General features: G+C 71.4%; 98 protein-coding genes, 2 tRNA genes, 1 other RNA gene and 4 pseudogenes (1 of these 105 running past the window's edge). 69 read left to right on the top strand and 36 right to left on the bottom strand.

Annotated elements, in window-relative coordinates:
* Window positions 1-78: 78 nt before the first annotated feature.
* The gene (locus BLV72_RS12615; RefSeq protein WP_093462263.1) at window positions 79-534 is read left to right on the top strand and encodes an ATP-binding protein; all 456 of its coding nucleotides are present in this window, start codon (window positions 79-81) and stop codon (window positions 532-534) included.
* Between the two features lie 71 nt (window positions 535-605).
* Here the strand turns inward: BLV72_RS12615 and BLV72_RS12610 are convergent, their stop codons facing one another.
* The 5 genes from BLV72_RS12610 to BLV72_RS52000 all read right to left on the bottom strand — a co-directional run bounded on the left by BLV72_RS12610 (window position 606) and on the right by BLV72_RS52000 (window position 9450).
* Window positions 606-1487, bottom strand: a complete 882-nt coding sequence (locus BLV72_RS12610; protein WP_059144547.1) for a carbohydrate ABC transporter permease — start codon at window positions 1485-1487, stop codon at window positions 606-608.
* Window positions 1484-2857 (bottom strand): carbohydrate ABC transporter permease, encoded by a 1374-nt coding sequence (locus BLV72_RS12605; RefSeq protein WP_093462261.1) that lies wholly within the window; start codon window positions 2855-2857, stop codon window positions 1484-1486. Before BLV72_RS12605 ends, BLV72_RS12610 begins: the two co-directional genes overlap by 4 nt.
* A 24-nt stretch (window positions 2858-2881) precedes the next feature.
* On the bottom strand, window positions 2882-4240 hold the full coding sequence (locus tag BLV72_RS12600; RefSeq protein ID WP_093462259.1) for an ABC transporter substrate-binding protein: 1359 nt from the start codon (window positions 4238-4240) through the stop codon (window positions 2882-2884).
* A gap of 288 nt (window positions 4241-4528) precedes the next feature.
* Complete coding sequence (locus BLV72_RS12595; protein WP_425288371.1) at window positions 4529-6838, bottom strand: FtsK/SpoIIIE domain-containing protein; 2310 nt, start codon at window positions 6836-6838, stop codon at window positions 4529-4531.
* Window positions 6799-9450, bottom strand: coding sequence for an FHA domain-containing protein (locus BLV72_RS52000; protein ID WP_425288370.1), 2652 nt, complete (start codon window positions 9448-9450; stop codon window positions 6799-6801). The genes BLV72_RS12595 and BLV72_RS52000 overlap by 40 nt, the downstream gene beginning before the upstream one ends.
* 511 nt (window positions 9451-9961) lie before the next feature.
* Here BLV72_RS52000 and BLV72_RS12585 point away from each other — a divergent pair.
* The 4 genes from BLV72_RS12585 to BLV72_RS12570 all read left to right on the top strand — a co-directional run bounded on the left by BLV72_RS12585 (window position 9962) and on the right by BLV72_RS12570 (window position 15322).
* Window positions 9962-11671 carry a serine/threonine-protein kinase gene (locus BLV72_RS12585; protein WP_093462258.1) on the top strand — a complete coding sequence of 570 codons (1710 nt, stop codon included), beginning with the start codon at window positions 9962-9964 and terminating at the stop codon, window positions 11669-11671.
* A 194-nt stretch (window positions 11672-11865) separates the two neighbouring features.
* Window positions 11866-13212, top strand: a complete 1347-nt coding sequence (locus tag BLV72_RS12580; protein ID WP_093462256.1) for a serine/threonine-protein kinase — start codon at window positions 11866-11868, stop codon at window positions 13210-13212.
* A 40-nt stretch (window positions 13213-13252) separates the two neighbouring features.
* Entirely contained in the window at window positions 13253-14365 is a 1113-nt protein-coding gene (gene prfB / locus BLV72_RS12575; protein ID WP_093462255.1) for a peptide chain release factor 2, read from the top strand.
* 291 nt (window positions 14366-14656) lie between these two features.
* Window positions 14657-15322 carry a PT domain-containing protein gene (locus tag BLV72_RS12570; RefSeq protein WP_093462253.1) on the top strand — a complete coding sequence of 222 codons (666 nt, stop codon included), beginning with the start codon at window positions 14657-14659 and terminating at the stop codon, window positions 15320-15322.
* A 107-nt stretch (window positions 15323-15429) separates the two neighbouring features.
* On the opposite strand, the gene BLV72_RS12565 is transcribed toward BLV72_RS12570, so the two are convergent.
* The gene (locus BLV72_RS12565; protein ID WP_059144539.1) at window positions 15430-15624 is read right to left on the bottom strand and encodes a hypothetical protein; all 195 of its coding nucleotides are present in this window, start codon (window positions 15622-15624) and stop codon (window positions 15430-15432) included.
* A 329-nt stretch (window positions 15625-15953) separates the two neighbouring features.
* Between BLV72_RS12565 and ftsE the strand changes: the two genes are divergently transcribed.
* The 5 genes from ftsE to ssrA all read left to right on the top strand — a co-directional run bounded on the left by ftsE (window position 15954) and on the right by ssrA (window position 19880).
* Window positions 15954-16643 (top strand): cell division ATP-binding protein FtsE, encoded by a 690-nt coding sequence (gene ftsE / locus BLV72_RS12560; protein WP_078641768.1) that lies wholly within the window; start codon window positions 15954-15956, stop codon window positions 16641-16643.
* A gap of 9 nt (window positions 16644-16652) precedes the next feature.
* Complete coding sequence (ftsX, locus tag BLV72_RS12555; protein WP_020870885.1) at window positions 16653-17564, top strand: permease-like cell division protein FtsX; 912 nt, start codon at window positions 16653-16655, stop codon at window positions 17562-17564.
* A gap of 68 nt (window positions 17565-17632) precedes the next feature.
* Entirely contained in the window at window positions 17633-18844 is a 1212-nt protein-coding gene (locus BLV72_RS12550; RefSeq protein WP_093462252.1) for a S41 family peptidase, read from the top strand.
* 18 nt (window positions 18845-18862) lie between these two features.
* Window positions 18863-19342, top strand: coding sequence for an SsrA-binding protein SmpB (gene smpB, locus BLV72_RS12545; RefSeq protein WP_059144536.1), 480 nt, complete (start codon window positions 18863-18865; stop codon window positions 19340-19342).
* Window positions 19343-19510: 168 nt separating this feature from the next.
* Window positions 19511-19880: a transfer-messenger RNA gene (gene ssrA / locus BLV72_RS12540) on the top strand.
* Between the two features lie 57 nt (window positions 19881-19937).
* Here ssrA and BLV72_RS12535 read toward each other — a convergent pair.
* Entirely contained in the window at window positions 19938-21089 is a 1152-nt protein-coding gene (locus BLV72_RS12535) for an FAD-dependent oxidoreductase (RefSeq protein WP_093462250.1), read from the bottom strand.
* A 90-nt stretch (window positions 21090-21179) separates the two neighbouring features.
* Here BLV72_RS12535 and BLV72_RS12530 point away from each other — a divergent pair, with 90 nt between their 5' ends.
* Window positions 21180-21938: a TetR/AcrR family transcriptional regulator gene (locus BLV72_RS12530; protein ID WP_093462249.1), complete on the top strand. Its 759-nt coding sequence runs from the start codon at window positions 21180-21182 to the stop codon at window positions 21936-21938.
* Window positions 21939-22039: 101 nt separating this feature from the next.
* Here BLV72_RS12530 and BLV72_RS12525 read toward each other — a convergent pair.
* Together BLV72_RS12525 and BLV72_RS12520 are read right to left on the bottom strand one after the other, a co-directional pair.
* A pseudogene (locus BLV72_RS12525) lies at window positions 22040-22913 on the bottom strand (methyltransferase domain-containing protein).
* Window positions 22910-23749: pseudogene (locus tag BLV72_RS12520) on the bottom strand (MvdC/MvdD family ATP grasp protein); the annotation flags it as partial. The pseudogenes BLV72_RS12520 and BLV72_RS12525, both read right to left, overlap by 4 nt.
* 18 nt (window positions 23750-23767) lie before the next feature.
* Between BLV72_RS12520 and BLV72_RS47285 the strand changes: the two are divergent.
* Window positions 23768-24040 carry a hypothetical protein gene (locus BLV72_RS47285; protein WP_143059769.1) on the top strand — a complete coding sequence of 91 codons (273 nt, stop codon included), beginning with the start codon at window positions 23768-23770 and terminating at the stop codon, window positions 24038-24040.
* 6 nt (window positions 24041-24046) lie between these two features.
* Here BLV72_RS47285 and BLV72_RS12515 read toward each other — a convergent pair whose 3' ends face one another.
* On the bottom strand, window positions 24047-24973 hold the full coding sequence (locus tag BLV72_RS12515; RefSeq protein WP_093462247.1) for a zinc-binding dehydrogenase: 927 nt from the start codon (window positions 24971-24973) through the stop codon (window positions 24047-24049).
* 98 nt (window positions 24974-25071) lie between these two features.
* On the opposite strand from BLV72_RS12515, the gene BLV72_RS12510 reads away from it, so the two are divergent.
* A complete protein-coding gene (locus BLV72_RS12510) occupies window positions 25072-25734 on the top strand; it encodes a TetR/AcrR family transcriptional regulator (protein ID WP_244320740.1) in 663 nt (220 codons plus the stop codon).
* 35 nt (window positions 25735-25769) lie between these two features.
* Here the strand turns inward: BLV72_RS12510 and BLV72_RS12505 are convergent, their stop codons facing one another.
* Window positions 25770-26171, bottom strand: coding sequence for a DUF3592 domain-containing protein (locus BLV72_RS12505; protein ID WP_093462244.1), 402 nt, complete (start codon window positions 26169-26171; stop codon window positions 25770-25772).
* A 140-nt stretch (window positions 26172-26311) separates the two neighbouring features.
* Here BLV72_RS12505 and dacB point away from each other — a divergent pair, with 140 nt between their 5' ends.
* Entirely contained in the window at window positions 26312-27877 is a 1566-nt protein-coding gene (gene dacB, locus BLV72_RS12500; RefSeq protein WP_093462243.1) for a D-alanyl-D-alanine carboxypeptidase/D-alanyl-D-alanine endopeptidase, read from the top strand.
* A gap of 159 nt (window positions 27878-28036) precedes the next feature.
* Here the strand turns inward: dacB and yicI are convergent.
* From yicI to BLV72_RS12475, 5 genes and pseudogenes are all read right to left on the bottom strand, one after another.
* Window positions 28037-30303: pseudogene (gene yicI / locus BLV72_RS12495) on the bottom strand (alpha-xylosidase).
* 13 nt (window positions 30304-30316) lie between these two features.
* Complete coding sequence (locus tag BLV72_RS12490; RefSeq protein WP_093470312.1) at window positions 30317-31081, bottom strand: carbohydrate ABC transporter permease; 765 nt, start codon at window positions 31079-31081, stop codon at window positions 30317-30319.
* Window positions 31082-31158: 77 nt separating this feature from the next.
* Window positions 31159-32091 carry a carbohydrate ABC transporter permease gene (locus BLV72_RS12485; RefSeq protein WP_093462241.1) on the bottom strand — a complete coding sequence of 311 codons (933 nt, stop codon included), beginning with the start codon at window positions 32089-32091 and terminating at the stop codon, window positions 31159-31161.
* A 7-nt stretch (window positions 32092-32098) separates the two neighbouring features.
* The gene (locus tag BLV72_RS12480) at window positions 32099-33403 is read right to left on the bottom strand and encodes an extracellular solute-binding protein (protein WP_093462240.1); all 1305 of its coding nucleotides are present in this window, start codon (window positions 33401-33403) and stop codon (window positions 32099-32101) included.
* 151 nt (window positions 33404-33554) lie between these two features.
* Window positions 33555-34448: a LysR family transcriptional regulator gene (locus tag BLV72_RS12475; protein WP_093462238.1), complete on the bottom strand. Its 894-nt coding sequence runs from the start codon at window positions 34446-34448 to the stop codon at window positions 33555-33557.
* Between the two features lie 92 nt (window positions 34449-34540).
* On the opposite strand from BLV72_RS12475, the gene BLV72_RS12470 reads away from it, so the two are divergent.
* Window positions 34541-35407, top strand: coding sequence for an alpha/beta fold hydrolase (locus BLV72_RS12470; RefSeq protein WP_093462237.1), 867 nt, complete (start codon window positions 34541-34543; stop codon window positions 35405-35407).
* A 99-nt stretch (window positions 35408-35506) separates the two neighbouring features.
* On the opposite strand, the gene BLV72_RS12465 is transcribed toward BLV72_RS12470, so the two are convergent.
* On the bottom strand, window positions 35507-36841 hold the full coding sequence (locus BLV72_RS12465; RefSeq protein ID WP_093462235.1) for an MFS transporter: 1335 nt from the start codon (window positions 36839-36841) through the stop codon (window positions 35507-35509).
* Window positions 36842-36970: 129 nt separating this feature from the next.
* On the opposite strand from BLV72_RS12465, the gene BLV72_RS12460 reads away from it, so the two are divergent.
* Entirely contained in the window at window positions 36971-37960 is a 990-nt protein-coding gene (locus BLV72_RS12460; RefSeq protein WP_208905617.1) for a LysR family transcriptional regulator, read from the top strand.
* Window positions 37961-38044: 84 nt separating this feature from the next.
* Here the strand turns inward: BLV72_RS12460 and BLV72_RS12455 are convergent, their stop codons facing one another.
* Complete coding sequence (locus BLV72_RS12455) at window positions 38045-38413, bottom strand: hypothetical protein (RefSeq protein WP_093462234.1); 369 nt, start codon at window positions 38411-38413, stop codon at window positions 38045-38047.
* Window positions 38414-38729: 316 nt separating this feature from the next.
* Here BLV72_RS12455 and BLV72_RS12450 point away from each other — a divergent pair, with 316 nt between their 5' ends.
* The 6 genes from BLV72_RS12450 (at window position 38730) to BLV72_RS12425 (ending at window position 46820) form a co-directional block, all read left to right on the top strand.
* On the top strand, window positions 38730-40130 hold the full coding sequence (locus BLV72_RS12450) for a nitrate/nitrite transporter (RefSeq protein ID WP_093462232.1): 1401 nt from the start codon (window positions 38730-38732) through the stop codon (window positions 40128-40130).
* Between the two features lie 210 nt (window positions 40131-40340).
* Window positions 40341-41510: a uroporphyrinogen-III synthase gene (locus tag BLV72_RS12445; protein WP_093462231.1), complete on the top strand. Its 1170-nt coding sequence runs from the start codon at window positions 40341-40343 to the stop codon at window positions 41508-41510.
* Window positions 41511-42103: 593 nt separating this feature from the next.
* A complete protein-coding gene (locus tag BLV72_RS12440) occupies window positions 42104-42700 on the top strand; it encodes a CGNR zinc finger domain-containing protein (protein WP_093462229.1) in 597 nt (198 codons plus the stop codon).
* 272 nt (window positions 42701-42972) lie between these two features.
* The gene (locus BLV72_RS12435; RefSeq protein ID WP_020870913.1) at window positions 42973-43494 is read left to right on the top strand and encodes a sigma-70 family RNA polymerase sigma factor; all 522 of its coding nucleotides are present in this window, start codon (window positions 42973-42975) and stop codon (window positions 43492-43494) included.
* Window positions 43491-44252 (top strand): anti-sigma factor family protein, encoded by a 762-nt coding sequence (locus tag BLV72_RS12430; protein WP_093462226.1) that lies wholly within the window; start codon window positions 43491-43493, stop codon window positions 44250-44252. Before BLV72_RS12435 ends, BLV72_RS12430 begins: the two co-directional genes overlap by 4 nt.
* Before the next feature lie 63 nt (window positions 44253-44315).
* Complete coding sequence (locus BLV72_RS12425) at window positions 44316-46820, top strand: HelD family protein (protein ID WP_425288369.1); 2505 nt, start codon at window positions 44316-44318, stop codon at window positions 46818-46820.
* Between the two features lie 296 nt (window positions 46821-47116).
* Here BLV72_RS12425 and BLV72_RS12420 read toward each other — a convergent pair whose 3' ends face one another.
* Window positions 47117-47326, bottom strand: coding sequence for a cold-shock protein (locus tag BLV72_RS12420; RefSeq protein ID WP_014061093.1), 210 nt, complete (start codon window positions 47324-47326; stop codon window positions 47117-47119).
* A gap of 269 nt (window positions 47327-47595) precedes the next feature.
* Between BLV72_RS12420 and BLV72_RS12415 the strand changes: the two genes are divergently transcribed.
* Together BLV72_RS12415 and BLV72_RS12410 are read left to right on the top strand one after the other, a co-directional pair.
* Window positions 47596-49017 carry an NAD-dependent malic enzyme gene (locus tag BLV72_RS12415; RefSeq protein WP_093462223.1) on the top strand — a complete coding sequence of 474 codons (1422 nt, stop codon included), beginning with the start codon at window positions 47596-47598 and terminating at the stop codon, window positions 49015-49017.
* Window positions 49018-49272: 255 nt separating this feature from the next.
* Window positions 49273-49554 carry an HU family DNA-binding protein gene (locus BLV72_RS12410; protein ID WP_009717479.1) on the top strand — a complete coding sequence of 94 codons (282 nt, stop codon included), beginning with the start codon at window positions 49273-49275 and terminating at the stop codon, window positions 49552-49554.
* A gap of 409 nt (window positions 49555-49963) precedes the next feature.
* Here the strand turns inward: BLV72_RS12410 and murA are convergent, their stop codons facing one another.
* Window positions 49964-51307: a UDP-N-acetylglucosamine 1-carboxyvinyltransferase gene (gene murA / locus BLV72_RS12405; protein WP_093462222.1), complete on the bottom strand. Its 1344-nt coding sequence runs from the start codon at window positions 51305-51307 to the stop codon at window positions 49964-49966.
* Window positions 51308-51561: 254 nt separating this feature from the next.
* Between murA and BLV72_RS12400 the strand changes: the two genes are divergently transcribed.
* The 10 genes from BLV72_RS12400 (at window position 51562) to BLV72_RS12355 (ending at window position 63769) form a co-directional block, all read left to right on the top strand.
* Window positions 51562-52149: a YqgE/AlgH family protein gene (locus tag BLV72_RS12400; protein ID WP_059144558.1), complete on the top strand. Its 588-nt coding sequence runs from the start codon at window positions 51562-51564 to the stop codon at window positions 52147-52149.
* A gap of 21 nt (window positions 52150-52170) precedes the next feature.
* Window positions 52171-52461 (top strand): DUF3039 domain-containing protein, encoded by a 291-nt coding sequence (locus tag BLV72_RS12395; protein ID WP_079059403.1) that lies wholly within the window; start codon window positions 52171-52173, stop codon window positions 52459-52461.
* Window positions 52462-52606: 145 nt separating this feature from the next.
* The gene (locus BLV72_RS12390; RefSeq protein WP_093462220.1) at window positions 52607-53017 is read left to right on the top strand and encodes a recombinase family protein; all 411 of its coding nucleotides are present in this window, start codon (window positions 52607-52609) and stop codon (window positions 53015-53017) included.
* Window positions 53018-53175: 158 nt separating this feature from the next.
* Complete coding sequence (locus BLV72_RS12385) at window positions 53176-54513, top strand: extracellular solute-binding protein (protein WP_093462219.1); 1338 nt, start codon at window positions 53176-53178, stop codon at window positions 54511-54513.
* On the top strand, window positions 54510-55508 hold the full coding sequence (locus BLV72_RS12380) for a carbohydrate ABC transporter permease (protein ID WP_059144507.1): 999 nt from the start codon (window positions 54510-54512) through the stop codon (window positions 55506-55508). The genes BLV72_RS12385 and BLV72_RS12380 overlap by 4 nt, the downstream gene beginning before the upstream one ends.
* Entirely contained in the window at window positions 55505-56374 is an 870-nt protein-coding gene (locus BLV72_RS12375) for a carbohydrate ABC transporter permease (protein WP_093462217.1), read from the top strand. The genes BLV72_RS12380 and BLV72_RS12375 overlap by 4 nt, the downstream gene beginning before the upstream one ends.
* Before the next feature lie 84 nt (window positions 56375-56458).
* Complete coding sequence (locus BLV72_RS12370; protein WP_093462216.1) at window positions 56459-58114, top strand: beta-N-acetylhexosaminidase; 1656 nt, start codon at window positions 56459-56461, stop codon at window positions 58112-58114.
* 326 nt (window positions 58115-58440) lie between these two features.
* Entirely contained in the window at window positions 58441-59340 is a 900-nt protein-coding gene (locus BLV72_RS12365) for an FAD binding domain-containing protein (RefSeq protein WP_043237255.1), read from the top strand.
* A 50-nt stretch (window positions 59341-59390) separates the two neighbouring features.
* Window positions 59391-61451, top strand: a complete 2061-nt coding sequence (locus BLV72_RS12360) for a (2Fe-2S)-binding protein (RefSeq protein ID WP_093462214.1) — start codon at window positions 59391-59393, stop codon at window positions 61449-61451.
* Window positions 61448-63769, top strand: coding sequence for a xanthine dehydrogenase family protein molybdopterin-binding subunit (locus tag BLV72_RS12355; RefSeq protein WP_093462213.1), 2322 nt, complete (start codon window positions 61448-61450; stop codon window positions 63767-63769). The genes BLV72_RS12360 and BLV72_RS12355 overlap by 4 nt, the downstream gene beginning before the upstream one ends.
* Window positions 63770-63902: 133 nt before the next feature.
* Here the strand turns inward: BLV72_RS12355 and BLV72_RS12350 are convergent, their stop codons facing one another.
* The 3 genes from BLV72_RS12350 to BLV72_RS12340 all read right to left on the bottom strand — a co-directional run bounded on the left by BLV72_RS12350 (window position 63903) and on the right by BLV72_RS12340 (window position 69446).
* Complete coding sequence (locus BLV72_RS12350; RefSeq protein ID WP_244320738.1) at window positions 63903-67988, bottom strand: amino acid adenylation domain-containing protein; 4086 nt, start codon at window positions 67986-67988, stop codon at window positions 63903-63905.
* A gap of 319 nt (window positions 67989-68307) precedes the next feature.
* Window positions 68308-68382, bottom strand: a tRNA-Cys gene (locus BLV72_RS12345).
* A gap of 188 nt (window positions 68383-68570) precedes the next feature.
* Complete coding sequence (locus tag BLV72_RS12340) at window positions 68571-69446, bottom strand: alpha/beta fold hydrolase (protein ID WP_093462211.1); 876 nt, start codon at window positions 69444-69446, stop codon at window positions 68571-68573.
* A 180-nt stretch (window positions 69447-69626) separates the two neighbouring features.
* Between BLV72_RS12340 and BLV72_RS12335 the strand changes: the two genes are divergently transcribed.
* The 9 genes from BLV72_RS12335 to BLV72_RS12295 all read left to right on the top strand — a co-directional run bounded on the left by BLV72_RS12335 (window position 69627) and on the right by BLV72_RS12295 (window position 78768).
* Window positions 69627-70532 carry a LysR family transcriptional regulator gene (locus tag BLV72_RS12335; RefSeq protein ID WP_093462210.1) on the top strand — a complete coding sequence of 302 codons (906 nt, stop codon included), beginning with the start codon at window positions 69627-69629 and terminating at the stop codon, window positions 70530-70532.
* A gap of 113 nt (window positions 70533-70645) precedes the next feature.
* The gene (locus tag BLV72_RS12330) at window positions 70646-71242 is read left to right on the top strand and encodes a cysteine dioxygenase family protein (RefSeq protein WP_093462208.1); all 597 of its coding nucleotides are present in this window, start codon (window positions 70646-70648) and stop codon (window positions 71240-71242) included.
* Window positions 71239-72306, top strand: coding sequence for a YeiH family protein (locus tag BLV72_RS12325; protein WP_093462207.1), 1068 nt, complete (start codon window positions 71239-71241; stop codon window positions 72304-72306). The genes BLV72_RS12330 and BLV72_RS12325 overlap by 4 nt, the downstream gene beginning before the upstream one ends.
* A gap of 309 nt (window positions 72307-72615) precedes the next feature.
* Window positions 72616-74130: an MFS transporter gene (locus BLV72_RS12320; RefSeq protein ID WP_093462205.1), complete on the top strand. Its 1515-nt coding sequence runs from the start codon at window positions 72616-72618 to the stop codon at window positions 74128-74130.
* Between the two features lie 41 nt (window positions 74131-74171).
* Window positions 74172-74369: a ribbon-helix-helix protein, CopG family gene (locus tag BLV72_RS12315; RefSeq protein ID WP_014061073.1), complete on the top strand. Its 198-nt coding sequence runs from the start codon at window positions 74172-74174 to the stop codon at window positions 74367-74369.
* On the top strand, window positions 74370-74753 hold the full coding sequence (locus BLV72_RS12310; RefSeq protein ID WP_093462204.1) for a type II toxin-antitoxin system death-on-curing family toxin: 384 nt from the start codon (window positions 74370-74372) through the stop codon (window positions 74751-74753). It begins immediately after the preceding gene.
* Between the two features lie 111 nt (window positions 74754-74864).
* Window positions 74865-76661, top strand: a complete 1797-nt coding sequence (locus tag BLV72_RS12305) for a DEAD/DEAH box helicase (RefSeq protein WP_093462202.1) — start codon at window positions 74865-74867, stop codon at window positions 76659-76661.
* Window positions 76662-77032: 371 nt separating this feature from the next.
* Entirely contained in the window at window positions 77033-77674 is a 642-nt protein-coding gene (locus tag BLV72_RS12300) for an IclR family transcriptional regulator (RefSeq protein WP_059144494.1), read from the top strand.
* 308 nt (window positions 77675-77982) lie between these two features.
* Window positions 77983-78768, top strand: a complete 786-nt coding sequence (locus BLV72_RS12295; protein WP_093462201.1) for a S16 family serine protease — start codon at window positions 77983-77985, stop codon at window positions 78766-78768.
* On the opposite strand, the gene BLV72_RS12290 is transcribed toward BLV72_RS12295, so the two are convergent.
* From BLV72_RS12290 to BLV72_RS12275, 4 genes are all read right to left on the bottom strand, one after another.
* Window positions 78707-80110, bottom strand: a complete 1404-nt coding sequence (locus BLV72_RS12290) for an MFS transporter (protein ID WP_093462199.1) — start codon at window positions 80108-80110, stop codon at window positions 78707-78709. The genes BLV72_RS12295 and BLV72_RS12290 overlap by 62 nt on opposite strands.
* A gap of 1 nt (window position 80111) precedes the next feature.
* The gene (locus BLV72_RS12285; protein ID WP_093462198.1) at window positions 80112-80336 is read right to left on the bottom strand and encodes a hypothetical protein; all 225 of its coding nucleotides are present in this window, start codon (window positions 80334-80336) and stop codon (window positions 80112-80114) included.
* A 21-nt stretch (window positions 80337-80357) separates the two neighbouring features.
* Window positions 80358-80954, bottom strand: coding sequence for an ArsR/SmtB family transcription factor (locus BLV72_RS12280; RefSeq protein WP_244320736.1), 597 nt, complete (start codon window positions 80952-80954; stop codon window positions 80358-80360).
* Between the two features lie 95 nt (window positions 80955-81049).
* Window positions 81050-81517: an Lrp/AsnC family transcriptional regulator gene (locus BLV72_RS12275; RefSeq protein WP_093462195.1), complete on the bottom strand. Its 468-nt coding sequence runs from the start codon at window positions 81515-81517 to the stop codon at window positions 81050-81052.
* Between the two features lie 158 nt (window positions 81518-81675).
* Here BLV72_RS12275 and hppD point away from each other — a divergent pair, with 158 nt between their 5' ends.
* From hppD to BLV72_RS12260, 3 genes are all read left to right on the top strand, one after another.
* On the top strand, window positions 81676-82824 hold the full coding sequence (gene hppD / locus BLV72_RS12270; RefSeq protein WP_093462193.1) for a 4-hydroxyphenylpyruvate dioxygenase: 1149 nt from the start codon (window positions 81676-81678) through the stop codon (window positions 82822-82824).
* Between the two features lie 245 nt (window positions 82825-83069).
* Window positions 83070-84065, top strand: coding sequence for a phage baseplate protein (locus BLV72_RS12265; protein WP_244320735.1), 996 nt, complete (start codon window positions 83070-83072; stop codon window positions 84063-84065).
* A gap of 73 nt (window positions 84066-84138) precedes the next feature.
* Window positions 84139-85506: an FAD-binding oxidoreductase gene (locus BLV72_RS12260; RefSeq protein WP_093462190.1), complete on the top strand. Its 1368-nt coding sequence runs from the start codon at window positions 84139-84141 to the stop codon at window positions 85504-85506.
* A gap of 114 nt (window positions 85507-85620) precedes the next feature.
* On the opposite strand, the gene BLV72_RS12255 is transcribed toward BLV72_RS12260, so the two are convergent.
* Together BLV72_RS12255 and BLV72_RS12250 are read right to left on the bottom strand one after the other, a co-directional pair.
* Entirely contained in the window at window positions 85621-86670 is a 1050-nt protein-coding gene (locus tag BLV72_RS12255; protein WP_093462189.1) for an NAD(P)-dependent alcohol dehydrogenase, read from the bottom strand.
* A gap of 118 nt (window positions 86671-86788) precedes the next feature.
* Window positions 86789-87709: a helix-turn-helix transcriptional regulator gene (locus BLV72_RS12250; protein WP_167746343.1), complete on the bottom strand. Its 921-nt coding sequence runs from the start codon at window positions 87707-87709 to the stop codon at window positions 86789-86791.
* Between the two features lie 302 nt (window positions 87710-88011).
* Here BLV72_RS12250 and BLV72_RS12245 point away from each other — a divergent pair, with 302 nt between their 5' ends.
* The 3 genes from BLV72_RS12245 to BLV72_RS12235 all read left to right on the top strand — a co-directional run bounded on the left by BLV72_RS12245 (window position 88012) and on the right by BLV72_RS12235 (window position 91004).
* Window positions 88012-89688 carry an RDD family protein gene (locus BLV72_RS12245; RefSeq protein WP_093462186.1) on the top strand — a complete coding sequence of 559 codons (1677 nt, stop codon included), beginning with the start codon at window positions 88012-88014 and terminating at the stop codon, window positions 89686-89688.
* 149 nt (window positions 89689-89837) lie between these two features.
* Window positions 89838-90413: an RDD family protein gene (locus BLV72_RS12240; protein WP_093462184.1), complete on the top strand. Its 576-nt coding sequence runs from the start codon at window positions 89838-89840 to the stop codon at window positions 90411-90413.
* A gap of 84 nt (window positions 90414-90497) precedes the next feature.
* Complete coding sequence (locus tag BLV72_RS12235) at window positions 90498-91004, top strand: RDD family protein (RefSeq protein ID WP_093462183.1); 507 nt, start codon at window positions 90498-90500, stop codon at window positions 91002-91004.
* Here the strand turns inward: BLV72_RS12235 and BLV72_RS12230 are convergent.
* A complete protein-coding gene (locus tag BLV72_RS12230; protein WP_093462181.1) occupies window positions 90990-91271 on the bottom strand; it encodes a hypothetical protein in 282 nt (93 codons plus the stop codon). The genes BLV72_RS12235 and BLV72_RS12230 overlap by 15 nt on opposite strands.
* Before the next feature lie 317 nt (window positions 91272-91588).
* Between BLV72_RS12230 and BLV72_RS12225 the strand changes: the two genes are divergently transcribed.
* Both BLV72_RS12225 and BLV72_RS12220 read left to right on the top strand, forming a co-directional pair.
* A complete protein-coding gene (locus BLV72_RS12225) occupies window positions 91589-93976 on the top strand; it encodes an immune inhibitor A domain-containing protein (protein WP_093462180.1) in 2388 nt (795 codons plus the stop codon).
* A gap of 133 nt (window positions 93977-94109) precedes the next feature.
* Window positions 94110-94424: a hypothetical protein gene (locus BLV72_RS12220; RefSeq protein ID WP_059144473.1), complete on the top strand. Its 315-nt coding sequence runs from the start codon at window positions 94110-94112 to the stop codon at window positions 94422-94424.
* A gap of 108 nt (window positions 94425-94532) precedes the next feature.
* Here the strand turns inward: BLV72_RS12220 and BLV72_RS12215 are convergent, their stop codons facing one another.
* Window positions 94533-95117, bottom strand: a complete 585-nt coding sequence (locus BLV72_RS12215) for a nicotinamidase (protein WP_093462178.1) — start codon at window positions 95115-95117, stop codon at window positions 94533-94535.
* 71 nt (window positions 95118-95188) lie between these two features.
* Window positions 95189-96523: a nicotinate phosphoribosyltransferase gene (locus BLV72_RS12210; RefSeq protein ID WP_093462177.1), complete on the bottom strand. Its 1335-nt coding sequence runs from the start codon at window positions 96521-96523 to the stop codon at window positions 95189-95191.
* A gap of 83 nt (window positions 96524-96606) precedes the next feature.
* Here BLV72_RS12210 and clpS point away from each other — a divergent pair, with 83 nt between their 5' ends.
* The 8 genes from clpS (at window position 96607) to BLV72_RS12175 (ending at window position 102138) form a co-directional block, all read left to right on the top strand.
* Window positions 96607-96918 (top strand): ATP-dependent Clp protease adapter ClpS, encoded by a 312-nt coding sequence (clpS, locus tag BLV72_RS12205; protein ID WP_174887365.1) that lies wholly within the window; start codon window positions 96607-96609, stop codon window positions 96916-96918.
* A complete protein-coding gene (locus BLV72_RS12200; RefSeq protein WP_093462174.1) occupies window positions 96918-97529 on the top strand; it encodes a DUF2017 domain-containing protein in 612 nt (203 codons plus the stop codon). The genes clpS and BLV72_RS12200 overlap by 1 nt, the downstream gene beginning before the upstream one ends.
* Before the next feature lie 211 nt (window positions 97530-97740).
* Complete coding sequence (locus tag BLV72_RS12195) at window positions 97741-99156, top strand: amino acid permease (protein WP_093462172.1); 1416 nt, start codon at window positions 97741-97743, stop codon at window positions 99154-99156.
* A gap of 80 nt (window positions 99157-99236) precedes the next feature.
* On the top strand, window positions 99237-99662 hold the full coding sequence (locus tag BLV72_RS12190; RefSeq protein WP_059144467.1) for a M67 family metallopeptidase: 426 nt from the start codon (window positions 99237-99239) through the stop codon (window positions 99660-99662).
* Window positions 99663-99753: 91 nt separating this feature from the next.
* The gene (locus tag BLV72_RS51500) at window positions 99754-99870 is read left to right on the top strand and encodes a putative leader peptide (RefSeq protein WP_014061047.1); all 117 of its coding nucleotides are present in this window, start codon (window positions 99754-99756) and stop codon (window positions 99868-99870) included.
* Between the two features lie 94 nt (window positions 99871-99964).
* A complete protein-coding gene (locus tag BLV72_RS12185) occupies window positions 99965-100243 on the top strand; it encodes a MoaD/ThiS family protein (protein ID WP_093462171.1) in 279 nt (92 codons plus the stop codon).
* A complete protein-coding gene (locus BLV72_RS12180) occupies window positions 100243-101193 on the top strand; it encodes a PLP-dependent cysteine synthase family protein (protein WP_093462169.1) in 951 nt (316 codons plus the stop codon). Before BLV72_RS12185 ends, BLV72_RS12180 begins: the two co-directional genes overlap by 1 nt.
* Before the next feature lie 192 nt (window positions 101194-101385).
* On the top strand, window positions 101386-102138 hold the full coding sequence (locus BLV72_RS12175; RefSeq protein WP_014061044.1) for an MBL fold metallo-hydrolase: 753 nt from the start codon (window positions 101386-101388) through the stop codon (window positions 102136-102138).
* A 70-nt stretch (window positions 102139-102208) separates the two neighbouring features.
* Here the strand turns inward: BLV72_RS12175 and BLV72_RS12170 are convergent, their stop codons facing one another.
* On the bottom strand, window positions 102209-103441 hold the full coding sequence (locus BLV72_RS12170) for a PTS transporter subunit EIIC (protein WP_093462168.1): 1233 nt from the start codon (window positions 103439-103441) through the stop codon (window positions 102209-102211).
* 162 nt (window positions 103442-103603) lie between these two features.
* Between BLV72_RS12170 and BLV72_RS12165 the strand changes: the two genes are divergently transcribed.
* The 4 genes from BLV72_RS12165 to rdgB all read left to right on the top strand — a co-directional run bounded on the left by BLV72_RS12165 (window position 103604) and on the right by rdgB (window position 105859).
* Window positions 103604-103885, top strand: a complete 282-nt coding sequence (locus tag BLV72_RS12165) for a PTS sugar transporter subunit IIB (RefSeq protein ID WP_257789973.1) — start codon at window positions 103604-103606, stop codon at window positions 103883-103885.
* Window positions 103886-103993: 108 nt separating this feature from the next.
* Window positions 103994-104725, top strand: a complete 732-nt coding sequence (gene rph, locus BLV72_RS12160; RefSeq protein ID WP_093462166.1) for a ribonuclease PH — start codon at window positions 103994-103996, stop codon at window positions 104723-104725.
* A gap of 79 nt (window positions 104726-104804) precedes the next feature.
* A complete protein-coding gene (locus BLV72_RS12155; RefSeq protein WP_093462165.1) occupies window positions 104805-105200 on the top strand; it encodes a hypothetical protein in 396 nt (131 codons plus the stop codon).
* 23 nt (window positions 105201-105223) lie between these two features.
* The gene (rdgB, locus tag BLV72_RS12150) at window positions 105224-105859 is read left to right on the top strand and encodes an RdgB/HAM1 family non-canonical purine NTP pyrophosphatase (protein ID WP_093462163.1); all 636 of its coding nucleotides are present in this window, start codon (window positions 105224-105226) and stop codon (window positions 105857-105859) included.
* Window positions 105860-105921: 62 nt separating this feature from the next.
* On the opposite strand, the gene BLV72_RS12145 is transcribed toward rdgB, so the two are convergent.
* Window positions 105922-106005, bottom strand: a tRNA-Leu gene (locus BLV72_RS12145).
* Between the two features lie 58 nt (window positions 106006-106063).
* Window positions 106064-106531, bottom strand: a complete 468-nt coding sequence (bcp, locus tag BLV72_RS12140; RefSeq protein WP_093462162.1) for a thioredoxin-dependent thiol peroxidase — start codon at window positions 106529-106531, stop codon at window positions 106064-106066.
* Window positions 106532-106669: 138 nt separating this feature from the next.
* Here bcp and BLV72_RS12135 point away from each other — a divergent pair, with 138 nt between their 5' ends.
* Complete coding sequence (locus BLV72_RS12135) at window positions 106670-107032, top strand: DUF3618 domain-containing protein (protein WP_093462160.1); 363 nt, start codon at window positions 106670-106672, stop codon at window positions 107030-107032.
* A gap of 102 nt (window positions 107033-107134) precedes the next feature.
* Window positions 107135-107437 (top strand): GroES family chaperonin, encoded by a 303-nt coding sequence (locus tag BLV72_RS12130; RefSeq protein WP_052393151.1) that lies wholly within the window; start codon window positions 107135-107137, stop codon window positions 107435-107437.
* A gap of 78 nt (window positions 107438-107515) precedes the next feature.
* Here the strand turns inward: BLV72_RS12130 and BLV72_RS12125 are convergent.
* Window positions 107516-109866 (bottom strand): annotated as a pseudogene (locus tag BLV72_RS12125) (transglycosylase domain-containing protein).
* A 277-nt stretch (window positions 109867-110143) separates the two neighbouring features.
* Between BLV72_RS12125 and BLV72_RS12120 the strand changes: the two are divergent.
* The 4 genes from BLV72_RS12120 to BLV72_RS12105 form a co-directional block, all read left to right on the top strand.
* Complete coding sequence (locus BLV72_RS12120) at window positions 110144-110944, top strand: ABC transporter permease (RefSeq protein ID WP_093462159.1); 801 nt, start codon at window positions 110144-110146, stop codon at window positions 110942-110944.
* Between the two features lie 46 nt (window positions 110945-110990).
* Window positions 110991-111755 (top strand): ABC transporter permease, encoded by a 765-nt coding sequence (locus BLV72_RS12115; RefSeq protein ID WP_244321397.1) that lies wholly within the window; start codon window positions 110991-110993, stop codon window positions 111753-111755.
* Between the two features lie 20 nt (window positions 111756-111775).
* Entirely contained in the window at window positions 111776-112762 is a 987-nt protein-coding gene (locus BLV72_RS12110) for an ABC transporter ATP-binding protein (protein ID WP_425288368.1), read from the top strand.
* Between the two features lie 98 nt (window positions 112763-112860).
* Window positions 112861-113499, top strand: the 5' portion of a protein-coding gene (locus tag BLV72_RS12105) for a DUF1707 SHOCT-like domain-containing protein (RefSeq protein ID WP_244320734.1). Its footprint extends 165 nt past the window's final position; 639 of the gene's 804 nt are visible here — the first part of the coding sequence; it begins with the start codon at window positions 112861-112863; the stop codon falls past the right edge of the window.

Below are 113499 nucleotides of genomic sequence, written 5' to 3'. Positions count from 1 at the left end.
CCGCACCACGATCCTTAAGCACGGAACGTCACGATGCGCACACGGTGCGAAATCGTACGGACAATCGATCGGACGGAAATGGACAACACCGTGCTGAAGACGACCACCGCGCCGGATTCCGATCCCGAACTCCGTGAGCTCACCCAGCAGTTCCCCGCCACACCGCGCGGAGCGCGCCTCGCACGGCGGCTGGCCGTGCGGCGGATGGAGGAGTGGGGCTATCCGCCTGCGTCGGACGCGTCCTGCACGGTGGCCCTGCTGGTGGCGGAGCTGGCCTCCAACGCGGTTCGGCACGGCCGGGTGCCCGGGCGGGACTTCCGTCTCCGCCTTGCCTGCGTGCCCTCGACACGCACCATCCGTATCGAGGTCTCGGATGCCCGCGAGGACCGCCTCCCGGCCGTTCCGCCGACGCTGACGGCCGATGACGAGTCGGGTCGTGGCCTGCTCCTGGTGGACTTGCTGGCCACCCGCTGGGGCACGACGCCTCGTACCCCCGTCGGTAAGACGGTGTGGGCGGAATGCGCTGCGCCGTGATCCGGAAAGGGGGCGGCCCGGCGTCCCCTTGGGAGGGGGCGCCGGGCCGCGGTGAGTCGGGTGGTGGGTGGTTACTTCACCGCGCCCGCCATCACGCCCGCCACGAACTGCCGCTGGAAGGCGAAGAAGACCGCCAGCGGGATGAGCATCGAGACGAAGGCGCCCGGGCCGAGGATGTCGATGTTGTTGCCGAACTGCCGGACCTGCTGCTGCAGGGCGACCGTGATCGGCGGGTTGCCGCTGTCCGCGAAGATCAGGGCGACCAGCATGTCGTTCCAGACCCACAGGAACTGGAAGATGCCCAGCGAGGCGATGGCCGGACCGCCCAGCGGCATCACGACGCGCAGGAACAGGCGCAGTTCGCCCGCGCCGTCCAGGCGGGCCGCCTCCAGCAGTTCGCGGGGGATTTCCGCGAAGAAGTTCCGCAGGAGGAAGATCGCGAAGGGGAGGCCGAAGGCGGTGTGGAAGAGGACCACGCCCGTGGTGGTCTGGAAGATGCCGATCTCGCCGAAGAGCTTGGCCACCGGGATCAGCGCGACCTGGACCGGGACGACCAGCAGGCCGACCACGATGAGGAACCACCAGTCGCGGCCGGGGAAGTCCATCCAGGCGAAGGCGTAACCGGCCAGGGCGCCGATCACCACGACCAGCAGGGTCGCCGGGACGGTGATCGCGAGGGTGGTCCACAGCGAGTCGGTGATCTGCTGATTGCCGAGGATCTCGTCATAGCCGCTGAAGGTGAGCTGCCCGGGGTCGGTGAAGACCTTCCACCAGCCCGAGAGGTCCACCTCGGCCGGGTCCCGCAGGGAGGACAGCAGCAGTCCGGCGGTCGGCATCAGCCACAGCAGGCCGATCAGGAGGAGGACGACCCGCATCACCCCGCCGCCGGCGCGGGCGGCGATCCGCGCGACCAGGGACTGCTTCGCCTGTACGACCGTGTCCGCGCTGGTCATCGGCGGCTCTCCCTTCGGATCCGGCGGATGTTGATGAACATGATGGGCAGCACGAGCAACAGCAGCAGCACGGCGATCGCGCTGCCGAGGCCCTGGTTGACATCGGTGCCGAAGGACGACTGGAAGAGCTGGAGCGCCAGCACATTGGCGTCGTCCTGCGAGGGGCCCGGCGCGATGATGTACACCAGGTCGAAGATCTTCATCACGTTGATCATCAGTGTGACGACGACGACCGAGAGCACCGGCGCCAGCATCGGCACCGTGATCCGCCGGAAGACCTGCCACTCGGTGGCGCCGTCCATCCGCGCGGCCTCCATCAGTTCACGCGGCACCCCCGCGAGCCCCGCCGCGATCAGCACCATCGCGAAACCGGCCCAGATCCAGACGTACGCCCCGATGATGGCCGGGGTGACGATGGACGGGCCGAGCCAGTCCACGCCGTTGTACGGCTGGGCGAAGTTCCAGGCGGGCAGCCGCAGTTGGGCGCCCTCGGCCTTGGCCGGGAGGGTGTACGTACCGTCCCCCGCCGAGGTCGTCCGGGCGACGACCTTGCCGTCCTTGACCGCCTCGATCCTGAGGTCGGCCATCGCCTTCTCGCCCTTGTCGATAGTGCCCTGCTCGCCCCCGCCGCCCCGGGTGAAGTCGAACCAGACGGTGCCGGTCACCTTCCCCGGCTCGGCCTTGGCCGCCCTGGCGTCCTGCGCGTCACTGATGTCCCCGCGCTTGGCCGCGACCAGCGGCAGCGAGGCGGGGGTGCCGGCGCGGACGGTGTCCCGGGTGGTGAACGAGCCGCCCGACGCCTCGGTCAGCCCGGCCGTGGGACGCGGATGGGCACCGGGGAACGGCGGCGACTCGCTGAAGGAGTCATGCACGCCCACCCACATGGCGTTGGCCACGCCCTTGTCCGGGTCCTGCTCGTAGACCAGCCGGAAGATGATGCCCGCCGCCAGCATCGAGATCGCCATCGGCATGAAGACGACCAGCTTGAAGGCGGTGGCCCAGCGCACCCGTTCGGTGAGCACGGCGAAGATCAGACCCAGGGCGGTGGAGACGGTGGGGGCCAGAATCAGCCAGATGATGTTGTTCTTGATCGCCGTCTTGGTGGCGTCGTCGGAGAACATCTCCTGGTAGTTGTCCAGGCCGACGAAGCCATTGCCCGAGGCGTCGAAGAAGCTCCGGTAGACGGAGTAGCCGATCGGATAGACGACGAGGGCCCCGAGCAGCACCAGGGCGGGCAGCAGGAACACCGCCGCCAGCCAGGGGCGGGTGCCCATGACGCTCTTCCTCTTTTTGGCGCTCGGTCGCTTTGCCGGTGGGGCGGACGATGCCCGGCCAGGTGTGGCCGCGCCGTCCGCTGTCGCGGTCGACATGATGTGGTTCTCCCGGTCCAGTGGTCAGTTCTTGTACGCCTTGGCGGCATCCGCTTCGAGCCGGCGCTGGATGCCTTCGACATTCCTCGGGTTCTTGAGGAAGTCCTGGAGCGCTTTCCATTCGCCCTGGGCCGGCTTGCCACCGAAGGAGGCGGGAGCCTGGTCGGACATGTCGAACCGGAAGTCATTGCCCGCCGCGATCAGCGCTTGTGCGATCTTGCGCATCGAGGCATTGGGATAGGCGCTGAACTTGACGTTTTTGTTCGCCGAGATGAACCCGCCGGACTGAGCCCAGATCGTCCCGGCGTCCGGGGAGGCAAGGAAGGTGAGCAGCGCCTGCGCCGCCTTGCTGTTCGTCAGCGCCACGCCGACGTCGCCGCCGGTCACCACCGGTGCCTTACCGCCCACCGCCGGGAACGGGAACACCTTCGCGTCCCGGTCCAGCTCCGCGCCCGCGTCGGCGACGTTGGCGGCGACGAAGTCGGCCTCGAAGACCATGCCCGCGTCCGGCTCCGCCTTGTTGCCGAACGCCTTGGTGACCGAGTCCGGGAACGCGGTCTGCAGCGCACCGCTCCGGCCGCCCGCGACCAGACCCCTGGTGCCCCACAGCTCGGCGAGCGTCTCGAGCGCCTTCTTCACCGACGGATCGGTCCACTTGATCTTGTGCTGAGCGAGCTGGTCGTACTTCTCCGCGCCCGCCTGGGAGAGATAGACGTTCTCGAACCAGTCGGTGAGCGTCCAGCCGTCCTGGCCGCCGATCGCGACCGCGTCGGTGCCGGAATCGGAGATCAACTGAGCCTGCGCCAGGAACTCCCGCCACGTCTTCGGCACCTTCGCGCCCGCGTAGTCGAACGCGGAGGTGTTGTACCAGAGCAGGGATTTATTGCTGGTCTTGAAATACACCCCGTAGGGCTTGCCCTCGTACGAGCCGAGGTCCTGCCAGCCCTTGGCGTAGTTCTTGGCCAGCTCGGCGCCGGCTTCGGCGCCCAGCGGCTTGGCCCAGCCCTTCTGGGCGAACTCGCGCATCACGCCGACCTGCCCGACCATCGCGACATCCGGCGGGGCACCGCCCGCGACCTTCGAACCGACGAAGCCCGCCATGTCGTCACCGCTGGGCACAAAGGAGACCTTGGCGCCGGTGCGTTTCTCGAACTCCTTCAGCACCTTGGTGAAGTTCTCCTGCTCGGTGCCCGTCCATACCGCGGTGACCTGGAGTTTCTGCCCCTTGAGATTCGGCAGCTTCACGGTGTTCGGCGGCGGACCGCCGCTTACCGTGTCTCCGTCGTCACCGCCGCAGCCCGCGGCGGTGAGCATGAGTGCTCCCGCCGCCAGCAGGGCCACCGCAGCTCGTGTCGAACGCTTCGCAGGAAGCGATACGTGCATCCCCGTGTTCCCTCCGATGCCGACCGCCCCCGTGCGGCCGTGTCCCGTGCGAGTAGTCCTACGCCCGGTCACCGAACGTGGCAATACTGCGTCCGGCGTTCACTCACGGATCGTGACCGGGCCGTGATGAACGATCGGCAGAGAACGGGGCAGGTGGGTCAGACGGGAGGTTGGGCAGAACGGCTCGGAAAGCCGGTCAGGAACGACGAGATCGCCTGGGAACGGTCAGGAAACGGGCAGGGCGTGGCGTGTGGCGGGCAGGGGCGGACAGCGGGCGATCGGGGGCGGTCAGATCAGCGCGGGTGCGGTGGGCGCGTCCGCGGACTGTGCGGCGCGCTGCAGCGCACTGGCGAGAAGTGCGAGGTCGGTGGGGCCGTTGCCCAGCTCGCGCAGCGGCCGGCGGGCGGGCGGATCGCCCATCCGCCGCCATTCCAGCGGCACGACGGTGGGCCGCTGCGTGGCGGTGCGCGGTATCCGTCCGGTCACCCGGCCCGCCTGAAACGGGGTGCCCCCGGCGTCCTCCGGGCGGAACAGCCGCCCACGGCCCGGGGCCGGGTCGCCGCCCGGGGCGGCTGCGGCTGCGGGGGTGGATGTGACCGAGCGTGGCGATGCGGCGGGGGCCGTATCGGGCCGCTCGGACCTCAGGGGTCGCTCGGCCTCCCCGGGGTGGGCGGGGTTCAGCGGGCGCGGGTCCAGGACGATCCGGAGTCCGGCCCGCTCGACGGCCACCGTGTCCGCCGTACGGTCCGGGCGGCCGGACGCCACGACCAGATGCACCCCGAGGCGGGCGCCGTCGCGGGCGATCGCCTCCAGGGCGCGGACGACCGAACCGGCCGCCGGGCGGCCGGGGCTGCCGAGGGCCGGGGCCACCAGCGCGTCGAAGTCGTCGACGAGCACGACGAGACGGGGGAGGAAGGGGCGGGAGCGGGTGGCTGCCGCCGCCGCGCTCGCGGTGCGCTGAGCGCGCAGATTGAGCGTGTGGAGGGTGTCGCTGGGGGGCGGGTCGATGTCGCCGGGCGGGCGGGGCGCGACGACGCGGGCGGAACCGGCGCCGGGCGCGCCAGGGGTGCCGCCCGGGTCGGCGGCGTCACCGCCACCTCCACTGCCGCCTTCGCCGTGGTGGGGCCGGGCGTGCCAGGCGGTGAAGTCCAGCCGGTCCAGCAACTCGGCGCGGCGCTTGAGCTCCGAGCTGAGCGCCTGCGCGAACTCCCGCATCCGTACCGGGTCGGTGGCCGCCAGATGCGTCGAGACATGCGGCAGATCCGTGCACACCCGCAGCCCCTCGCCCGCTCCGGCCCCGGCGCCGTCGACGAGGATGAGCTCGAGGCGGTCCGGCCGTTCGGCGGCCGCGAGCGACGCGGCGAACGAGCGCAGCAGCTCCGTCTTACCGGTGCCCGCCGTGCCGTCGATCAGCGCGTGCGGACCGTCGGCGGCCAGATCGACCGCGAGCGCGCCGCGCGGCCCGGCCCCGAGCACCGCCAGCGCCCGGCCGCCCGCCGGGACCTCGTCCGCCGCGGCCGCCCAACGGGCCAGCAGCGACGCGGGGGTGGCCCTCGCCAGGCCCAACTCGTCCAGCAGCCGCGCCGAGTCCGGCAGCGGAACGGTCGGCGGGCCGTCGGAGCCGCCGAACGCGCCGCCCTGCGCGGAGGCGGCCGGGCGCAGGGGCGCGAGCGCCCGCGCGAACCGCTCGGCCCACGCCGCCGACACCGCGTCCACGGTCACGGTCGTGGTGGCGCCGGTCGCGCCGGTGATCCCGGAGACGCCCGTGACCCCGGAGACACCAGTGGCCCCGGCGATGCCGGACGTGGCTCCGTCCCCGTTCCCATGGACGATCTGCAGCCCCGTGGCCACATCGCCGCTCAGCACGGCCGCCACCCCGGAGGCCGCGAAGGGCGCGGACGCGGCACACGCGGCCTCGTAGCTCATCGGCAGCGGGGACACGGGCGACGCGGCGGGCGCCTCGGTCAGACAGAGCAGATGGATCCCGGCCGCGGAGCCGCTCACCGCCAGCCGGGCGAGCGTGTCGTGCAGCGCGGCCGGACCGGGGGCGCCGTCCACGACCACCACGGTGCGCGGCCCGACGTGGCGCGCCGCCGCGGCCGCAGCCGCGGCGGGGGAGGCACTCGCCCAGCCGGGGCCCAGCGGCCCGTCCTCCAGCCGCCGGGTCAACTCGTCCGTACGGGCCGTGGCCTGCTCGCCGTCATACGCGAGCAGCAGGCGGCAGTCCTGGCCGCGCATCGGCTGGAGCTGGGGCAGCCAGCCGAGCCACGACCACTGAGCGAGTCGCTCCTCGCCGCTGATCAGCACGATCTCCAGTGCGGCCGGTGAGTGCAGGGCCGCCAACTGCGCCACGACGGACCGGGCGAGCCCGGCCACCCGCGCCGGCGGCCCCGCCAGCCCCAGCGAACCGCACTGCCGCAGATCGACGGTCACGGGCGCGGCGACGAGCAGCCCGCCGTCGGCCGCCAGTTGGTCGGCCGAGCCGAGACGCACGGTGAGCGCGTCCGGATGTCCTTGGGCGCGCTCCCACAACCGGGAGCCCGGCCCCAGCGCCGTCATCAACACGGTGGCCGGATCCGGCCACCGCCGCTGCAGCATCTCCGCCTCCGCGGCCGCCCGCTCCGCCGCGCCCCGCCCGTCCCCGTCCTGCCGGGCCCCGCTCCGCTCGGCCGCCTTCCCCCGGCCAACTGCCGCACCCAGGCCCCTATCCCGCGCCGCCGCGCCTGAGCCCCCGGCGCGTCCAGCGCATAGGCCCCGGCATGCGTACGATCGCCCGCCCCACGCCGCCCAGCGCCGCCGGCCCCGGAGCCCCCGGCCTGCGCCCGCCCGGCGTCGGCCGAGCGGTCGCCCGGGCCGCGTCCGCCGCGTGGCCCGCTGTCGGCGGGAGCCCCGCCCTGGCCCGCGTGGCCGGGGTCGGCCGGGCTGTGGCCGCTGCGCGGCCCGGCGCCGGGCCGGCCGCCGGGGTAGGGGCCGCGCTGTGCGGAAGCGGCCGATGGGCCGTTATACGTCGCTCCCTGGTGGCCCGCGTCGGCGGGCTGTCCGCCGGTGGCGGAGGGGCCCTGGTCGTACGGCTGCCCGCCGCGCCGGGTGGCGTCGCCGTAACCCGCGCCCGGACCCGACTGCCGCCCGGAGTCGGTGTCGCCGTCGTGGTGGCGGCTGTGGCCCGCGCCCGCGCCGCCGTATGGCGAGCCGCCGGGGCTCGCGTCGGCGGGCTGGTTGCCGGCGGACCAGGGCCGCTGGGGGCGTCGGCCGCGTCCGTCCGTGTCGCCGCGCCCTTGGCCGTATGGCTGCCCGCCGCCCGGGGCGGCGCCGTAACCCGCGTCCCCCTCGCCCTGCCGACCGCGGCCCGCGCCCGCGCCGCCGTACGGCGAGTCGCCGGGGTACGCGTCGCCGGGAGCCGCGCCGTGGCCTGTGCGGCGAGGGTCGGCCGAGCGGTCGGCCGGGCCGTGCCCGCCGCGCGGCCCCGGCCGGCCGCCGGGGTACGCACGCTCGGGGGCTTCTCCGTGCCCTTGACCGTGCGGCCGCCCGCCGCTGCCGCCCGCGCCGGGCCGGTCCTGGGCGGGCCGCTCGGGCTGCCCCGCCGGGCCGTGTCCGGCGGCTCCCGGCCGGGGGACGCGCTCGCCGCGTCGGGTGGGGGTGGTGGACGGGTCGTCGTACGGCTGGTCGGCGGTCGAGGGCCCTTGCGGGCCCCGGCCGCGTCCGCCCGTTTCGCCGTGTCCTTCGCCACGCGGCCGCTCACCCCGCCGACCGGCGCCCGCGGCGCCGTAAGGCGAGCCGCCCGGGCTCACCGAGCCGTCGCCGGTCGGCCGGCGGCCGGCCCGCCCGTCCTGATCATCGTGGCCGGACCCGCGACCGCCCGCTCCGCCCGGCGCCCCGGCGACGGCCCCCTCGCCGGGGTGCCATCCGTCGTCCCGGCGGCCCTGGCCGCCCGCCCCGCCCGGCACCCCGGCTCCCGTGCCGCGAGCTCCGGCGGCGCCCGAGCCGGGACCCCGGCCGGCGCCCGCGCCACGCGCTTCTGCGGCTCCCGTGCCGGGACCCCAGCCGTCGTCGTCCCGGCGGCCCTGGCCGCCCGCTCCGCCCGGCACCCCGGCGCCCGCTCCGCCCGGCGCCCCGGCACCCGCTCCGCCCGGCGCCCCGGCTCCCGCCCCGCCCGGCACCCCGGCGCCCGCGCCGCCAGCTCCGGCGGCGCCCGAGCCGCGTGCCCCGGTGGCTCCCGTGCCCGGGCCCCAGCTCTCCTCGCCCCCGCGGGGGTCCCGCGTCCCGGCGCCCGCGCCCTCCCCGCGCACCCCGGACGCCGAGTGAGGCTCGTCACCGGGCTGGGTGACTCGCGTCCAGCCGGTGCCCGGGTGGTGGGCCGGGGGTGTCCAGGTGCCCTCGGCGGAGTGGGTGGGGGCGGACTGGGGGGCGCCGGTCCAGGGGCCCTCCGCGTGGGTGGGGTGGTCACCGGCGGGCGTGACGCGCAGGTGGCCCTCCCCGTCCGCGTGGACCGGAAGGCGCGAGGGGGCCGAGGGGAACGCGGAATCCGCGGAGGGGACGCGCAGCCTCAGGGCGGACTCGCCGATGCGCAGCAGCGCCCCCGGCTCCAGCGGCACCGGATGGGTGCCCACGGGGACGCCGTCGGCGGCGGTGCCGTTGGTCGAGCCGAGGTCGGCGATGGTCACGCGGCCGTCCTCGGCGACGGTGACCGCGCAGTGCAGCCGGGAGACGTCGGGGTCGTCCAGCGGGACGTCCGCGTCGGCGGAGCGACCGATGCGGACCTGGCCGCCGTGGAGCAGATGGACGCCGCCCGCGTCGGGCCCCGCGACCACGTCCAGGTGGACCGTGACATCGGCCACGGCCGCCTCGGGGAGGCCGGGAAAGCCGGGGTAGTGGCCGGAGTCGGGGTCGGCCGGGGTGTGCAGGGAGAGCACCGCGCCGTCCACCAGCGGCGGCTCGCCCAGCGCACAGCGCTGCGGGTCCAGCCGCTCACCGCCCGCGTACAGCACCACCGCGCCGCCGCCACCGCTGCCGCCCCCCGCCTCGTACCCGGCCGCGGCGACCGCGTCGGCGAGCCCACTGGCCACCGAGGCGAGGGCCGTGCCGACAGGGGCGGTGACCAGGACGTCCACCGCGCCCATAAGGGCATGCGGCGCGGACGCGGGCGCAGGATGGTGGCCGGAACGGCCCGGGTGGGCGCTGCGCGGCCCGAGGACGGTCAGCCGAATCTGCATCGCCGTCAACGGTCCCTTCTGTCCGGGGGGCCGGGCAGGGGTGCCGACCCCCACCACCGCCCCCAGGCCCTTCGGCACGTACAGGTCCGTACGGGGTCGTACGGGTCACGGAGCGTGAGCCCCCAACCGCTCGGCGCTTCGTGCTGCCTGCATCCTCGCACCTGCCACCGACACTTCGCCCGCCGCCCGGCGCCACATGATCTTGATTGGTCGGCTAGTCGGCTGAAACTGGCTGATTGCGACCGGAACGGCCGCCCTTGAGACGCCCGGCGGTGCCGGGTCGAGCGGCGATCGAGCGGCCTGGGCCAACACTGGCAACCATCTGTCCGGATCACACGTCTTCCCCCGCGCCGGACCCTCGTGTGGTGATCGGATAGGGCTCACCGTGCGTCGCCATTACAGTGGTGCGGACGAGCACCACACGCAGACCGTCAAGCAGAGCAGTCCAGCAGAGCAGCAAGCAGACCATCGCAGACCACCGATGTAAGACCACGATCAGGGAGCGCATGACGTGCGGCCGGTAGGCAGCAAGTACCTGCTCGAGGAGCCGCTCGGGCGCGGAGCCACGGGCACCGTATGGCGGGCCAGCCAGCGGGAGGCGGCGGGGGCCGAGGCCGCCGTGGCCGGGCAGCCCGGCGAGACCGTCGCGATCAAGGTCCTCAAGGAGGAGCTCGCGAACGACGCGGACATCGTCATGCGCTTTCTCCGCGAGCGCTCGGTGCTGCTGCGGCTCACCCACCCCAATATCGTCCGCACCCGTGACCTGGTGGTCGAGGGTGATCTGCTGGCCCTGGTCATGGACCTGATCGACGGCCCGGATCTGCACAAATACCTGCGCAGCAACGGCCCGTTCACCCCCGTCGCCGCATCCCTGCTCACCGCCCAGATCGCGGACGCGCTCGCCGCCAGCCACGCCGACGGCGTCGTGCACCGCGACCTCAAGCCCGCCAACGTGCTGCTCGCGGGCACCGGTGAGGGCCAGGAGATGCACCCGATGCTGACCGACTTCGGCATCGCGCGCCTCGCCGACTCGCCCGGCCTCACCCGCACCCAGGAGTTCGTCGGCACCCCCGCCTATGTGGCGCCGGAGTCCGCCGAGGGCCGTCCGCAGACCTCCGCGGTGGACATCTACGGCGCGGGCATCATGCTCTACGAGCTGGTCACCGGCCGTCCGCCGTTCGCCGGCAACACCGCCCTCGAGGTCCTCCACCGCCACCTCAGCGAGGAGCCGCGCCGCCCCTCGACCGTGCCCGAGCCGCTGTGGACCGTCATAGAGCGCTGTCTGCGCAAGCGGCCCGAGGAGCGCCCCAGCGCCGAGAGCCTGGCCCGTGCGCTGCGCGTGGTCGCCGCCGGTGTCGGGGTGCACGCCTCCGCCGCGCAGGCCGAGGCGGCGCTCGGCGTCGCCGCGCTGCTCGCCCCGGACCCGGCGCCCGCGCCGGTCCCGGACACCGCGCCCGCGGACTCGGCCGACCCGACCCAGGTGCTCCCGAACGCACCGGGGGGCACCCCCTCGTACGACCCGGCCGCGGCCACCAATGTGATGCCGACCACCGGGGCGAACGCCGGGGGCAATGCCGACCCCACCCAGGTGCTGCCGAGCGGCTCGGGACCGGCCGGAGGCGCCGATCCGACGCGCGCCATGCCGCCCGTGCCGCCGGGCCAGGACGATCCGCACCCCTGGCAGAACCAGCTGCGCGCGGCCCGCGACCGCAATGAGCAGACCCAGGTCCAGTACCTCGACCCGAGCCAGGACCCGCTGCGCCGCCGCCCGCACCGCGCCGCGCCCCAGCAGCCGTATCAGCAGCAGCAATACCAGCAGCCGCAGCAGTATCAGCAGCCCCAGCAGCCGCCCCAGCGCCGGCGGGGCCGCCAGGAGCCGCCGCCGTACGCCCAGCAGCAGCCGCAGCAGTACGCCCCGGCGCCGCACCACCCCCAGCAGCCCCAGCCGCAGCGCTACGCCCCGCCGCCGCAGCAGCCGGAGCCGCGCGGGGAGCCCCGGCAGCGCGGTTCCAGCCCCAACCGGATGAAGATCCCGGGTCTGGGGTGCCTCAAGGGCTGTCTGTTCGTGATCGTGGTCCTGATCATCGGCTCCTGGCTGGTCTGGGAGCTGACCCCGCTCAAGGACTGGATCGCCGAGGGGCAGAGCTACTGGGACGCGGTCACCGGCTGGGCCAAGGACGTCCAGAAGTGGATCGAGGATCTCGGCGGTCCCAGCAGCTGATCCGCCCCCGGTCCCGGGCCGACTCTCGGCCCGATCCTCGCCTCCCCACCTCCGACTCCGGTGATTTGTCGACATCCGAAGGGTGTTTTCCGCCGCAGAAGTGACAGTTGGCGTTGTCTGGTGCACCCAACGCGCCAGTAGCCGCGTAGCTTTGTCGCCAACGTGCCCCCCTTGTCGGAGGATTCGGAGCAGTCTTGTCACGGAAGATCGGCAGTCGGTACACCGCGCACCAGCTCCTGGGGCGCGGCAGCGCCGGCACGGTGTGGCTGGGCGAGGGACCCGAGGGCCCCGTCGCCATCAAGCTCCTGCGTGAGGACCTCTCCTCCGACCAGGAGCTCGTGGAGCGCTTCGTCCAGGAGCGCACCGTACTGCTCGGCCTCGACCACCCCCGGGTGGTCGGGGTGCGTGACCTGGTGGTCGACGGCAATGACCTCGCGCTGGTCATGGACCTGATCCGCGGTACGGATCTGCGCACCCGCCTCGACCGCGAGCGCCGGCTCGCGCCCGAGGCCGCCGTGGCGATCGCGGTGGACGTCGCCGACGCGCTGTCCGCCGCGCACGCCGCCGGGGTCGTCCACCGCGACGTCAAGCCGGAGAACGTACTGCTGGACATGGGGGGCCCGCTCGGCCCCGGCGGTGCGCACCCCGCCCTGCTCACCGACTTCGGCATCGCCCGCCTGGTGGACGAGCCGACCCCGATCCGCGCCCAGCCGGCCCGCGACCGGGCCTCCTCCCAGGGCCGCTCGCCGAACCCGCGCAGCGTGATCGGCACCCCGGACTATCTGGCCCCCGAGATCGTCGAGGGGCTGCCGCCCCGGGCCAGCGTGGATGTGTACGCCCTCGCGACGGTCCTCTACGAGATGCTGGCCGGCTTCACGCCCTTCGGCGGCGGCCATCCGGGCGCGATCCTGCGCCGCCATGTGACCGAGACCGTGGCGCCGCTGCCCGGGATCCCCGACGAGCTGTGGCAGCTCCTCCTCCAGTGCCTGGCCAAGGCGCCGGCCTCCCGGCTGCGTGCCTCCGAGCTGGCCACCCGGCTGCGTGAGCTGCTGCCCAGCCTGGCCGGATATCCGCCGCTGGACATCGACGAGCCCGATGAGCAGCAGGAGGGCGAGCGGCGGGAGGGCGCGGAGGCGGCGACCCCGCACCGCGGCGTCTCGGTGCCCGCCGGGCCCGGCTCCGGCCCAGTACACACGACCTCGCGGCGGCGCGGCGCGGTGCCCCTGGTCCCCGGCGCGGTGCCGGACTCCAGCCGCGAGACCCACACCAGCATGCGCGTGCCCAGCGCGGACGAGCTCGCGGGCGGCGCCCACGGCACCGCCCGCGCCCCCCGGGTGCACGGCCAGCGCCGGGCGGGCTCGGCCCGTAACCCCGCGGTCGCGGGCGCGCTGCGCCGCCGCAGGCTCAAGGTGGCCGCGATCACGCTGGCCGCCCTGGTCGCGGTGGGGCTCGGCGGCTGGCTGGTGGCGGGCGGCGACGACGGCGGCGATCCGCCCAAGGGCGGCGAGCACTCCGCCTCCCAGGACCCCGGTACGCCATGACCGGGGACGGTCAGTCTTCGGTAGCGGTTACGCTGGTCCCGTGGCAGTCGTCGATGTATCCGAAGAGCTGAAGTCCCTCTCCTCGACCATGGGGTCGATCGAGGCCGTCCTGGACCTCGACAAGATGAGGGCCGACATCGCCGTGCTCGAGGAGCAGGCGGCGGCCCCGTCCCTGTGGGACGACCCGGAGAACGCGCAGAAGGTCACCAGCAAGCTCTCCTATCTCCAGGGGCACCTGCGCCGGGCCGAGGAGCTGCGCGGCCGGATCGACGATCTCGAGGTGCTGTTCGAGCTCGCCGCCGACGAGGGCGACGCGGACGCCCGCGCCGAGGCCGAGGCCGAGCTGGAGGCCGTGCGCAAGGCGGTCGACGAGATGGAGGTGCGCACCCTCCTGTCCGGCGAGTACGACTCCCGTGAGGCGGTCGTGAACATCCGCGCCGAGGCGGGCGGGGTGGACGCCGCCGACTTCGCCGAGCAGCTCCAGCGGATGTATCTGCGCTGGGCCGAGCGTCACGGCTACAAGACCGAGATCTACGAGACGTCGTACGCGGAGGAGGCCGGCATCAAGTCGACCACCTTCGCCGTGCAGATCCCGTACGCCTACGGGACGCTCTCGGTCGAGCAGGGCACCCACCGCCTGGTGCGGATCTCGCCGTTCGACAACCAGGGCCGCCGCCAGACCTCCTTCGCGGGCGTCGAGGTGCTGCCGGTCGTCGAGCAGACCGACCACATCGAGATCGACGAGTCCGAGCTGCGGGTGGATGTCTACCGCTCCTCGGGCCCCGGCGGCCAGGGCGTCAACACCACCGACTCCGCGGTGCGGTTGACCCACATCCCCACCGGCATCGTCGTCTCCTGTCAGAACGAGCGCTCGCAGATCCAGAACAAGGCGACCGCGATGAACGTCCTCCAGGCCAAGCTGCTCGAGCGGCGCCGCCAGGAGGAGCAGGCCAAGATGGACGCGCTCAAGGGCGACGGCGGCAATTCCTGGGGCAACCAGATGCGTTCGTACGTCCTGCACCCGTACCAGATGGTCAAGGACCTGCGCACCGAGTTCGAGGTCGGCAATCCGCAGGCGGTGCTCGACGGTGAGCTCGACGGCTTCCTGGAGGCCGGGATCCGCTGGCGCAAGCAGCAGGAGCAGGGGAAGTAACCTTCCCGCTCCGCCCCCAACGGGCCCCGTACACCGCGGTTTTGGTCACAGTCCTGTACCCATGCATGCCGCATCCACTTCCATAGCGGACATCTCGCATGCAATGGCCTTGACGATGATCTGAAAACTGGGAAGGCTGACGCGCGGCATGCGTATGACTGGGGCGCGTGTGAACGGGGGCCGGCGGACCGCCTCAGAGGGATGGGGACCGCGGAGAATGCGACACCCCGAGCCGTTGCCCCGTGCATAGCTGCTCCATTCACGAGTACAGCTACTGGGGGTAGCAGGCAGATGACGAAAAAGACGCGGCTGCGCGTTGCGCGCATAGCTGCCGGTGCGGTGATCGCCGCCGGCGCATCGCTCACCGCCGCCGGCGCCGCATCGGCCGTTGGTGTGGATGTCGGTATCGGCGGTGTGAACGTTTCCGCCAACGCGGACGAGAAGGGCCTGGACGTCGGTGTCGGCATCGGCAACGGCCACGGCAAGCCGACCGACGAGCCGACCGACGAGCCGACCTCGATCCCGACGGGCGAGCCGACCGACGAGCCGACCGACCCGCCCACGGACGAGCCGACCGACCCGCCCACCGACGACCCGACTCAGCCGCCGACCGGTGAGCCGACGGACGAGCCGACGGATGAGCCCACTCAGCCGCCGACGGATGAGCCCACCGACGAGCCGACCGCCGATCCGAGCTCGCCCGGCCAGGGTGGCGGCAGCGGTGGTGGCGACGAGAGCACCTGCACGGTGGACCTCGACAGCACCAACTGCGACGACAACACCGGCACCGACAACGTCGGCTCCAAGCCGGTGGAGCAGGGCAAGGCCAAGGAGCAGCTGGCCGAGACCGGTTCCTCCGAGACCACGTTCCTGCTGGTCGGCGCCGCGACGATGATCGCCGGCGGTATCGGCTTCCGCTTTGTGCCGCGTCTGGTGAACCGCAACAACGTGGCCTGATCGCGGGCTCTGCGCACAGCAAGGGGCCCGGAGCTCTCCAGAGCTCCGGGCCCCTTGTGCGTTCAGAGGGTGTGTCACACCCGGCGTATAGTCTGCGTAACGCTCGGTTACGCGGTCGCCATCTCATGCGCGAGCACGGCCACCGCGATGAGCGCCACCAGCAGCGCTATCAACGCGGCCGGCGTCAGCCCACCGAAGATGCCGTCCTGCTGCAGGCGCTCCCTGCTGGCCCGGCAGACCGGGCAGCGGCCCTCGCTGACGGGGCTCGCGCAGTTGGCGCAGACGAGCCTGTCGTACGTCATGCGCTTTCTCCTCCCGCGCGGCGGTGCCGCAGTAGACACGGGACCAACGCCCAGCGAAATGGGTTTGTTCCCCTTCCACTGTGCCAGCTTCCGTCCGGTTCGGCGCGCCCCGCACGATTCCGTGCCGCATCCGTACCGGTTTCGTGGCCGTTTCAGCCGCCACGACAGGCGGTTTGTCAACCGTTTGACCCCAATAGTGCAGTGAAGAAACCCACCCACGCCGGACGGTGGACTGCGCGCCCATGCGCGCTTCGCGTATGGTCACGCTCACCGACGGGAGCCGCTTCGGCTGCAGCCCGTACCGCTACCCAGGTCACCGTGGTGCTCCAGTGATCCGATTCGACAACGTATCCAAGACATACCCCAAGCAGAACCGTCCCGCACTCCGGGATGTCTCGCTCGAGATCGAGAAGGGCGAGTTCGTCTTCCTCGTGGGCTCCTCGGGGTCGGGGAAGTCCACTTTCCTCCGGTTGCTCCTCCGCGAGGAGCGCGCCAGCCATGGCGCGGTCCATGTGCTGGGCAAGGATCTCGCGCGGCTGTCCAACTGGAAGGTGCCGCAGATGCGCCGCCAGTTGGGGACCGTCTTCCAGGATTTCCGGCTGCTCCCCAACAAGACGGTCGGGGAGAATGTCGCCTTCGCGCTCGAGGTGATCGGCAAGCCGCGCACCGCCATTCGGAAAACCGTCCCCGAGGTGCTCGATCTGGTGGGACTGGGCGGTAAAGACGACCGTATGCCCGGCGAGCTCTCCGGTGGTGAACAGCAGCGGGTGGCCATCGCCCGCGCGTTCGTCAACCGTCCGATGCTGCTGATCGCCGACGAGCCGACGGGAAACCTGGACCCGCAGACGTCCGTCGGCATCATGAAGCTGCTGGACCGGATCAACCGGACCGGCACCACTGTCGTCATGGCGACACACGACCAGCAGATCGTGGACCAGATGCGCAAGCGCGTGATCGAACTTGAGAAGGGCCGCCTCGTCCGCGACCAGTCCCGCGGCGTCTACGGCTACCAGCACTGAAAGGACGCCATGCGCGCCCAGTTCGTCCTGTCGGAGATCGGCGTCGGTCTCCGCCGGAATCTCACGATGACCTTCGCGGTCATCGTCTCCGTCGCCCTCTCGCTCGCCCTGTTCGGCGGGTCCCTGCTCATGCGCGAGCAGGTGAGCACGATGAAGGGCTACTGGTACGACAAGGTCAACGTCTCGATCTTCCTCTGCAATAAGAACGACAAGGAGACCTCGGCCAACTGCGCCAAGGGTGCGGTCACCGAGGCCCAGAAGCAGGAGATCGAGTCCGAGCTCAAGCAGATGAACATCGTCGAGTCGGTGCACTTCGAGACCAGTGAGGAGGCGTACAAGCACTACAAGGAGCAGTTCGGCGACTCGCCGCTGGCCGATTCCCTGACTCCGGACCAGATGCAGGAGTCCTTCCGTATCAAGCTGAAGGACCCCGAGCGCTATGACGTCATCTCCACGGCCTTCGCCGCCCGCCCCGGGGTGCAGGAGGTCCAGGATCAAAAGGCCCTGGTCGACGACCTGTTCAATCTGCTCAACGGCATGAACTTCGCGGCGCTCGGCGTGATGACGCTGATGCTGATCGTCGCGTTGATGCTGATCGTCAACACGGTGCGGGTGTCGGCGTTCAGCCGCCGCCGGGAGACCGGGATCATGCGATTGGTCGGCGCGTCCAGCTTCTATATCCAGATGCCGTTCATCATGGAGGCCGCCATCGCGGGGCTGTTGGGCGCGGGCTTCGCCTGTGTACTGCTGGTGAGCGGGCAGTACTTCCTGGTCAACAACTGGCTGGTGGACAAGATCGATGTGATCAACTTCATCGGCTGGGACGCGGTGCTCGCCAAGCTGCCGCTGGTGCTCGCGATTGGCCTGCTCATGCCCGCGCTCGCGGCGTTCTTCGCGTTGCGCAAGTACCTCAAGGTGTGACATTCGCCTACGGCGCCGTACCGGACAACCCCCGGTACGGCGCCTGTTGGTGCCCTACACTCACCGGCATGTCGGGCCCGTGTTTGTTCGTCCATCCCCGCCGCATTCGCCACGGGGCCGCCCTGACATTGGTCTTCGTGAGCGTGCTCGCCACCGGGGCGGCCGTCGGTTCCTGGGGCGCCGAGCCCGGACCGCGCAAGGACCCCCAGCCCGCCGGGATGCCCGCTCGTGCCTATGTCGGCGCGGTCGAGAGCGACCAGGTCAAGGCGGCCGCGGCCGCGGCCCAGGAGGACGGGAAGTCCGGTTCGAAGGCCGCCCGTGAGGTGGTCAGCCGCAGCGGAGACCGGTGGGGCGCGGTCTACAGCGCCCGTGAGTACGAGGGGTTCCGCCAGAAGCTCGACGGTACGTACGTCGGCGTCGGGATCTCCGCCCACCGGGACGCCCAGGGACGGATCGCGGTCGAGCGCGTCGAGCCCGGCAGCCCCGCCCAGAAGGCCGGGATCCGGGCCGGTGACCGGCTGCGCACGATCGACGGCAAGAACGTGACCGGGCGACCGGTCACCGAGGTCGTGGCCCTGCTGCGCGGTCCCGCCGACGGCTCCCCGGGCACCCGGGTGGAGCTCGGGCTGCGGCGTGGCGGACAGAAGTGGACGCAAGAGCTCCGCCGGGCCCGGCTGACCACCGACCCGGTGACCGTCGACCGGCTCAGCGGCTACGACGCCCATAGACCCGGCGCCGTCCGGATCAAGGTCGACTCGTTCACCAAGGGCACCGGCGAGCGGATCCGGCGGGCGGTGCGCTCCACCCCCCGGGGCGACGGCATCCTGCTCGATCTGCGGGGCAACTCCGGCGGGCTGGTCTCCGAGGCCGTCACCGCCGCTTCCTCCCTTCTCGACGGTGGCCTGGTCGCCACCTATGACGTCCGTGGTGACCAGCGAGTTCTCGACGCGCGGCCGGGCGGCGACACCGACAGCCCGCTGGTGGTGCTGGTCGACGGCGGCACCATGAGCGCCGCCGAGCTGCTCACCGGCGCCCTGCAGGACCGCGGCCGCGCCGTGGTCGTGGGCTCCCGCACCTTCGGCAAGGGCTCGGTGCAGATGCCGAGCGAACTGCCCGACGGCTCGGTCGCCGAGCTCACCGTGGGCCACTACCGCACCCCGGCCGGGCGGAACGTCGACGGCGAGGGCATCGAGCCGGACCTGAGGGTCAAGGGCGACGACGGTCCGTCGGCCGAGGCGCGGGCGCGCACGGTATTGAGTGGCCTCGGGGGTGGGTCCTAGTGCGAGAATGGCCTGGCTATGGCTAAAGAGACGGGTCGCAAGCTGATCGCGCAGAACAAGAAGGCGCGGCACGACTATCACATCATGGATACGTACGAGTGCGGTCTGGTGCTGACCGGGACCGAGGTGAAGTCGCTGCGCCAGGGGCGTGCCTCGCTCGTGGACGGCTTCGCTCAGCTCGACGGCGGCGAGGCATGGCTGCACAACGTGCACATCCCCGAGTACAGCCAGGGGACGTGGACCAACCACTCGGCGCGCCGCCGACGGAAGCTGCTGCTGCACCGGGCGGAGATCGACAAGCTCATCGGCAAGACGCAGGAGACCGGGCACACCCTGGTGCCGCTGGCCCTGTACTTCAAGGACGGCCGGGCCAAGGTCGAGATCGCGCTGGCCAAGGGTAAGAAGGAGTACGACAAGCGCCAGACGCTCCGCGAGCGGCAGGACCGCCGGGAGTCCGAGCGGGCGATGTCCGCGGCGCGGCGGCGGCAGCGGGCCTGACCGGCCAGCGGGCCTGCTCTGCCCGCGGGCCTCACCAGCCGGGCACGCTGCCCCGGCGACGGGAATGATGTGGCCCCGTCGCGCGTTGTTCACCTATGATGGCGCTGTGCCCCTCCGAGGGCGCGGCACCACCTTTTGAAGCAGTACCTAATTGAACAGAGTGCACATGGGGATGATCGGTTTCGACAGCGGCTGTCGAAGCAGGAGAAGCGAGCCGAGGAAGCGGCAATGATCTCGTTAACCATATGTCGCAACCAATAATCGCCAACACCAAGCGCGATTCCTTCGCCCTCGCTGCCTAAGTAGCGACTTGCGAAGTGTCAGCCCGGGGCTGTTCCCGACCCGGATCCTGGCATCAGCTAGGGAACTAAACCACTAAGCCCGGTCACGGGGCGTAGTGGGAAATCAAACAGTGACTGAGCCCGTCGGAGACTTGTCCGCGTGATCTCCGGGGCCGAGAAAATCACAGCGGACTGCGCTCGGAGAAGTCCTGATTCCACACCGGTGGACGCGGGTTCGATTCCCGCCATCTCCACTCATCCCATGTACGACGAGGGCCCCGCCACCCGGCGGGGCCCTCGTCGTGTTCCGGTGCTCATCGGTGCTCGGACGAGCCCGGCGATCGAGCGGCTTCCGAGAACAGGCTGATGACCCCGGCGGGGGCGTTGGCGCCGAAGACGAAGTCGATGGTGCGGTGGGCGGCGGCAGCCGCCTTCCGGCTCCGGGGGAACATTCTGCTCTCGTAGTCGGCGAGGGCCTGCTCGATGTCGTCGGGGTGGGCCGCGATCGCCGTACCGAGTTCGGCGCCGTCGAGCATCGCGAGATTGGCCCCGTCTCCTCCGGGGACGGTCGCGTGTGCCGCGTCGCCGAGGAGTGTGACGCCGGGGACCCGGTCCCATCGGTGGTCGTCCGGCAGCTCGTAGATGCTGCGCAGGACGGGGGCGGACTCGCCGTCGGTGATCAAGGCCAGCAGTTCCGGTGCCCAGCCGTCGAACTCCGCCGCCACCCGTGCCTTCGCCGCCGGGGCGTCGGTGAAGTCGATCGCATCGAACCACTCCACCGGACGGTGCAGCACGACGTAGGTGTGGACGACGTCACCGGCTTCACGGTGGACGAGCAATCCTTTGCCCGGGACCAGGGCGTACAGGGCGCCGTTCCCGACGAGACCGGCTACGCGCGGGTGGGCCACATCGACGTCGTGAAGGGAGGTGTCGACGTAGCTCATGCCCGAGTACACCGGCCGCTCGTCCGACAGGAGCGCCCGGACCCTGGACCAGACCCCGTCGGCGCCCACGAGGACGTCGGACACGGCCGACGAGCCATCCACGAACGACATCTGGTGTCGTCCGTCTCCGACGGGGGTCGCCGAGACGAGCTTCTTGCCCCATCGCACCGTGCCGGGCGGCAGTGAGGCGAGCAGGATCCGGCGGATGTCACCGCGCAGTGTTTCCGGCCGTGTCAGGGAGCCGTCGTCCGGCCGATCGACGACCACGCGTCCCTGCTCGTCGACGACCCGTCGTGCGCCGCCGCCTCGGTGGATGATCGAGCGGTACTCCTCGGTGAGCCCGGCCATCTCCAGGGCGAGCTGACCGTCCTCTTCATGGAGGTCGAGCTGTCCTCCCTGGGTGCGGACGCCTGCGGACTTCTCCGCCTCGTAGACGGTGGCGGGGATGTTGTGGAGGTGCAGGATCCGGGCGAGCGTGAGTCCGCCGAGGCCGGCGCCGATGATCGAGACCGAGGTCGTCATGGTGATTCCTTTCGCGTTGGCTCGCCCGCCAACGTACGACGAACATTGTTCTGGTGACGACCATTGTTCGTCAACGGGTAGGGTGGCGCCGTGGCAGGACGACGGGCAGCGCGTGACGCGATCTCCCGGGATCAGTGGGCGGCGCTGATCTCGGCCAAGGACGCCGCCTCGGAAACCGGCGCGCGCCGGGCCGCCGGCCGGGAGAAGACCCCCATCACGGTGGAGCGCATCCTCGACGCCGCTCTCCAGGCCGTGGAGGCGGGCGGCTTCGAGGATCTGACGATGCGCATGGTCGCGACAAGGCTCGGGACCGGCCCCGCGTCGTTGTACGCGCATGTGCGCAACCGGGCGGAGCTCGGTGACCTGCTCATCGGCAGGCTGTGCTCCCAGGTCGCTCTCCCCGCACCGGATCCCGCGTGCTGGCGGGACCAGTTCATGGACGTGTGCGCACAGCTCCGCGATCAGTTTCTGCGCTACCCCGGTATCGCGCAGGCCGCTCTCACCGTGGTGCCCGCCGATCTGGCGACTCTGCGGGTCGGCGAGGGGATGCTCGCGATCCTGCTCGCCAGTGGCGCGCCCGCCCGACAGGCGGCCTGGGCCGGCGACGCGGCCTTCCTCTACATCACGGGCTACTGCCTGGAGGCATCCATGGCCCGGCGGCAGAGTGAGGACGCCGACGGCCGGGTGATCGACCGCGCCGAGATCGAGGAGCGGCTTCGGATGCTGCCGCCCGACCTGTTCCCCCATACCGTCGCCCATGCGCGGGAGCTCACCTCGGGCACCGGACACGACCGGTTCACCTTCACCCTCACCCTGCTGCTGCAGGGGCTGGTCCCGCCACGGCCGTGAACAGCCTCAGCGCGCCAAAGGCTTCACCGCCGCCTTGACCGCCCGCCCATCCGCCGTCCCCGCGCCCAAGGTGGGGTTCCTCGTCCAGATCGGCCCCGAGCTCAGGTGAGGCGGTGTTCCCAGCGCAGCGCGGGGCTGTCGCCGATCCCGTACATATGGGAGCGGGCGGTGATGCGCAGCCGCGTCGCACTGATGTCGGGGCGTCCGGCGTCCTGCCAGGCGATGAGCGTCCGCTCGATGTCGTCCCACAGCGCCACCGGTCCGCCTTGGCGGACGGTCCAGCCGGAGCCGTTCTCGGTGAACGCAGCGAAGGATTCGCGGTCGGCGTCGAAGACGTAGAGCTGTCGGCGGCCATCGCTCCGGGTGGCGCGTACGAGCTGGGCGCCGGGTGCGGCGAGCTGGGCGAGGAAGGCGGGCATCCATTCTTCCAGCAGCGCCGGCGGCACTTTCGCCGCACGCTCGCTGTCGGCGTAGGCGGTGCGCGCCGACAGGTCCCCGGCGAGGGGTACGACAGCCTGGGAGCGGGCCTGCATGAACGACGACTCCCCGATGACCCGCCCCTCGGCTGTGCCGTCCTCGTTCACGGAGACCTTGGCGAGGCCGGTGCCGTACGCCCATGATCCGGGCGCGAGGGTGGTGAGGATGGTGCCGCCCGGCTTGGTCTGGCGTACCCAGGTGTGGGGGATGCGGCGTACCGCGCGCACGTGGCGATGACGCGGTCGTAGGGGGCGCGGCGGGGGTGGCCGAGGAGTCCGTCGCCGGTCACGGTCCATGTGGAGTATCCGGCGGATCGGTGCCGAGGGCGGTGACGGGCCGCCAGCGTCCGCCGTCGGTGGGCAGGAACACGCCGGGCTGGAGGAACAGTTCACGGGGTACGGCCTCGATCGCCGCGCGCCACTTCGGGTGGGTGAGGACTCCTGCCTTCTGGAGCCGGTCGGCGAGGGTGCGCCGCTCCGGTGCGGTGTCGGGTGTCATCGGCAGGTGTCTCCTCGCGCGAGTAGGTCGGCGAAGGCGGCAGCCATCGGCAGGCCGGTCTCCTCCTCCAGCCACCCCCGTTGGCCGTTGGGGTTCAGTTCCAGCCAGTGGGGTTCGCCGTCGCGGTCGAGGGCGAGGTCGAAGCTCCCGGAGCGGAGGCCGAATTGTTCGAGGCAGGCGAAGAGCGCCCTTTCCAGCCGATCCGGCAGGTCTACCACGCGGTACGAGAGGGCGGAGTAGTCCTTGCGCCAGTCCAGCAGGCCGGAGTCGATGCGGACGGCGAACGGCTGCCGGCCGACGATCAGCACCCGGAGGTCGGCCACCTTGTCCACACGGGCCTGGAACAGGTGCGGCGCCACGGCCACGGTGTCGTCCACCTCGTCGGCGGTGACGGGCTCGGCCCAGCTGGTCAGGCCGACGCCGTCTCGCTCGTACGGGGTCCATCGCAGGGTTTTGGCGATCACCTGCCGATGCGCGGTGATGAACCTGCGTGCCTCGACAGGGTCGTTGGTCACCAGTGTCGCGGGCACGGTGAGCCCGCAGCGTACGGCGGCGGCGAGTTGGGCGGGTTTGTGGTCGGCCGCCGCGTTGCGGACGGGGTGGTTGACCCATAGCGTGCCGTCGAGGGCGTGAAGGACGCCAGCGATTCCGTGGCGGACCTGCGCCGCGGCGTAGCGTGCGTCGTCCGCGTCCAGGTGCTCGAAGGCGGGCCAGACGGGGCGGAGCCAGTACACCGCCCGTACATGCTCCAGGTCGGCGGCCCTCGACAGGGTACGGAGCCGCCCGGCCATCGAGGTGGAGGCCGGGCGGCCACCGAATCGCGCCGAGACCGTCAGCCCGTGTGGGATGACCTGATGGGAATCTACAAGGAGTGCTGGGCGCACAAGCTCCATCTGCCGCATTACGCACCGGAGACATTCGGGGGGCGGCTGCGGCGGCATGCCGGGGAGCCGGGGTGGGAGGCCGTGGTGGCGTACGACTCCGGTGAGCCCATCGGCTACATCTACGCCAACCGGCTCACCGGAGCGGATGACCGCTGGTGGTGCCGCATCCGGCCAGGGCCAGAGCCGATGACCGTCAGGACCGGCGCCTCCGGCGAGGACTGGGCGGTGCCCACTGTCCTGTAGCGGCCGTCAGCCGATGTCCAGGACCGCCTTGCCGTGGAGGCGGCGGTCCAGTAGGGCGGTGACGGCCTCCTCGGCCCGGTCCCAGCCGCCGCGCCAGGTGATCTGGGGGTCCAGGTCGCCCGCCGCGACGCGCTCCGCGAGCCAGCCGAGGTCCGGGCCGATAGCGGCGCCGTCCAGCAGGTAGAAGGTGACGATCGAGCGGTCGTGGCGGCCTTCGTTTCCGTAGAGGGCGCCGAAGGGGAAGGTCTCGGGCCGGCCTGTGACATGGCCGACGGAGACCAGGGTGCCGTGCGCGGCGAGGCGGTCGTACGCCGCCACGAGCTGCGGGCCGCCGACGTTGTCGACCACTCCGTGCACCGGTTCGTCGATCTCGGCCGGGTCCCTGACCACCTGGTGGGCGCCCAGTGTCCGCAGCCCGTCGCCGTGGGCGGCCGGGTCGCCGGTGGAGGCGATGACATGGGCGCCGCCGAGCCGGGCGAGCTGGACGGCGTACCGGCCGACGCCGCCGGTGGCGCCCGTGACCAGGATGCGCCGGCCGAGGGTGTCGCCGATCCGGCGCAGGGCGCGCAGGGCGCTGGCGCCCGCGACCGGGATGGTGCTGATCGCGCCGGGGTCGGCGCCGGTGGGCGGGACGCCGAGCATCGCGGTGTCCACCGCGCGCAGCTCCGCCCAGCCGCCGTCCGCGCCCAGGGTGACGACGGGGGTTCCGGCGGCCGGTCCGGAGCCGTCGGCGGCCGCGCGCTCGACCACTCCGGCGGCGTCCCAGCCCAGCACGGTGCCCTCGGGTGCCTCGGTCCGGTGGGCGACCTCACCGTAGTTGAGGGAGGTGGCGGTCACCCGGACCAGCGCCTGGTGCGGGGCGGGTTCGGGGTCGACGGCCTCGCCGAGGCGGAGGCCGGAGGGGGCGGAGTGGTCAACGAGCAGGGCGCGCATGGCGGTTCGCCTTTCGATGAAGGGTGACGATCACAGTTATGCCACTGAGTGGCAAAAGCGCGCAAGTGGCATCGTCGCTGACGGTTACACTTTTCGCCGTGACTGCCGCTCCCCACTCCTCACTGCGCGAACGCAAGAAGCGGCGCACCCGTCAGGCCCTGATAGACACCGCGCTGGAGCTGTTCACCCGACGCGGCTTCGGCGGAGTGACGCTGGATGAGCTGTGCGAGGAGGTGGAGGTCTCCAAGCGCACCTTCTTCCGCACCTTCAGCAGCAAGGAAGATGTCGCGATGGCTCCCGACCAGGACCTGTGGCGGGCCTTCCTGGAGGAGCTGGAGACCGCGGACCCGGGCACGCTGCCCGTGGTGGAGCTGGGACGGGACGCGCTGCTGGCCGCGCTGGAGCGGATGGACGACGAGGGCTGGGCCCGGCGGATGCTGCTCAGCCGGCGACTGGCCGAGCGGACCCCCTCGATGGGCGCGCACGGTCTGCAGTTCTGCGAGGCCACCACCCAGGAGGCGCTGGAGATCCTGCACCGCCGGTTCGGCCTCGGGGGGCCGGGCGATCTGCGGCCGCGGCTGGCGGTGGACATGCTGATCGCCGCGTTCCACGGGGCGCTGGCGAGTTGGGTGGCACAGGCCGAAGAGGCGGCTGATGTGGTACGTGACGAGCCGCCCAGCACGGAGGGGCTGGCCGTCCGCCTCCGCGAGGCCGTCGCCGCCCTCCCCGACAGCCTCGCGCTCACGACTACGCCCGCCTGACGGCTTACCGCCGCGCCGTGCCGATGGCCCGACCTTCAGCCGAAGGCGATCACCAGGCCGAGGCCGAGGAAGAGCGTGCCGATCAGGATCATGCCCACCGCCGGTCCCACCAACTGGCGCCGCATGTCCACCCGCGCCTTGTGCGAGTTGCCCGGGAGGTACACCACGCCCACTCTCCGGCCGGTCGCCAGCCCCATCCCGATGCCCTGGATCGCGGTCTTGAACTCCACCACGTAGCCCTGGTGGTCGTGGAACCGGATGACCGGCGTCTGGGCCGCGCTCTCGTCCCGGCGGTCCACGATGTTGGCGACCACCAGCCCCTCCGTACGGAGTCCCTCGCGGCGCAGCCGTCGCACCAGCCGGGCGTCGCGGACGGCGCAGGCGTAGATGAACAGGCCGACCGCGATACACAGCAGATCGGCTCCGGGCATGGCCATCGATGAACCGCCTCTCGTCGTGTTCGAGGTGTTCGAAGCGTTCGAATCCCCCCTACCACAGGAGACGTGTCGATCCGGAGCTTCGGTTGCCGCCCGCGCGCTCTGTCGCGAAATGACGGGGTGCGGGATCCTCCCGTGACATGAGCAGACCCCTGAAGCGTCGTGTGAGCGGCTGGATCTGGCCCCTCGTCATCGGACTCGCCTGCACCCTCACCTGGAGCTCGCCTGCCGGTGCGGACACCTCCCGCGCCGGGATCGGCGACGCCCTCGACACCATCCTCGCCGACCCCCTGCTGAAGGGCGGCGCGGCCGGGGTGGTGGTCGCCGACGCCGACTCCGGTGCCGCCCTCTACCGGCACCGGGCCGACGACCGGCTGATGCCCGCCTCCAACACCAAGCTGTTCACCTCGGCCGCCGCCATGGGGCTGCTCGGCCCCGACCACCGCTTCGGCACCGATGTGCTGACCGACGGCAGCCGCCACGGCCGTACGCTCCGGGGCGATCTGTATCTGCGCGGCACCGGCGACCCCACGATGCTCGCCGCGGACTACGACCGCTTGGCCAAGAGCGTCGCCGACGCGGGCATCACCAAGGTCAGCGGGCGGCTGATCGCCGATGACACCCGCTTCGATGCGCAGCGGGTGGGCCGCTCATGGGCGGCCGACGACGAGTCCTCGTACTACGCGGCGCAGATCTCCGCGCTGACGCTCGCCCCCGACACCGACTACGACGCGGGCAGCGTCATCGTGGAGGTCGCCCCGGGCGCCGCCGCCGGTGATCGGCCGAAGGTCACCGTCACGCCGCCGAACTCCTACGTACGGATCGACAACCGCGCGACCACCGGAAGCGGCAGCCTCACCGTCGAGCGCGGGCACGGCTCCAACACCATCACCGTCAGCGGCGCGATTCCCGCCGGGGCGGCGACCGCCAAGGAGTGGGTCAGCGTCTGGGAGCCCACCGGCTACGCCGCCTCGGTCTTCGGCGACGCCCTCGACCGGCACGGCGTCCGCGTGGCCGGGCCCACCCGCCTGGGCCGGGCCACTCCGGCGGACGCCCGGCAGCTCGCCGCGCACCGCTCCATGCCGCTCAAGGAGCTGCTGATCCCCTTCATGAAGCTGTCCAACAACATCCACGCCGAGGCGCTCACCAAGGCCATCGGCTATGAGACGGCCGGTCGCGGAACCTGGGACGCGGGGCTCTCCGCCATCGCCGACTGGCTGAAGAAGCAGGGCGTGGACACCGGCGCGGTGCGCCAGGTCGACGGCTCGGGGCTGTCCCGGATGGACAACATCGCGGCCGGGCGCCTCACCGAGCTGCTGCTGTCGGTGAGCGATCAGCCCTGGTACGCCGACTGGTACGCCTCGCTGCCGGTGGCCTGCGCCCCGGACCGGTCCGTGGGCGGCACGCTGCGGACGCGGATGTGCTCCACCCCGGCGGCCGGCAACGCACGCGGCAAGACCGGCTCCCTGACCGGCGCCTCCGCGCTCTCCGGCTATGTCACCGACGCGGACGGCAGGGAGCTGGTCTACAGCGTCGTCCTCAACAACTACCTCGCGGAGTCGGTGAAGAGCCTGGAGGACGCGATCGTGGTGACGCTCGCGAAGTCCGGCGAGGGCCATGCGGAGGCGGTGCGGCCCCGTGCCGTACGGGGCGCCACGGCCGACGCCGGACTCGAATGCGCCTGGGCCAAGCCCCGGCGCTGCTGAGCGCTCCGCGGGAAGTGCCGCGAGGTGCGGTCGTTCACCGCGGCTGTGTCGTGGCTGGTCGCGCCCACGGGGCAAAGCCGCACATCGACACAGCCCCGCGCCCCTTCGGGGCGCACCCGAAGGGCACCGGACTTCATCGAGGCCGCCCAGGCCGGAGCGTCAGAGCGGCAGCGTCAGTACCGCCGTCCCCGGCGCCGCCTCGGCCGACGGGCCGCCGGCCACCTCCAGCCGCCAGGGCGCCGAGGTGCCGGTGGCCTCGGCGCGCAGCTCCGCCCCGTTCCGGACGACGGTGAAGGTGGCGGCCGTCGTGCCGTCGGGGCGTGGCACCCGCACCGTGACCGGGCGGCCCGCCGCCGGTTCGTACACCCGCAGCGTGATCCCGTCCGCCCAGTCGGCGTCGGGGCGGTCGTCGGCCGCCCGAACGGGATCACCGCGCCGGGCCGGGCCAGCAGCGGGACGCTGCGGAAGCCGTGGGTCTCGCGCACCCAGCGCGGGCCCTGCACCGTCCGCCCGCTCGGCACATGCGTCCAGACGCCCTCGGGCACGTAGTAGCTCACCTCGCCCTCGTCGTTGAAGACCGGGGCGACCAGCAGATCCCCACCGAGCATGTACTGCCGGTCCAGACCCGCGCATCCCGGGTCGTCGGGGAACTCCAGGACCATGGCGCGCATCACCGGGACGCCCTCGGTGTGCGCCTGCCGCGCCGCCTCGTACAGATACGGCATCAGCCGCAGCTTCAGCCGGGTGAAGAAGCGCAGCACCTCGACCGACTCCTCGTCGAAGTGCCACGGCACCCGGTAGGAGGACGAGCCGTGCAGTCTGCTGTGCGAGGACAGCAGGCCGAAGGCGATCCACCGCTTGAACAGGGCCGGGTCCGGGGTGCCCTCGAAGCCGCCGATGTCATGGCTCCAGAAGCCGAAGCCGGAAAGACCCAGCGAGAGCCCACCGCGCAGCGATTCGGCCATCGCCTCGTAGGTGGACTCGCAGTCGCCGCCCCAGTGCACCGGGAACCGCTGGCCGCCCGCCGTGGCCGAGCGTGCGAAGACCACCGCCTCGCGCTCCCCACGCCGCTCGCGCAGTGCCTCGTGGACGGTGCGGTTGTAGAGGTGGGTGTAGTAGTTGTGCATCCGCTCGGGGTCGGAGCCGTCCGCGTACACCACATCGGTGGGCACCCGCTCGCCGAAGTCGGTCTTGAAGCAGTCCACACCCATGTCCAGCAGCGCGGTCAGCTTGGCCGCGTACCAGGCGCGGGCGTCGGGGTCGGTGAAGTCCACCAGCGCCATGCCCGGCTGCCACAGGTCCCACTGCCACACCGAGCCGTCCGGGCGCTTGAGCAGATGGCCGGCCGCCTTGCCCTCGGCGAAGAGCGGGGAGCGCTGGCCGATGTACGGATTGATCCAGACGCAGATCCGCAGGTCCCGTTCGCGCAGCCGGCGCAGCATGCCCTCCGGGTCGGGGAAGACCCGCGGATCCCAGGTGAAGTCGCACCACTGGTACTCGCGCATCCAGAAGCAGTCGAAGTGGAAGACGGACAGCGGCAGTCCGCGCTCGGCCATGCCGTCGACGAAGCCGGTGACCGTCTCCTCGTCGTAGGAGGTGGTGAAGGAGGTGGACAGCCACAGCCCGAAGGACCAGGCGGGCGGCAGCGCGGGGCGGCCGGTGAGCGCGGTGTAGCGGCGCAGGATCTCCTTGGGGGTGGGGCCGTGGATGACGTAGTACGTGAGCTCCTGGTCCCGGGCGCTGAACTGGATCCGGGAGACGGCCTCCGAGCCGACCTCGAAGGAGACCCGGCCGGGGTGGTCGACGAAGACGCCGTAGCCCGCGTCGGTGAGGAAGAACGGGACGTTCTTGTACGCCTGTTCGGTGGCGGTGCCGCCGTCGGCGTTCCAGATGTCGGCGGCCTGGCCGTTCCTCACCAGCGGGCCGAAGCGCTCGCCGAGGCCGTAGACGGAGGTGCCGACCCGCAGCGCGAGCCGTTCGCGCAGGTGGTGGTGGCCCTCGGCGGTCTCCATGATGCCCATGTCCTTGGCGCCGCTGCTGGTGAGCGTGCGCCCGGCGGCCTCCAGGTCCATCCGCCAGGGTCCGGTGCGGGCGAAGCGCACCGAGAGCGCGCCGGAGGTGAGCCGGGCCTCCTCGGCGTCACAGCTCACCTCGGCGGCGCACTCCTGGCGGGCGATCTCGAAGGACGGGCCGCGCTCCAGCCCGCCGGCGAAGTGGGTGATCCGGATGGCGATGACATCGGGCATGGGGGAGGTGCAGGTCACGGTGAGGGCGGGGCCCTTGAGCAGATCGCCGCGGTGGCGGACGGGATGGGTGGGGGCGTGGACGGTGAGGGTGCCGGGGCCGGTCTCCACATCGAGCACCCCCTGCGGGTACGCGGCGTGGACGCCCTCGCGCAGCCTCCAGTAGCCGTCGCTGAACTTCATGCGGCCCTCCTCGTCATTTGACCGCGCCCATGGCGATGCCACGGGTCAGGGTCCGCTGGAAGATCAGGAAGAAACAGAACGCGGGGAGCACCCCGAGCAGGGCGGCCGCGTTGGTCATGGTGGCGTCCATCAGCCGCTGGCCCTGGAGGACGCCGAGCGCCACCGAGACCGTCTGGTTGTCGTTGGAGATCAGCATCACCAGGGGCAGCAGGAACTCGTTCCAGGTCCAGATGAAGAAGAAGACCAGCAGCACCCCGAGGGTGGGGCGGCTGACCGGCACCACCACCCGCCACAGCACCTGCCACTTGTTGGCGCCGTCGATCCGGGCCGCCTCGATGACCTCCTTGGGGAAGGCGCCGAGCACGGAGGAGAGCAGATAGGTGCCGAAGGCCGACTGGATCACGGTGAAGACGATGATCACGCTCAGCCGGGTGTCGTACAGGCCCGCCTGCTTGGACAGGTAGTACACGGGATAGACCAGGGCCTCCTGCGGCAGCATGTTGGCCAGTACGAAGAAGGCCAGCACCCAGGGGCGGCCCCTGACCCGCCCGATGCCGATCGCATACGCGTTGAGCACCGACAGCAGCGCTGCGAGCACCGCCACCGAGCCCGAGATCAGTGCGGAGTTGAACAGCTTCCGGCCGAAGTCCACCCGCTGCCAGAAGTCCCTCAGGCCGTCGAGGTGGATCCCCTCGGGCAGGCTCAGCGGGCCGTTCGCGGAGTAGTCGGCGGGCGATTTCACCGCGTTGAGGGCCACCACGAGAAACGGCAGCACCATGAGGACGGCCGCCACGGCCAGCGCGGCCAGTACCGGAAAGCGGGCCGGGGCCTGGTGTCGCTTGAGGGCGTTCACCGCTACTGATCCTCCGCCCGGGTTTGCAGGCGCAAGGCCACCAGGGCCAGCGCCAGGATGATCACGGTGAGGGCGGTGGAGACCGCGGAGCCGTAGCCGACCTGCGTCTTCTCGAAGAACGACTGGAAGGAGAAGTACGAGGGGACATTGGTGGCCCCACCGGGCCCGCCCTTGGTGAGCACATACACCGCGCCGAAGACCTTCAGCGCCGCGATGGTGCACCACAGCAGCACGACGGAGATCTCCGGGCGGATCTGCGGCAGCGTCACATGCCAGAACCGCCGCCACCACGAGGCCCCGTCCAGCTCGGCCGCCTCGTGCAGGGACGGATCGGCGCGCTGCAGCCCCGCCATGAAGACCACCAGCGGAAAGCCGAGCTGGACCCAGACCATCACGGCCATCACGCTGTACAGCGCGAAGTCCGGGTCACCCAGCCAGTCATGGCGCAGCGAGCCGAGGCCGACGGCGTCCAGCGCCTCGTTCAGCGCGCCGCCCTCCGGGGCGAGGATCCAGCTCCAGACGATCCCGGCCACCGCGATCGGCAGCACCTGCGGCAGATAGAAGCAGGCGCGCAGCACGCTCGCGGTGCGGGTGCCGATGTGCTTGGCGATGTAGTCGAAGAGCGCGGCGGCCAGCACCAGGCCGAGGGCGGTGGGGAGTACGGCCATCGCCACCACCATCGCCAGGCTGTGCCGGAAGGACTCCCAGAAGGCGGAGTCGTCCAGCAGGGCGCGGTAGTTGGCCAGCCCGGCCCACTTCGGGCTGCCCACCCCCTGCCAGTGGGTGAGGCTGATCCCGGTGTTCATCAGGAACGGGACGACGATGACGGCGAGGAAGGCCAGCGCGCCGGGGAGCAGGAACAGGGCGTACGGATACTCGCGGCGGTGCGGTGAGCGTCCTGGTAGGCGTGGGGCGCCGGGGCTGTGGGTGCTCATCGGGAGCTCATCCCTTCGGCGCGCCCGCGTCGTACGCCTTCTGCAGCGCGTCCAGATACGCGTCGGGGTCCGCGCTGCCGGTGATCAGCTTCTGGGTCTCGGAGACGAGGGTGTCGTAGAAGCCGGGGACCGGCCAGTCGGGGTAGAAGGCCAGGCCGTCGGCATCGGCGTAGGCGGTGAAGTCCTGGATCAGGCTCTTGGACTGGGGGTCGGTGATCGCCGACGGATCGGCGGCCACGGGCACTCCGCCGTGGTTGCCGAGGGTGTTCTGGATGCCCTTCTTCATCGTGATGTCGATGAAGTCGTAGGCGAGTTCCTTGTTCTTGGCGCCCTTGGGGACGACCCAGAGATTGCCGCCGGAGCCGAGGGTGAGCTTGGCGCCGGGGAAGGGGAAGGTGCCCCACTGGTCCTTCATCTCGGAGGTGAAGCGGCCGAACCACCAGCTCCCGGAGAAGAACATCGGGTACTTCCCCGCGATGAAGGCCGCGCCCGCGTCCTCGGCCTTGGCGCCGCTCGAACTCTTGGCGATATAGCCCTTCTTCACCCAGTCGGCGAAGGTGGTGGCGCCATAGGTCCAGGCGGCGTCGTGGAAGTCCGGCTTGCCCTTGTACTGCTCGTAGGCGTCCACCCAGGAGCGGTCGGCCTTGGTGAGGGCGAGCTGGTAGACGTACTGGTGGGCGGGGTATTCGGCGCCCGCGCTGGCGAGCGGGGTGACGCCCTCGTCCTGGAACGCCTGCAGGGCGGCGGTGAATTCGGCGAAGGTGGTCGGGACCTTGATGTGGTGCTTCTCGAAGAGGGCCTTGTTGTAGAAGACCTTCGTGTACTCGGCGTAGTTGGGGATCCCGTACCAATTGCCGGAGCCCATCACGCCCTGGGCGTCGTAGCGGCTGGTGGTGCGCACCCCGGGGCTGAGCGGCTTGTCCCAGCCGCGCTGGGTGACCTGGGGCGTGAGGTCGGTGAGCAGGCCCTGTTTGGAGAGCAGCCCGGTGGTGGCGTTGCCCTTGTTGTACTCCATCAGGTCGGGTGCGTCACCGGAGTTGAGGACCATCGAGGCGGTCTTCTGGATCTGTTCGAAGCCCTTCTCCTCGACCTTCACCGAGACGCCCGGATGGCTCTTCTTGAACTCCTCGATCGCCTGCTTCCAGGCGATGCCCATGGCGCTGTTGGGTGCCTCGTAGTGCCACAGCGTGAGCGACTTGCCGTCCCCGGCCTCGTCCCCGCCGTCCCCGCAACCCGCCATGACCAGGGCTCCTGCGAGCGCGGCCGCGATGACGGCCACCGTTCGTTTCGTCCGTTTCCGTGCCGTCAACATCCGCTGCCTCCGGGAGGGTGGGAAGGAAGGGCGCACATGCAACGTTCGTCGAAGCGCTTCGATGGGGAGAGGTATACGAGGGGTGGGAGAGATATGTCAATGCCGTTGACAAAACGGGCAGGGAGCGGGCATGGGCGTTGCGGGAGGGTCCTCAGCCCCGATGGACCTGGCGCACCGTGCGGAGGAAGGCGCCCAGGACGCTCGGCACCGGTCCGAAGCGATGGGCGAGGTGGAACTCCAGCCCGGCGGCGGCCGGTTCCAGCGGCAGCAGGGTCACCCCCACATGCCGGAACCGCCGCATCCCCGCCGGTCCGATGCCGATCCCCAGCCCGCAGGCGACCAGCCCGAGCAGGGTGTGCAGATTGTGCGCCTCATGCGCGATCCTCGGCTCGACCCCGGCGGCGCGGCATACGGCGAGTGCCACATCGGCGGCGGCGGGCTCGGCCTGCCGCGAGGAGAGGATCAGCGGCTCGCCGTCCAGCGCCCGTACGGGCACACACGCGGCACCGGTCAGCGGATGGCCGGACGGCACCGCCGCCACCAGCGTCTCCCAGCCCAGCGGAAGGCTGCTCAGCCGTCGCCGGGCGGCCGCGGGCGGCGGGCCGCAGATGACCCCGGCGTCCAGGCTGCCGTCCAGCAGCGCCTCGATCTGCCGGGCGCTGGGGAGTTCGCGCAGCTCCAGCCGGACCTGCGGGCGGCGGGTCCGGAAGGCGGTGAGCACCTCGGGCAGCACGGCGGCCAGCGCGGTGCCGAGGAAGCCGATGGCGAGCGAACCGGTCTCGCCCCGGCCGGCGTCGGCCGCGTCCCGTACGGCGAGGTCGAGATGGTCCAGCACCTGCCGGGCCCGGGCCAGGAACGCCTCGCCCGCGGCGGTGGGCCGCACCCCGTGCCCGGTGCGGTCGAAGAGCCGTACGCCCAACTCAGTCTCCAGCGCCTTGATCTGCTGGGACAGCGGCGGCTGCCGAATGCCCAGCGCGGCGGCGGCGCGGCCGAAGTGGGCATGCTCGGAGAGGGCGAGCGCATAGCGCAGATGGCGCAGCTCCATGAGGCCAAGCCTATATCTGATCGCGAATAATCCCTTCACCTCTCATATATCAAAGAAGAAAACACCGGGGTGCCGGTGCTCGACTGGCCCGCATGAACGCGACGCGAGAACACCAAGAAAACCGAGAGCACCGCGAGACGACGATCGAGGGCGTACGGCTGCACTGGGTGCGGGCGGGGTCGGGGACCCCCGTCGTCCTGCTCCACGGCTGGCCGCAGACCTGGTACGCCTGGCGCAAGGTGATCCCCGAACTCGCCCGCGACCACGAGGTGTTCGCGGTGGACCTGCCGGGCCTGGGCGACTCGGGCTCCTCCCCGCGCGGCCACGGCGTCCGGATCGCCGCCGACCTCCTCGACGCCTGGCGCGCCGAACTGGGCCTGGACCGAGTCCATGTCGTCGGCCACGATCTGGGCGGCCCCATCGGCTATGCGTGGGCCGCCGCCCACCCCGCCCATGTACGCAGCTTCACCCTGCTCGCCGTGCCGCTGCACGGCTTCGGGCTGAGCGAGCTGATCGCCCGCGCCGGGCTCTGGCACTTCGGCTTCTTCTCGGTGCCCGGTCTCGCGGAGCAGCTCGCGGCGGGCCGGGAGCGGATCCTGCTGGAGCACTTCTACGCGCACGCCATGGAGAGCGGGGCCATCCGCCCCGCCGATGTCGACACCTATTTGAGCAGCTACACCCGGCCGGGTCGGCTGGCCAACGGCTTCGCGTACTACCGCAACGCGCCCGCGGACACCGCCGCCCTCACCGAACTCGCCCGCACGAGGCTGCCGATGCCCACCCTGGCCATCGGCTGCGGCCGGGCCGGCGGCCCGGCCCCTCTCCACAGCCTCGGCCAGGTCGCCCCGGCGACCCGCGGCGCCGTGATCGACGACAGCGGCCACTACCTCCCCGAGGAGCGCCCGGGCCCCCTGCTGTCGCTGCTCACGCCCTTCCTGGCGGAGGCGGACGGGCCCTGACGCCCGGCTCGGTCATGTGGGCGACGGCCAGGTCAACTGCCCACTGCGCGACGATGAGACGTAACTGCGCGGGGACGTCCGCGGGTTCCGGCGTTGTGGTCATGGTCGGCCCTCCGAGCCGTGTGCTTGCGGTACGGACCGTAGCGGGGCCCGCAGCCAACCCCGACCCGACCAGGCGATGGCGAAGGCGAGGGTGGCCGCCGTCGCCGGGGTGAGGTAGGCCGAGGTGGGGGCCAGGTGGTCCACCGTCCAGCCGCCCACCGCGGCGCCCGTGGAGATGCCGATGAGCAGACCGGTGTACACGGTGGTCATCCCCTCGTTGAGGCGGGCCGACGGGAGCAGGCGGTGGACGAGGGTCATGCCGGTGATCATCGTCGGAGCCGTGGCCATGCCCGCCAGGAAGAGCAGCGGGGCGAGGGCGGCGAGGCTGTGAGCGGTCAGGAGGGGGAGGACGGCCAGGGCCATCGCGGCCACGCCCGCCACCAGGCGCCCCCCGGCCGTACCCCGTGGTGGCAGCGCGCCGAAGACCAGCCCGGCGGCGCAGGACCCGGCGGCCTGGAGGGCGAGGACGGCGCTGCTCGCCGTGGAGCCACCGTACGAGCCGATGGCGGCGACCGTCGCCACCTCCATCGAGCCGAAGACCGCGCCGGTCGCGAGGAAGGTCAACAGGACGACCCGCAGGGCGGGGGTGAGGAGCACGCGGCCCCGGGCGGCGTGCGGTTCCGGCGGCGGTTCGGTGCGGCGCTGGGCGGCGAACAGCAGGGTGCCGGTGAGCAGCAGCCCCGCCGCCGTGACCAGCCCCGCCTCGGGGAGGACCGCCGTGCACAGCACCATGGCCAGCGCGGGCCCGGCCATGAAGCAGACCTCGTCGACGACCTGCTCGAAGGAGGCGGCGGTGTGCCGGGCGGCCGGGTCGTCGCGGTGCAGCGCGGCCCAGCGGGCGCGGGTCATCGCGCCCAGGCTGGGCACGCCGGACGAGCCCGCCGCGCAGCAGAACAGCGTCCAGGCCGGGGCGCCGACGTGGACGCACAGCACCATGGCGGTCGCCCCGGCCACGAAGACGAGGACGGCGGGGACCGCGACCCTGGCCTGCCCGTACCGGTCGACCAGCCGCCCCAGCAGCGGCCCCGCGACCGCCGTCACCGCGACTCCGGTCGCCGAGACGGCGCCCGCGAGCGCGTACGAGTCCCGCACCGTGGCGATCATCAGCACCATGGAGACGCCGAGCATCGAGCCCGGCAGCCGTCCGACGAAGGCCGCGAGCGTGAAGGCGAGCGCACCGGGGGCGGCGAAGAGCCGGCGGTACGGGGCGAACGGCGACCGGCGGCGGCGCGGCGGGGCGGGGGCGGCGCCGGGGCGGGAGGCGGCGCCGGGGCGGGAGGCGGGACGGGAAGGACGCGGCACGACGGGCCGGGAGGCGAGGAAGAGGATCACCCCACCACGGTCGCGGGGCCGCCCGGGGCCGGTCCAACACCTGATCCGGACCCATTCACGCATATCCGTTGTCAACGCCGGTCAGGTGCATGCCGGTCAGGTGAAGGATCGAGGATCGCGTCGGCCACCATGGTGCGCGTGAACCGGGACATCGAACCGCGCCTGCTGCGCGCCTTCACCGCCGTCGCCGACGAACTGCACTTCACCCGCGCCGCCGCCCGCCTCTACGTCGCCCAGCAGGCCCTCAGCCGCGATATCCGCCGCCTGGAGCGGGAGTTGGGCGCGGAGCTGTTCGTCCGCACCACCCGCCAGGTCGCCCTCACGGCCGCGGGCGAACGGCTGCTCCCGTACGCCCGGCGGGTGCTCCAGGCCCAGGACGAACTGGCGGCGGCCTTCAGCGGGGCCGAGCACCGCCCGCTGCTGGTGGACGTGGGCGCCCCGGTGAGCACGGGGAGCCAGGTGCTGACGGAGGCACGGCACCGCGTCGGCCCCGAGACCGAGCTGGTGGCCCGCTTCCACAGCGGACTGGCCGGGGCCGCCGCCGAACTCCTCGCCGGCCGCCTCGACGTCTCCTTCGGCCGGGCCCACGGCCTCGACCCCGCCGTGCTCGCCCGGCTGGAACACCGCCTCATCCGCTATGAGCGCATCGCCGTGGTCCTGCGCGAGGACCATCCGCTGGCCGGGCTCGAGGAGATCCCGCTGGCCGCGCTCGCCGGCGAGACCCTGTACGCGGCGGCGGGCAACCCCACCACCACCGAGTGGACCGACCTGGCCGCACAGCTCTTCGCGGGCCGCGGGATCGCGATGGCGGAGCCGTTCCCGGAGATCGAGGGGGACGAGGAGTTCATCCGGGTGGTGACCAAGCGCCGCTGGTCGGTGCTGGCCAGCGAGGTGTTCATCCACCTCCCCGGCACGGTGCTGCGCCCCCTCACCGACCCCGTCCCGCTCTCCCCGGTCTCCCTGCTCTGGCGCCGCGACCTGCACCACCCCGGCCTGGACGCCCTCCACACGGCGGCCCGCGCGCTCGCCACCACGTCCGACTGGCTGGCCCGCCCACCGGGCGCCTGGCTGCCACGCCCGGAGGCGGGCGGGATCAGAGATCTTCGTATGGCGGAATGACGCGTGTGATGACGATGAGCCGCAGGCGTGGCATGGCCAGGAAATACAGCCAGCCCGGGTCGTACTCCCAGCGCCATGCGTCGCTCACGCGTCTCCTCGCTTCAGCCCGGCCTCGGCGAACGCGGCGTCCAGGATCCGGCCGACCTCCGTGGCGGCCTCGCGAGCCTGGACGAGGTCGTCCGTTTCCGCGAACAGCGCTTCCAACTTGCGGAGACGGGCAGCGCGCGCCGGGTGGCGCGCGATCGCCACATTGACCGCCCATTGCCGAGTGAAGCGGCGCAGCGGGGCCGCGCTCACATCGGCGCGGGCCTGCCCCACCGCTTCGGCGCGCTCGGCGTCGAAGGCGGCCAGGGATCCAGGGGCGACCTGCGCCACTGTCGCGCGCAGCGCCTCCGGTGTGCTGGCGGGTTGTGGCAGCACCGGCTCGTGCGGGTGGTCCGGCTGGCTGCTCATGCGATCCTCCGGCGGGGCGGGCGGGCGGTGCACCGCGTACGGTACCGGGCGATACCTCGCGTCGCGTATGGGATGGCCACGACTCCACCGCATGAGGGAGTCCCGGAGTCCCGGAGTCCCGGAGTCCCGGAGTCCCGGAATCCCGGGGCTCGGGGACAGGACCCCGAGGCCCCGGCACCCGAGCCCCCGGAAACCCCCTCACCGCCCCCCGCCCCCGCAGGTGAGTGCAAGGTTTCGTCCGCGTCACCTGCCGCCACAGCCCGGTAATGCGCCGTCCCTACCGTCGGGCAACGACACCGAGAACTGTGGAGGCGTGATGACTGCCCCGACCACCACCGCCGCACGCAAGGGGGGCCGCTGGATCGAGCAGTGGGACCCGGAGGACGAGACGTTCTGGAGGGAGAAGGGGGAGCGGATCGCCACCCGGAATCTGGTCTTCTCCATCCTCTCCGAGCACATCGGGTTCTCCATCTGGAGCCTGTGGTCGGTGATGGTCCTGTTCATGGGGCCGGAGTACGGCGTCGACGCGGCCGGGAAGTTCTTCCTGGTGGCCATGCCCACGCTGGTCGGCGGGATCCTTCGGGTCCCGTACACCTTCGCCGTCGCCCGGTTCGGCGGGCGCAACTGGACGATCATCAGCGCGGCGACGCTGCTCGTGCCCGCGATCACCGCCGCCGCGGTGATGGAGCCCGGGACCTCCTACACCACCTTCATGGTGGTGGCGGCGCTCACCGGTGTCGGTGGCGGCAACTTCGCCTCGTCCATGACCAACATCAACTCCTTCTATCCGCTCCGGAAGAAGGGCTGGGCGCTCGGGCTCAACGCGGGCGGCGGCAACATCGGCGTGCCCGTGATCCAGCTGATCGGGCTGCTGGTCATCGGCACCGCCGGGGCGGCCCATCCGCGGCTCGTGCTCGCCGTCTACCTCCCGCTGATCGTGGTCGCGGCGGCGCTCTCGGCGCTGTTCATGGACAACCTGGCGCCGGTGCGCAACGACTCCGGGGCGGCCAAGGAGGCGGCGCGGGACGCCCACACCTGGATCATGTCGCTGCTCTACATCGGCACCTTCGGCTCGTTCATCGGCTACAGCTTCGCCTTCGGCCTGGTGCTGCAGAACCAGTTCGACCGCACCCCGCTGCAGGCCGCCTCGCTCACCTTCATCGGCCCGCTGCTCGGCTCGCTCATCCGCCCCGTCGGCGGGCGGCTCGCCGACACCCGCGGCGGCGCGAAGATCACCCTGTGGACCTTCGCCGCCATGGCCGCCGCGACCCTCGTGGTCGTCTACGCCTCCGCGCAGAAGTCGCTGCCCGTCTTCCTCGTCGGCTTCATCGCCCTCTTCGCCCTCAGCGGGCTCGGCAACGGCGCCACCTTCAAGATGATCCCCGGCATCTTCCGGGCGAAGGCCCTCGCCCTGGGCCTGAAGGGCGAGGAGGCCGCGTCCTACGGGCGGCGGCTGTCGGGCGCGGCGATGGGGCTGATCGGGGCGGTCGGCGCGCTCGGCGGGCTCGGGATCAACCTCGTCTTCCGCGAGTCGTTCGCAAGCGCCCACTCCGGCACCCCCGCCTTCGTCTCCTTCCTCGGCTTCTACGCCGTGTGCTCCGCGGTCACCTGGGCGGTATACCTCCGCGGCGCCCGCCCGGCCCCGGCGCCGCCCGCCGCCGAGCCGGACACGCATGATCCGCGGCCGGAGCGGCAACCCGCCTACGTGGACGTCTGAGCGGGCCTCTGAGCGGGCCTTTGAGCCGACGTCTGAGCGGGCGTCCTTACGGCTCGGGGCGTACGGTCGGCCGGGGAAGCCCCCGGGCCCCGGCCGTACGCTCCGTTACAGGTGGGAAACCTCCGTGAACCGCCACCGTCACGGGACGGCGACAGGATGCGGAACGGAGGCGCCCATACGCGAGTGAATCGGGAGATCGGGACGAGAGCCATGCACCGAGAACAGACCGGAGCCGCAGCCGCCGCCGAGGCGCCCGTCGGCCCTCTCGCCGGATTCACCGTAGGCGTCACCGCGGCACGGCGCGCGGATGAGCTCGGCGCGCTGCTGCGGCGCCGCGGCGCGGCCGTGCTGCACGCGCCGGCGCTGCGGATCGTGCCGCTGGCCGACGACTCCGAACTCCTGGCCGCCACCAAGCAGTTGATCGACCACGCCCCGCACGTCGTCATCGCCACCACCGCCATCGGCTTCCGCGGCTGGGTTGAGGCCGCCGACGGCTGGGGCCTGGGCGACGCCCTCCTGGACCGGCTGCGCGAGGTGCGGCTGCTGGCCCGCGGGCCCAAGGTGCGCGGGGCGATCCGGGCCGCCGGGCTCACCGAGGAGTGGTCCCCGCCCTCCGAGTCGATGGCCGAGGTGCTCGAGCGGCTGCTGGAGGAGGGCGTCGAGGGACAGCGCATCGCCATCCAGCTGCACGGCGAGCCGCTGCCCGGCTTCATCGAGTCGCTGCGGGCCGGGGGAGCGGAGGTGGTCGGGGTGCCGGTCTACCGCTGGATGCCACCGGAGGACATCGGGCCCGTCGACCGACTGCTGGACGCCACGGTCGCCCGTGCCCTGGACGCCGTCACCTTCACCAGCGCCCCCGCCGCCGCGAGCCTGCTGGACCGGGCCGAACGGCGCGGGATGCGCGAGGAACTCCTGGACGCCCTCCGCCACGACGTGCTGGCGGCCTGCGTCGGCCCCGTCACCGCGCTCCCGCTGGAGGCCCACGACATACCCACCTCCCAGCCCGAACGGTTCCGCCTCGGCCCCCTCGTCCAGCTGCTGACCGCCGAACTCCCGGCCCGGGTCCGCCCGTTGCCGGTCGCCGGGCGACGCCTGGAGATCCGCGGCCACGCGGTGGTCGTCGACGGCGAACTGCGCACCGTGCCACCCGCGGGGATGGCCCTCCTACGCGCCCTGGCCCGCCGCCCCGGCTGGGTCGTGGCCCGCGCGGAACTGCTGCGCTCCCTGCCGGGCGCGGGCCGCGACGAACACGCGGTGGAAACGGCGATGGCCCGCCTGCGTACGGCCCTCGGCTCCCCGAAGCTCATCCAGACCGTGGTCAAGCGGGGGTACAGGCTGGCGTTGGATCCTGCGGCCGAAACGAAGTACGCGGACGCGTAGCGGCCCATCGGGTGCTTGGTGGGGGCGGGTTCCGCTGTGTGCGGGTGCGGGTTCCGCTGTGTGCGGGTGCGTGGTGGTTGCTGGGGTGCGCGGTGGTCCGGGGGTGGGTGGCGGGTGCGGGGCCTCCGGGGCGGTGCCCTGGACCGTATATTTACGGCGCCGTTGGCCGGGGGCGTTGTGTTGGTCGGGGATTGGCGCCACAAATACACGTAAGCGTCCAGGACACCACCCCTGCGGCCCCGCCCCCTCCCGTCTCGTCGGCGGCTCCCCGTCGGTGGCGTGAATCCAGCCTCTCCGGCGTTTGAGGAGCGGGGTCCGGGGCGGAGCCCCGGTGGGGGCGAGGGGGCGGAGCCCCCCCAACGCGGCGGAGCCGCATATTGATGCTGCGGGAAGGGGCGGGGTGGGGGCTTTCCGCCTCAGGCGCCCACGGTCCGCACCCACCCCGTACCCCACAGGCCCACCACCGCGGAGCCCCACGCAAAGCGTTTGCGAGCCGTTCGCCCGCCCCCGCCCCGGAGGGGTTCCGGGGGACAGGCGGGCCGGGCACTCTGAAAGGTGACCGGATCGGGCCTTCCCCAAGGGGTGACAGGAACATGGCGGCGGCGTCGGGCTACGACCTGCGGTTCGACTCGGGACGGATCTGCCTGGACCTGGTGGCCACCGTCGGCGGCCGGCTCAGCGAGGCGCCCGTCGAGCGGCTGGGCGGCGTGGAGCCCCTCAGAGCCTGGCTGCTCGGCGCCGGTCTGGTGCCCGGCGGCACCCCGCTCGACGTCGTGGACCACCGCTGGCTCATCCGCTTCCGGGCGGCCCGCGATCTGCTGCACCGCATCGTCCACACCGAAGTCGAGGGCCACGCCGCCGGTGCCGACCTGGAGCGGATGAACGCGCTGGCCGCTACCGCCCCGCCCGCCCTGCGCGCCGTACGGACCCCTGACGGCACCCTGGTCCGCGCCCTCGCCGGGAAACCCGACTGCGGTGCGCTGCTCTCCCAGATCGCCCGGGACGCGGTGCAGTTGCTCACCGACCCGGTGGCACGGGGGCAGTTGCGGCGCTGCGAGGGGGAGACCTGCTCACTGCTCTACCTCGACACCTCGCGCGGCCGCCGAAGGCGCTGGTGCTCCAGCGAAATCTGCGGAAACCGCGAACGAGTTGCCCGTCACCGCCGTCGGGTGGCCCCAAACGTCACCTGAACCCAAGCATCGGCACACCATGAACCAGTTCCGGACATGACACAGGCCCCGGATGGGGGGACCGGGGCCTGTGGGGCGGATTTGGGGAGGGAGCCCTTCCTGATGGCCGCCACCCGCCCGGTGTCGGCCTACTCGGACTCAAGTACGCATCGCACAGGGGGAGATGTTCAGCCCGGAATTGGGACGTACATCACACGGTGGCCGATGAACGCCGAGCGTTTCCAGCCCGTACCCCCCTCGACCCGGCGGCTTGCGTACGCAAAGATGCCCTCGTGACCGAGAGGACGACACCGGACGACGCGCTCATGCGCGCGCTCTACGCGGAGCACGCGGGCCCGCTTCTCGCCTTCGTCCTGCGCCTGGTCGCGGGCGACCGGCATCGCGCCGAGGACGTGGTCCAGGAAACCCTGCTCCGGGCCTGGCGCAACGCCGATCAACTCCGGCGCTCCGGCGGGTCGGTACGCCCCTGGCTGGTGACCGTGGCCCGCCGCATCGTCATCGACGGCCACCGTCAGCGCCGCGCACGTCCCCATGAAGTGGACGCGGCACCGCTCCATGTGATGCCCGCCGCGGACGACATCGACCGCGCATTGCGCCAGATGACCATTTCCGACGCGTTGAATGACCTCACCGATGCACATAGAGCGGCCCTCGTGGAGACATACTTCAAGGGACGGACGGTGAGTGAGGCGGCCGAAGTGCTGGGCGTTCCCGCCGGGACGGTACGGTCCCGGGTCTTCTACGCGCTGCGCTCCCTGAAGCTCTCGCTCGAGGAACGGGGGGTTACGGCATGATGCCGGCAGCGGACGACCAGCAGCACACCGCGGTCGGCGCCTATGCGCTCGGAGTGCTCGACCCCGCGGACGCGGCGCGCTTCGAGGATCACCTCATCGGGTGCGAGCGGTGCGCCGCCGAGCTCGACGAGCTGATGGGCCTGCCGCCCCTGCTGGCCGAGTACGCCACCGCCGCCGACGGCACCGCGCTCCCGGATCCGTCGGTGGTCACCGCCCGCCCCGGGCCCGAACTGCTCGACCGGCTCCTGGACGACGTCGCGGTCAGCCGCAAGGCATCCGGCAGAAGGCGGCTCTACCTCGTCGCCGCGGCCGCCATCCTCATCGTCGGCGGCCCGCTCGCGGGCGCGGCGCTCACCGCGAGCTCCGACGACGGCGGGAAGACCCAGGCGGTGGCCTCCACCTCCCAGCAGGTGTACGAGCAGGGCAAGAAGTTCAGCGCGGTGGACCCGGTCACCAAGGTGGACGCGTCCGTCTCGCTGCAGCAGAAGGGCTGGGGCACCTCCGTCGCCCTCAAGCTGGGCAACCTCAAGGGGCCGCGCACCTGCGACCTGGTGGCCATCGGCAAGGACGGCCACGAGGAGACCATCACCACCTGGGCCGTGCCCACATCGGGCTACGGCATCACCGACGGGGACGGTTCGCGCTGGAGCAAGGAGCCGCTCTACGCCCAGGGCGGCGCCGCCATGAACACCGCTGACATCGAGCGTTTCGAGGTCCGCACGCTGGACGGCCAGCGCCTGGCCGAGGTCAGGCTCTGAGAATCCCTCTCCCCAGGGGTGTACGGTTGACGGCTGCCCTTAAGAACACAGAAGGGGGCCTGGGTGGCCGCGCAGAACGCCACGCATGACGACCGGACGGCACCGCGGCGGGACGGCGGGGACGGGGTCCGGGACCGCGAGATCCGGATCGAGCAGACGCATCTGGACCGGGTGTACCACCGCCTCGAGGAGAAGATCCACGAGGCGGAGTTCCTCATGGACGACGCCGCCAAACGCGGCCAGGTCGGTACGCCCGGGGCGCTCGCCGAACGGGACGCCCAGGTCTTCCGGGCCGGGGTCCACCTCAACCGGCTGAACAGCGAGTTCGAGGACTTCCTCTTCGGCCGCATCGACTTGCTGCCGGGCAAGGACGGCGAACGCGGCCCCGACGGCGCCTACACCTCCGTCGAGCCCGCCGACGACGCCATCCGCACCGGCCCGGACGGCGACCGCGCGGAGATCGCCGAAACCCTGCACATCGGCCGCATCGGCGTGCTCGACGCCGACTACGCCCCGCTGGTGATCGACTGGCGGGCGCCCGCCGCCGCGCCCTTCTACCGCTCGACTCCGGTCGCCCCCGGCCGCGTCGTCCGCCGCCGGGTGATCCGCAGCAAGGGCCGCCGGGTGCTCGGCGTCGAGGACGACCTGCTGCGCCCGGAGCTCAGCGCGACCCTCGACGGCAGTGCACTGCCGGTGGTCGGCGACGGCGCGCTGATGGCCGCGCTCGGCCAGGCCCGCGGTCACACCATGCGGGACATCGTCGCCTCCATCCAGGCCGAACAGGACCAGGTGATCCGCGCCCCCGCCGCCTCCATCACCGAGGTCGAGGGCGGCCCCGGCACCGGGAAGACGGCGGTCGCGCTGCACCGCGCGGCGTACCTCCTCTACCAGGACCGGCGGCGCTACGCGGGCGGCATCCTCGTGGTCAGCCCCACCCCGCTGCTGGTCGCCTACACCGAGGGCGTGCTGCCCTCACTGGGCGAGGAGGGCCAGGTGGCCATCCGCGCGGTGGGCTCCCTGGTGGAGGGCGCCGAGGCCACCACGTACGACACCCCGGCCGTGGCCCGCGTCAAGGGCTCCTCCCGGATGCTGAAGGTGCTGCGCAAGGCCGCCCGCGGCGCGCTGGAGATGCCGCGGGGAGCCGCCGCCGCATCGGCCTCATCAAACTCTTCGTCGGACACCGCGTCGTGGGACGACGGCCAGCTCACCCTCGACGCGGCGCTCGGCGCCCCCGCCGCGACCCCGTCGAACGACGGCGGCAGACCCGGCTCGGGCTCCGGGACCAGACCCGGCGGCCCGCCCGAGCGGTTGCGCGTGGTCGCCTTCGGCGCCCGGATCGAGCTGGACGCCGATGAGCTGCGCCGCATCCGCCAGAACGTGCTGGGCGGCACCGCACCCGTCAACCTGCTGCGCCCCCGCGCCCGTCGGCTGCTCCTGGACGCGCTGTGGTCCCGTTCCGGCGCGCCCCGGCGCTACACCGACCCCGAGCTGGCCGCCGAGGCGCGCGAGGGCTTCGACGAGGACATCTCCTCCGAGGACGTCTTCCAGGAGTTCCTGGACGCCTGGTGGCCCGAGCTCACCCCCCGCTCCGTCCTCGCCGCCATGGCCGACGAGAAGCGGCTGGGGCGCTGGTCGCGGAGGGTGCTCAACCCGCGCGAGGTCCGTCAGGTGGCCCGGTCGCTGGCCCGGCTCGGCCCGGATGGTCAGGGCCCGCTGTCGGTTCACGACGTGGCGCTGCTGGACGAGCTGAACACCCTCCTGGGCCTCCCCGCCCGCCCCGCCGCCCCGCGCGAGGTGGATCCGCTGGACCAGTTGACCGGTCTGGAGGAGCTGACCACCTACGCCGACCGCGTCGGCCCCCGCCGCAGCCGCGCCGACCGGGCTGAGCAAGAGCGCACCGACTACGCCCACGTCATCGTCGACGAGGCGCAGGACCTCACCCCCATGCAGTGGCGGATGGTCGGACGGCGTGGCCGCCACGCCACCTGGACGGTCGTCGGCGACCCGGCCCAGAGCTCCTGGTCCGACCCGGACGAGGCGGGGCGGGCCCGGGACGAGGCGCTCGGCAGCCGCCCGCGCCGCCGCTTCACCCTCACCGTCAACTACCGCAACCCGTCCGAGATCGCCGAACTGGCCACCAGGGTCCTCACGCTGGCGATGCCCGGCACCCCCGCACCCGAGGCGGTCCGCTCCACGGGCGTGGAGCCGCGGTTCGCACCGGGTCTGGACGGCGACCTCGGCGCGGCCGCGCGCCGGGAGGCGCTCCGGCTGCTGGACGAGGTGGAGGGCACCGTCGGCGTCGTCGTCGCGATGAACCGCCGCGAGCAGGCCCGTCAGTGGCTGACCGGCCTCGGCCACCGGGTGGTGGCGCTGGGCAGCCTGGAGGCGAAGGGGCTGGAGTACGACGCGACGGTCGTGGTCTCGCCCGCGGAGATCGCCGACGAGTCGCCCGCGGGGCTACGGGTGCTGTACGTGGCGCTCACCCGCGCGACCCAGCGGCTGACGGTGGTGTCGGGGGCACGCGATGAGCCGGACCCCCACGGCGTCCCCGACCTGCTGCGGGAGTGAATCTCCCGCCGGGCTCGGCCGGGGGCGCCCAGGCCCCCGGCCGCCGCTGGAAGGCGGCCGAAAGGGGGGGCCAGGTCCGCTCCGAACGGCGGGGGCGAAATCAACCCCCGGGAGGGGAATCCCTTCCCGGACCTGTTTGTTAGCCTTGATGTGGCACCGGCCCGATCCAAGCCCCCGGGCCCAACCTTCGTCGCTTCGAGCGACCACTTGCCGCGAGGCGAGCATGGCGGGTCGGTGCCACCCTTCATCTTTTCTGACCCCTCGTTTTTTCCGTAAGGGGTCCGCGCCGGGCGGTGTCAGCCGCCCAGGATGCGGACCTCTTCGGCTTGCGGGCCCTTGCGGCCCTGCACGATCTGGAACTCGACCCGCTGCTCGTCGACCAGGCTGCGGTAGCCGCTGCCGTCGATCGAGCTGTAGTGGACGAAGACGTCCGGTCCGCCGTCCTCCTGGGCGATGAAGCCGTAGCCCTTCTCGGCGTTGAACCACTTCACGGTGCCCTGAGCCATGCCCGCGCTCCTCTTGTCTCTTCCTCTGACGCTGTAGCGCGCCAGAGCCTAGGACGGTGGATGCGGCGGACGGCCCGCCTCGCCAGGCGTTCCCGCGAAGGAGTGGGGCTTTCCACTCGGCTGACCCCACTCTGCTATGTCAGAACAATATGTCCGAAAGTCGGGCCGGGTTACCCCGTACCGAGAGGTAGGTGCAACTATCTGAGGACGTGGCCCGGCATTCCCGCGGCCCGGACGGCATGAACAAGGGAAAGCAGAGGAAGCAGGCCATGGCAACGGCGCCCAGCGTCTCGTACTCGATGACGGTCCGGCTGGAGGTGCCCGCGAGCGGTACCGCGGTCAGCCAGCTGACCACGGCCGTGGAGTCCTCCGGCGGCTCGGTCACGGGCCTCGATGTGACCGCTTCCGGCCACGAGAAGCTCCGTATCGACGTCACCATCGCCGCCACCTCGACCGCGCACGCCCAGGAAATCGTGGAGAAGCTGCGGGGCATCGAGGGTGTCTCGCTCGGCAAGGTCTCCGACCGTACGTTCCTGATGCACCTCGGCGGCAAGATCGAGATGTCGTCGAAACACCCCATCCGCAACCGTGACGATCTCTCCATGGTCTACACCCCGGGTGTCGCCCGGGTCTGCCAGGCCATCGCGGAGAACCCCGAGGACGCCCGGCGCCTCACCATCAAGCGCAACAGTGTGGCCGTCGTCACCGACGGCTCCGCGGTGCTGGGCCTCGGCAACATCGGCCCCAAGGCCGCCCTGCCGGTCATGGAGGGCAAGGCGGCTCTCTTCAAGCGGTTCGCCGGCATCGACGCCTGGCCGCTCTGCCTGGACACCCAGGACACCGACGAGATCGTCGCGATCGTGAAGGCGATCGCCCCCGGCTTCGCGGGGATCAACCTGGAGGACATCTCCGCTCCCCGCTGCTTCGAGATCGAGGCGCGGCTGCGCGAGTCCGTGGACATCCCGGTCTTCCACGACGACCAGCACGGCACCGCGATCGTGGTGCTGGCCGCTCTCACCAACGCGCTGCGGGTGGTCGACAAGAAGATCGACGATGTGAGGGTCGTCATGTCCGGCGCGGGCGCCGCCGGCACCGCGATCCTGCGGCTGCTGATCGCCGCGGGCGTGCGCCACGCGGTGGTCGCCGACATCCACGGTGTGGTGCACGCCGGGCGCGAGGACCTGGTCTCCGCCGACCCGGAGTCCCCGCTGCGCTGGATCGCCGACAACACCAACCCGGAGGGCGTCACGGGCACCCTGCGCGAGGCCGTGCGGGGCTCTGACGTCTTCATCGGCGTCTCGGCCCCGAACGTGCTCTCCGGCGACGACGTGGCCGCCATGGCGGACGGCGCGATCGTCTTCGCGCTGGCCAACCCCGACCCCGAGGTGGACCCGGCGGTCGCCCGCCAGACCGCCGCGGTGGTGGCCACCGGACGCTCGGACTTCCCGAACCAGATCAACAACGTGCTGGTGTTCCCGGGCGTTTTCCGTGGTTTGCTGGACGCGCAGTCGCGTACGGTGAACACCGAGATGATGCTGGCCGCTGCCGGCGCGCTCGCGGACGTCGTCCACGACGACGAACTGAATGCCAACTACATCATTCCGAGCGTCTTCAACGACAAGGTCGCGGGGGCGGTCGCCGGAGCCGTACGGGACGCGGCGCGCCCTGTGACCGGTACCACTGCGGTCTAGGCCCGGCACGGCGCGTCGCGCGCTGTGGGGTCCCGAAGGCAGCCATAGGGTGGCGGGCAGGAAAACGACCGCCACGGCGCTTTTCGTGTGACTCTCGAGGGCTCCGGATTGGCTTTCCCGCCACAGGTGCGGGCAGGATGCGTTCCGGGCGCGAGGGTCTGAACAGCAGACCCGGGTCCGGGGACTGTCCGAGGGCCCTGGCAGCATCGGCTTCGATCTCACGCCTCATTGGCAAGATGAACACGGGAGTACAACATGAACCGCAGTGAGCTGGTGGCCGCTCTGTCCGAGCGCGCCGAGGTGACCCGAAAGGACGCCGACGCCGTGCTGGCCGCCCTCGCCGAGGTGACCGGTGAGGTCGTCGCGAAGGGCGACGAGAAGGTCACCATCCCCGGCTTCCTGACCTTCGAGCGCACCCACCGTGCCGCTCGCACCGCGCGCAACCCGCAGACCGGTGAGCCGATCGAGATCCCGGCCGGCTACAGCGTGAAGGTCTCCGCGGGCTCCAAGCTCAAGGAAGCCGCCAAGGGCAAGTAAGCCCTCGCGAACGAAAGGGGCGGTCACCCGAGGGTGACCGCCCCTTTTGGCGCTCCTACGGGCCCTGAGCCCCGTCTGTCGAGGCTGAGAGCCGTCTACGAGGCTCAGAGGCAGGCCCGTCTACGGGGCGTAGCGCAGCCCGCCCCGGGTGTCGGGGCGGGCTGTGGTGTTCGGGGTCGGGCTGCCGGGCCGGGGGAGGGGGTTATGCGGGGGCGGTGCCGCCCGGGAGCTCCACCTTCGCGCCGAGCTTGACCAACTTCTCCATGCTGTATTCCTCCGGGGGGTAACCCCCGGACCCCCAGCCGGGGGGTGTCGTTGTGGCTTGGGGTGTGGGGATGGGGCAGCCCGCCCCGGGTGTCGGGGCGGGCTGTGGTGTTCGGGGCCCGGGCTGCCGGGCCGGGGGAGGGGGTTATGCGGGGGCGGTGCCGCCCGGGAGCTCCACCTTCGCGCCGAGCTTGACCAACTTCTCCATGAAGTTCTCGTAGCCGCGGTTGATCAGGTCGATGCCGTGGACCCGCGAGGTGCCCTGGGCCGCCAGGGCCGCGATCAGGTAGGAGAAGCCGCCGCGGAGGTCGGGGATGATCAGGTCGGCGCCCTGGAGCTTGGTGGGGCCGGAGACGACCGCGGAGTGCAGGAAATTGCGCTGGCCGAAGCGGCACGCGGAGCCGCCCAGGCATTCGCGGTAGAGCTGGATGTGGGCGCCCATCTGGTTGAGCGCCGAGGTGAAGCCCAGCCGCGACTCGTAGACCGTCTCGTGGACGATGGACAGGCCCGACGCCTGGGTCAGGGCCACCACCAGCGGCTGCTGCCAGTCGGTCTGGAAGCCGGGGTGGACGTCGGTCTCCAGGGCGATCGCGTTGAGCTTGCCGCCCGGGTGCCAGAACCGTATGCCCTCGTCGCCGATGTCGAAGGCGCCGCCCACCTTGCGGTAGGTGTTCAGGAAGGTCATCATCTCGCGCTGCCGGGCGCCGCGCACATAGATGCTGCCCTCGGTCGCCAGCGCCGCGCTCGCCCAGGAGGCGGCCTCCAGGCGGTCCGGGAGGGCGCGGTGGTTGTAGCCGCCGAGCTTGTCGACACCGGTGATCCGGATCGTGCGGTCGGTGTCCATGGAGATGATGGCGCCCATCTTCTGCAGCACGCAGATGAGGTCCTCGATCTCCGGCTCGACCGCCGCGTTGGAGAGTTCCGTCACACCCTCGGCGAGCACCGCCGTCAGCAGCACCTGCTCGGTGGAGCCCACCGAGGGGTACGGCAGCCGGATCTTGGTGCCGCGCAGCCGGTGCGGGGCCTCCAGGTACTGCCCGTCCGCCCGCTTCTCGATCGTCGCGCCGAACTGGCGCAGCACGTCGAAGTGGAAGTCGATCGGCCGGCCGCCGATGTCACAGCCGCCCAGGCCCGGGATGAAGGCGTGGCCGAGGCGGTGCAGCAGCGGGCCGCAGAAGAGGATCGGGATCCGCGAGGAACCGGCGTGCGCGTCGATGTCGGCGACATTGGCGCTCTCCACATGCGTGGGGTCGAGCACCAGCTCACCGGACTCGTCACCGGGGCGCACCGTCACGCCGTGGAGCTGCAGCAGCCCGCGCACCACCCGCACATCGCGGATGTCGGGGACGTTGCGCAGCCTGCTGGGCCCACTGCCGAGCAGGGCGGCCACCATGGCCTTCGGCACGAGGTTCTTCGCGCCGCGGACACGGATCTCGCCTTCGAGCGGGGTGCCGCCGTGGACGAGCAGGACATCGTTCGAGCGGGTCATCGGGTCTCGCGTTCCTGAGACGGGCAGGGCCAAAAGGCACAGGGGCCAAAGGGCAAGAGTAATGGCCCTGGAGACCGCCTCCGTAAGACTCTTGCGCGCATTGAGTGCTCCGGTGTGGGCGGCAACACGTTCCGTCCCCCTCGAAGAGCCCACAGTCACGTGCGCCGCATCTGCTGTCTTGCGCCCCGACCTGCTCTCATACGGGACTCGTCTTCCACTCCCCCTCCGGCCCGGATATGGGGGATCATGTGGCCATGACCGAGGTGTCCTCGCTCACAGGACGGCTGCTTGTCGCGACACCGGCGCTTGCTGACCCGAACTTCGACCGCGCGGTGGTGCTCCTCCTCGATCACGACGAGGAGGGCTCGCTCGGTGTGGTCCTGAACCGCCCGACCCCGGTGGGGGTGGGCGACATCCTGGAGTCGTGGGCCGAGCTGGCCGGGGAGCCGGGGGTGGTCTTCCAGGGCGGTCCGGTCTCGCTGGACTCCGCGCTGGGCGTGGCCGTCGTCCCGGGCGAATCGGGCCGGTCCCCGGCGCGCACCGAGGACGGGCCACTCGGCTGGCGCAGAGTGCACGGGGCGATCGGGCTGGTCGACCTGGAGGCGCCGCCGGAGCTGCTGGCGGCCGCCGTGGGGTCCTTGCGCATCTTCGCGGGCTACGCGGGCTGGGGGCCCGGTCAGCTGGAGGACGAGCTCGCCGAGGGCGCGTGGTACGTGGTGGAGTCCGAACCGGGCGATGTGTCCTCGCCCGCCCCCGAGCGGCTGTGGCGGGCGGTGCTGCGCCGCCAGCGCAGCGAGCTGGCCATGGTCGCCACGTATCCGGACGACCCTTCTCTCAACTAGGCATGAGTACCCTAGGGCTGTATGAGCACTCTTGAGCCCGAGCGCGGGGCAGGCACGGGGACCCTCGTTGAGCCGACACCTCAGGTGTCGCACGGTGACGGCGACCACGAGCGCTATGCCCACTATGTACAGAAAGACAAGATCATGGAGAGCGCCCTCTCCGGATCTCCCGTCGTCGCACTCTGCGGCAAGGTCTGGGTCCCGGGTCGTGACCCGAAGAAGTACCCGGTGTGTCCCATGTGCAAGGAGATCTTCGAGGGCATGGGCGCCGGCGGGGACAAGGGCAAGGACGGCGGCGACGGCAAGAAGTAGCCGGTCCGCCGGTCCCAGGCGCTGACGGAAAGCCTCGCGCGACAGACGGCTCGCCCGGCCCGCGGCCCCACTCGGGGGTCGCGGGCCGGGCATGCCGTGTTTGTGCGCCCTGCCGTGCGCCGGATGACCCCAGTAGGGTCGGCCCATGAGCGGGCGTACGGAGAACGGGGCGGCGCGGGCCGCCTATCTGGTGTTCGGGGCGCGTGAGGTCGACGAGCCCGATGCGGAAGGCGCCGGCGCCTACTGCCAGTTCGAGAAGGACTGGGACGCCCAGTTGGAACAGTGCGGGCGGCTGGCCGCCGAGCGGGGCTACCGGCCCGCCGGAAGCTGTGTGATGTCGGTCGCGCAGCCGGCCCTTCCCAGACTTCTGGAGTGGGCGGCCGACCCGGGTTGTGACGTGGTGCTGGTGGCCAGCGACCGCGTTCTCGAGCGGATCCGGAAGACCTGGCCCGACTGGGACCGGGTGATCGCGCGCCTGGAGGAAGCGGGTGCGCGGGTGGAGGCCGTGCCGTATGTTGAACCCGCCTATCCGGGCGAGGAGTTGCCGCGTCGCTAGCGCGAAGTTCGTTGTGCGGCACAGCGGTTCGGGCTCATTTGGTCACGGAGTGGTTCAGACCTCTTGTGGGGTCGCTCAAGGTTCCCTAGCCTCACGCATATTGTGCTGAGCGAAACATGCGTTGCATATGTTGCAACGCCAAATGTTTAAGGGTCCTCATGAAGTCGTCCCATCTCTCCGCGTTCTCCCGGCTCTCCTCCCGCGTCACCGTGCCCGTGGCGGCACTGACCCTGGCGGGGCTGGCCGCGACCGGATGCGCTCCCTCCACCTCCGACAACAGCTCCAAGGAGGATGAGAAGAGCGGCAAGTTGCGTGTCTGGCTCTTCCAGGAGGTCAACAACGCGCCCAAGAAGAAGGTGATCGACGAGGCGGTCGCCGGCTTCGAGAAGGAGCACGACGGGACCGAGGTCGAGGTGACCTACATCCCGATCGACACCCGGGCGCAGAAGATCAAGGCGGCCTTCAACGACCCCAAGAGCGCTCCCGATGTCATCGAGTACGGCAACACCGACACCGCCGGCTACGTCAAGGACGGCGGACTGCTCGACATCAGCAAGGAGTTCGGTGCCTGGGGCGACTCGACGAACATCGACCCCACCGCGAAGTACTCGCTGACCATCGGCGGCAAGGTCTACGGCGCTCCGCTCTTCGTCGGCGTCCGGGCGCTGTACTACCGGACGGACGTCTTCAAGGACCTCGACCTGGAGCCGCCCACCACCCAGGACGAACTGATTGCGACCGCGAAGAGGATCCACTCGGAGCGGTCGGATCTGTACGGTCTCGCGGTCGGCGGCGCCTACACCTACGGCGCGATGCCCTTCATCTGGGCCAACGGCGGCGATCTCGCCAGCGAGAAGGGCAAGTTCGGCTCGAACGAGTACGAGGCGGCCATCGACAGCGCCGACGCCCAGAAGGGCGTCAAGGCGTACACCTCGCTCTTCGGCAACGACAACTGCCCGGCCGCCAAGTGCGCCCAGTGGGGCGGCAACGACACCATCGAGGCGTTCGCCTCCGGCAAGGCGGGCATGGCGATCGGCGGCGACTTCAGCCGACAGGCCATCGAGGCGGGCAAGGTCAAGGGCAAGTACAAGGTCGTGCCGCTGCCGGGCGTGAAGAAGGGCGATATCGCCCCGGCCTTCGCGGGCGGGAACAACGTCGGAGTGCTCAAGAGCACCACCCACCGCACCCTCGCCGTGGACCTGCTGCAGACGCTCACCGGGAAGCAGACCCAGCGCAAGCTCTACGACGCCATGGGCTTCCTGCCGACCTTCACCGATGTGCGTGGCGACGTGGCGCAGAAGGACCCCTTCGTGAAGCCCTTCGTGAAGACCCTCAACGACAGCGCCAAGTTCGTGCCCGCCTCGCCCGGCTGGGCGGCCATCGACGCGCAGCTCGTCCTGCCCACCATGTTCCAGGAGATCGTCAGCGGCCGTAAGAACGTGGAGACCGCCACCAAGGACGCCGCGAAGAAGATGGACGAGGCATTCCAGCAGTGAGTTCCGGCACCGCACAGCACGCCCGGCGCGCCCCCGCCAAGGGCCGCCGGTCCCGGCCGGGCCCCGTCGTCCCGGCCGGGGGCCGAGCCAGGAAGGGCTCCCGGCGGGGAGGCTGGACGCCCTGGCTCTATCTCGCCCCGGCGCTCGTCGTCCTGGGCGGGCTGCTCGTCTACCCGATCTACCAGCTCGGCCTGATCTCCTTCCTGGAGTACACCCAGGCGCAGGTCAGCGGCGGTGAACCGACCACCTTCCAGGGATTCGCCAACTACGCCGAGCTGTTCGGCGACAGCGAGTTCTGGAACGTGGTCGTGGCCACGCTGCTCTTCGCCGCCGTCTGCGTGATCTCCACCCTCGCGGTCGGCTGCGCGCTCGCGGTGCTGCTGACGCGCGTACGGGCCATTCCACGGCTGGCGCTGATGCTGGCCGCGCTCGGCGCCTGGGCCACCCCGGCGGTCACCGGCTCGACGGTCTGGGTCTTCCTCTTCGACGCCGACTTCGGGCCGGTGAACAAGATCCTGGTGTGGTTCGGGCTCTCCGGGTTCGAGAACTACTCCTGGACCTACGACCGCTACAGCGCCTTCGCGCTGGTGCTGTTCGAGGTCGTGTGGTGCTCGTTCCCGTTCGTGATGGTCACCGTCTACGCGGGCATCAAGGCCATCCCCACCGAGGTGCTGGAGGCCGCCGCCCTCGACGGCGCGTCCACCTGGCGGATCTGGCGCACCATCATGGCGCCGATGCTGCGGCCGATCCTCGTCGTGGTGACCATCCAGTCGATCATCTGGGACTTCAAGGTCTTCACCCAGATCTACGTCATGACGGACGGCGGCGGGATCGCGCGCCAGAACATGGTGCTCAACGTGTACGCGTACCAGAAGGCGTTCGCGTCCTCGCAGTACAGCCTGGGCTCGGCGATCGGCGTGGTGATGCTGCTGATCCTGCTGGTCGTGACGCTGGTGTATCTGCGGCTGCTGCGACGCCAGGGAGAAGAACTGTGAGCCACTCGCGCGTCTCGCTGCGCATCCGCCGCCCCTGGCGCTTCGCCGCCGAGGCCACCGCCCTGATCGTGGCGGCCGTGGTCGCCTTCCCGCTGTACTGGATGGTGCTCTCGGCCTTCAAGCCCGAGGGGGAGATCCAGTCCACCGAGCCCCGGCCGTGGACCACGGCCCCGTCGCTGGACTCCTTCCGGCGCGTCTTCCAGCAGGAGGACTTCGGGCGCTACTTCCTCAACAGCCTCTTCGTGGCCGCCGTGGTGGTGATCGCCTCGGCGCTGATCGCCTTCCTCGCGGCGACGGCGGTCGCCCGCTTCCGGTTCCGCTTCCGCACCACGCTGCTGATCATGTTCCTGGTCGCGCAGATGGTGCCGATCGAGGCGCTGACCATTCCGCTGTTCTTCCTGATGCGCGATCTGGGGGAGTCGGTGCCGGGGATCGGCCTCAACACCCTGGGCTCGCTGATCCTGCCGCATATCGCCTTCTCGCTGCCGTTCGCCATCTGGATGCTGCGCGGCTTCGTCAAGGCGGTGCCGGAGGCGCTGGAGGAGGCGGCCTATCTCGACGGGGCCAGCCGCTCCCGCTTCCTGTGGCAGATCCTCTTTCCGCTCGTCTTCCCCGGCCTGGTCGCGACGAGCGTCTTCTCCTTCATCTCCACCTGGAACGACTTCCTGTTCGCCAAGTCGTTCATCATCAGCGCGACCGAGAACTCCACCCTTCCGATGGCGCTGCTGGTCTTCTTCAAGGCCGAGGGGAACGACTGGGGAGGCATCATGGCGGCGTCCACCGTCATGACCATCCCTGTGCTGATCTTCTTCGTCCTCGTACAGCGCCGGCTGGTCTCGGGTCTCGGCGGCGCCGTGAAGGACTGACGAAGAGACCGACGAACGGGCCGACAAGGGCCGGCAACGCGCCGACCAGCCCCGACAGCTCGACAAGGGCCGATGAGGGAGCAGATGACACACGACGCCGCGGGGCTGATCCCCGCGCCCCGCCATGACCAGAGCCGTACGGGCCGCGCGGGCGCGCGGATCCACCCGCGGCACACCGCCCTGGCCGCCGGCCCCGGCACCGAGGGCGTGGCGCGCCTGCTGCGCACCACCCTCGGCCAGGCGCTCGGCCTGTCCCTGCCGGACGGCGAACCCGGCGGCCCCGACACCGTCACGCTGCGGATCGACGCCGCACTGGAGCCCGAGGGCTACCGGCTCACCGTTGCCGACGGCCGGGTGGAGATCGCGGGCGGCACGGCCGCGGGCGTCCACTGGGGCACCCAGACGCTCCGTCAGCTGCTGGGCCCCGACGCCTTCCGCCGCGCCCCGCTCAGGGGCGCGGAGGCCGCCTGGGAGCTGACGGAGCGGAGGGTCGAGGACGCGCCGCGGTTCGCCTGGCGCGGGCTGATGCTGGATGTGGCCCGCCATTTCATGCCCAAGGACGGCGTCCTCGCCTATCTCGACCTGCTCGCCGCCCACAAGCTCAATGTCTTCCACTTCCATCTCACCGACGACCAGGGCTGGCGCGTCGAGATCCGCCGCCATCCGAAGCTGACCGAGACGGGCGCCTGGCGTGAGCGAACCAAGCTCGGCCACCGGGCCTCCCCGCTGTGGGACGAGCGCCCGCACGGCGGTTACTACACCCAGGACGACATCCGCGAGATCGTCGCCTACGCGGCCGAGCGGCATATCACCGTCGTGCCGGAGATCGACATTCCCGGGCATTCGCAGGCCGCCATCGCCGCGTACCCGGAACTGGGCAACACCGATGTCATCGACACCGCCTCCCTCGGAGTCTGGACCACCTGGGGCGTCAACCCGAACGTACTCGCCCCCACCGACAACACGCTGCGTTTCTTCGAGCAGGTGCTGGAGGAGGTGCTGGAGCTGTTCCCCGGTACCTTCGTCCACATCGGCGGCGACGAGTGCCCCAAGGACCAGTGGAAGGCGTCCCCGGCCGCCCAGGAGCGCATCCGCGCGCAGGGCCTCGCCGACGAGGACGAGCTGCAGAGCTGGTTCATCCGCCACTTCGGCCACTGGCTCGCCGAGCGCGGGCGCCGGCTGATCGGCTGGGACGAGATCCTCGAGGGCGGCGCGGCCGACGCCCCGCTGCCCGAGGGCGCCGCGGTCTCCTCCTGGCGCGGCTACGCGGGCGGGATCGCCGCCGCGCGGGCCGGCCACGACGTCGTCATGTGCCCCGAGCAGCAGGTGTACTTCGACCACCGGCAGGCTCCGGGCGAGGACGAGCCGGTCCCGATCGGCTACGTCCGCACCCTGGAGGATGTCTATCGCTTCGAACCGGTTCCACCGGAGCTCACCGGAGCCGACGCGGACCGGGTGCTGGGCGCCCAGGCCAATCTCTGGACCGAGGTGATGGAGGACCGCCGACGGGTCGACTACCAGGCCTTTCCCCGGCTCGCCGCCTTCGCAGAGGTCGTCTGGTCGGCGCTGCCGCCGTCGTCCGAACGGGACTTCGGGGCGTTCCAGGGGCGCATGGAGGCACATTACGCGCGTTTGGACGCGCTCGGCGTGAGCTACCGCCCGCCCGCCGGTCCGCTTCCCTGGCAGCGGCGCCCCGGCCTGCTCGGACGCCCGCGCGAGGGAGCGCCCCCGATCGTGTGAGCCGCCCCGGCCGCGGCCGGAGGCACCCCCGGCCGCGGCCGGGTCGACCGGGCCCTGAAACGGTGCCCGCCGACGCTCCGCCGCCCCGGGGAGCGTAGCCCCTCCGGCGCAAGACCAAATCGCACAAGGGTCCCTGAAACGTGGCAATCCACTCCCGGCGGGGGCCTTGCCCCAAACCCGTACCATCCCCCAGGTCAGGGACGGATCCACGGATCACGGACCCCCGCGACGGCGGGCTCGCAAGATGTGCCAGAGTTGCCACGTCCGGGCTGTCAGCACGTACCGTACGGCGCAACAGCCGGGACACCGGGGAAGGGGCAGCTGGGTTGACCACGCACGCACCGCAGGCGGCGCACACGGTGACGTTGCCGGGCACGCTCGACGAGGCCGTGGCGGCACTGGCCGCCATGCCCGCCGCCGTGCCCGTGGCGGGCGGTACCGATCTGATGGCCGCGGTCAACTCCGGCCTGCTGCGGCCCGCCGCGCTCGTCGGCCTCGGCCGGATCAGCGAAATCCGAGGCTGGCGCTATCTGGACGGGCACGCCCTCCTCGGCGCCGGACTCACCCACGCCCGGATGGGCCGCCCCGACTTCGCCGCGCTGATCCCGGCGCTGGCCGCGGCCGCACGGGCCGCCGGACCACCGCAGATCCGCAACGCCGGCACCCTCGGCGGCAACATCGTCACCGCCGCCCCCACCGGCGACGCGTTGCCGGTGCTCGCCGCTCTGGAGGCCACGGTCATCATCGCCGGGCCCGAGGGGTCCCGCCGCGAGATCCCGGTCAGCCATCTGCTCGCCGGGGTCGATCTGCTGAACCCCGGTGAACTCGTCGGATTCGTCCGGGTTCCGCTGCTGCACGCCCCACAGACCTTCATCAAGGCCACCGGGCGCACCGGACCCGGCCGGGCCACCGCCTCGGTCGCCCTCGTTCTCGACCCGGCGCGGCGCGGGGTGCGCTGTGCGGTCGGGGCGGTCGCGCCGATGCCGCTGCGCCCCCTGGACGCCGAGCGCTGGGTCGCCTCGCTCATCGACTGGGACGGCGACCGCGGCCATCTCGATCCGCAGGTCACCACCGCCTTCGGCGAGTACGTCGCCGCCGCGTGCATCCCCGATCCGCTGCCCCCGCAGGACGGAAGCGAGCCGGTCCCCCTGCCACCTGCCGCGATCCACCTGAGGCGTACCGTGGCGGCCCTGGCCCGCCGAGCTCTGGGGAGGGCACTCGCGTGAGTGATGAACAGCAGCCGCACCGGCCGGATCCGGGGAGCGGATGGCAGCCGATGCCGCACGGCCCGGAGTACGACGCCGAGGCGACGGCGTTCGTACAACTGCCGCCCGACTACGCCCACCCGGACCCGACCGACCCGTCCGGCCGTTGGGACCCGCTCGCGGCGCCGGGCACGGGGTACGCGCCCCCGCCGATGGACGTGGGGCACGGTGACCCGTCCCATGGCGGCCAGTGGCAGCAGTCCGCCCACGACCAGGGCATGACCGGGCACTGGACCACCGCGGAGACCGACGGCGGCTATCTGTACGGCGGCCGGCACGATCCGCACGGCTCCGTCCAGTGGCCGGTGCCCGCCGAGGACCAGCAGGGCCACCACCCGCCGCACACCGGCCACTGGCCGGCTCCGGCGGCCGAGGAGCCGGTGGACGACTGGCCGGTGGACGACTGGCCGGTGCCCACCCCGTCCGACAACGGCGCGGGCGGGCCCGTGCAGACCAGCCAGTGGACCATCCCGGTCGCGGGCGACGACGGGGTGGACGAGACCGGTGAGTACCGGGTCGACGACCACCCCGGACCGGCCGCGCCGCCGTACGGCGGCCACGCGGACGGGCCTCAGGACCCGCAGACGACGGCCCAGTTGCGGATGCCCTTCGCCGGGTCGGCGCCCCGGCAGCAGCCCCACCAGCCCCACCAGCCCCCGCCCGGGCAGCAGCAGGGACACACCGGCCAGTGGTCGGTTCCGGCCGCCGAAGAGGGCGTGGAGGACTCCGGGGAGTACGCGGTCGAGGGCCCCCCGGGCCCGGCCGCGTCCGCCCCGCCGGCCGCGCCCACGCAGCCGCCCGCCCGCCGTCGGCTGCGGATGCCCGACCGCCAGGACCCGGCGTGGCCGGGGCCCGCCGCCGGGGACTCGGGCGAGTTCGCGGCCGAGGGGCACCAGGGGCTGCACACCCCGCCCCGTGGCACCCCGCCCCACAACAGCCCGGCGCCCGGTGAGCGGATGCCCGCCGACGGCCCGACCGCCGGGGACTCCGGCGAGTTCCCGGTCGACGGTCAGCACGCCGGGCTGGAGACCCCGCCGCACGGCAGCCCGGCGCCCGGGCTGTCCCAGGAGACGAGCTGGCCCGGCGCGTTCGCGGACGACCGGTTCGCGGACGACCGGTTCGCGGGCGACGCCCATGGGCACGCCCCGCATCCCGGCCCCGAGGACGGCGCGGGCCGCACCGACGCCCCCGACGCCGCGCCGAGCGCCGCCGAGGCCCCCGCCGAAGCGCTGCCGGACGAGGTCGCGCCGGAGCCCGCCGAGCCCGCGACCGAGGAGCCCGAACCGGCCGCGGCCGAGGGCGAGTTCGCGGCCGCTGAGGCCGCCGGGGCGCCCGCCCCGGCCGAGACCCCGACCGACGCTCCGAAGGCCGCTGACGCCCCCGCCGAGCCCCTTACGGAGCCCGCCTCCGCCGAGGCGGTCCCGGCCGCCGATGAGCAGCCGAGCCACAGCGAGCATCCGCTCGCCTCCTACGTGCTGCGTGTCAACGGCGCCGACCGCCCCGTCACCGACGTCTGGATCGGCGAGTCGCTGCTCTACGTCCTGCGGGAGCGCCTCGGCCTCGCCGGGGCCAAGGACGGCTGCTCGCAGGGCGAGTGCGGGGCCTGCTCGGTGCAGGTCGACGGGCGGCTCGTCGCCTCCTGCCTGGTGCCCGCCGCCACCGCCGCGGGCAGCGAGGTCCGCACCGTCGAGGGTCTGGCCACCGGCGGACAGCCCTCCGACGTCCAGCGAGCGCTCGCCGAATGCGGGGCCGTGCAGTGCGGCTTCTGCGTGCCCGGGCTCGCGATGACCATGCACGACCTCCTCGAGGGCAACCACGCCCCCACCGACCAGGAGACCCGCCAAGCGATCTCCGGCAACCTCTGCCGCTGCTCCGGCTACCGCGGGATCCTCGACGCCGTCCGCGAGGTCGTCGCGGGCCGCGAGGCCGCCGACGAGGCGGCGCAGGCCGAGCCGGACGGCGGACCCGACGCCCACCAGGACCCGGCCCGTATCCCGCACCAGACGGGACCGCACGGCATCACCGGCAACGGGAGCGTCAACGGAAGCGGTAGCGGAAGGGCATCGGCATGACCGGAATCGCGGACGGCGGGGGCGCCGTCACCGCCACCCCCGCCGCCGGAACGCCCATCCAGCCCCCGTCCACCATGGGCCTCGGCGTCTCCCTGCCGCCCGCCGACTCGGCGGCCAAGACCACGGGAACCTTCCCGTACGCGGCCGACCTGTGGGCCGAGGGGCTGCTGTGGGCCGCGGTGCTGCGCTCCCCGCACCCGCACGCCCGCATCGTCTCCATCGACACCACGCAGGCCGTCGAGATGCCCGGCGTACGGGCCGTGGTGACCCACGCCGACGTCCCCGGCGACGCCTCCCACGGCCGCCGGGTCGCCGACCGTCCGGTCTTCGCCAAGGACCTGGTCCGCCACCACGGCGAGCCCATCGCCGCGGTCGCCGCCGACCACCCCGACACGGCCCGGCTGGCGGCCGCCGCCATCGCCGTCGAGTACGAGGTGCTGGAGCCGGTCACCGACCCCGAGCAGGCGTTCTCCGCCGAGCCGCTGCACCCCGACGGCAATCTGGTCCGCCATATCCCGCTGTCCTTCGGCGACCCGGACGTGGTCGGCGAGGTCATCGCCGAGGGGCTGTACCGCATCGGCCGTCAGGACCCGGCGCCCATCGGCGCCGAGGCGGGCCTGGCCGTGCCGCGCCCCGACGGCGGGGTGGAGATCTACACCGCCTCCACCGATCCGCACGCCGACCGCGACCTGGCCGCCGCCTGCTTCGGGTTGGAGCCGGAGCGGGTGAAGGTCGTCGTCACCGGCGTCCCCGGTGCCATGGGCGAGCGCGAGGATCCGGGGATGCAGCTGCCGCTCGGGCTGCTGGCGCTGCGCACCGGCCATCCGGTGAAGCTGGCCGCCACCCGTGAGGAGTCCTTCCTCGGCCATGCCCACCGCCACCCCACCCTGCTGCGCTACCGCCACCACGCGGACGCCCAGGGCAAGCTGGTCAAGGTCGAGGCGCAGATCCTGCTGGACGCGGGGGCCTACGCCGACTCCTCGGGGGACACCCTGGCCGCCGCCGTCTCCTTCGCCTGCGGCCCCTACGTCGTCCCGCACGCCTTCATCGAGGGCTGGGCCGTACGCACCAACAACCCGCCCTCCGGCCATGTGCGCGGCGAGGGCGCGATGCAGGTGTGCGCGGCGTACGAGGGCCAGATGGACAAGCTGGCGGCCAAGCTGGGCATCGACCCCGTCGAGATCCGGATGCGCAATGTGATGGCCACCGGCGATCTGCTGCCCACCGGACAGACCGTCACCTGCCCGGCCCCGGTCGCCGAACTGCTGCAGGCCGTAAGGGACGCACCGCTGCCCGCCCTCCCCAAGGACGACCCGGAGGAGGAGTGGCTGCTGCCGGGCGGCCTGGAGGGCGCGGGCGACCCGGCAGCCGTGCGGCGCGGGGTCGGCTACGCCCTGGGCATGGTCCATATGCTCGGCGCCGAGGGGGCCGACGAGGTCTCCACCGCCACCGTGAAGGTCACCGGCCCGGTGGCCACGGTCATCTGCGCGGCCGTCGAGACCGGCCAGGGCTTCGCCACCCTGGCCCGCCAGATCGTCCAGGACGTCCTCGGCATCGAGGAGGTCCATATCGCGCCCATCGACACCGACCAGCCCCCGGCCGGGCCCGCCTCGCGCGGCCGTCACACCTGGGTCTCCGGCGGTGCGGTCGAGCGGGCCGCGAAGATGGTCCGCACCCAGCTCCTGCAGCCCCTCGCGCATACGTTCGGCATGTCGACCGAGCTGCTCAGCATCGCCGACGGCAAGATCACCTCGTATGACGGGGTGCTCAGCACCACCGTCGAGGAGGCCCTGGAGGGCAAGGAGCTGTGGGCCACCGCGCAGTGCCGTCCGCATCCCACCGAGCCGCTGGACGAGACCGGGCAGGGTGACGCCTTCGTCGGGCTCGCCTACTGCGCGGTGCGCGCCGTGGTGGACGTCGACATCGAGATCGGCGCGGTACGGGTCGTCGACATGACGGTGGCCCAGGACGTGGGCCGGATCCTCAACCCGCGTCAGCTCAGGGCCCGTATCGAGGCGGGCGTCGCCCAGGGCATCGGCGCGGCGCTCACCGAGAACCTGCGCACCTCGCGCGGTGTGGTCCGTCACCCGGATCTGACCGGCTACGCCCTGCCGACCGCCCTGGACGTCCCCGACATCCGCATCGTCAAGCTGGTCGAGGAGCGGGACGTGGTGGCCCCCTTCGGCGCCAAGCCGGTCAGCGCGGTGCCGGTGGTCACCTCCCCGGCGGCGGTGGCGGCGGCGGTCCGCGCGGCCACCGGCCGTCCGGTCAACCGCCTCCCGATCCGCCCCCAGGCGGCGGTCGTCAACCGTACGTAGCCGATGCGTCCGTAAGACGCCGACCGTACGTAGCCGACGCGTCCGTAAGACGCCGATGGGCGCCCCGCAGCCGCGGGGCGCCCGTGCTCCGTGCCCGGCTTTCGTCCTCGGCTCCCGGGCCCGGCCTCCCTGCTCAGCGCATGGCGGCCGCGCTCAGCACCGGGCGGTCGTGCTCGGCCGGGCGGCCGGTGCCGGTCGCGGGGCGGCCGGGTTCGAGCGCCTTCGCCACCACCGGGCCGATCCGGTCCAGGGACTCCTCCCGCATCATCCGGTAGTGGTGGTCGGGGATGCTGTGCACCGTAAGGGCGCCGTCCACGAAGGGGCGCCAGGAGTCCGGCACATGCAGCGGATCGCGCCGGTAGCCGGGGATCTCCTCCGCCGCGGAGAACAGCAGCATGTCGCCGTGGAACCGGTCGGGCGCGAACTTGCGCATCAGCTCCTGGTCGTTGAGCAGGATGTCGAGCAGCGGGAAGCTGGTCTCGCCCTCCAGCAGCCGGGCGGGCAGCCCGGTCTCCCGGCAGAGGTCCGCCGCCAGGTCGGCGGTGCCGTCCGCCCCGTCGGGGTGCGCCTCCAGCCAGCCCGGGGCGAAGATGTCGCCGCCCCCGATGTCGTCGAGCAGCACCCCCAGCCACTGACGCTTGCTGAGCTCCGGCGTCTCGGGCAGCGCCTGGGCGTTGTCGGGGTAGGCGTCGACCACGGCCAGCGTGGCGACCTCCGCGCCCTGTTCCTGCAGCCGGGTGGCCATGGCGTGCGCGATCAGCCCGCCGAAGGACCAGCCGAGCAGATGGTAGGGACCGGTCGGCTGGACGGTCCGGATCTGCCGCAGATAGTCGGCGGCCATCTCCTCGACGCTCGCCGGGAGGACGTCCGGTTCGGTCAGCCCGCGCGCCTGGAGGGCGTACACCGGCTGGTCCGGGGCGAGATGGCGGAGCAGCCCGGTGTACGACCAGCCCAGGCCCCCGCCGGGGTGGACGCAGAACAGCGGCGGGCGCTGCCCCTCGCCGCGCAGCGGCAGCAGGATGTCCAGCGGCTGCTGCGGCTGCGCCGGGGCCGGTCCCGCGGCGTCCAGGCGGGCCACCAGCCGGGCGACGGTCGGCGCCTCGAAGAGGTCGCGCATCGACAGCTCGGTGGCCAGCGCGGCGCGGGCCTGGCTGGCCAGCTTGGAGGCGAGCAGCGAATGGCCGCCGAGCAGGAAGAAGTCGTCGTCGACGGTGACGCCGTCGACCCCCAGGACCTCGCCGAAGAGCGCGCACAGCGCCTCCTCGCGCGGGGTGCGGGGCGCCCGCCCGCCCGTGGCGGCCTCGAAGGAGGGCGCGGGCAGCGCGGCGCGGTCCAGCTTGCCGTTGGCGTCCAGGGGGAGGGTGGCGAGCACCACGACCGCGCTGGGCACCATGTGCTCGGGCAGCACCTCGCCCAGCGCCTCGCGGGCCGTGGCGGCGTCCGGCGGGGTGCCGCCTGCGGCCGTCACATAGGCGACCAGCCGCTGGTCGCCGGGGCGGTCGGTGCGGATCGCCGCGGCGGCCTCGGCGACCTGGGGGAGCGTCCGCAGCGCCGCCTCGATCTCGCCCAGCTCGATGCGGAAACCGCGTAGCTGGACCTGGCCGTCGGTGCGGCCCACGTACTCGACGTCGCCGTCCGGCAGCCGGCGGGCCAGATCGCCGGTGCGGTACATCCGGGTGCCGGGCGGGCCGTAGGGGTCGGCGACGAACCGCTCGGCGGTCAGGGCCCGGCGGCCCAGATAGCCGCGGGCCAGCTGCGCCCCGGACACGTACAGCTCGCCGGTGACCCCGGCCGGGCAGGGCTTGAGGGCGGTGTCCAGGACGTACATCCGGGTGTTCCACACCGGCCGGCCGATCGGCACCGGTCCCGCACCGCCGGGCGCGGAGGGGTGGTGGGCGATCTGGATGGTGGTCTCGGTGGGCCCGTAGAGGTTGCTCAGCGGCACGCCGGGGAACCGCTCGTGGAACCGCTCGGCGGTCTCGCGCGGCAGCGCCTCACCGCCGCTGGAGGCCCGCCGCAGGATGCCCGCGCACGCGTCGGCGGCGTCCGGGTCGGCGAGGAACGCCTGGAGCATCGACGGTACGAACTGGAGCGCGGTGATGCCCCGTTCGCGCACCGTGCGCGCCAGATACGCCGGGTCCTTGTGGCCGCCGGGCCTGGCGACTACCAGGGTCGCGCCGCTGAGCAGCGGCAAAAAGAACTCGCAGACCGAGGCGTCGAACCCGGCCGGGGTCTTCTGCAGCATCCGGTCCCCGGAGGTGAGCTCGTAGGCGTCCCGCATCCACTCCAGGGAGTTGGCGACGGCCCGGTGGGGCACGAGGACGCCCTTGGGGCGGCCGGTGGAGCCCGAGGTGTAGATGATGTACGCGGGGTGCTCGGGGTCGAGCGCCACCGCCGGAGCGGAAACGTCTCCCGCGCCCCGGGCGCCCGTGACGTCCACGACGTCCAGCAGCAGCCGCCCCACACCGTGCTGCGCGGGCAGCGCCCCGGCGCTGTCGGCGCGGGTGACCACGAGGGCGGGGCGCGCGTCGTCGAGCATGTACGCCAGCCGCTCGGCGGGGTAGTCCAGGTCCAGGGGCAGATACGCGGCCCCCGTCTTGAGCACCGCGATCAGCGCGATGACCAGGTCGGCGGAGCGGGGCAGGGCCACGCCGACGGTGCGCTCGGGCCCGGCGCCGCGCGCGATGAGCACCCGGGCCAGCCGGTTCGCCGCCCGGTCCAGCTCGGCGTAGCTGAGCACGGTGTCATCCGCCGCGTCGGCGCAGACCAGGGCCTGGGCGTCGGGGGTCCGGGCGGCCTGGGCCGCCAGCAGCTCCGGGAGGAGGGCGCCGGAGGTCGGATGCGCCGTCTCGCCCGGCGCGTCCAGGACCCGCCGGCGCTCCTCGGCGGACAGCAGCTCCAGGGAGCCGACGGTGCGCTGCAGGTCCGAGGTGTCGGCGAGGGAGCGCAGCAGGCCGAGGTAGCGCTCCCGGTGCGCGATGAGGGCGTCCTCGGTGTAGAGGTTGGAATTGGCGTTGAGGTCGATCCGGATACCGGTTCCGTCGGACCGGTCGTATCCCATGATCGAGAGGTCCTCGACGGTTCCGTTGGAGAGGTTGTGGCCCTTGACCCGGTGACCGGCGAAGTGGAAGTCGTAGTCGTACGTCATGATGTTGACGTGCGGGCCGAGCAATCCGTTTCCGCCGTCCGGAAGTCGCAGATCCCGGGCCAGGTCGATACGGCGGTAACGCTGATGGCGCAGGGCCTGCCTGACTTCGCGTGAGATCTGCCGTACCAGCTCCCGTATTCGCATATCGGCGCGCACCTGGATACGCAGCGGCACCACATTGGCGAACATCCCGGGAATGGCGCGGGCGGTGGCATCGGTACGGCCCGAGATCGGCAGCGTGAGAATGATGTCCGATTTACCGGTCAATCGATGCAGATAAAGAGAGGTCGCTGCGATGATCATAGCCGACCAGTGGGTGGCGTATTTACGCGCGGCGGCCCGCAGCTCGACCGCTTCCTCCTCGGTCAGGTAGGCGGTCTGCCGGAGGACGGTGGAAAGTTCCCTGGTGGGGTGGGTGGAAAGCCGTGCGGGGCGCGGGGAATCGCCGACGTGTTCCAGCCAGTACGCGCGGTCTTTGGCGAAATCCGGCGAGGCCCGGTATTCCGCGTCCTGGTCCACCATCGCCTGCAGGGAGCCGAAGACCGTTTCTCCCTCGGCCGGGTCGGTCCCCTCCACGAGCGCGGTGTACACCTCGGCGGTCCGCCGGCCCAGCAGGGCGGCCGATCCGGCGTCCGACACGATGTGGTGGGTGCCCTGGTACCAGAGGAAGCGCTCGGTCTCCACCTTCAGCAGGGCGAACGAGAACGCCGGGTAGTCGCCCAGCTTGAGCGCCCCCGTGGCCAGGTCGTTCTTCATCCACCGCTCGGCCGCGGCCCAGGGGTCCTCCTCGCCGGTGAGGTCCAGCTTCGGCAGCTCCCAGTCGGTCACCGGGTCCAGGATCTGCCAGGGCTCCCCGTCGTCCTCGCCGACCCGCACGTTATAGGGCTCGGCCTCCGCCACGGCCCGGCGCAGCGCCCGCTCGAATATCTCGGTGTCTATCGGTCCTTGTATCTCCAGGTACTCGCCGACCCTGAAGGTGGTGCTCTCCGGCGGCTCCAGCTGCTCAATGAACCAGATCTCACTCTGGCCGGTCGAGAGCGGCAGACGGGCGGCCGGTACGGCGGGCTGCACATTTCCCCCATTGAGGATGGAACCACGGTCGAAAAAGGTGCCTGTCGACCGGGAGTCGTTTTCCACGCGGCCGCAGGCACCACACTGACCCTATGAGACGCAATTGCACTCGGTGAGGGGGTCAGGAGACCGTTCGGTGGCGAGAGTGTGAAAATCGCCGAAGTCCTAGGGATTTACCTGGGGTATCCCCGGCGCCGAGACGGCTGACGGCGTGGATGAGCATGCGTCAGGCGGGCGCGTGTGTCCAGAGCATGTCCGAGAGTTCACCGAGCGGTAACGCATTGCGCGGACGCCCCTGAGGGCGCCCGCGCAAGGTGTGTGGAGGCCGTGGCGGGAATCGAACCCACGTAACTCGATTTGCAGTCGAGCCCCTCAACCACTCGGGCACACGGCCGATGTCGTGCTCTGTTCCCGACGATAGGGCGGGGGTGGGGCGGGCACAACGCCCGGGCGGGGGCTGCCATACGACTGACACACTGCGTTCATGGCCGCCGGATAGGCCGGCCCGGATACGCCCGGCTGGGGATGCCCGCCCGGATACGTCCGCCGGGATACGCATGCCCGGGGCGGCCGGGCCCCGGTTCACGGCGTGGGGCGGTGCGCCAGGAAGTCCTCGACCACCTGGCGGAAGAGGTCCGGGTCGTCGACCCACGGATAGTGGCCCACGCCGGGCAGCGGCCGCGCCTGCCCGTCCGGGAAGGACTCGGCGACCAGCTCCCCGGCCCGCATCCCGGTCACCGCGTCCCGGTCGCCGGTGATCGCCAGCACCGGGCACGGCACCTCGCGCAGCCGGGCCAGCACCGCGCGCCGCCCCGCCTCGTCGACGCCCTGCCAGAAACCGGCCCGGGGTACCGGCCCGAGCTGCTCGCCCTCGCTCCCGGCGTGCGCCCGCTGGGGCTCCTCCCAGCGGCCGTACGCCATGGGGGCGGCCTGCAGCAGCAGTCTGCGCACCTCGGCGAGGTCGGTGGTGTCGGGCAGTAGCTGGACCGCCGCATACGCCTCCGGCCACCAGGGCTCGTCGGCGCGGGACTCGAAGATCTCCCGGGCGTCCTCGGGGAGTTCGCCCTGCAGCCGCGCGCCCGGGCAGACCACGATCAGCCGGGCGAGCCGCTCCGGGTGGGCGGCCGCGTACGCCTGGGCCGTGGCGGCGGCCGCGTCATGGGCGAGCAGCGGGAAGCGGGCGAGGTCCAGGTGGCGGCGGAGCGCCTCGAGGTCCTCGGCGAGCCCCGGGAAGGCGTAGCCACTGGGGTCGACGGCGGGCGGGGAGTCCCCGGTGCCGCGGCTGTCGGGGATGACGAGGGTGTGATGGGCGTTCAGTCCGCCGAGGTCGCCCAGATACGCGGCGCTGCGCCCCGGCCCGCCCGCCAGGCAGATCAGCGGCGGCCCCGCTGAGCCGTCCCGGGCCTCCAGGACGCGGTAGGCCAGCTCGGTTCCGTCGTACGAGGTGTAGTGCGGCATGGAGTCAGCTTGCCCCAGCATCGTCATCTTGACCGTGCTTGACCGGGGGGCGTGGTGTGCCGGGTGTGGCGCATGAGCCGTGGCGGCGGTCCGCGTGACGCAAAAGCATCGGTTGGGGCGATCTTGTGCGAACCCAAATTACGCTTATGGTTTCCGTCCGCTTCTCCGTATGATGCGAATGTGTTCGATTCCCGGCACGTGAAGACGTTCCACGAGGTGGTCCGCTCCGGCTCCTACTCCGGGGCCGCCCGCGCGCTCGGCTACACCCAGCCGGCCATCACCCAGCAGATGAAGGCGCTGGAACGGGCCGTCGGCAGTCCGCTGTTCATCCGGGTCGGCCGCGGAATGCGGCTGACCGAGGCGGGGGAGACCCTCGCCCGTCACGCCGACACCATCCTGACCAGCATTTCCACCGCCCAGCAGCAGATGAGCGCCATCACCCGGCTGCGCTCGGGCCGGGTGCGGGTCTGCGCCTTCCCCAGCGCCAACGCCACCCTCATCCCCGAGGCCATGGCCCGGCTCGCCGCCGCCCATCCGGGGCTGCGGGTGGAGCTGCTGGAGGGCGAGCCGCCGGACTCGCTGGGGCGGGTGGTGCGCGGGGAGTGCGACATCACGCTCGCCTTCACCTATCCCGGGCTGCGCGAGGAGACCCCGGCCGAGCTGGTGGAGATCCCGCTGCTGGAGGACCAGCTGACGGTGCTGCTGCCGACCGGGCATCCGCTGGCCAGACGGCGGGCGGTCAAGCTGGCGGAGCTGAGCGAGGAGCGCTGGATCGCCGGATGCCTGCGATGCCGCGCCAACTTCCTGCACGAATGCGCGGAGCAGGGCTTCGCCCCGGACATCGCCTTCACCACCGACGACAATCTGGTGGTGCAGAGCATGGTCGCGGCCGGGCTCGGCGTGGCGATGATGCCGGGGCTGGTGCTCTCGTTCCTGTGCCACCAGAAGGTCACCGGGCGCGCCCTGGACCCCGCCTCGCGCCGCCACGTCTCGGCGTATGTGCTGCGCGAACATCTGGAGATCCCGGCCACCGCGCGGGTGCTGGAGGAGCTGAAGACGGTGGCGGGGAACCGGGTCGGATGCTGAGCCCGGCCGTGCGCTGAGCGCTCGTCCATGAGCGCCATCCATAAGCAGCGCTTGGGGACGGCTCAACAAGCTGTCGTTGGACGCGATGGAGCGGGCGGCAGGACGCTGCCACCATGAGCACCCCGACCGCGTATCCGTCCTCCCGTCTTCTCACGGCACGCCTCGGCGAGCTCGTCGGCGACGTCCGCGAGGCCGTCGACCGGGGGCTGGCGCCCGATGTGACCGCCTATCTGGTCGGCGAGCGGCTCGCGCCCCACCTCGGCGCGGCCGATCTGCTCACCACCGAGCAGCGCGAGGGCGCCCCCGACCGCTACCGCCAGCACGTACTGCACGCCGAGCCCGACGGCAGCTTCTCGATCGTCGCGCTGGTGTGGCTGCCCGGCCAGCGCACGGCGATCCATGACCATGTGTCCTGGTGTGTCACCGGCGTCCACGAGGGCGAGGAGCACGAGCGGCGCTTCCGCCTCGTCCCCGACGGCCCGGGCTCGCGGCTGGTCGCGGTCGAGGACGTGGTCAACCCGCGGGGCGCGGTGTGCGGTTTCGCGCCGCCCGGAGATATCCACAGGGTGTGGAACGCCTGCGGGACGAAGGCGATCTCGATCCATGTCTACGGGGCGGACATCGCTCGCCTGGGCAGCAGCGTCCGGCGCGTCTACGACCTTCCGACGGCGGACGAGGTCCAGGGCCTGCCGACGGCGGACGGCCAGTGACGCTGACCGCCGCGCCCGGCCGGGCGCGGCAGGCTGCCGGATGGCGGCCGCCGGCCACGGCGTACGGGCTCGGACTCGCCGTGGCCGGGGTCGCGGCCGCCTGGGGCGTCCATCGGCTGCTCCCCGCCGTACCCCTGCTGACCGCCTCCGTGGTGCTGGGCATCGTCGCGGCGCATCTGCCGGGGGCGCGCGGACTCGTCCGGGGCGTCTGCCGCGCCGGGCTGTCCTTCGCCGGGAAGCGGCTGATGCGGCTCGGCATCGTGCTCCTCGGCCTCAAGCTCAGCCTGAGCGATGTGCTGGGCCTCGGCTGGGCCACCGTGGCGATGGTCCTGGGCGTGGTCGCGGCCACCTTCTGCGGCACCTGGTGGCTCGGCCGCCGGATGGGGCTGCGCGGCGATCAGCCGCTGCTGATCGCGACCGGCTACTCGATCTGCGGGGCCTCCGCCATCGGCGCGGTGAGCGAGGTGTCGGAGAGCGACGAGCGCGATGTGGCCACCTCCGTGGCGCTGGTGACGCTCTGCGGCACCCTCGCCATCGCCGTCCTGCCGCTGCTCCAGCACCCCTTGGGGCTGGACGACGTGGCGTTCGGCCGGTGGGTGGGGGCGAGCGTGCACGACGTGGGCCAGGTCGTGGCCACCGCGCAGACCGCCGGACCGGCGGCGCTGGGCGACGCGGTGCTGGTCAAGCTGGTGCGAGTGGCCCTGCTCGCCCCGCTGGTCGCGGCGCTCGCGACGTCCGTACGGGCGCGGGGGCGCGCCAAGGCGGCGGCGGGCGAGGGGACGGCGGGCGAAGGGGCGAAGCGGCGGCCGCCGCTGGTGCCGCTGTTCGTCCTCGGCTTTCTCGCGATGACCGTCCTGCGCAGCACGGACCTCCTGTCCACCGCCGCGCTGGACACCGCCGCCACGGCCCAGGAACTCCTCCTCGCCGCCGCCCTCTTCGGCCTCGGCAGCGCCGTCCACCTTCCCTCACTCACCCGCACCGGTGCCCGGGTCGCGGCGCTGGGGCTGTGTGCGTGGGTGGTGATCGCTGGGGCGTCGTACGCGGGGGTCCTGCTCACCACGTAAGGCGCGGGGCGCGGCCTTCGAGTGCCCGGGGTCACGGCAAGGCCCGCAGGGCCGGGGCCCGGGATTCGGCCGGGGCCCGGTGCGCGGTCAGGGCCGGGGCACGGCCGGGGGAGCGCGGCGAGGGCCGGAGTGCCCGGGGCGCGGCCAGGCGCGGCGCGCGGCCCAGGGCCCGGGGTACTGCCAAAGGTGCCGGGGGCGGACCCGGGCCCCGGGGCCCGCGTCCCGGACAGGGTGCCTAGGGCCAAGGGCCGAGCGTGGCTCCGTCCCGCGACAGGTGTGATGTCCCGGAACGCCACTTACTCTGACGCCATGACCCCTCGCGACCCCCATGACGCCGACGCCGCCGTCACGGACAGCGCCGCCCTGCCGCCCCAGGCGTCCCCCCTCCCACCCGAGCCGCACGACGGAGACCTGGATCTGGACCTGGACCGGGGTCTGGAGGGCGGCGGCGACACCGGCGACACCGTACTGGGGAGGCGCTACCGCGCCCTGACCCTCGGCATCGTCACCGTCGTCTCCCTCATCGCCTTCGAGGCGAGCGCGGTCAACACCGCCATGCCGGTCGCGGCCCGCGCGCTGGACGGGGTCGAGCTCTACGCGTACGCCTTCTCCGCCTACTTCACCGCGAGCCTGTTCGCGATGGCGCTGTCGGGGGAGTGGTGCGACCGCAAGGGGCCGTTGGCGCCGCTGTTCACCGGGATCGCGGCGTTCGCCGCCGGGCTGCTGGTGGCCGGTTCGGCGCAGCAGATGTGGATGTTCGTGGGCGGGCGCGCGGTCCAGGGCATAGGCGGCGGGCTGGTGATCGTCGCGCTGTATGTGGTGGTCGGCCGCGCTTATCCGCAGCGGCTGCAGCCCGCCGTGCTGGCGTCCTTCTCCGCCGCCTGGGTGCTGCCGGTCATCGTCGGCCCGCTCGCCGCCGGGACGGTCACCGAACACGTCGGCTGGCGCTGGGTGTTCCTGGCCATCCCGGTGCTGGTGCTGCCGCCGCTCGCGGTGATGCTCCCCGCGCTGCGCGCCCTGCCCCCGAGCGAGCGCTCCGCGCACATGAACCGCCGTCGCATCCTCCTCGCGCTCGCCGTCGCGGCCGGCGCCGGGCTGCTGCAGTACGCGGGCCAGGACCTGAGCTGGCTCTCGCTCGTCCCGGCCGCCGCCGGTCTCGCCCTGCTCGTCCCCTGTGTCCTGCGGCTCCTCCCCGAGGGCACCTTCCGCGCCGCCCGCGGACTGCCGTCGGTGATCCTGCTGCGCGGGGTGGCGGCGGGGTCCTTCCTGGGCGCGGAGAGCTTCGTCCCGCTGATGCTGGTGACCCAGCGCGACCTGTCCGCGACCGCCGCCGGGCTCTCCCTCACCGGCGGCGGACTCACCTGGGCCCTGGGCTCGTACACCCAGAGCCGCCCGCGCCTGGAGCCGCACCGCGAACGGCTGATGGGCCTCGGCTTGCTCCTCATGGCCGTGTCCATCGCCATGGTGCTCCTGGCCCTCATCGACTCCGTCCCGGCCTGGATCGTGGCCGTGGCCTGGGTGATCGGCGGCTATGGGATGGGGCTGGCGATCTCCAGCGGGAGCGTGCTGCTGCTGAAGCTCTCCCGTCCGGAGGACGCGGGCAGCAACTCCGCCTCCCTCCAGGTCTCCGACGCGCTCGGCAACATCACGCTGGTCGGGCTCAGTGGCGTCCTCTTCGTCACCTTCGGCGGCGGCGATGTCGCCGCCACCGGCTCGACCGCCTCCCACCAGCCGGCCGCCTTCGGGGCGGTCTACGTGGCGATGACGGCGGTGGCGCTGGTGGGGGCGTGGGTGACGACGCGGTTGCGGCCCGTCACCGCGTAGTACCATTCTGGCCCCATGAGTGGTACCGTTTTGGTATGGCTATGAATCTCCGACTGCGCGACGACCAGCAAGAGGCGCTCAAGCAGCGGGCCGAGGAGGAGGGCCGCAGTATGCACGCCATAGTGCTTCAGGCGATCGATCGGTATCTCGAGCAAGAGGCGGACCGGGAGTCGGTCCAGCGCCTGGGGGCGAAGTACGCGGCACGCCACGCGGACCTTCTGCGGAGGCTGGGGGAGTAAGTGAAGTACCTGACGGTCCAGGAAGTGCTGGACCTGGCGGAAATCGCCTGTGGGGGGCAGCGGATCGCGGTGCGCGATCTGGGGTTGCTGAGCTCGGCTGTGCATCGTCCGCAGTCGCAGATGTTCGGCATAGAGGCGTATGCCGACCTCTTCGAGAAGGGCGCGGCGCTGCTCCAGTCGCTCGCCGTCAACCACCCGCTGGTGGACGGCAACAAGCGGATGGCGTGGATGTGCACGGTGGTCTTCCTCGATCTCAACGGCACCGAGATGCTCGACGTCGACCAGGACGAGGCGTACAAGCTGGTGGTCGGCGTGGCCTCGGGCGCGCTCGAGGATGTGGCGGACATCGCGTCCAGACTGCGGAGGCTGCACGAGGCGATGTGAGCCTGATCCCACCCTCGGGTGGGATCGGCCCGTACCCCGGAGCGTGAACGACGGCACCGGTAGGCTGACGCGGTTCCCGATCGACCTCGCCGAGCCAGCCCGACGGAGACCGTGAGTACTACTGCCGCCTCCACCAGCCATCACCTCTCGCCCGCCTTCCCCGGCCGGGCTCCTTGGGGTACCGCGAGCAAGCTGCGCGCCTGGCAGCAGGGCGCATTGGACAAGTACATCCAGGAGCAGCCGCGGGACTTCCTCGCGGTCGCGACCCCCGGCGCCGGTAAGACCACCTTCGCGCTGACCCTCGCCTCCTGGCTGCTGCACCACCACGTCGTCCAGCAGGTGACGGTCGTCGCGCCGACCGAGCATCTGAAGAAGCAGTGGGCGGAGGCCGCCGCGCGGATCGGCATCAAGCTGGACCCGGAGTACAGCGCGGGTCCGCTGAGCCGGGAGTACCACGGGATCGCCGTCACCTACGCGGGCGTCGGCGTCCGGCCCATGCTGCACCGCAACCGGATCGAGCAGCGCAAGACGCTCGTCATCCTCGACGAGATCCATCACGCCGGCGACTCCCGCTCCTGGGGCGAGGCGTGTCTGGAGGCGTTCGAGCCGGCGACCCGCCGGCTCGCGCTCACCGGCACCCCATTCCGGTCCGACACCAACCCCATCCCCTTCGTCACCTACGAAGAGGGCAACGACGGGATCCGGCGCTCCTCCGCCGACTACACCTACGGCTACGGCAACGCCCTCTCCGACGGTGTGGTGCGCCCCGTCATCTTCCTCTCCTACAGCGGCAACATGCGCTGGCGCACCAAGGCGGGCGACGAGCTCGAGGCGCGGCTCGGCGAGCCGATGACCAAGGACGCCGTCTCCCAGGCATGGCGCACCGCGCTCGATCCGCGCGGCGACTGGATGCCGAATGTGCTGCGCGCCGCCGACCAGCGGCTGTCCGAGGTCCGCAAGGGCATCCCGGACGCGGGGGCGCTCGTCATCGCCGCCGACCAGGACTCGGCCCGTGCGTACGCCAAGCTGATCCGCGAGATCACCGGCGACAAGGCGACGCTCGTGCTCTCCGACGAGGCGGCGGCGTCCCAGCGGATCGAGGACTTCAGCCACTCCGACGACCGCTGGATGGTCGCGGTCCGCATGGTGTCGGAGGGGGTGGACGTTCCCCGGCTGGCGGTCGGGGTCTACGCGACCACCATCTCCACCCCGCTCTTCTTCGCCCAGGCCGTCGGCCGTTTCGTACGGTCGCGGCGGCGCGGCGAGACCGCGTCCGTCTTCCTCCCCACCATCCCGATGCTGCTCGGCTTCGCGGGCGAGATGGAGGTCGAGCGCGACCACGTCCTGGACAAGCCGAAGAAGGACGGCGAGGAGGAGAACCCGTACGCGGAGGAGGAGAAGCTCCTCGAGGAGGCCGAGAAGCAGCAGGACGAGGACACCGGCGAACAGGACCAACTCCCCTTCGAGGCGCTGGAGTCGGACGCGGTCTTCGATCGGGTGCTGTACGACGGCGCCGAGTTCGGCATGCAGGCGCATCCGGGCAGCGACGAGGAGCAGGACTACCTCGGCATCCCCGGGCTTCTCGAACCCGACCAGGTGCAGATGCTGCTCCAGAAGCGGCAGGCCAAGCAGATCGCGCACAGCCGCAAGAAGCCGGACGAGGAGGCGGATCTGCTGGAGCTCCCGGCGGAGCGGCGGCCGGTGGTCACCCACAAGGAGCTGCTGGAACTGCGCAAGCAGCTCAATACGCTGGTCGGCGCGTATGTCCATCAGAGCGGTAAGCCGCATGGCGTGATCCACACCGAGCTGCGCCGGGTCTGCGGCGGCCCGCCGAGCGCGGAGGCGACGGCGGGGCAGATCCGCGAGCGGATCAAGAAGGTGCAGGAGTGGGCGACGCGGATGCGGTGACGCGGATGCGGACTCGCGTCCGCACTCGCATCTGTATGCGCTGAGGCGGGCGGATCCGCCTCAGCGCAACCCCTTTTCGAAAAGTTTCATGAACCGGTCGCACGCCTCCCTTATCAATCCGGACGAACCGGGGTGATTCGGGATGCTCCCCTGTCGTTCTCTTTGGCAGCTCTGCTCGGATTCTGGACAAACCCTTCCGCAAAGCGGACCGGCTCGCTAGCGTTCGGGCACGCACACGCCCCGTGGCAGCGCCGCCGCGGAGCGCAGCCGGTGCGTGACCACCGCGACCGGCGGCCTCTTCGCGCGCCGTCGTCGGGACCGGCGGGCACACCGCGCGAAGAGCCGCCACCCATCACCGAGGAGGGGGCGTCGTGACCGCGGAGACCTCTCAGACGCTCGATCGGGGACTGCGCGTCCTCAAACTGCTCGCCGACACCGACCACGGGCTGACCGTGACCGAGCTGTCCAACAAGCTCGGCGTCAATCGCACCGTGGTCTACCGGCTGCTGGCCACCCTTGAGCAGCACTCCCTCGTCCGCCGGGACATCGGCGGACGGGCGCGCGTCGGGCTGGGGGTGCTGCAGCTGGGCCGCCAGGTGCATCCGCTCGTACGGGAGGCGGCGCTGCCCGCGCTGCGCTCCCTCGCCGAGGACGTCGGCGCGACCGCCCACCTCACCCTGGTCGACGGCACCGAGGCCCTCGCCGTCGCGGTCGTAGAGCCGACCTGGACCGACTACCACGTGGCCTACCGGGCCGGATTCCGGCATCCGCTCGACCGGGGCGCCGCCGGGCGCGCGATCCTCGCCGCCCGCGCCGGCCGCCCCGACGACCCCGGGTACGCCCTCACCCACGGCGAACTGGAGGCGGGCGCGAGCGGCGCGGCCGCCCCGCTCATCGGGGTGACGGGGATCGAGGGCAGCGTCGGGGTCGTCATGCTCTGCGACTCGGTACCGGACCGGGTCGGCCCGCGGGTCGTCGACGCGGCCCGAGAGGTCTCGGACGCCCTGAGCTGAGCGTCCGGCGTGGCACAGCAGGCCGTGGTGGCGGCCTGGATGGGCGCGGTACGCCATGGCCGCCCCGCCCGCCCGGGTCGGCCCAGGGGAGCTGCCATGCGGTCGGGAGCCGTGAGCCCGGCGCCGTTGGCCGGGTGCCGTGCGCCTGCCCGCGTCGGCCGGGCGTCACGAGCTGAGCCAGCCGTCCGTGCTCGCCACCCGCCAGGGCCCGTGCCCGCCGCCCGCCAGGGCTCGCATCCGCCGCCCGCCAAGCCTTCGGGGGTCGGGGCGGCGCCCCGACCGTCCCGGCGGTCAACTAGATTCGCACCATGCCTGCCGTCTCCCCCCGCGCCCGCATCCTCGCGCTCTGCTCCGCGCCCGTGCTCGCCCTGCTCGCGGTGGCCGCGTTCGCCCCGCTGCCGTTCACCGTGGCCCAGCCCGGTTCGACCGTGAACGTCCTCGGCGCCGACCGCGGCAAGCAGGTGATCAGCGTCTCGGGGAGCGGCACCCGCAAGACCACCGGGCAGCTGCGGATGACGACGATCCTGGCCACCGGCCCGGACGCCACTGTGCGGCTGAAGGACGTGATCAGCGGCTGGTTCGCCACCGACCGCGCCGTCATGCCGCATGACTCGGTCTACGTCGGCGGCACCACCAAGGAGATCGAGCGGCACAACGCCGAGGAGATGCGGGAGTCCCAGTCCTCGGCCACCAGCGCCGCGCTCGGCTATCTCCACCGCTCCCCGCGCGACGTCAAGGTCACCCTGCGCCTGGCCGACGTCGGCGGGCCGAGCGCCGGGCTGCTCTTCTCCCTCGGCGTGATCGACAAGCTGGACGGGGACGGCCGCGGCGGCGATCTCACCGGCGGCCGGACGATCGCGGGCACCGGCACCATCGACGCCAAGGGCAAGGTCGGGGCCGTGGGCGGGGTCCCACTGAAGACGCAGGCCGCCAAGCGGGACGGCGCCACGGTCTTCCTGGTGCCGAAGGCCGAATGCGCCGACGCCACCGCCGAACTGCCCAAGGGGCTGCGGCTGATCCCCGTCACCACGCTCAAGGGTGCCGTGACGGCTCTGCGGGCGCTGCGGTCGGGCGGCGCGGTCCCGCACTGCTGAGCGGTGCCGCGGTCCTCCCGTCCACCGCCGTCGCCTTGTCCGCCGTCCTCTCGTCCGCCGCCGTCCGCTTGTCCACCGCCGCCCCCTCGTCCATCCCGCGCCAGGCCGGGAAGACCAGCGGGCTGAGCGTGGCCAGGAAGTAGACCCCGCCCGTCACCAGGAAGGCGGCGGTCAGCCCCACCCCCTCCACCAGACATCCGGCCGCGAGCCCACCGAGCGGCATCACCACCCACACCCCCGCGGTGAGCGCGCCCGAGACCCGGCTGCGCAGCTCATCGGGGACGGCCTCGTAGGTCACCGTGGTCAGGATCGGGTTGAGCATCCCCGCCGCGACCCCACTGGCCGCCATCGTCACGGCGAGCGGGGATACGCCGGGGACGAATGCGGCGATCAGGAAGCGCGGCAGCCCGCACACCAGGAAGCTCACCGCGAACACGGTCCGGCGCGAAAAGCGGTCGCCCACCGCCCCGTACAGCAGCGCCCCCACCAGCGCACCGCCGCCGAACAGCGCGGTGAGCAGCCCCAGTTGCACCGAACCGCCCAGATGCCGCTCGGCGTGGACGGGCAGCAGTACGGAGGACAGGCCCTGGTCGAGGCCGTTGGTGACCATGACCATCAGCACGATGGCCAGCAGCAGCCGGTGGTGCAGCAGGAAGCGGTATCCCTCGCGCAGCTCCGCGCGGTAGGCCCGGGCGGACACCGGTACGACGGGCTTGCGCGGCGCGGCGGCGGGCAGCCCGCGCAGCCCCGCCATGATCAGCAGTGCGGAGGCCGCGAACGTCGCCGCGTCCAGCAGCAGTACGGCGGGCGGGCCGAGCAGCGCGATCAGCAGCCCCCCGACCGCCGCGCCCAGCATCCGGGCCCCGCGCGAGGCCCCGTCGTAGAAGCTGGCGGCGCGGCTGAGGGTGGTGCCCGCCCGTTCGGCCAGCGCGGGGACGAGCACCTGGCGGGCGGTCTCGCCCGGTGCGTGGAGCAACCCGCAGAACGCCATCAGCGCACAGAGCTGCCAGAACCGCAGCAGCCCGGCGAAGTGCAGCACCGGAATCGTGGCGACGGCCACCCCGCACAGCGCGTCGGAGGCGATGGAGACCCGCCTGCGGCCGACCCGGTCGATCACCGGTCCGCCGATCACGGCGGAGACCACCACCGGCAGAGTCGCGCAGAAGGACACGAACCCGGCCTTGGCCGCGCTGCCCGTGGTCTCCAGGACGAACCACGGGACGGCGATCAGCGTGAGCGAATTGCCCGCTATGGAAACGGTGTTGGCGGCGAGGACGAGCATGAGTGGTCTTCGGTCACCGCTGTTTCCCCGACGCTCTCTGTCCCCTGTGTCGTCGGCCATGTCAGTGGTCGAACCGCGCCGTCAGACCGGATTGCGGCAGCCGTGGGGTGGCCAGCCGCAGCCCGACCTCCACCAGCGTCCAGCCGAGCCGGGCGCGCAGCGCCCGGGCGCGGGCGGGGCGGGTGCGGTGGGTCCGGCGGTGGGGCCGGGGCGCCTCGTGGGCCTCGTGCTGGAGACGCTCGGCGCGTATTCGGTGGAGCCACAGATGGATCTCGTCGCCGTACATGTCGTTCCCCCCAGGGATCGGTCAGTCCTCTTCGCGCGGGAAGGCATGCAGATGGACGCGGTACGGGGCGGAGCCCTCGGTGTCCCGGTCCACCTCCTTCTCGCGGTAGCTCTCGATCAGTTCGTGCACCTTGTCGCGCATTTCGTGGGCGAGTTCGGGAGTGAGGCGCATGTAGAAGTCGCTGAGGTCCGAGGCCGCCCGCCATTCCCCCGACCATCCGTGCAGGGTGCCCAGAAAGGTGGACATCTCCTGTGTGTGCTGGGTGGCCACCTCGTGCAGCACGGTGTTCACCGCCCCCCGTACGGCCGGATCGGGGTGGGCCAGGAACTTGTCGGCGTTCCAGCGCGTACCCCTGTGCGCCGCCTTCCACCACCGCTCCCGCCCCTTGCCCCGCTCCGGGTCGTCCTCGACGAAGCCATAGGTGGCCAGCTGTCGCAGATGGTAGCTGGTGGCTCCGCTGGACTCGCCCAATCGGGCGGCCAGTTGGGACGCGGTGGCCGGTCCGTACTCGCGCAGCGCGGTGAGCAGCCGCATGCGCAGCGGATGCGCGAGCCCGCGCAGGGAGCGTGGGTCGAGCACCCGGACGTCGTCGGGCGCAGGCTCTTCTTTCTGTGCCATGCGCGGCAGCGTAAGCATGCAAAGACTCAGTTGCAACACTTTCTTTGCAACGGAGTCTTTGGATCCGCTTCAGGGGCCGCCACGGGCCCTCGCCCTCAGTCCAGCGCCGCCTGCCGCACCAGCGGGATGATCCGCAGCGGAACCGCGTTCTCCATCACGATCGCCGTCGAGGCCCGGACGATCCCCTCGAACCCCACCACCAGGTCGATCACCCGCTGAAGGTCGGCGTTGGAGCGGGCCACCAACCGGCAGAGCATGTCCCCGTGGCCCGTGGTGGTGTGCAGCTCCAGCACTTCCGGAACGGTCGCCAGATGGGCCCGTACGTCCTGCCCCTGCCCCTGCTTGATCTCCAGCGTCGCGAACGCGGTGACCGGATAGCCGAGCGCCGCCGGGTCCACATCGGGGCCGAAGCCCCGGATCACCCCCTGGGACCGCAGCCGGTCCAGCCGCGCCTGCGCCGTGCCGCGGGCGACACCGAGGCGGCGCGACGCCTCCAGCACCCCTATCCGCGGTTCCTCGGCGAGCAGCTCGATCAGGCGAGCGTCGAGCCCGTCGATCCCCATGCGGTCCCCCTCGAGGTCTCCGTGGTCTCTGTGGCGTTCTTTGTGACGGTGGTCACCCTGTACAGGATGCTCCATGGCAGCCTGCCCTGGCTATACATCCTGACCAGCGTTTTCGCGAAGTGTTGCGCACCTTGAGTCATGGGAGGACGCTGCGAAGTATGACTGAGACGACAGAGATGCTGCAGCAGGGGGACGCACGGCACGCCGACCCGTTCCCCGTGAAGGGGATGGACGCGGTCGTCTTCGCGGTCGGCAACGCGAAGCAGGCCGCGCACTACTACGCCACCGCCTTCGGGATGAAGCTCGTCGCCTACTCCGGTCCGGAGAACGGCAGCCGGGAGACGGCCAGTTACGTCCTCGTCTCGGGCAGCGCCCGCTTCGTTTTCACCTCCGTCATCAAGCCGGTGAGCGCCTGGGGCCGCTTCCTGGCCGAGCATGTCGCCGAGCACGGCGACGGCGTGATCGACCTCGCGGTGGAGGTGCCGGACGCGCGCGCCGCCTACGCGTACGCCGTCGAGCACGGCGCCGCCGGGATCGAGGAGCCGCATGAGCTGGGGGACGAGCACGGCACGGTGGTGGTGGCCTCGATCCGCACCTACGGCGACACCCGCCACACCCTCGTCGAGCGCACCGGCTACGACGGCCCGTACCTGCCCGGATACGCGGAGGCCGAGCCGATCGTCGACCCGCCGGCGCGGCGGAACTTCCAGGCCATCGACCACTGCGTCGGCAATGTGGAACTCGGCCGGATGGACGAGTGGGTCGGCTTCTACAACGACGTCATGGGCTTCACCAACATGAAGGAGTTCGTGGGCGACGACATCGCCACCGAGTACTCCGCGCTGATGTCGAAGGTCGTGGCGGACGGCACCCGCAAGGTGAAGTTCCCGCTCAACGAGCCCGCGGTCGGCAAGAAGAAGTCGCAGATCGACGAGTATCTGGAGTTCTACGGCGGCCCCGGCGTCCAGCACATCGCGCTCGCCACCAACGACATCGTCGCCACGGTGCGGGCGATGCGCGCGGCCGGGGTGCGGTTCCTGGACACCCCGGACTCGTACTACGAGACCCTGGGGGAGTGGGTTGGCGACACCCGCGTCCCGGTGGAGACCCTCCGCGAGCTGAAGATCCTCGCCGACCGCGACGAGGACGGCTATCTGCTCCAGATCTTCACCAAGCCGGTCCAGGACCGGCCGACCGTCTTCTTCGAGCTGATCGAGCGGCATGGCTCGATGGGCTTCGGCAAGGGCAACTTCAAGGCGCTCTTCGAGGCGATCGAGCGCGAGCAGGAGAAGCGCGGCAACCTCTGACCGCTCCGCGGGGCGGGTCCGAGGCCCGCCCCGAGGGACGCGGCCGCGCCCGTCGCCCGCACTCGTGTGGACATGCGCCCTTGCTCCGTTATGCGCATGCGCCGCTCATGCCAGAAAACCCGAACACGTGAATGGGAGCGCTTTCCCAGCGTCTACACTCTCGGCGATCTGTTCACTCCAACACGGCGTGATCGCATGGGAGTTGTTGAGTATCAATGCACACGGAAAAGTACACTGCGGGTCGTTTGACCAGGCGTAGGTTCACCCTCGGCGGGGGCGTGGCCGCGGCCGGAGCGCTCGGTGCCTTCGCCGCCCGCGCGGGGGCCGCCACCGTGGCCGGGGGCCGGTTCGATCTGTCGGTGCCCTCCACCCAGCTGATCCGCGAGAAGACCCCGCACAACGCCACCGTGCTGCAGTCCTTCGCGTTCGATGACGTCAACGGCCACCTCTACACCGTCCAGCTCATGCAGGGCGGTATCCAGCTCAGCGGGGAATCCGCCCCCGTCTCCGGCGCCGACCGCGCCGCCCGCGGCGATCTGTGCGTCACCAAGCTGTCCCTGGCCGGTGCGGAGCTGGGCTCCATGTACCTCAAGGGATTCGGGCACGGCGTCGCGATGGGCTGCGAGCCGGTGGGCTCCACCGCCTATCTGTGGACCGAGTCGGACGCCAACCCCGACTCCGGCTACGGCCGCGCCATCAGCCGCTTCAAGTTCGCCGATGGCACCGTGCTGTCGTCCGGTTCGTCCTCGCTGGTCAAGCACCGCCCGGTGGCGGGCTCCACCAGCAACCAGCCCGCCGTCGACATGCTCAACCGCCGGCTGCTGCTGCGCCACCGCCTCGACGGCGAGGTCCGCTACCGGCTGATGAGCCTCTCCGGGGTCAGCGCGGGCGACTACACCCCCGTGTACGACGACATACCCCAGACCGGCGTCGAGGACGGCGAGGTCTTCCAGGGCTTCACGGTCCTCGGCGACTACGCGTACCAGATGACCGGCACCGCCTACACCGGCGAGGACGGCGCCAACCCGCCCTCCGGCCACGGCAACACCTACGTCTCCTGCATCGATCTGCGCACCGGCGAACTCGTCCAGCGCGCCCGCACCGAGGCCGCCTACTCGCTGAGCTACCGCGAGCCCGAGGGCATGGCCGTCCAGCTCTCCAGCCCCCGCCGGCTGTGCATGGGCTTCGCCTCGGGCGCCGCCGGAGACCGTAAGGTCAGCGTCTACTACAAGGCGCAGTAGATCGACAATGTCGCGGTCAGCCGTCCGCTGCCACGATCTTCCCCGCGCGCGTCCCGGGTGCGAGGCTGGACACATGACGGACCTCATCGAACTGCTGCGGGAGGGCCTCCCCGAGGAGGCCGTGCTGACCGACCCGGATGTGACCGGGGCGTACGCACACGACATGGCGAGCTTCTGCGAGGCGGGAGTGCCCGCCGTCGTCGTCCTCCCGCGCACGGTCGAGCAGGTGCAGCATGTCTGCCGCACCGCCACCGCGCTGCGCGTCCCGGTCGTGCCCCAGGGCGCGCGCACCGGCCTGTCGGGCGCGGCCAACGCGTCCGAGGGCTGCATCGTGCTGTCCCTGGTCAAGATGGACCGGATCCTGGAGATCAATCCGGTCGACCGGATCGCGGTCGTCGAACCGGGCGTGATCAACGCGACGCTGTCCCGCGCGGTCATGGAGAAGGGCCTCTACTATCCGCCGGACCCCTCGAGCTGGGAGCAGTGCACGATCGGCGGCAACATCGGCACCGCGTCCGGCGGGCTGTGCTGTGTGAAGTACGGCGTCACCGCCGAATACGTCCTCGGGCTCGATGTCGTCCTCGCCGACGGGCGGCTGCTGAAGACCGGCCGCCGCACCGCCAAGGGCGTCGCGGGCTATGACCTGACCCGGTTGTTCGTCGGCTCCGAGGGCAGCCTCGGCATCGTCGTCGGCGCGGTCCTCGCCCTCAAGCCCGCCCCGCTCGAGCAGCTCGTCCTCGCGGCCGAGTTCCCCTCCACCGCGTCCGCCTGCGATGCCATCTGCCGGATCATGGAGCGCGGCCACGCGCCTTCGCTGCTGGAGCTGATGGACCGGACAAGCGTCCGCGCGGTCAACGCGATGGGGAACATGGGCCTCCCGGAATCCACCGAGGCCCTGCTGATGGCGGCGTTCGACACCCCGGACCCGGCCCCCGACCTCGCCGCCGTCGCCGAGCTGTGCGCGGCGGCCGGTGCGACGGAGGTGGTCCCGGCCGAGGACGCCGCCGAGTCCGACATGCTGCTCCAGGCCCGCCGGATGACGCTTCCGGCGCTGGAGGCGGTCAAGGGCGTCACCATGATCGACGACGTTTGTGTGCCCCGCTCCCGGCTCGCCGAGATGATCGACGGCACGGCCGCCATCGCCGAGAAGCACGCGCTCACGATCGGCGTCGTGGCCCACGCCGGGGACGGCAACACCCATCCGACGGTGTGCTTCGACCCGGCGGACCCCGACGAGTCGCGGCGGGCCCGGGAGTCGTTCGACGAGATCATGGCGCTGGGTCTGGAGCTCGGCGGCACCATCACCGGTGAGCACGGCGTCGGCGTCCTCAAGCGGGAGTGGCTGGCGCGGGAACTGGGCCCGGTGGGGGTGGAGTTGCAGCAAGGGATCAAGCAGGTCTTCGATCCGCTGGGCCTGCTCAACCCCGGCAAACTGTTCTGAGGCCGCCCGGACCCGGGGGTGGTCCGGACGGCCTCGGCTTCAGAACCCGATCACGCCGTCAGCGAGGCGACGCCGCTTTCGGCGAGGCGCCCGCTTTCGGCGAGGCGACCTCGATCAGGCCTTGAGAGAGGCGATGTCGATCACGAAGCGGTACCGCACATCGCTGCTCACGACGCGGTCGTAGGCCTCGTTGATCTGGTCGGCGTTGATCACCTCGATCTCCGCGCCGAGCCCGTGCTCGGCGCAGAAGTCCAGCATCTCCTGCGTCTCCCGGATGCTGCCGATCTTCGACCCGGCCATCGACCTCCGGCCCAGGATCAGCGAGAACTGGCTGAAGGAGCTGGGGTTCTCCGGCGCGCCCACGTGCACCAGCGTGCCGTCGACCTTCAGCAGCGACAGGTAGCTGTCCAGCGGGAGGTTCGCCGAGGTCGTGTTGACGATCAGGTCGAAGGTGCCGGCCAGCTCGGTGAAGGTGGAGTCGTCACCGGTGGCGTAGAAGTGGTCGGCGCCCAGCCGCAGCCCGTCGTCCTTCTTGCGGAGCGTCTGGCTCAGCACGGTCACCTCGGCGCCCATCGCATGGGCGATCTTCACGCCCATGTGGCCGAGGCCGCCCAGGCCGACGATGGCGACCTTCTTGCCGGGGCCGGCGTTCCAGTGGGCGAGCGGCGAGTAGAGCGTGATCCCGGCGCACAGCAGCGGGGCGGCGACGTCCAGCGATACCCCCTCGGGGATGCGCAGGGCGTAGTTCTCGTCCACCACGATGTGGGTGCTGTAGCCGCCGTAGGTGGGGGCGCCGTCGTACTCCTTGTCGTTGTACGTCTGCACCTCGCCCTTGAGGCAGAACTGCTCCTCGCCCGCCAGGCAGTTCGTGCACTCGCGGCAGGAGTCGACGAAGCAGCCCACGCCGACCCGGTCGCCCACGGCGTACTTGGTCACACCGGGGCCGACCTCGGCGACCACACCGGCGATCTCATGGCCGGGCACCATCGGGAACTGGGCGGAGCCCCATTCCTCGCGGGCCTGGTGGATGTCGGAGTGGCAGATGCCGGCGTAGGCGATCTCGATGAGGATGTCGTGCTCGCGCAGCGCGCGGCGCTCGACGGTGGTCTTTTCCAGCGGGGCCTTCGGAGCGGGGGCTGCGTAGGCGGTGACGCTGGTGGTCATAGAACTGTCTCCCTGGAAAAAATGGGGGAATGCGATGAATGTGGGGGGTGGTGGGCATGGGGGTGGCCAGGCGAATGGGATGAAGGGTGAAATGGGTTGAAAAGGGAGATGGGTGAGATCAGGGGGAAACGTCGGAGGACGGTCCCCCCGAAGGACGCGCTTCGGAAGAGGGCGCGGAGGAACGGGCGGAAGGAGGCGCGGTCCAGCTAGCCAGCAGCCGCAGGGCCGCCTCGGACGGCGAGCCGGGCTCGACCGTGTACATGCACAGCGCCTGGTCGGGATCGCCGGGAACGGCCACGTTCTCGTAGGACAGCGTCATGTCCCCCACCACCGGATGGTGGTAGCGCTTGACGCCGTGGGTCTTCTCCCGCACGTTGTGGTCCGCCCACCACTTGCGGAAGTCCGCGCTCTTGATGGTGAGCTCGCCCACCAGCTCGGTCAGCCGGGGATCCTCGGGATGGCGCCCGGCCTCCAGCCGGAGGGAGGCCACCATCTCCGCCGCGACCGTCTCCCAGTCCGGCCACAGGGAACGGGCCGCCTCGTCGAGGAACATGAAACGGGCCATGTTGCGCTCGTGGTACGGGAGCGCCTCGAAGTCGATGATCAGCGCCCGGGCGAGCTGGTTGGAGGCCAGGACATCGCCCCTGCGCCCGAGGACGAAGGCCGGTGAGATCCCGTCCAGCGTCCGCAGCAGCGCATGCACCCCGGGCCGCACCCGCTGGGGGCGGGGCGGCCGGCGGCGCACCGTGCGCCGGGGGCGCGGCCGGGTCAGCTCGAAGAGGTACGCGCGCTCGGTCTCGTCGAGCTGCAGCGCACGGGCCACGGCGTCCAGCACCGTCTCCGACACATTGAGGTGACGGCCCTGTTCCAGACGCGTGTAGTAGTCCGTGCTCACCCCGGCGAGCTGCGCCAGCTCCTCGCGGCGCAGCCCCGGCACTCGACGGGGGCTGTCGTTGGTCACGCTCACGCCCGCGTCCCCAGGGCTCAGGCGAGCCCTGCGGCTCCGCAGGAACTCACTGAGCTCGGTATTGCGGTCCATGGGTTCCAGTATTGGCAACGGAAATGCCATCCGAGCGTGTCAAAGTAGGTCTGTTGAACCTAGGCCGGGTGGTGCCAGGCGGGCCGTCGCCGCTCGTAAGGCTTTGTGGCGCTCGCACGGGAGAGTGGTGGCGAGAGCTGTGGGCGCCGTCGGCGGGCCGGTCTGATAGACCATGACAGCGCGCGTTCCGGGTTGCACAGCGGCTCCTGTACGGCAAACTGCTTACGCCCCCCTCACCGCGAGGCACCGCAAAGGCGCAGCGCAGTACAGCACGGCCGAGCAGATATGGGACATCGGAGATCATGAGCGCCCCTACCTCAGGATCCGCGGACGGCAGCTCCATTCCTGGTTTTTATCCTGATCCGTCCATCCCCGGCTACATCCGTTACTGGAACGGTGCCGCCTGGGTGCCCGGCACCAGCCGCCCCGCCCCGGCCGCGGGCGAGGCCATGCCCGCGCCGCCGCCCGGCGTCACCCATACCCAGGTGATCAGCCCGGCGCCGGACGAGACGGGCCCGATGTTCCTGGACGAGGAGCCGGCGCCGCGGCCCGCCGAGGAGACCGGCAGCGCCCTGCCCGAGTTGCGCCGGAGCGCCGAGATGGACGTCCGGGGCGCGGGCGGGCCGCCCGAGGCGGCGGCCGGTGGCATGGGGGCCCAGCCGGTGCCGCCCGGCGGCGTCCCGGCGTCCGTCGACTGGAACGACCCCCAGCGGCTGTACGGCACCCGTCCCGATGCCGGGTCGGCCTGGCAGGCGGACGCGTCCCGGCAGGGCGGATTCGCCGGTGAGCAGGACCGACGGGTCTCCTGGGGCTCGGAGACGGACGCCCCCGGTGACGCCCAGGCCGGTGGTGGGCAGGCCGATGGCGGGCAGTGGCCCGGGGTGCCCGACCCGCGGCGGGCGGGCCCGGGCGAGGGCGCCGGTCGCGATGAGGGCACGTTGACCATGCGCGGGGGCGGCAGCGGCGGGACGGTGGACCGCTCGACGCAGGCCCTGCCGCCGGTGCGCCGGGCCCCGGAGCTGCCCTCGGCGGACGATGCGCAGACGCCCGCCGCGGCGGGCGACGGGACGATGACGATCCGCGCGGTGGGGCGCGGCGACGGAGCGGCGCCCACGACGGACCAGGGGCAGAGCCAGGGTCAGGGTCCGGGCCAGGGCCAGGGCCGGAACCCGGCGTCCGGCCGCGACGACGGGACGATGGCGATCCGGGCGATCGGCCGCGGCGGCGCGCGCAAGGGCGCCGAAGCGGCACCCCCGGCCCAGCCCCCGCACCAGCCCCAGCAGCCCCCGCAGCCGTACCAGCCCCAGCAGCCCTTCGGCGGTATCCCCGCCCAGGGCGGCGGCCCGGGCTGGCAGCAGCAGGGGCACCCGTTCGCCCAGCAGCCCGGCCCGGCGCGGGGCGCCCCGCAGGGCGCCCCGCCGGGCGCGCCCGAGGGCGTCATCCCCTGGAAGCCGCCCGTCGACAACCCCTTCCTGCAGGCGGCCCAGGCCCAGGGACGGCCCGCCCCGCTCGGCCGCCGCCTCGCCGCCCGGCTGATCGACACGGTCGTGCTGCTCGGCGTCGTCGGCGCCGTCGCGTTCCCGCTGTGGGGCAAGGCGAGCGACCACATCGACGAGAAGGTCGAGACGGCCAAGCAGAGCGGTGAGACCGTCACGGTCTACTTCCTGGACGGCACGACCGGCGGCTATCTGGGCATCGTCCTCGCTCTGCTGCTCGTCCTCGGCGTCGTCCTGGAGACGCTGCCGACCGCCAAGTGGGGCCGCACGCTGGGCAAGAAGCTGAGCGGGGTGCGGGTGCTGGACATCGAGGGGCACGACACCCCGTCCTTCGGCGCCGCGCTGCGCCGCTGGCTGGTCTACTCGGTGCTGGGGGTGCTCGTCATCGGTGTGCTGAACGTGCTGTGGTGCCTGTTCGACCGCCCGTGGCGGCAGTGCTGGCACGACAAGACGGCCCGCACCTTCGTCGCGGCGGCCGACTGAGCACGGCCGCGGCGGAGTGAGCGCTGCTGCTCCCCTCCCGACCATCGAGCCTCCGCCCCGCCCGCCCCGCTGAGGCGGATGGACGATCCCGGTCGCCCGAACGGTGCGCGCCGGATGCGAGAGGCCCGGCTCCGGGGTCGACTCGGGCCATGAGCACCGACCAGCCGCCCCCCGGGCCCGATGAGCCCCGGGACCGGGACAGCAGCGATCCGTTCGCCAAATATCCGCGGGCGAACGGCTCCCCGTACGGGGACCACACCGCCGGGGCCGAGCCGTACGCCGGGATGCCCCCGCTCGCGCACCTCGGCCGCCGTCTGATCGCCCGGATCATCGACGCGCTGCTCATCGGCATCCCGGTCGGGCTCGTCCTGAGCGCGATCGCCGGCGGCTACGACCCGGTCGACGGCAGCGCCCGTTCGACCATCGTCACGCTGATCTACGTCCTGGTCTACTTCGTCTACGAGGGGCTGATGCTGACCCGGGACGGCCAGACCGTCGGCAAGAAGGCGATGAAGATCCGGGTCGCCCTGCTGGAGAACGGCCAGCCGCCGGCCGGCCCGGCCGGCTGGGTGCGCGCCGGGGTGTACGCCCTGCCCGAGATCGTGCCCTGCTGCGGCTTCGTCTTTTGGCTGATCAATGTGTTGTGGTGCACCTGGGACCGGCCCTATCGGCAGTGCCTGCACGACAAGGCGGCCAAGACCCTCGTCGTCTCGGCGGTGCCCTGAGCTTCGGCGGTGCCCGGAGCGCCAGTGCCCCTGAGGTGCCACCCTGAGCTTCCGGTCCACCGGGAGCGCTGATGTAATCGAGGCATGGCCCCCGACCCGCTGTCCTCGCCCCCGCACGCGTTCCCCGCCGGGATGCCCCCGCTGGCCACCCCTGGTCAGCGCTTCGCCGCCCGGCTCATCGACATCATCGTCCTCGGCGCCATCTGGACGGTGGCGCTCATCGCGACCGGCGCGCTCCAGTACACGATGGACCACCCGGGCGAGCAGGACATGGGCAAGGTGACCCTCGCGCTCATCATCACGATGGCCGTCTACTTCGGCTACGAGGGCGTCATGCTGGCCCGCAGCGGACAGACGCTCGGCAAGAAGGCGCTGCGCATCCGGGTGGCGATGCTCTCCGACGGGGATGTGCCGGCCGGTCAGGGCTGGGTCCGCGCGGCGGTCTACGTGCTGCCCGGGATGCTGATCCCGCTGCTCGTCGGCACGGTCTTCTGGCTGGTCAACTCGGCATCACTGCTGTGGGACAAGCCGTTCCAGCGCTGTCTGCACGACAAGGCCGCGCGGACCGTCGTGGTGTCAGCCGCGCATTGAGTCGGCGTGCGCCCGGGTGCGCGCCTGCGCCGAGTCGGCCGGTCCGGAGCCCGCCACGGGACCGCTGGTGCGGACGGTGCGGCTGGGGCGGGAGACCCGGGCCACCGGCACGGTGACGGCGACGAGGAGCCCGGATGCGAGCCCGACCACGGTGACCACCGCGATACCGAGTCCCGATCGGGTCTGGGACAGCAGCAGCATGGCGAAGGTCGAAAGAACGACGGTGGCCGAACCATAGGCAAGCTGTGCAGGAGTCGGACGCGGCATGGCGGTATCCGTCCTCGGGGGCGATATGCAGGGGGCATGGGTCAGGCTGATGTGACCGTCAGCTCGACTCTACGGTGGTGAATGCCCGAGGGGGAACGGAAGTAAGCGTGACCTCACCCACGGCGTCGTTGCACAGGGGGCGCACGGAATCATCGGCTTCTCCAACCGGCGCGCACGGCGCGCCCGTTGCTGTCCGTTAACCGGAACGCCGGGATCGCAGAACGTACTTGTCTCATCAGCCCAAGTCAAGGTCTGTCTTTTCTCCTGCCACTCCGGTCAAATGTCCGGCACCGGTGTGAAAGGGGAGGACTGAGCGAGTGAACAGCCAATGGAGAACGGCCAGATCGGCCGCCATAGCCACCGTGGTGGCCGCGCTCGGCGCGGCGGCACTCTCGACTGGCATGGCTCAGGCGGACGCGTCGTCTACGCGTGTTGAGCGCCATGATCCGGCGCCCGCGAAGACGGATGTCCAGCACGATCTCGAGGGCCCGTACAGCAAGCAGCAGGAAGCGCAGCGCCAGGAGGCGCTGCGTCAGGTCATTTCCGGTGACACCAAGGCGACCACGCGCGGGGCGTCGAAGGTGGTGAAGCTCGGCAAGGGCAAGTACGTCGAGCTGGCCCGGGAGAAGACCGACAAGATCTTCACCATCCTGGTCGAGTTCGGCGACAAGGTGGACGACACCACCATGTACGACCCGGACGGTGACGGCCCCGAGCCGCCGGTGAAGAAGTACGGCGGCCACGCGGGCCCGGCGCACAACACCATCGCCGAGCCGGACCGCGCGAAGGACAACAGCACGGCCTGGCAGAAGGACTACAACCGCGAGCACTTCCAGGACCTCTACTTCTCCAAGGACAAGAAGAAGCAGTCCCTGAAGAAGTACTACGAGAAGCAGTCCTCGGGCCGCTACTCCGTGGACGGCGAGGTCTCCGACTGGGTCAAGGTCGACTGGAACGAGGCCCGGTACGGCTCCAACTACTGCGGCGACACCAACTGCGCCAACGCCTGGGACCTGATCCGCGACGGCGTCAACCAGTGGGCCGAGGACCAGAAGGCGGCCGGCCGCACCGACGCGCAGATCAAGGCGGACCTGGCCCAGTACGACCAGTGGGACCGCTACGACTACGACGCCGACGGCAACTTCAACGAGCCCGACGGCTACATCGACCACTTCCAGATCGTCCACGCCGGTGAGGACGAGTCCGCGGGCGGCGGCGCCGAGGGCGAGAACGCCATCTGGGCGCACCGCTGGTACGCGTACGGCACCGACGCGGGCAACACCGGCCCGGGCGAGAACAAGTCGGGCGGTACCCAGATCGGCGACACCGGCATCTGGGTCGGCGACTACACGATGCAGCCGGAGAACGGCGGCCTCGGTGTCTTCGCCCATGAGTACGGCCATGACCTGGGCCTGCCGGACGAGTACGACACCACCGGTAAGGGGGAGTCGTCCGTCGCCTACTGGTCGCTGATGTCCGCGGGATCGTGGCTCGGCACCGGTAAGGACGCCATCGGCGATCTGCCCGGCGATATGAACGCCTGGGACAAGCTGCAGCTCGGGTGGCTGAACTACGCCTCGGCCAAGGCCGGGAAGAAGTCGACCCACACGCTCGGGGTCGCCGAGTACAACACCAAGAACAAGCAGGCGCTGGTCGTCGAGTTGCCCGCCAAGCCCGTCACCACCGAGGTGGTCGCCCCCGCCGAGGGCACCAAGCAGTGGTGGAGCGGGATGGGGGACGACCTGAAGAACACCCTCACCCGGTCCGTGGACCTCACCGGTAAGTCCAAGGCGAGCCTGGACCTTCAGGGCTGGTGGGACATCGAGGAGAACTTCGACTACCTCTACACCGAGGTCTCCACCGACGGCGGCGCCAACTGGACGCCGATCGACGGTACGGCGGACGGCAAGGCCATCCCGCGCGACGCCGGTGACAAGCCCGCGCTGACCGGCACCGCCGGGGCGTACAAGAAGCTCTCCTTCCCGCTGGACGCCTACGCGGGCAAGAAGATCGAGCTCCGCTTCCGCTACCAGACCGACGGCGGTGTGGCGCAGAAGGGCTTCGCGGCCGACGCGATCACCCTGACCGCCGACGGCGCCCCGGTCTTCAGCGACGGCGCCGAGGGCGATGACAACGGCTGGACCGCGAACGGCTTCTCGCGCATCGGCGCGTCCTTCAGCAAGGACTACCCGCAGTACTACATCGCCGAGAACCGTCAGTACGTCTCGTACGACACGACCCTGAAGACCGGTCCGTACAACTTCGGCTGGGCCTCCTCCCGGCCCGACTGGGTCGAGCACTTCCCGTACCAGAACGGGCTGCTGATCTGGCAGTGGGACACCTCGCAGCCGGACAACAACGTCGGTGTCCACCCGGGCAGCGGTCTGATCCTGCCGATCGACGCGCACGCCACCCCCGAGAAGTGGGCGGACGGCACGCTGATGCGCAACCGGATCCAGGCGTACGACTCGCCCTTCAGCCGGCTCCCGTCGGACGGCTTCACGCTGCACAACGACGGCAAGGCCGCCAAGGTGAAGCCGAAGCCGGGCATCCCGGTCTTCGACGACCACAAGGGGACGTACTGGGACAAGGGCAATCCGACCGGCAGTGTGAAGGTTGCTGACACCAACACCCGGATCAAGATCCTCAAGGAGCTCCCGGGCGGCTCGACGATGACCGTCCAGGTCGGACCGTCCGCCTCCTAGATCCATATCGTCTGCGTTTTCGCAGGTCAGAGCGGTAGCGGCCGTCGCCCCCTAGCGGGCGGCGGCCGTTCGCGTTTAGATGCCCCTACGACCAACTTGTTGACACGACGTCTCACGGGGGACATGACCCGCAATGGCCAACGGAGGATTCACCAAGCTGCCGGGCGGCAGCGTGGTGGTCGCACTGACGCTGCCGAGCCCGCTGGGCGAGGGCGGCGTCCGCGTCCTGGTACACGCCGTGAACCGCCAGCGTGCCCTGACCAGGCTGCGCAATCTCGGGCTTCGCGCCATCTACCTGCGCGGCAATATGGCCCCGCCGACACCCGACGAGGTGACGGCGGTGCTGCACCATCCCGACGGGCTGGTCTGGCGCACCGCGCCGGACCGGGGAGGGGAGCTGTGGCATCCGATCGCCGCTTTGCTCAGACCGTCGGCCCCGGCCTCGTAGCGCCGGGGCCGCGCGTGGCGCCGGGGCCCCTCATGGCGCCGGGGTCCGGAGGGCGGCCGCAGGGGCCGCCAGGGCGGCTGGGGGGCGCGCAGAGCGCCTCCGGCGCCCTCAGACGACCGGCTTGCCGCTGAGCTCGACCCCGGCCGCCCGCAGCTCGCCCAGGGCGCGCTCGGTCGTGCCCGGGGAGACGCCCGCGGTCAGGTCCAGCAGGACATGCGCGGCGAACCCCTCGCGGCGCGCGTCCAGCGCGGTGGCCCGCACACAGTGGTCGGTGGCGATGCCCACCATGTCCACCTCGGTCACCCCCCGCTCGCGCAGCCACTGGGCCAGCGGGGTGCCGTGCTCGTCGATGCCCTCGAAACCGCTGTACGCCGCCTTGTACGCGCCCTTGTCGAAGACCGCCTCGATGGCGCCGGAGGCGACGGCGGGCGCGAAGTTCGGATGGAACCCGACACCCTCGGTGCCCGCGACGCAGTGCACCGGCCAGGTGTGCTCGTAGTCCGGGTTGTCCGAGAAGTGATCGCCCGGGGCGATGTGGTGATCACGCGTGGCGACGATATGGCGGTAACCGGGCGTCGCCTCCCCGATCAGATCGGTGATCGCGGCCGCGACATCCGCGCCCCCCGTCACCGCGAGGCTTCCGCCCTCGCAGAAGTCGTTCTGGATGTCGACGACGATCAGTGCCCGGTGCATGTCACCGAGGGTAGACACTCCGCGTCGATTGCGGCAGTGGGCATGCCCCGCGTTCCCCCTCATGACGCGCCTCAGGCCGTCAGGTACTCGGTGGGCAGGACCGGCTCGCCGCGCGAGAGCTGGGTCGCCGAGAGCGGCAGTCCGGCCCGGGCGGCGATATGCCGGTCCCGCGCCGCGTCCAGCGGCTCCCGGGCCACGATCTCGCCGCCGCGCACCAGCTCCACCAGCAGCTGATGGCCGGCCAGCTCCTCGGGGACCGCCCCGGTGCCCACCACCTCGGCCTCGGCCACACCGTGCTCGTCCACCCGCCGCGCCGCCCATTTGCGGCCGCCCAGCGAGGACTTCGCGCCCATGGACTTCTTGGCCACCGGCAGCAGCGGCGCGTCCGGGGTGTCCGAACCGGCCCGCGCGACCAGCTTGTAGACCATCGAGCAGGTGGGGTGGCCGCTGCCGGTGACCAGCTGGGTGCCGACCCCGTACGCGTCCACGGGGGCCGCGGCCAGCGAGGCGATCGCGTACTCGTCCAGATCGCTGGTCACCGTGATCCTGGTGTTCTTGGCGCCCAGCTCGTCGAGCTGTTGGCGCACCCGGTGGGCGAGCAGCAGCAGATCGCCGGAGTCGATCCTTACGGCGCCCAGGTCCTTGCCGGCCACCTCCACGGCGGTGCGCACCGCCTCGGCGACGTCATAGGTGTCCACCAGCAGGGTGGTGCCGCTGCCGTGCGCCTGGACCTGCGCCGTGAAGGCGTCCCGCTCGCTGTCGTGCAGCAGGGTGAAGGCGTGGGCGCTGGTGCCCACGGTGGGGATGTTGTAGCGGAATCCGGCCGCGAGGTCGGAGGTGGTGGCGAAGCCGCCGACGTAGGCGGCGCGGGCGGCGGCGACGGCGGCCAGTTCATGGGTGCGGCGGGCGCCCATCTCGATGAGCGGCCGGCCGCCGGCGGCGGTGGACATCCGGGACGCGGCGGCGGCCACCGCGGAGTCGTGGTTGAAGATGGAGAGGATGACCGTCTCCAGCAGCACCGCCTCGGCGAAGGTGCCCTCCACTCGCATGATCGGCGAGCCGGGGAAGTAGACCTCGCCCTCGGGGTAGCCCCAGATGTCGCCGCGGAAGCGGTAGTCGGCGAGCCAGGCGAGCGTCGGCTCGTCCACGATCCGCTGCTGGGCGAGGAAGTCCAGGACGTCGCTGTCGAAGCGGAAGTTCTCGACGGCGTCCAGCACCCGCCCGGTGCCGGCGACGACACCGTAGCGGCGGCCCTCGGGGAGGCGCCTGGTGAATACCTCGAAGACCGAGCGGCGGTCGGCGGTGCCCGCCCGCAGCGCGGCCTGCAGCATGGTGAGTTCGTACCGGTCGGTGAAGAGTGCGGTCGACGGCACGTCCACCGGCAGTCCCAAGTCCGCAGTGTCCATGGTTGACGATGCTACCTCCCGTACTCGTCAGACTGACGAGATCTGGGTGCCGGTTTATGCGACGGCCAGTGCCGGGTGGCAGCATGGGACGTGTGAGTGTCACGCCCGTGGAGACCGAACGTCCCGAAACCCGTGAAGCGCCGATGTCGGTGCCCGAGCCCGACGTTCCCTGGGTGACGGTGGTGCACAACGACCCCGTCAATCTCATGAGCTACGTGACCTACGTCTTCCAGAGCTATTTCGGCTATCCCAAGGACAAGGCGCACCGTTTGATGCTCGATGTCCATCACAAAGGCCGCGCGATCGTCTCGAGCGGCAGCCGCGAGGAGATGGAGCGCGACGTGCAGGCGATGCACGGCTACGGCCTGTGGGCGACCCTCCAGCAGGAGCGCTGATGTCGGGACGGTTCGAACCGCTGCCCGGCGGCGGTGCCTCCCTCGCGCTGGACGAGGTCGAGATCTCCATTCTGCGCAGCCTGGCCATGCAGCTCGCCGAGCTGATCGGGCCGGGTGACCAGCCCGCCGAGGGCGGTGACCCCCTGGACGCGCTCTTCGCCGACGGCCCCAGCAAGCCGCCGGCCGATCCGGCGCTGGCCCGGCTGTTCCCGGACGCCTACTGCCCCCCGGACCAGGAGCTGGGGTCGCGGGAGGAGAAGGAGGCGCGGGAGGCGTCCGCGGAGTTCCGCCGCTTCACCGAGAACGACCTGCGGGCGCGCAAGCGCGACGACGCCCTGACGGTCGTGCGCGACCTGGACTCGCTGGCCTCCGGAGCCTCCGCCGGGGCCCCGGGCGTGCTGGAGCTGGCGCCGGAGAAGGCCCGGCACTGGCTGACCGCCCTGAACGATCTGCGGCTGGCCATCGGGACCCGGCTGGAGGTCACCGACGAGGACGACGGCGGTGACCTGCTGCGGCTGCCCGACTCCGATCCGCGCAAGCCGATGGTGATGGCGTACTTCTGGCTCGGCGGGCTGCAGGAGACCCTCGTCGAGACACTGATGCCGGAATGATCTCCTCCGGCGATTACTGAGTGTTCGTTTAGAGGATGCTCAACTCCGGATAACGATCGCATCACTGCGGTTGTGAACTTTGTTGTACTGAATAACTTTTGTCCGCTTCTTCCTGTGGTGTGCACCACACGTGGCTCAGTCGATCAGCGTTGCGGTCGTGGTAAATCTTCACGATCGCAGCCAGCCGCCACAGGGAGAAAGGCGCAGCAATATGACCTCAGCGGCTCCTGAAGAGGACTATGAGCGCGGCCTGGGCAGTCGCCAGGTACAGATGATCGCAATCGGTGGCGCCATCGGCGTCGGCCTGTTCATGGGCGCCGGAGCGAACATCGCCAAGGCCGGCCCGAGCATCATCCTGATGTACGCCCTCGCGGGTGTGGTCGTCTTCTTCATCATGAGAGCGCTCGGTGAGCTGCTCCTCTATCGGCGGTCCACGGGCTCCTTCGCGGAATACATCCGGGAGTTCCTGGGCCCGTTCTTCGGCTATGTGACCGGCTGGACCTACTGGCTGCTGTGGGTGGTGACCGGCATGGCCGAGCTCACGGCCGCCGCCATCTACATCAACTTCTGGTTCCCCTCGATCCCGCAGTGGGTCAGCGCCCTGGTCTTCCTGGTGGTGCTCTTCGGGGTCAACCTGATCTCGGTCAAGGTCTTCGGTGAGGTCGAGTTCTGGTTCTCGATGGTCAAGGTCACCGCGATCATCGGCATGATCGTGATCGGCCTCGGTGTGCTCACCCTCGGTTTCTCCGACGCCGGTGACACCGCCGCCGCCTCGAACCTCTGGTCCCATGGGGGGTTCTTCCCCAACGGCATCGGCGACAGCCTGATGACCCTCCAGGGCGTGATGTTCGCCTACATCGCCGTCGAGCTCGTCGGCGTCACCGCGAGCGAGTCCGAGGACCCGGAGAAGACCCTGCCCAAGGCGATCAACACGCTGCCGTGGCGCATCATCATCTTCTACGTGGGTGCGCTGACGGTGCTGCTGGCGGTCGTCAAGTGGACCGAGTTCTCGGCCGGCGAGAGCCCCTTCGTGCACGGCTTCTCCACGATCGGCATCCCCCTCGCCGCCGGTATCGTCAACTTCGTCGTCCTGACCGCGGCCCTGTCCTCCTGTAACTCCGGCATGTACTCCACCGGCCGGATGCTGCGCGACCTCGCGACCAGCGGTGAGGGGCCGAGGATCTTCGCCCGGCTCAACGTCCAAAAGTCCCCGGCCATCGGCATCACCTTCTCCGTCCTCTTCATGGGGATCGGCGTGCTCCTCAACTACGTCGTCCCCGAGAAGGCGTTCACCTACGTCACCTCGGTGTCCACGGCCTGCGGCATCTGGACCTGGCTGATGATCCTGTTCGCCCACATCCGGTACCGCCGCGCGTTCCGCGCCGGCCGGCTGCCCGCCTCGAGTTTCCCGGCCCCGGGCGGCTCGTTCTTCAGCTGGGTGGCGGTGGTCTTCCTGCTGTTCGTAACCTGCCTGGTCGCCTACGACAAGGACGCCCGGGTCTCCCTGTACATCGGCGCCGGTTGGGCCGTCTGCCTGGTGATTGGCTGGTACGTCCTCAAGGCCCGCGGCGGGGCTCAGCCGCTCGGCGAGAGCGCCGAGGCGGAGCCGGAGTACGCGCGCAAGTAAGCCGTATCGCCTTTCGGGCGGCGTATCTCAGCAGGCGGGCTCCGGACCACTGTCCGGAGCCCGCCTCCTATTGTGTGCTCATGCTGACCATCACCCAGGCGCTTCACGACAAGATCGTCGCGCACGCCCGCGCCGACCACCCCGACGAGGCATGCGGCGTGATCGCGGGCCCGGCCGGAAGCGGCCGCCCCGAGCGGTTCATCCCGATGCTGAACGCGGCCCGCTCGCCCACCTTCTACGAGTTCGACTCGGGTGACCTGCTGAAGCTCTACCGCGAGATGGACGACCGGGACGAGGAACCGGTGGTCATCTACCACTCGCACACCGCCACCGAGGCGTACCCCTCCCGTACCGATATCTCCTACGCCAATGAGCCCGGTGCTCACTACGTCCTGGTCTCCACGGCCGAATGCGGCAATGACGAGGGGCCCGTCCAGTTCCGGTCCTTCCGGATCGTGGACGGCGAGGTCACCGAGGAAGAGGTCGAGATCGTCCCGGGAGGCTGAATGGCCTGCGCGTCTCGTATCGTGGTCGTTACCCATCCGTATCATGAGATGACCTACCGGAGCCCGGACCGGGAATCGATACGATGAGTCCATGGTTTTCGATGACGTGAGCGAGAAGACGCCGGGCATGCTGCTCGTGGCGCGGCTCCACGTCGACCTGTGCCGGCTCGCCAGCGCGATGTGTCCGCGCCGCGCCGTGGCCGCCTGAGCGCGCGCCCGAGACGCCCCGACGCCCTTCGACGACGTCCTCCCGGCCGCTCCGGCCCGGGAGTCCACCCCCGCCCTCCGACAGGAGCTTAAGAATGGCCATCGAGGTCCGCATCCCGACCATCCTCCGCACCTACACCGACGGCCAGAAGGCGGTCGAGGGCAGCGGGACCACGCTCGCCGAGCTCTTCACCGACCTCGAGACCCGGCACGCCGGGATCCAGGAGCGCCTGGTCGACGGCGGTGAGCTGCGCCGCTTCGTCAACGTCTATCTGAACGACGAGGACGTCCGCTTCCTCGACGGCATCTCCACCAAGCTCTCGGACGGCGACAACGTGACGATTCTCCCCGCCGTCGCCGGCGGAAGGCTCTGATGCGGTACGACAGCCCGCTGGCAGCGGTCGGCAATACGCCGCTCGTCCGGCTGCCGCGGCTCTCGCCCTCCTCCGACGTACGGATCTGGGCCAAGCTGGAGGACCGCAACCCGACCGGCTCGATCAAGGACCGCCCCGCGCTCCATATGATCGAACAGGCCGAGAAGGACGGCCGGTTGACCCCCGGCTGCACCATCCTCGAGCCCACCTCCGGCAACACCGGTATCTCGCTCGCGATGGCGGCCAAGCTCAAGGGCTACCGCATCGTCTGCGTGATGCCGGAGAACACCAGCGAGGAGCGGCGGCAGCTGCTCGCCATGTGGGGCGCGGAGATCATCTCCTCGCCCGCCGCCGGCGGCTCCAACACCGCCGTCCGGGTGGCCAAGGGGCTGGCGGAGGAGCACCCGGACTGGGTGATGCTCTACCAGTACGGAAACCCGGACAACGCCGGTGCCCACTACGCCACCACCGGCCCCGAGATCCTCGCCGATCTGCCCTCCCTCACCCACTTCGTCGCGGGTCTCGGCACCACCGGCACCCTGATGGGCGTGGGCCGCTTCCTGCGCGAGAACAAGCCGGACGTTCAGATCGTGGCGGCCGAACCGCGCTACGACGACGTCGTCTACGGACTCCGCAACCTGGACGAGGGGTTCGTCCCCGAGCTGTACGACGAGTCCGTGCTGACCACCCGCTTCTCCGTCGGCTCCGAGGACGCGGTGACCCGCACCCGGGAACTCCTCGCCCAGGAAGGCATTTTCGCGGGCGTGTCGACCGGCGCGGCCCTGCATGCCGCGCTCGGTGTCGCCGGTAAGGCGGTCAAGGCCGGGCAGAGCGCCGATGTGGTCTTCGTCGTCGCCGACGGTGGCTGGAAGTACCTGTCCACCGGTGTCTACACGGCGGCCACCACCGAGGAGGCGATCGCGACGCTGCACGGACAGCTCTGGGCCTAGCCCTTCGGGCCGATCGGCCGGCGGGGGGCAGGGCCGGGCGCCACCCGGCTCCGTCCTGGTGATTCCGCCCACAACGCGGCCCCGTGGAGGAGCTGCCTGGGCTTTTGCGCCTTACGCTCGTGGGCACCGCATGACCCCCCGCACCCGCCCATGGCCTTCGGCATGGGGACCCCTCAAGGAGGTTCCTGCTTCATGAAGCTCACCGTCGTCGGATGCTCAGGGTCGTTCCCGTCCGCGGAATCGGCCTGCTCGAGCTACCTCGTAGAGGCCGACGGCTTCCGGCTGCTCCTCGACATGGGCAATGGCGCCCTTGGCGAGCTGCAGCGCCACTGCGGTCTCTACGACCTCGACGCCGTACTGCTGTCCCATCTCCACCCCGATCACTTCATCGACATGTGCGGATACTTCGTCGCGCGCTACTACCGGCACGACGGTGGCCGCGCCGAGGCGATCCCCGTCTACGGCCCCGAGGACACCGAGCGGCGGCTGGTCCAGGCGTACGACGACCTGCCCGATGAGAAGTCGATGCGTGAGGTCTTCGACTTCCGCACCCTGACGCCCGGCAGCTTCGACATCGGCCCCTTCACCATCCGCGCCGAGCGCGTCTGCCACCCCGTGGAGGCGTTCGGCTTCCGGATCGAGTACGGCGGCCGCTCGCTGGTCTACTCGGGCGACACGGGCCCCTGTGAGGCCCTGGTGGACCTGGCCCGGGGCGGGGACCTCTTCCTGTGCGAGGCGGCCTTCACACACGGCAAGGAGGACATCCCGGAGCTGCATCTCAACGGCCGCCAGGCGGGTGAGCACGCGCTGCGGGCGGGGGTCGGGAGCATGGTGCTCACCCATATCCCGCCATGGACGGACCCCCAGATCAACCAGCGCGACGCCCAGGCGGTCTTCGGCGGCCCGGTGGAGCTGGCCAAGGCGGGCGCGGTCTACGAGGTGTAACCGGCGGTGAACGCAGAAGCGCCGGGCTGGAGGACCAGCCCGGCGCTTCGCCGTTTCGCGCGCCCGGTGGCTACTTCTTGCCGTCCGCCACCGCGGCGTCGTCCAGGGAGTCCTCCGGTTCTCGTCCCGGCGTCGGGATGTTGAACTTCGTGATCACGAAGCGGAAGACCACGTAGTAGACGACGCTGAACGCCAGCCCGATCGGGATCAGCATCCAGGCCTTCTCGCTGTGCGACCACCCCAGCAGGTAGTCGAACAGCCCGCCGGAGAAGGTGAAGCCGCTGCGGATGCCGAGTGCCCAGGTCAGCGCCATGGAGAGGCCCGTCAGCACCGCGTGGATGCCGTACAGCAGGGGCGCGATGAACATGAACGAGAACTCGATCGGCTCGGTGACACCGCAGACGAACGCCGTCAGCGAGACCGAGATCATCATTCCCATCACGGCCTTGCGCCGCTCGGGACGGGCGCAGTGCGCGATCGCCAGACCGGCGGCGGGCAGCGCGAACATCATGATCGGGAAGAAGCCGGTCATGAACATTCCGGCCGACGGGTCGTCGTGGAAGTAGCGCGCGATGTCGCCGTGCCAGGTCTGGCCGCCGGAGTTGAAGTCGCCGAACTGGAACCAGGCGAACGAGTTCAGCAGCATGTGCATGCCGACCGGGATCAGCAGTCGGTTGACCACACCGAAGATCCCCGAGCCGACCGCGCCATTGGAGGACAGCCACTCGGAGAAGTTGTTGAGTCCGTCGCCTATCGGGCCCCAGAGGTAACCGAAGAGCACGCCGTAGATCACGCCCGCGAAGGACATCAGGATCGGGATGAAGCGGCGGCCGCTGAAGAAGCCCAGCCAGTCCGGCAGCCGGGTGCGGTGGTACTTCTCCCACAGCACCGCGGCGGTCAGGCCGACCACGATGCCGCCGAGGACGCCCGGGTCCTCCGGCTTGCCGGTCACCTCGCTGACGAACCCGGTCAGGACGTTCTTGTAGACGAGGAAGCCGACCAGGCCCGCGAAGGCCGTGGTGCCGTCCGACTTCTTCGCGAAGCCGATGGCCACGCCGATGCAGAAGAGCAGGGCCAGGTTGTCGAAGAGCGCGCCGCCCGCGTGGGCGAAGATCTCCGCGAGCTTGTTCCAGCCGAGTCCCGTCTTGCCGAAGACGTCGTCCTGGCCGAGCCGGCTCAGGATGCCCGCGGCGGGCAGAGCGGCGACGGGGAGCTGGAGGCTGCGCCCGATCTTCTGCATACCCTTGATCAGACCGGCACCCCGCTTCTGGGCGGGCGCGGTCGGCGCGGTGGCCGTACTCATCGGATTCCTCCTGGTGAGGCGGGCTCTCAGGGGAGGGGCGGCCCGCGCTATGGTCTAAACCACATGTGGTGTAGACCTGTTGTAGCACGTAGGGATCCGCTAAAGGAATCTATCGTTCCAAGTGACGAGTGACTTCCTCACCCGCATAATGGTGTAGACCACTTGCCGCAACGCGGACACCACGCGGACAGCAGGACGACAGGAGCGAACATGGCCACCAAGGCTGACAAGATCGTCGAGGGGCTCGGCGGCATCGACAACATCGTCGAGATCGAGGGCTGCATCACCCGTCTGCGTACCGAGGTCAAGGACGCCGCCCTGGTCGACGAGGCCCTGCTGAAGGCCGCGGGCGCGCATGGCGTGGTGAAGATGGGCACCGCGATCCAGGTGGTCATCGGCGCCGACGCGGACCCCGTCGCCGCCGAGATCGAAGACCTGATGTGACCTTCCGCGACCTGAGGTGACCTTCCCGGCCGGGAGGGCCGTCTCCCGGGGGCGGGGCCCTCGCCGGACGCGGACCGGGGGCCTCCGCGATGCCGATAGGCTCATCTCATGTCTCGTATCGACGGCCGCACCCCTGATCAGCTCCGACCCGTGACCATCGAGCGCGGATGGAGCAAGCATGCCGAGGGCTCGGTCCTCGTCTCCTTCGGCGATACGCGGGTCCTGTGCACCGCGAGCGTCACCGAGGGCGTGCCGCGCTGGCGCAAGGGCAGCGGCGAGGGATGGGTCACCGCGGAGTACGCGATGCTGCCGCGCTCCACCAACACCCGGGGCGACCGCGAGTCCGTCCGCGGCAAGATCGGCGGCCGTACGCATGAGATCTCCCGTCTCATCGGCCGCTCGCTGCGCGCGGTGATCGACTACAAGGCGCTCGGCGAGAACACCATTGTCCTGGACTGCGATGTCCTCCAGGCCGACGGCGGCACCCGCACCGCCGCCATCACCGGCGCCTATGTGGCCCTGGCCGAGGCCATCGGCTGGGCCCGGGGCAAGAAGCTCATCAAGGCCACCCGGCAGCCGCTGACCGGCACCGTCTCCGCCGTCAGCGTCGGCATCGTCGGCGGCATCCCGCTGCTCGACCTCTGCTACGAGGAGGACGTGCGCGCCGAGACCGACATGAACGTGGTCTGTACCGGTGACGGACGCTTCGTCGAGGTGCAGGGCACGGCGGAGGGCGAGCCCTTCGCCCGCGAGGAGCTGAACGGGCTGCTGGACCTCGCCGTGGCCGGCTGCGACACCCTGGCGGAGATCCAGCGCGCGGCGCTGGCCCAGGAGATGTGACGGCGGCCCGAAGCAACCGTCGCGCGGCGCCCGGCGTTTAGTCAGGTACCAGCACCGTTCCCGGGGAAGGACCCATTCCATGGCGCCGCGCCACCGTCACCGCCGTACCACCGCCGTCACCGCTCTCGCCGCCGTCGCGCTCATCGTGCCGGTCACCGTCGGGTGCAGCGCGGTGGAGAAGGCCCTCGACTGCGCCCAGCTCGCGGTCGAGATAACCAACGACGTGGACGACCTCCAGGACGCCCTGAGCGGCGCCGCGGCCAATCCGCAGGACGCCGACAAGATCCTGGACGCCCTCGACAAGGACATCGACAAGGTGGGCGACCGCACCGACAACGCGGACGTCGGCAAGGCCGTGGACGACCTCCAGAAGGCCCTGGACAACGTCCAGAAGTCGGTGGACAGCGGCAAGCACCCCGATATGAGTCCGGTCAGGGACGCGGCGGGCGAGCTGACCGGTGTCTGCTCGCCCTGACTGCCCCTCGATAATCGAGAGCTATGCAGCAACACACTGAGGGACACCGCCCGCACCCCCGCCGTCTGGTCCTCGCGACCCGCAACGCCTACAAGATCACCGAACTGCGCTCGATCCTGGGCGAGACCGGCCTCGACGCCGAACTCGTCGGCGCCGACGCCTATCCGGAGCTCCCGGACGTCAAGGAGACCGGCGTGACCTTCGCGGAGAACGCCCTCCTCAAGGCCCACGCCCTCGCCCAGGCCACCGGCCACCCCGCCATCGCCGACGACTCCGGCCTCTGCGTGGACGTCCTCGGCGGCGCCCCCGGCATCTTCTCGGCCCGCTGGTCGGGCCGGCACGGCGACGACCGCGCCAACCTCGACCTGCTGCTCGCCCAGCTCTCCGACGTCCCCGACGAACACCGCGGCGCCCACTTCGCCTGCGCCGCCGCCCTCGCCCTCCCCGACGGCACCGAGCGCGTCGTCTCCGGCCGGCTCACCGGCACGCTCCGTCATGAGCCCGTGGGCGGCGGGGGGTTCGGCTACGACCCGATCCTCCAGCCCCACGGCGAGACCCGCACCTGTGCCGAACTGGACCCGGAGGAGAAGAACGCCATCAGCCACCGCGGCAAGGCGTTCCGCGCCATCGCCCCGATCGTCCGCGAACTCCTGGGGTGAGCCCCGTAGGACTCCGCAGGCCCGGCCCGCGATAGACGGGCCGGGCCTGGGTTCGCGCGGCGTGCGGCCGGAGGGACTCGAACCCTCACGGGAGTTACCCCACTGGGACCTAAACCCAGCATGACTGCCAATTCCATCACGGCCGCTCGGCACGGTCATGGTACTGCCTGGTGAACGGGGGCCGGGGCGGCAGCCCCGGGTCCGTCACAGCCCCAGGTCTTTGATGATCTTGGCTACGTGGCCGGTGGCCTTGACGTTGTACAGGGCGCGCTCGACCTTGCCCTGCTCGTCGACGATGACGGTGGAGCGGATCACGCCGACGACCGTCTTGCCGTACAGCTTCTTCTCGCCGAAGGCGCCGTACGCCTCGAGGGTCTCCTTGGCGGGGTCGGCGAGAAGCGTGACCTTCAGGTGCTCCTGGTCCCGGAACTTGGCCAGCTTCTCGGGCTTGTCGGGCGAGATGCCGATGACGTCGTAGCCGTGGCCGGCCAGGAAGGCGAGATTGTCGGTGAAGTCGCACGCCTGCTTGGTGCAACCGGGGGTGAGCGCGGCGGGGTAGAAGTAGACGATCACCTTGCGGCCGGCGTGGTCGGCGAGCGAGACCTCCCTGCCGTCCGCGTCGGGGAGGGTGAAGGCGGGGGCGGTGTCGCCGGGCTGCAGTCGCTCGCTCATGGTCTGGTGCTCCTCGTGGCATCGGGGGTACGTACCCGACATTAGCCAGCTTCCCGTCCGGGGGTGCCGTGGGGCGGGGAGGAGGGCGAGCTGACAGACTGTCCATCACGAATCATCGAGACTGACGGAGGCAGCGCGGTGTCGGATGCCAGGACCCCTGCGCAGATCGAGGCGGACATCGCCCGCAGGCGGCAGGAGCTCGCCCTGACGCTCGACGAGATCGGGGTGCGGGTGCACCCGAAGACGATCATCGGGGACGCGAAGGCGAAGGCGGCTTCGGCCGTGGACCGGACCGCCGGGCGGGCCTATGTGTCCGCCAACCGCGTGGTGGCGGGCGTGCGCGGCCAGTTGGTGTCGGAGGAGGGGCGGCCCCGCATGGAGCGGATCGTGCCGGTCGCGCTCGCCGTGGCCGGGCTGGTCGGGCTGCTCGCGCTCTCGGCGCGGTCCTCCCGGTCCGCCAAGGCGTCCCGCTCCTCGTGGTGCTCCAAGCGGCACCGCTGAGCGAAGGCGGCCGGCACCGGCCCTGAGGCGTCATCGCGCCGTCCGGCCAGGTACGGTCATGGCGTGAGTGCGAACACGACCCATGACAAGCTGCCCATCCGGATGCTGCACGACCGTGTGCTGGTCCGCACCGACATTCCGGAGGGCGAGCGCCGGTCGTCCGGCGGCATCGTCATCCCCGCCACCGCGGCGGTCGGCAGGCGGCTGGCCTGGGCCGAGGTGGTCGCGGTCGGGCAGAGCGTACGGACCGTGGAGCCCGGTGACCGGGTGCTCTACGACCCGGAGGACCGGGCCGAGGTCGAGGTCCGCGGGGTCGCCTACGTCCTGATGCGGGAGCGCGATCTGCACGCGGTGGCCGCCGAGCGGCTGGAGGGCGCGGAGGACTCCACGGGGCTCTACCTGTAGGCGCGGCCGCGGGATCGGATACGACAGAGGGTGGTGACGGTATCCGTCACCACCCTCCACTGTTCGTGGCCCGTGGTCTCAGCCGCCCACCGGCCCCCCTGGGCCGCCCGGATCGCCGCCCGGATCACCGGGCCCGCCCGGACCGCCCGGTCCCGGCTCGGTCGTCGGCCCGCCGGTGGGGATGTCCGTCGGCGGGGTGGGGATGGTCGGGGGCGTGGTGGGCACCGTCGGCGGGTTGTCGGTCGGCGCCGTGGGGACCGAGGTGTCCGGCGGGGCGCCGGTCGGGGGCGTGGTGACCACCGGCGGCAGGGAGCCCGGCGGCTGCTGGCCGGTCTGGGAGCCGTCGGGGGTGCTCGCCCCGTCCTCCAGCCGCAGATCGAACTCGGCCGGTGGCTTGCCGTCCAGCGCGCCCGAGGTGTACTGCGCCCAGATCTCGGCGGGATAGCCGCCGCCGTTGATCCGCTCCAGGCCCGTCGCCCCGTACAGCGGCTTCTGCACGCCGGTATTGGAGTCCTGCCCCATCACCGCGACCACGGTCGCCAGATCCGGGGTGTAGCCCGCGAACCAGGCGGCCTTGTCCTCCTCCGCGGTGCCCGTCTTGCCCGCCGCCGGGCGCTCGGCGGCCTGGGCGGCGGTGCCGGTGCCGCCGTCCACCACGCTCTGCAGTATCGAGGTGGTGGTGTCGGCGGCGCTGCGCGGGATGGCCTGCCGGTTCTCCCGGTCCGGGAGATCGACCCGCGCACCGTCCTTGGTGACCTCCTCGACCAGGCTGTACCTGCCGTGCTCGCCGTGGTTGGCGAGGGTCGCGTACGCCTCGGTCATGTCCAGCACGCTCGCGGTGGCGGGGCCGAGCGCGATGGAGGGGGAGGCGTGCAGATCGGGGGTGTTCTTGGGGACGCCCAGGTCGATGGCGGTCTGCTTGACCTTGGAGGGGCCGACGTCCTGGGCCATCTGCGCGTACACCGAGTTCACGGAGTTGTCGGTGGCCGTGGTGACGTCGATGTCGCCGTAGTCGACGTCGTCCTCGTTGGCGGGGGCGTAGCCGGTGGGCCCCTCCGGGCCGACGACCTCGCGCTTGTTGTCGCCGTTGTAGAGGGTGTCCGGGGTGATCGTCTGACCGTCCTGGGTGGTGGACCCGTAGCGCACCGCCGAGGTGAAGACGAATGGCTTGAACGTGGATCCCACCTGGTAGTCACGGCGGGTCGCGTTGTTGACGAACTGCTTGGTGTAGTCGATCCCGCCGTAGAGCGCGACCACCTTCCCGGTCTTCGGGTCGATCGAGGCGCCACCCGCGCGGACATAGCGGTCGACCTTGCGGTCCTCCGGGCTGAGCTTGCTCATCAGCCGCTCGCGCACGGCCTCCGCGAAGGCGTCCTGCTTCTTCTTGTCGATCGTGGTGGTGATGCGGTAGCCGCCGCGCGCCAGGGTCTGCTCGTCGATGATCCCGTTGCTGGTGAGGTAGTCCTCGACGGCCTCGACGAGATAGCCGCGCTGGCCGGACATGCCGGAGGGGGCCCTGGCCTCGGAGGGCGCGGGGAAGGTCATCTTCTGCCGGTCGGCCCCGGTCAGCCAGCCCTTCTTCACCATGCCGTCCAGGACGTAGTGCCAGCGGGCCGTGGCCCGCCCCTTGTTCTGGGGATGGGCGACGATGTCGTAGGCGCTGGGGGCGTTCAGCAGGGTCGCCAGATACGCGCCCTGGGCGGTGTCGAGCTCGTCGATGTCCTTGCCGTAGTACGCCTGGGCGGCGGCCTGGATGCCGTAGGCGTTGCGCCCGAAGTAGCTGGTGTTGAGGTAGCCCTCGAGGATCTTGTCCTTGCTCACCTCCCGGTCCAGCTTGATCGCGATGAAGAACTCCTTGGCCTTGCGGGTGACCGTCTGTTCCTGGTCCAGGTAGTAGTTCTTCACATACTGCTGGGTGATGGTGGAGCCGGACTGCTTGCCCTTGCCGGTGGCGGTGTTCCAGGCGGCCCGGACCATCGCCTCGGGGTTGATGGCCGACTCCGAGTAGAAGTCCCGGTCCTCGGCCGCGAGCACCGCGTGCTGGATCCGCTTGGGCACCTGGCTGAGCTGGACGTTCTCCCGGTTGACCTTGCCCTCGCGGGCCAGCTGGGAGCCGTCGGAGTAGAGGAAGACATTGCTCTGGGCGATGGCGGCTCTGTTCGCCGGGGGATGTCGACGAGCAGATAGCCGGTGACGAGCCCGCCCGCGATCAGCAGGACGATCAGGAGGAAGCCGCCGAGGACCATGCGCCAGGTGGGCAGCAGCCGGCGCCATCCGGTGCGCTGGGGACGGCCCTTTCTGCCCTTGGCCGGTTTGCCCGCGGGGAGGCCGTCCGCGCGGTGCGGCGTGTCGTGGTTGCCATCGTCGATGCCGGGCCGGGCACCCGTTCCGGCCGGGCCACCGTCGATCAACTGGGGCTCGTCGCTCATGTCTCCTGAGACTCCTCGGCCGCCGTCGAGGGTTGCACGGCGGCAGGATCGTGCACGGTCGGGCGATTCGCGTCGTACGCCCGATAAAACACTGTCGCATCATCCGTTCCGGGCCGAGGACGTGGCGCGCACCCGTGACTGGTCTGTGACCGGCCATATGGATGATTCCGCTCACACCATCCGGTGAATATTGCCTGGCCGTCCCTCCGGCCACCCCACTAGGCTCCGGATTTTGGCGCCGGCCGGGCGCCGTGGTCGGGGAGGGAGGGGCGGGCGGATGCGGCTGTACGCGGCCGTCACGGTCAGCGGCTTCAAACGCTACGCGACGTATCGGGTCGCGACCGTGGCCGGGGTCTTCACCAATACCGTTTTCGGCTTCATCCTCGCCTACACGTACACCGCGTTGTGGGACGAGCGGCCGCACCTCGGCGGCTACGACCTCGCCCAGGCGCTGACCTTCGTCTGGCTCGGCCAGGCGCTGCTGGCGGCCGTGGCGCTGATGGGCGGCGGCTTCCAGGAGGAGCTGCAGGACCGCATCCGCTCCGGTGACATCGCGGTGGACCTCTACCGCCCCGTGGACCTGCAGTCGTGGTGGCTGGCCACCGAGCTCGGCCGGGCGCTGTTCCAGCTCCTGGGGCGCGGCGTGGTGCCGATGGGGATCGGGGCGCTGGTCTTCGAACTCCGCCTGCCCGCCTCGCCCTTGACCTGGCTGTGGTTCCTGCTGTCGGTGGTGCTCGCGGTGTGCGTCGGCTTCGCGGTGCGCTATCTGGTCTCGCTCGCCTCCTTCTGGCTGCTGGACGGGACGGGGCTGTCGATGCTGAGCGGGCTGCTGTGCCTGTTCTTCTCCGGGATGATCCTGCCGCTCAACGTCTTCCCGGGGCAGCTCGGCGAGATCGCCCGCGCGCTGCCCTGGGCGGCGATGCTCCAGGTGCCCGCGGATGTCTTCCTGGAGGAGCACCGGGGGGCGGGGCTGCTGGCGGCGTTCGCCTTCCAGGTGGGGTGGATGGTGGTGCTGCTGGCGGCGGGGCGGGTGCTGCAGTCGGTGGCGACCCGGAAGGTGGTGGTCCAGGGTGGCTGAGTCGGCCGTGTCGTCCGGGCTCCGGGCCTACGTCCTGATCGTCGGGATGTGGGTGCGCTCCACGATGGCGTACCGCACCTCGTTTCTGATCATGACGCTGGGGAACCTCCTCGCGACCGGCCTGGACTTCGTCGCGATCGCGTTGATGTTCACCCACATCGGGCAGCTCGGCGGCTTCACCCTTGACGAGGTGGCCTTCCTCTACGGCACCACCAGCGTCGCCTTCGGCCTCGCCGATCTCACGCTGGGCACCATGGGGCGGCTGGGGCAGCGGGTGCGCGACGGCACGATGGACACCCTGCTGGTGCGGCCGGTGCCGATACTCGCCCAGGTCGCCGCCGACCGCTTCGCGCTGCGCCGGCTGGGCCGGATCACCCAGGGGGCGGTGCTGCTCGGCTGGTCGCTGAGCCGGCTGGACATCGACTGGACGGTGGACCGGGCCCTGCTGATGCCGGTGATGCTGCTGAGCGGGGGCGCCATCTTCGGGGCGCTGTTCGTCCTCGGCGGGGCCTTCCAGTTCTGGGCCAAGGACGCCTCCGAGGTGCAGAGCGCCTTCACCTTCGGCGGGACCACGCTGTTGGAGTACCCGCCGACGGTCTTCGGCAAGGAGCTGCTGCGGGGCGTCACCTTCGTCATCCCGCTGGCCTTCGTCAACTGGCTGCCGGCGCTGCACATCCTGGGGCGCCCCGATCCGCTGGGGCTCCCGGCCCGGATCGGCTTCGCGGCGCCGCTGGTCGCCTGCGGCTGCTGTGCGGTGGCGGGGCTGGCCTGGCGGGCGGGGCTGCGGGCGTATCAGAGCACGGGGAGCTGAACGGGGAGTTGAGGGGGAGCATGGCCATGGACGATCTCATCGAGCTCGACGGTGTCGAGAAGGTGTTCCAGGTGCGGCGCAGAGCCGGGCTGATGCGCCGTGAGCGCCGCGAGGTGCGCGCCGTGGACGGCATCAGCTTCCGGGTGCCGCGTGGCGAGATGGTGGGTTACATCGGGCCGAACGGCGCCGGGAAGTCCACCACGATCAAGATGCTGACGGGGATCCTGGTGCCCAGCGGCGGACGGCTGAGGGTCGCCGGAATCGATCCCTCCAGGGAGCGGACGCGGCTCGCGCGCCGGATCGGGGTGGTCTTCGGGCAGCGGACCACCCTGTGGTGGGATCTGCCGCTGCGCGATTCGTACGCGCTGGTGCGGCGGATGTACCGGATCCCCGACGACCGCTACCGGGAGAACCTGGACCGCTGTGTGGAACTGCTCAACCTGAGCGAGCTGTTGGACGTACCGGTGCGTCAGCTCTCGCTCGGCCAGCGGATGCGCGGCGATATCGCGGCCGCCCTGCTGCACGACCCCGAGGTGCTCTATCTCGACGAGCCGACCATCGGGCTCGATGTGGTCAGCAAGGCGAAGGTGCGGGAGTTCCTGCGCGATGTGAACGCCGAGCAGGGCACCACCGTGCTGCTCACCACCCACGATCTGACCGATATCGAACTGCTGTGCAAGCGGGTTATGGTCATCGACCACGGCCGGCTGGTCTACGACGGCGGGCTCGACGGGCTGCACGCGGTGGGGGAGAGCGAGCGCACCCTCGTGGTCGACCTGGAGCAGGAGCTGCCGCCCATCGAGATCCCCGGCTCCCGGACGGTGCGGGTCGAGGGGCCCCGGCAGTGGCTGGCCTTCCCGGCGACCAGCAGCGCCGCGCCGATCGTCGCGGCGGTCGCCGACGGCTATCCGCTGGTGGACCTCTCGGTGCGCGAGCCCGAGATCGAGGACGTGATCGCGAGGATGCTGCACAGCGGGGAGGGCGGGGCGGCGGGGCGGCGAGCGTGAGCGGGGCGCTGGGGCCGGTACCCGCGCACGACGGATCGGGGGCGGCACCCCCGTACGAGATACGGGCCACGGCCGGTGCCCGCCGTTAGTCTGTCCGTATGACGAGCGCTGGTTCTTCCCAGGGGGCGAGCCCCGACCTCCCGGACCCGGCCGGGATGCGGGCCTCCGACGCCGAGCGTGAGCGGATCGCGGAGGTCCTCCGCGAAGCCGTCGCCGAAGGCCGCCTGGACATGGAGGAGTTCGACGAGCGGCTGAACGCGGCCTACACGGCGCGCACCCACGGCGAGTTGGAGCCTCTGGTACGGGACCTCCCGGTGCCCGGCAGCGCCGCTCCCGCCCCGCCGACCCCGGTCGATCGCACCGGCTGGAGGGAGCGCATCGGCGGCACCCCGACGTCCCGTTGGGGGATCGCGATCATGGGCGGCTTCCAGCGCAAGGGCACCTGGACCGTGCCGCGCCGCTTCACCGCGTTCACCCTCATGGGCGGCGGTGAGATCGATCTGCGCGAGGCCCGCTTCGAGGACCGCGAGGTCGTCATCCGCTGCTTCGCCCTGATGGGCGGCGTTCAGATCACCGTGGAGCCGGGCGTCGACACGCACGTCAGCGGCATCGGCATCATGGGCGGCTTCGACCACAGCGGAGGGGTCGAGGGCGAGCCCGGCGCGCCGCGGGTGACCGTCACCGGCCTCGCGCTCTTCGGCGGGGTCGGCGTCGAGCGCAAGCTCCGTAAGGAGGAG

This window comes from Streptomyces melanosporofaciens, assembly GCF_900105695.1.
Taxonomy (GTDB): Bacteria; Actinomycetota; Actinomycetes; order Streptomycetales; family Streptomycetaceae; genus Streptomyces; species Streptomyces antimycoticus.
Note: the sequence above shows the minus strand (reverse complement) of the source record. Positions and strands in the feature narration are given on the sequence as shown.

Excerpts from the sequence above, each read along its gene's own strand:
- BLV72_RS12485 (WP_093462241.1), bottom strand. The coding sequence starts at position 32,091 with ATGAGCACCCACAGCCCCGGCGCCCCACGCCTACCAGGACGCTCACCG.
- BLV72_RS12110 (WP_425288368.1), top strand. The coding sequence starts at position 111,776 with ATGGCCATGGACGATCTCATCGAGCTCGACGGTGTCGAGAAGGTGTTC.
- BLV72_RS12615 (WP_093462263.1), top strand. The coding sequence starts at position 79 with ATGGACAACACCGTGCTGAAGACGACCACCGCGCCGGATTCCGATCCC.
- BLV72_RS12290 (WP_093462199.1), bottom strand. The coding sequence starts at position 80,110 with ATGGCCGACGACACAGGGGACAGAGAGCGTCGGGGAAACAGCGGTGAC.
- BLV72_RS12455 (WP_093462234.1), bottom strand. The coding sequence starts at position 38,413 with ATGAGCAGCCAGCCGGACCACCCGCACGAGCCGGTGCTGCCACAACCC.
- BLV72_RS12390 (WP_093462220.1), top strand. The coding sequence starts at position 52,607 with ATGAGCGGGCGTACGGAGAACGGGGCGGCGCGGGCCGCCTATCTGGTG.
- BLV72_RS52000 (WP_425288370.1), bottom strand. The coding sequence starts at position 9,450 with ATGCAGATTCGGCTGACCGTCCTCGGGCCGCGCAGCGCCCACCCGGGC.
- BLV72_RS12275 (WP_093462195.1), bottom strand. The coding sequence starts at position 81,517 with ATGGGGATCGACGGGCTCGACGCTCGCCTGATCGAGCTGCTCGCCGAG.
- BLV72_RS12255 (WP_093462189.1), bottom strand. The coding sequence starts at position 86,670 with ATGACCACCAGCGTCACCGCCTACGCAGCCCCCGCTCCGAAGGCCCCG.
- BLV72_RS12295 (WP_093462201.1), top strand. The coding sequence starts at position 77,983 with ATGCCTGCCGTCTCCCCCCGCGCCCGCATCCTCGCGCTCTGCTCCGCG.
- BLV72_RS12600 (WP_093462259.1), bottom strand. The coding sequence starts at position 4,240 with ATGCACGTATCGCTTCCTGCGAAGCGTTCGACACGAGCTGCGGTGGCC.
- dacB (WP_093462243.1), top strand. The coding sequence starts at position 26,312 with ATGAGCAGACCCCTGAAGCGTCGTGTGAGCGGCTGGATCTGGCCCCTC.
- BLV72_RS12610 (WP_059144547.1), bottom strand. The coding sequence starts at position 1,487 with ATGACCAGCGCGGACACGGTCGTACAGGCGAAGCAGTCCCTGGTCGCG.
- BLV72_RS12515 (WP_093462247.1), bottom strand. The coding sequence starts at position 24,973 with ATGCGCGCCCTGCTCGTTGACCACTCCGCCCCCTCCGGCCTCCGCCTC.
- BLV72_RS12395 (WP_079059403.1), top strand. The coding sequence starts at position 52,171 with ATGAGCACTCTTGAGCCCGAGCGCGGGGCAGGCACGGGGACCCTCGTT.
- BLV72_RS12340 (WP_093462211.1), bottom strand. The coding sequence starts at position 69,446 with ATGCCGCACTACACCTCGTACGACGGAACCGAGCTGGCCTACCGCGTC.
- BLV72_RS12415 (WP_093462223.1), top strand. The coding sequence starts at position 47,596 with ATGGCAACGGCGCCCAGCGTCTCGTACTCGATGACGGTCCGGCTGGAG.
- BLV72_RS12450 (WP_093462232.1), top strand. The coding sequence starts at position 38,730 with ATGACTGCCCCGACCACCACCGCCGCACGCAAGGGGGGCCGCTGGATC.
- BLV72_RS12285 (WP_093462198.1), bottom strand. The coding sequence starts at position 80,336 with ATGTACGGCGACGAGATCCATCTGTGGCTCCACCGAATACGCGCCGAG.
- BLV72_RS12400 (WP_059144558.1), top strand. The coding sequence starts at position 51,562 with ATGACCGAGGTGTCCTCGCTCACAGGACGGCTGCTTGTCGCGACACCG.
- ftsX (WP_020870885.1), top strand. The coding sequence starts at position 16,653 with ATGCGCGCCCAGTTCGTCCTGTCGGAGATCGGCGTCGGTCTCCGCCGG.
- BLV72_RS12505 (WP_093462244.1), bottom strand. The coding sequence starts at position 26,171 with ATGGCCATGCCCGGAGCCGATCTGCTGTGTATCGCGGTCGGCCTGTTC.
- BLV72_RS12245 (WP_093462186.1), top strand. The coding sequence starts at position 88,012 with ATGAGCGCCCCTACCTCAGGATCCGCGGACGGCAGCTCCATTCCTGGT.
- BLV72_RS12320 (WP_093462205.1), top strand. The coding sequence starts at position 72,616 with ATGACCCCTCGCGACCCCCATGACGCCGACGCCGCCGTCACGGACAGC.
- BLV72_RS12220 (WP_059144473.1), top strand. The coding sequence starts at position 94,110 with ATGGCCAACGGAGGATTCACCAAGCTGCCGGGCGGCAGCGTGGTGGTC.
- BLV72_RS12280 (WP_244320736.1), bottom strand. The coding sequence starts at position 80,954 with ATGGCACAGAAAGAAGAGCCTGCGCCCGACGACGTCCGGGTGCTCGAC.
- BLV72_RS12115 (WP_244321397.1), top strand. The coding sequence starts at position 110,991 with ATGTGGGTGCGCTCCACGATGGCGTACCGCACCTCGTTTCTGATCATG.
- BLV72_RS12355 (WP_093462213.1), top strand. The coding sequence starts at position 61,448 with ATGACCGGAATCGCGGACGGCGGGGGCGCCGTCACCGCCACCCCCGCC.
- BLV72_RS12120 (WP_093462159.1), top strand. The coding sequence starts at position 110,144 with ATGCGGCTGTACGCGGCCGTCACGGTCAGCGGCTTCAAACGCTACGCG.
- BLV72_RS12370 (WP_093462216.1), top strand. The coding sequence starts at position 56,459 with ATGACACACGACGCCGCGGGGCTGATCCCCGCGCCCCGCCATGACCAG.
- BLV72_RS12210 (WP_093462177.1), bottom strand. The coding sequence starts at position 96,523 with ATGGACACTGCGGACTTGGGACTGCCGGTGGACGTGCCGTCGACCGCA.
- BLV72_RS12480 (WP_093462240.1), bottom strand. The coding sequence starts at position 33,403 with ATGTTGACGGCACGGAAACGGACGAAACGAACGGTGGCCGTCATCGCG.
- BLV72_RS12180 (WP_093462169.1), top strand. The coding sequence starts at position 100,243 with ATGCGGTACGACAGCCCGCTGGCAGCGGTCGGCAATACGCCGCTCGTC.
- BLV72_RS47285 (WP_143059769.1), top strand. The coding sequence starts at position 23,768 with ATGGGAATCTACAAGGAGTGCTGGGCGCACAAGCTCCATCTGCCGCAT.
- BLV72_RS12475 (WP_093462238.1), bottom strand. The coding sequence starts at position 34,448 with ATGGAGCTGCGCCATCTGCGCTATGCGCTCGCCCTCTCCGAGCATGCC.
- BLV72_RS12240 (WP_093462184.1), top strand. The coding sequence starts at position 89,838 with ATGAGCACCGACCAGCCGCCCCCCGGGCCCGATGAGCCCCGGGACCGG.
- BLV72_RS12410 (WP_009717479.1), top strand. The coding sequence starts at position 49,273 with ATGAACCGCAGTGAGCTGGTGGCCGCTCTGTCCGAGCGCGCCGAGGTG.
- BLV72_RS12460 (WP_208905617.1), top strand. The coding sequence starts at position 36,971 with ATGGTGCGCGTGAACCGGGACATCGAACCGCGCCTGCTGCGCGCCTTC.
- BLV72_RS12185 (WP_093462171.1), top strand. The coding sequence starts at position 99,965 with ATGGCCATCGAGGTCCGCATCCCGACCATCCTCCGCACCTACACCGAC.
- BLV72_RS12440 (WP_093462229.1), top strand. The coding sequence starts at position 42,104 with ATGGCGGCGGCGTCGGGCTACGACCTGCGGTTCGACTCGGGACGGATC.
- BLV72_RS12190 (WP_059144467.1), top strand. The coding sequence starts at position 99,237 with ATGCTGACCATCACCCAGGCGCTTCACGACAAGATCGTCGCGCACGCC.
- clpS (WP_174887365.1), top strand. The coding sequence starts at position 96,607 with ATGGGACGTGTGAGTGTCACGCCCGTGGAGACCGAACGTCCCGAAACC.
- BLV72_RS12490 (WP_093470312.1), bottom strand. The coding sequence starts at position 31,081 with ATGGTGCTGCCGTTTCTCGTGGTGGCCCTCAACGCGGTGAAATCGCCC.
- hppD (WP_093462193.1), top strand. The coding sequence starts at position 81,676 with ATGACTGAGACGACAGAGATGCTGCAGCAGGGGGACGCACGGCACGCC.
- BLV72_RS12195 (WP_093462172.1), top strand. The coding sequence starts at position 97,741 with ATGACCTCAGCGGCTCCTGAAGAGGACTATGAGCGCGGCCTGGGCAGT.
- BLV72_RS12565 (WP_059144539.1), bottom strand. The coding sequence starts at position 15,624 with ATGACGTACGACAGGCTCGTCTGCGCCAACTGCGCGAGCCCCGTCAGC.
- BLV72_RS12420 (WP_014061093.1), bottom strand. The coding sequence starts at position 47,326 with ATGGCTCAGGGCACCGTGAAGTGGTTCAACGCCGAGAAGGGCTACGGC.
- BLV72_RS12535 (WP_093462250.1), bottom strand. The coding sequence starts at position 21,089 with ATGACGACCTCGGTCTCGATCATCGGCGCCGGCCTCGGCGGACTCACG.
- BLV72_RS12175 (WP_014061044.1), top strand. The coding sequence starts at position 101,386 with ATGAAGCTCACCGTCGTCGGATGCTCAGGGTCGTTCCCGTCCGCGGAA.
- BLV72_RS12550 (WP_093462252.1), top strand. The coding sequence starts at position 17,633 with ATGTCGGGCCCGTGTTTGTTCGTCCATCCCCGCCGCATTCGCCACGGG.
- BLV72_RS12170 (WP_093462168.1), bottom strand. The coding sequence starts at position 103,441 with ATGAGTACGGCCACCGCGCCGACCGCGCCCGCCCAGAAGCGGGGTGCC.
- smpB (WP_059144536.1), top strand. The coding sequence starts at position 18,863 with ATGGCTAAAGAGACGGGTCGCAAGCTGATCGCGCAGAACAAGAAGGCG.
- BLV72_RS12470 (WP_093462237.1), top strand. The coding sequence starts at position 34,541 with ATGAACGCGACGCGAGAACACCAAGAAAACCGAGAGCACCGCGAGACG.
- rdgB (WP_093462163.1), top strand. The coding sequence starts at position 105,224 with ATGCAGCAACACACTGAGGGACACCGCCCGCACCCCCGCCGTCTGGTC.
- BLV72_RS12200 (WP_093462174.1), top strand. The coding sequence starts at position 96,918 with ATGTCGGGACGGTTCGAACCGCTGCCCGGCGGCGGTGCCTCCCTCGCG.
- BLV72_RS12315 (WP_014061073.1), top strand. The coding sequence starts at position 74,172 with ATGAATCTCCGACTGCGCGACGACCAGCAAGAGGCGCTCAAGCAGCGG.
- BLV72_RS12595 (WP_425288371.1), bottom strand. The coding sequence starts at position 6,838 with ATGCTGCAGCGGCGGTGGCCGGATCCGGCCACCGTGTTGATGACGGCG.
- BLV72_RS12260 (WP_093462190.1), top strand. The coding sequence starts at position 84,139 with ATGACGGACCTCATCGAACTGCTGCGGGAGGGCCTCCCCGAGGAGGCC.
- BLV72_RS12330 (WP_093462208.1), top strand. The coding sequence starts at position 70,646 with ATGAGCACCCCGACCGCGTATCCGTCCTCCCGTCTTCTCACGGCACGC.
- BLV72_RS12155 (WP_093462165.1), top strand. The coding sequence starts at position 104,805 with ATGGCGCCGCGCCACCGTCACCGCCGTACCACCGCCGTCACCGCTCTC.
- BLV72_RS12445 (WP_093462231.1), top strand. The coding sequence starts at position 40,341 with ATGCACCGAGAACAGACCGGAGCCGCAGCCGCCGCCGAGGCGCCCGTC.
- BLV72_RS12250 (WP_167746343.1), bottom strand. The coding sequence starts at position 87,709 with ATGGACCGCAATACCGAGCTCAGTGAGTTCCTGCGGAGCCGCAGGGCT.
- BLV72_RS12570 (WP_093462253.1), top strand. The coding sequence starts at position 14,657 with ATGACGAAAAAGACGCGGCTGCGCGTTGCGCGCATAGCTGCCGGTGCG.
- BLV72_RS12235 (WP_093462183.1), top strand. The coding sequence starts at position 90,498 with ATGGCCCCCGACCCGCTGTCCTCGCCCCCGCACGCGTTCCCCGCCGGG.
- BLV72_RS12215 (WP_093462178.1), bottom strand. The coding sequence starts at position 95,117 with ATGCACCGGGCACTGATCGTCGTCGACATCCAGAACGACTTCTGCGAG.
- BLV72_RS12605 (WP_093462261.1), bottom strand. The coding sequence starts at position 2,857 with ATGTCGACCGCGACAGCGGACGGCGCGGCCACACCTGGCCGGGCATCG.
- BLV72_RS51500 (WP_014061047.1), top strand. The coding sequence starts at position 99,754 with ATGGTTTTCGATGACGTGAGCGAGAAGACGCCGGGCATGCTGCTCGTG.
- rph (WP_093462166.1), top strand. The coding sequence starts at position 103,994 with ATGTCTCGTATCGACGGCCGCACCCCTGATCAGCTCCGACCCGTGACC.
- bcp (WP_093462162.1), bottom strand. The coding sequence starts at position 106,531 with ATGAGCGAGCGACTGCAGCCCGGCGACACCGCCCCCGCCTTCACCCTC.
- BLV72_RS12360 (WP_093462214.1), top strand. The coding sequence starts at position 59,391 with ATGCCGCACGGCCCGGAGTACGACGCCGAGGCGACGGCGTTCGTACAA.
- BLV72_RS12385 (WP_093462219.1), top strand. The coding sequence starts at position 53,176 with ATGAAGTCGTCCCATCTCTCCGCGTTCTCCCGGCTCTCCTCCCGCGTC.
- BLV72_RS12230 (WP_093462181.1), bottom strand. The coding sequence starts at position 91,271 with ATGCCGCGTCCGACTCCTGCACAGCTTGCCTATGGTTCGGCCACCGTC.
- BLV72_RS12430 (WP_093462226.1), top strand. The coding sequence starts at position 43,491 with ATGATGCCGGCAGCGGACGACCAGCAGCACACCGCGGTCGGCGCCTAT.
- BLV72_RS12130 (WP_052393151.1), top strand. The coding sequence starts at position 107,135 with ATGCTGCACGACCGTGTGCTGGTCCGCACCGACATTCCGGAGGGCGAG.
- murA (WP_093462222.1), bottom strand. The coding sequence starts at position 51,307 with ATGACCCGCTCGAACGATGTCCTGCTCGTCCACGGCGGCACCCCGCTC.